Source organism: Embleya sp. NBC_00888 (assembly GCF_045207655.1).
Classification (GTDB): domain Bacteria; phylum Actinomycetota; class Actinomycetes; order Streptomycetales; family Streptomycetaceae; genus Embleya.
Window position 1 is genome coordinate 6,088,651 of the sequence record NZ_CP108784.1, and the last position, 115,343, is coordinate 6,203,993.

At 72.3% G+C, this 115,343-nt stretch carries 92 protein-coding genes (2 of these 92 only partly in view); 61 read left to right on the forward strand and 31 right to left on the reverse strand.

Going from position 1 to position 115,343, the window contains the following annotated elements; all coding sequences use genetic code 11:
* On the forward strand, window positions 1–1,206 hold the 3' portion of the coding sequence (locus tag OG948_RS26075) for an L-serine ammonia-lyase (RefSeq protein WP_406298772.1). The gene continues 162 nt to the left of window position 1, outside the view; the window shows 1,206 of its 1,368 coding nt (coding positions 163–1,368); the start codon falls outside the window, past its left edge; the stop codon is at window positions 1,204–1,206.
* A gap of 134 nt (window positions 1,207–1,340) precedes the next feature.
* The gene (locus OG948_RS26080) at window positions 1,341–1,718 is read left to right on the forward strand and encodes an STAS domain-containing protein (RefSeq protein WP_406298773.1); all 378 of its coding nucleotides are present in this window, start codon (window positions 1,341–1,343) and stop codon (window positions 1,716–1,718) included.
* Window positions 1,719–1,935: 217 nt separating this feature from the next.
* Here the strand turns inward: OG948_RS26080 and OG948_RS26085 are convergent, their stop codons facing one another.
* The gene (locus tag OG948_RS26085) at window positions 1,936–2,898 is read right to left on the reverse strand and encodes an alpha/beta hydrolase (RefSeq protein ID WP_406298774.1); all 963 of its coding nucleotides are present in this window, start codon (window positions 2,896–2,898) and stop codon (window positions 1,936–1,938) included.
* A 168-nt stretch (window positions 2,899–3,066) separates the two neighbouring features.
* Here OG948_RS26085 and OG948_RS26090 point away from each other — a divergent pair, with 168 nt between their 5' ends.
* Window positions 3,067–4,284, forward strand: a complete 1,218-nt coding sequence (locus OG948_RS26090) for a hypothetical protein (protein WP_406298775.1) — start codon at window positions 3,067–3,069, stop codon at window positions 4,282–4,284.
* 93 nt (window positions 4,285–4,377) lie between these two features.
* Here the strand turns inward: OG948_RS26090 and OG948_RS26095 are convergent, their stop codons facing one another.
* The 5 genes from OG948_RS26095 to OG948_RS26115 form a co-directional block, all read right to left on the reverse strand.
* Window positions 4,378–6,087: an FAD-dependent monooxygenase gene (locus OG948_RS26095; protein WP_406298776.1), complete on the reverse strand. Its 1,710-nt coding sequence runs from the start codon at window positions 6,085–6,087 to the stop codon at window positions 4,378–4,380.
* A 150-nt stretch (window positions 6,088–6,237) separates the two neighbouring features.
* On the reverse strand, window positions 6,238–7,122 hold the full coding sequence (locus OG948_RS26100; protein WP_406298777.1) for an amino acid ABC transporter permease: 885 nt from the start codon (window positions 7,120–7,122) through the stop codon (window positions 6,238–6,240).
* The gene (locus OG948_RS26105) at window positions 7,119–7,766 is read right to left on the reverse strand and encodes an amino acid ABC transporter permease (RefSeq protein WP_406298778.1); all 648 of its coding nucleotides are present in this window, start codon (window positions 7,764–7,766) and stop codon (window positions 7,119–7,121) included. Before OG948_RS26105 ends, OG948_RS26100 begins: the two co-directional genes overlap by 4 nt.
* Window positions 7,767–7,913: 147 nt before the next feature.
* The gene (locus OG948_RS26110; RefSeq protein WP_406298779.1) at window positions 7,914–8,864 is read right to left on the reverse strand and encodes a glutamate ABC transporter substrate-binding protein; all 951 of its coding nucleotides are present in this window, start codon (window positions 8,862–8,864) and stop codon (window positions 7,914–7,916) included.
* 136 nt (window positions 8,865–9,000) lie between these two features.
* Window positions 9,001–9,777, reverse strand: a complete 777-nt coding sequence (locus OG948_RS26115) for an amino acid ABC transporter ATP-binding protein (protein ID WP_395869600.1) — start codon at window positions 9,775–9,777, stop codon at window positions 9,001–9,003.
* A 226-nt stretch (window positions 9,778–10,003) separates the two neighbouring features.
* On the opposite strand from OG948_RS26115, the gene OG948_RS26120 reads away from it, so the two are divergent.
* Both OG948_RS26120 and OG948_RS26125 read left to right on the forward strand, forming a co-directional pair.
* Window positions 10,004–10,681, forward strand: a complete 678-nt coding sequence (locus OG948_RS26120; protein WP_406298780.1) for a response regulator transcription factor — start codon at window positions 10,004–10,006, stop codon at window positions 10,679–10,681.
* A gap of 36 nt (window positions 10,682–10,717) precedes the next feature.
* A complete protein-coding gene (locus OG948_RS26125) occupies window positions 10,718–12,133 on the forward strand; it encodes a sensor histidine kinase (protein WP_395869393.1) in 1,416 nt (471 codons plus the stop codon).
* 30 nt (window positions 12,134–12,163) lie between these two features.
* Here the strand turns inward: OG948_RS26125 and OG948_RS26130 are convergent, their stop codons facing one another.
* Together OG948_RS26130 and OG948_RS26135 are read right to left on the reverse strand one after the other, a co-directional pair.
* Window positions 12,164–14,080 (reverse strand): bifunctional serine/threonine-protein kinase/glutamate ABC transporter substrate-binding protein, encoded by a 1,917-nt coding sequence (locus tag OG948_RS26130; RefSeq protein ID WP_406298781.1) that lies wholly within the window; start codon window positions 14,078–14,080, stop codon window positions 12,164–12,166.
* A gap of 211 nt (window positions 14,081–14,291) precedes the next feature.
* Window positions 14,292–15,293, reverse strand: coding sequence for a TAXI family TRAP transporter solute-binding subunit (locus OG948_RS26135; protein WP_406298782.1), 1,002 nt, complete (start codon window positions 15,291–15,293; stop codon window positions 14,292–14,294).
* A 68-nt stretch (window positions 15,294–15,361) separates the two neighbouring features.
* Between OG948_RS26135 and miaB the strand changes: the two genes are divergently transcribed.
* Window positions 15,362–16,849 carry a tRNA (N6-isopentenyl adenosine(37)-C2)-methylthiotransferase MiaB gene (gene miaB, locus OG948_RS26140; protein WP_406298783.1) on the forward strand — a complete coding sequence of 496 codons (1,488 nt, stop codon included), beginning with the start codon at window positions 15,362–15,364 and terminating at the stop codon, window positions 16,847–16,849.
* Between the two features lie 7 nt (window positions 16,850–16,856).
* Here the strand turns inward: miaB and OG948_RS26145 are convergent, their stop codons facing one another.
* Window positions 16,857–17,444 (reverse strand): histidine phosphatase family protein, encoded by a 588-nt coding sequence (locus OG948_RS26145; protein WP_406298784.1) that lies wholly within the window; start codon window positions 17,442–17,444, stop codon window positions 16,857–16,859.
* Between the two features lie 61 nt (window positions 17,445–17,505).
* On the opposite strand from OG948_RS26145, the gene OG948_RS26150 reads away from it, so the two are divergent.
* A complete protein-coding gene (locus OG948_RS26150; RefSeq protein ID WP_406298785.1) occupies window positions 17,506–18,225 on the forward strand; it encodes a hypothetical protein in 720 nt (239 codons plus the stop codon).
* A gap of 97 nt (window positions 18,226–18,322) precedes the next feature.
* On the opposite strand, the gene OG948_RS26155 is transcribed toward OG948_RS26150, so the two are convergent.
* Complete coding sequence (locus OG948_RS26155; RefSeq protein ID WP_406298786.1) at window positions 18,323–18,814, reverse strand: Rv0909 family putative TA system antitoxin; 492 nt, start codon at window positions 18,812–18,814, stop codon at window positions 18,323–18,325.
* A 234-nt stretch (window positions 18,815–19,048) separates the two neighbouring features.
* On the opposite strand from OG948_RS26155, the gene miaA reads away from it, so the two are divergent.
* The 6 genes from miaA to hflX all read left to right on the forward strand — a co-directional run bounded on the left by miaA (window position 19,049) and on the right by hflX (window position 26,352).
* A complete protein-coding gene (miaA, locus tag OG948_RS26160) occupies window positions 19,049–19,957 on the forward strand; it encodes a tRNA (adenosine(37)-N6)-dimethylallyltransferase MiaA (protein WP_406298787.1) in 909 nt (302 codons plus the stop codon).
* Window positions 19,958–20,056: 99 nt separating this feature from the next.
* Window positions 20,057–21,844, forward strand: coding sequence for a gamma-glutamyltransferase (gene ggt, locus OG948_RS26165; RefSeq protein WP_406300344.1), 1,788 nt, complete (start codon window positions 20,057–20,059; stop codon window positions 21,842–21,844).
* A gap of 129 nt (window positions 21,845–21,973) precedes the next feature.
* A complete protein-coding gene (gene dapF / locus OG948_RS26170) occupies window positions 21,974–22,828 on the forward strand; it encodes a diaminopimelate epimerase (RefSeq protein WP_406298788.1) in 855 nt (284 codons plus the stop codon).
* A gap of 111 nt (window positions 22,829–22,939) precedes the next feature.
* Window positions 22,940–23,683 (forward strand): SCO6745 family protein, encoded by a 744-nt coding sequence (locus OG948_RS26175; RefSeq protein ID WP_406298789.1) that lies wholly within the window; start codon window positions 22,940–22,942, stop codon window positions 23,681–23,683.
* 224 nt (window positions 23,684–23,907) lie between these two features.
* Window positions 23,908–24,621: a DUF4097 family beta strand repeat-containing protein gene (locus tag OG948_RS26180; protein WP_406298790.1), complete on the forward strand. Its 714-nt coding sequence runs from the start codon at window positions 23,908–23,910 to the stop codon at window positions 24,619–24,621.
* 225 nt (window positions 24,622–24,846) lie between these two features.
* The gene (hflX, locus tag OG948_RS26185; protein WP_406298791.1) at window positions 24,847–26,352 is read left to right on the forward strand and encodes a GTPase HflX; all 1,506 of its coding nucleotides are present in this window, start codon (window positions 24,847–24,849) and stop codon (window positions 26,350–26,352) included.
* 101 nt (window positions 26,353–26,453) lie between these two features.
* Here hflX and OG948_RS26190 read toward each other — a convergent pair whose 3' ends face one another.
* Window positions 26,454–27,536, reverse strand: coding sequence for a trypsin-like serine peptidase (locus tag OG948_RS26190; RefSeq protein WP_406298792.1), 1,083 nt, complete (start codon window positions 27,534–27,536; stop codon window positions 26,454–26,456).
* Between the two features lie 212 nt (window positions 27,537–27,748).
* On the opposite strand from OG948_RS26190, the gene OG948_RS26195 reads away from it, so the two are divergent.
* The 9 genes from OG948_RS26195 to OG948_RS26235 all read left to right on the forward strand — a co-directional run bounded on the left by OG948_RS26195 (window position 27,749) and on the right by OG948_RS26235 (window position 40,934).
* Window positions 27,749–29,302: a diaminobutyrate--2-oxoglutarate transaminase family protein gene (locus tag OG948_RS26195; RefSeq protein WP_406298793.1), complete on the forward strand. Its 1,554-nt coding sequence runs from the start codon at window positions 27,749–27,751 to the stop codon at window positions 29,300–29,302.
* On the forward strand, window positions 29,299–30,864 hold the full coding sequence (locus OG948_RS26200) for a pyridoxal phosphate-dependent decarboxylase family protein (protein WP_406298794.1): 1,566 nt from the start codon (window positions 29,299–29,301) through the stop codon (window positions 30,862–30,864). The genes OG948_RS26195 and OG948_RS26200 overlap by 4 nt, the downstream gene beginning before the upstream one ends.
* Window positions 30,865–31,015: 151 nt before the next feature.
* On the forward strand, window positions 31,016–32,806 hold the full coding sequence (locus OG948_RS26205) for an IucA/IucC family protein (RefSeq protein ID WP_406298795.1): 1,791 nt from the start codon (window positions 31,016–31,018) through the stop codon (window positions 32,804–32,806).
* 28 nt (window positions 32,807–32,834) lie between these two features.
* On the forward strand, window positions 32,835–33,512 hold the full coding sequence (locus OG948_RS26210) for a GNAT family N-acetyltransferase (RefSeq protein WP_406298796.1): 678 nt from the start codon (window positions 32,835–32,837) through the stop codon (window positions 33,510–33,512).
* Window positions 33,509–34,981: a lysine N(6)-hydroxylase/L-ornithine N(5)-oxygenase family protein gene (locus OG948_RS26215; protein WP_406298797.1), complete on the forward strand. Its 1,473-nt coding sequence runs from the start codon at window positions 33,509–33,511 to the stop codon at window positions 34,979–34,981. Before OG948_RS26210 ends, OG948_RS26215 begins: the two co-directional genes overlap by 4 nt.
* Window positions 34,905–36,770 carry an IucA/IucC family protein gene (locus OG948_RS26220; protein WP_406298798.1) on the forward strand — a complete coding sequence of 622 codons (1,866 nt, stop codon included), beginning with the start codon at window positions 34,905–34,907 and terminating at the stop codon, window positions 36,768–36,770. The genes OG948_RS26215 and OG948_RS26220 overlap by 77 nt, the downstream gene beginning before the upstream one ends.
* Before the next feature lie 87 nt (window positions 36,771–36,857).
* Window positions 36,858–37,715, forward strand: a complete 858-nt coding sequence (locus tag OG948_RS26225; protein WP_402229453.1) for a carbon-nitrogen hydrolase family protein — start codon at window positions 36,858–36,860, stop codon at window positions 37,713–37,715.
* Window positions 37,716–37,832: 117 nt separating this feature from the next.
* Window positions 37,833–38,783, forward strand: a complete 951-nt coding sequence (locus OG948_RS26230; protein ID WP_406298799.1) for an SGNH/GDSL hydrolase family protein — start codon at window positions 37,833–37,835, stop codon at window positions 38,781–38,783.
* A 108-nt stretch (window positions 38,784–38,891) separates the two neighbouring features.
* Window positions 38,892–40,934 carry an ATP-dependent DNA helicase gene (locus OG948_RS26235; RefSeq protein WP_406298800.1) on the forward strand — a complete coding sequence of 681 codons (2,043 nt, stop codon included), beginning with the start codon at window positions 38,892–38,894 and terminating at the stop codon, window positions 40,932–40,934.
* 95 nt (window positions 40,935–41,029) lie between these two features.
* Here OG948_RS26235 and lexA read toward each other — a convergent pair whose 3' ends face one another.
* Window positions 41,030–41,740, reverse strand: coding sequence for a transcriptional repressor LexA (gene lexA, locus OG948_RS26240; protein ID WP_402229620.1), 711 nt, complete (start codon window positions 41,738–41,740; stop codon window positions 41,030–41,032).
* Between the two features lie 629 nt (window positions 41,741–42,369).
* Between lexA and nrdR the strand changes: the two genes are divergently transcribed.
* Together nrdR and OG948_RS26250 are read left to right on the forward strand one after the other, a co-directional pair.
* Complete coding sequence (nrdR, locus tag OG948_RS26245; protein WP_395869352.1) at window positions 42,370–42,864, forward strand: transcriptional regulator NrdR; 495 nt, start codon at window positions 42,370–42,372, stop codon at window positions 42,862–42,864.
* 118 nt (window positions 42,865–42,982) lie between these two features.
* Window positions 42,983–45,850 (forward strand): vitamin B12-dependent ribonucleotide reductase, encoded by a 2,868-nt coding sequence (locus OG948_RS26250; RefSeq protein ID WP_406298801.1) that lies wholly within the window; start codon window positions 42,983–42,985, stop codon window positions 45,848–45,850.
* Window positions 45,851–45,980: 130 nt separating this feature from the next.
* Here OG948_RS26250 and def read toward each other — a convergent pair whose 3' ends face one another.
* The 3 genes from def to OG948_RS26265 all read right to left on the reverse strand — a co-directional run bounded on the left by def (window position 45,981) and on the right by OG948_RS26265 (window position 49,046).
* Window positions 45,981–46,658 carry a peptide deformylase gene (def, locus tag OG948_RS26255; RefSeq protein WP_395869348.1) on the reverse strand — a complete coding sequence of 226 codons (678 nt, stop codon included), beginning with the start codon at window positions 46,656–46,658 and terminating at the stop codon, window positions 45,981–45,983.
* A gap of 55 nt (window positions 46,659–46,713) precedes the next feature.
* Window positions 46,714–48,333 carry a hypothetical protein gene (locus OG948_RS26260; protein ID WP_406298802.1) on the reverse strand — a complete coding sequence of 540 codons (1,620 nt, stop codon included), beginning with the start codon at window positions 48,331–48,333 and terminating at the stop codon, window positions 46,714–46,716.
* A gap of 155 nt (window positions 48,334–48,488) precedes the next feature.
* Window positions 48,489–49,046 (reverse strand): hypothetical protein, encoded by a 558-nt coding sequence (locus OG948_RS26265; RefSeq protein WP_406298803.1) that lies wholly within the window; start codon window positions 49,044–49,046, stop codon window positions 48,489–48,491.
* 369 nt (window positions 49,047–49,415) lie between these two features.
* Here OG948_RS26265 and OG948_RS26270 point away from each other — a divergent pair, with 369 nt between their 5' ends.
* Window positions 49,416–50,009: a TIGR00730 family Rossman fold protein gene (locus tag OG948_RS26270; protein WP_406298804.1), complete on the forward strand. Its 594-nt coding sequence runs from the start codon at window positions 49,416–49,418 to the stop codon at window positions 50,007–50,009.
* 70 nt (window positions 50,010–50,079) lie between these two features.
* Here OG948_RS26270 and OG948_RS26275 read toward each other — a convergent pair whose 3' ends face one another.
* Together OG948_RS26275 and OG948_RS26280 are read right to left on the reverse strand one after the other, a co-directional pair.
* A complete protein-coding gene (locus OG948_RS26275; RefSeq protein ID WP_406298805.1) occupies window positions 50,080–51,699 on the reverse strand; it encodes a hypothetical protein in 1,620 nt (539 codons plus the stop codon).
* Window positions 51,700–51,769: 70 nt separating this feature from the next.
* The gene (locus OG948_RS26280; RefSeq protein WP_406298806.1) at window positions 51,770–53,146 is read right to left on the reverse strand and encodes an MFS transporter; all 1,377 of its coding nucleotides are present in this window, start codon (window positions 53,144–53,146) and stop codon (window positions 51,770–51,772) included.
* A gap of 121 nt (window positions 53,147–53,267) precedes the next feature.
* Between OG948_RS26280 and OG948_RS26285 the strand changes: the two genes are divergently transcribed.
* The 7 genes from OG948_RS26285 to OG948_RS26315 all read left to right on the forward strand — a co-directional run bounded on the left by OG948_RS26285 (window position 53,268) and on the right by OG948_RS26315 (window position 61,515).
* Window positions 53,268–53,792 (forward strand): winged helix-turn-helix transcriptional regulator, encoded by a 525-nt coding sequence (locus OG948_RS26285; RefSeq protein WP_406298807.1) that lies wholly within the window; start codon window positions 53,268–53,270, stop codon window positions 53,790–53,792.
* Window positions 53,793–54,028: 236 nt separating this feature from the next.
* Window positions 54,029–55,525, forward strand: a complete 1,497-nt coding sequence (locus tag OG948_RS26290) for a hypothetical protein (protein WP_406298808.1) — start codon at window positions 54,029–54,031, stop codon at window positions 55,523–55,525.
* Between the two features lie 315 nt (window positions 55,526–55,840).
* On the forward strand, window positions 55,841–56,521 hold the full coding sequence (locus OG948_RS26295; RefSeq protein WP_406300345.1) for a ribonuclease HII: 681 nt from the start codon (window positions 55,841–55,843) through the stop codon (window positions 56,519–56,521).
* Between the two features lie 77 nt (window positions 56,522–56,598).
* A complete protein-coding gene (locus OG948_RS26300; protein ID WP_406298809.1) occupies window positions 56,599–57,507 on the forward strand; it encodes a DUF2510 domain-containing protein in 909 nt (302 codons plus the stop codon).
* A gap of 165 nt (window positions 57,508–57,672) precedes the next feature.
* On the forward strand, window positions 57,673–60,234 hold the full coding sequence (locus OG948_RS26305) for a TerD family protein (RefSeq protein WP_406298810.1): 2,562 nt from the start codon (window positions 57,673–57,675) through the stop codon (window positions 60,232–60,234).
* A gap of 231 nt (window positions 60,235–60,465) precedes the next feature.
* The gene (locus OG948_RS26310; RefSeq protein WP_406298811.1) at window positions 60,466–61,050 is read left to right on the forward strand and encodes a hypothetical protein; all 585 of its coding nucleotides are present in this window, start codon (window positions 60,466–60,468) and stop codon (window positions 61,048–61,050) included.
* 96 nt (window positions 61,051–61,146) lie between these two features.
* Window positions 61,147–61,515, forward strand: coding sequence for a hypothetical protein (locus OG948_RS26315; RefSeq protein WP_406298812.1), 369 nt, complete (start codon window positions 61,147–61,149; stop codon window positions 61,513–61,515).
* A gap of 13 nt (window positions 61,516–61,528) precedes the next feature.
* Here the strand turns inward: OG948_RS26315 and OG948_RS26320 are convergent, their stop codons facing one another.
* Window positions 61,529–62,191 (reverse strand): hypothetical protein, encoded by a 663-nt coding sequence (locus OG948_RS26320; RefSeq protein ID WP_406298813.1) that lies wholly within the window; start codon window positions 62,189–62,191, stop codon window positions 61,529–61,531.
* Window positions 62,192–62,392: 201 nt separating this feature from the next.
* Window positions 62,393–64,540 (reverse strand): RecQ family ATP-dependent DNA helicase, encoded by a 2,148-nt coding sequence (locus OG948_RS26325; RefSeq protein WP_406298814.1) that lies wholly within the window; start codon window positions 64,538–64,540, stop codon window positions 62,393–62,395.
* Between the two features lie 170 nt (window positions 64,541–64,710).
* Between OG948_RS26325 and OG948_RS26330 the strand changes: the two genes are divergently transcribed.
* The 4 genes from OG948_RS26330 (at window position 64,711) to OG948_RS26345 (ending at window position 69,887) form a co-directional block, all read left to right on the forward strand.
* Window positions 64,711–65,682, forward strand: a complete 972-nt coding sequence (locus tag OG948_RS26330) for an aldo/keto reductase (protein ID WP_406298815.1) — start codon at window positions 64,711–64,713, stop codon at window positions 65,680–65,682.
* 198 nt (window positions 65,683–65,880) lie between these two features.
* Entirely contained in the window at window positions 65,881–66,978 is a 1,098-nt protein-coding gene (locus OG948_RS26335) for a DUF4192 domain-containing protein (RefSeq protein WP_406298816.1), read from the forward strand.
* Window positions 66,979–67,118: 140 nt separating this feature from the next.
* Window positions 67,119–69,062 carry a glycogen debranching N-terminal domain-containing protein gene (locus OG948_RS26340; RefSeq protein ID WP_406298817.1) on the forward strand — a complete coding sequence of 648 codons (1,944 nt, stop codon included), beginning with the start codon at window positions 67,119–67,121 and terminating at the stop codon, window positions 69,060–69,062.
* Between the two features lie 117 nt (window positions 69,063–69,179).
* Entirely contained in the window at window positions 69,180–69,887 is a 708-nt protein-coding gene (locus OG948_RS26345) for an NUDIX domain-containing protein (RefSeq protein WP_406298818.1), read from the forward strand.
* Window positions 69,888–69,955: 68 nt separating this feature from the next.
* Here the strand turns inward: OG948_RS26345 and OG948_RS26350 are convergent, their stop codons facing one another.
* Window positions 69,956–70,408: a hypothetical protein gene (locus OG948_RS26350; RefSeq protein WP_406298819.1), complete on the reverse strand. Its 453-nt coding sequence runs from the start codon at window positions 70,406–70,408 to the stop codon at window positions 69,956–69,958.
* 183 nt (window positions 70,409–70,591) lie between these two features.
* On the opposite strand from OG948_RS26350, the gene OG948_RS26355 reads away from it, so the two are divergent.
* The 6 genes from OG948_RS26355 to OG948_RS26380 all read left to right on the forward strand — a co-directional run bounded on the left by OG948_RS26355 (window position 70,592) and on the right by OG948_RS26380 (window position 78,706).
* The gene (locus OG948_RS26355; protein WP_406298820.1) at window positions 70,592–72,226 is read left to right on the forward strand and encodes an ATP-binding cassette domain-containing protein; all 1,635 of its coding nucleotides are present in this window, start codon (window positions 70,592–70,594) and stop codon (window positions 72,224–72,226) included.
* Window positions 72,223–72,984 carry a hypothetical protein gene (locus OG948_RS26360; protein WP_406298821.1) on the forward strand — a complete coding sequence of 254 codons (762 nt, stop codon included), beginning with the start codon at window positions 72,223–72,225 and terminating at the stop codon, window positions 72,982–72,984. The genes OG948_RS26355 and OG948_RS26360 overlap by 4 nt, the downstream gene beginning before the upstream one ends.
* Window positions 72,985–73,134: 150 nt before the next feature.
* Complete coding sequence (locus OG948_RS26365) at window positions 73,135–73,989, forward strand: FadR/GntR family transcriptional regulator (protein ID WP_406298822.1); 855 nt, start codon at window positions 73,135–73,137, stop codon at window positions 73,987–73,989.
* A gap of 226 nt (window positions 73,990–74,215) precedes the next feature.
* Window positions 74,216–75,847: a SpoIIE family protein phosphatase gene (locus OG948_RS26370; protein ID WP_406298823.1), complete on the forward strand. Its 1,632-nt coding sequence runs from the start codon at window positions 74,216–74,218 to the stop codon at window positions 75,845–75,847.
* A gap of 258 nt (window positions 75,848–76,105) precedes the next feature.
* Entirely contained in the window at window positions 76,106–77,680 is a 1,575-nt protein-coding gene (locus OG948_RS26375; protein ID WP_406298824.1) for an RNA polymerase sigma factor, read from the forward strand.
* Window positions 77,681–77,911: 231 nt separating this feature from the next.
* Entirely contained in the window at window positions 77,912–78,706 is a 795-nt protein-coding gene (locus OG948_RS26380; RefSeq protein WP_406298825.1) for a S1 family peptidase, read from the forward strand.
* A gap of 133 nt (window positions 78,707–78,839) precedes the next feature.
* Here the strand turns inward: OG948_RS26380 and OG948_RS26385 are convergent, their stop codons facing one another.
* A complete protein-coding gene (locus OG948_RS26385; protein WP_020555816.1) occupies window positions 78,840–79,070 on the reverse strand; it encodes a hypothetical protein in 231 nt (76 codons plus the stop codon).
* Between the two features lie 385 nt (window positions 79,071–79,455).
* Between OG948_RS26385 and OG948_RS26390 the strand changes: the two genes are divergently transcribed.
* The 3 genes from OG948_RS26390 to OG948_RS26400 all read left to right on the forward strand — a co-directional run bounded on the left by OG948_RS26390 (window position 79,456) and on the right by OG948_RS26400 (window position 83,947).
* Entirely contained in the window at window positions 79,456–81,576 is a 2,121-nt protein-coding gene (locus OG948_RS26390) for a type IIA DNA topoisomerase subunit B (protein WP_395869300.1), read from the forward strand.
* A gap of 380 nt (window positions 81,577–81,956) precedes the next feature.
* Window positions 81,957–82,337: a DUF485 domain-containing protein gene (locus OG948_RS26395; protein WP_406298826.1), complete on the forward strand. Its 381-nt coding sequence runs from the start codon at window positions 81,957–81,959 to the stop codon at window positions 82,335–82,337.
* 17 nt (window positions 82,338–82,354) lie between these two features.
* Entirely contained in the window at window positions 82,355–83,947 is a 1,593-nt protein-coding gene (locus tag OG948_RS26400; protein WP_402229618.1) for a cation acetate symporter, read from the forward strand.
* Here the strand turns inward: OG948_RS26400 and OG948_RS26405 are convergent.
* Complete coding sequence (locus OG948_RS26405) at window positions 83,941–84,906, reverse strand: sucrase ferredoxin (RefSeq protein WP_406298827.1); 966 nt, start codon at window positions 84,904–84,906, stop codon at window positions 83,941–83,943. The genes OG948_RS26400 and OG948_RS26405 overlap by 7 nt on opposite strands.
* A 114-nt stretch (window positions 84,907–85,020) precedes the next feature.
* Here OG948_RS26405 and OG948_RS26410 point away from each other — a divergent pair, with 114 nt between their 5' ends.
* Window positions 85,021–85,494, forward strand: a complete 474-nt coding sequence (locus tag OG948_RS26410; protein ID WP_406298828.1) for an HD domain-containing protein — start codon at window positions 85,021–85,023, stop codon at window positions 85,492–85,494.
* A gap of 87 nt (window positions 85,495–85,581) precedes the next feature.
* Here OG948_RS26410 and OG948_RS26415 read toward each other — a convergent pair whose 3' ends face one another.
* On the reverse strand, window positions 85,582–88,050 hold the full coding sequence (locus tag OG948_RS26415) for a DNA topoisomerase (ATP-hydrolyzing) subunit A (protein ID WP_395869292.1): 2,469 nt from the start codon (window positions 88,048–88,050) through the stop codon (window positions 85,582–85,584).
* A gap of 250 nt (window positions 88,051–88,300) precedes the next feature.
* Between OG948_RS26415 and OG948_RS26420 the strand changes: the two genes are divergently transcribed.
* The 4 genes from OG948_RS26420 (at window position 88,301) to OG948_RS26435 (ending at window position 93,898) form a co-directional block, all read left to right on the forward strand.
* Entirely contained in the window at window positions 88,301–88,546 is a 246-nt protein-coding gene (locus OG948_RS26420) for a DUF2630 family protein (protein WP_406298829.1), read from the forward strand.
* A gap of 128 nt (window positions 88,547–88,674) precedes the next feature.
* Window positions 88,675–89,994: a M16 family metallopeptidase gene (locus OG948_RS26425; protein WP_406298830.1), complete on the forward strand. Its 1,320-nt coding sequence runs from the start codon at window positions 88,675–88,677 to the stop codon at window positions 89,992–89,994.
* Complete coding sequence (locus OG948_RS26430; RefSeq protein ID WP_406298831.1) at window positions 89,991–91,355, forward strand: M16 family metallopeptidase; 1,365 nt, start codon at window positions 89,991–89,993, stop codon at window positions 91,353–91,355. The genes OG948_RS26425 and OG948_RS26430 overlap by 4 nt, the downstream gene beginning before the upstream one ends.
* Before the next feature lie 77 nt (window positions 91,356–91,432).
* Window positions 91,433–93,898, forward strand: a complete 2,466-nt coding sequence (locus OG948_RS26435) for an HAD-IC family P-type ATPase (RefSeq protein ID WP_406298832.1) — start codon at window positions 91,433–91,435, stop codon at window positions 93,896–93,898.
* Window positions 93,899–93,965: 67 nt separating this feature from the next.
* Here the strand turns inward: OG948_RS26435 and OG948_RS26440 are convergent, their stop codons facing one another.
* Window positions 93,966–94,385, reverse strand: a complete 420-nt coding sequence (locus OG948_RS26440; protein WP_406298833.1) for a hypothetical protein — start codon at window positions 94,383–94,385, stop codon at window positions 93,966–93,968.
* Window positions 94,386–94,561: 176 nt separating this feature from the next.
* On the opposite strand from OG948_RS26440, the gene OG948_RS26445 reads away from it, so the two are divergent.
* The gene (locus OG948_RS26445; protein ID WP_406298834.1) at window positions 94,562–95,251 is read left to right on the forward strand and encodes a hypothetical protein; all 690 of its coding nucleotides are present in this window, start codon (window positions 94,562–94,564) and stop codon (window positions 95,249–95,251) included.
* A gap of 44 nt (window positions 95,252–95,295) precedes the next feature.
* On the opposite strand, the gene OG948_RS26450 is transcribed toward OG948_RS26445, so the two are convergent.
* Window positions 95,296–97,032 (reverse strand): AMP-binding protein, encoded by a 1,737-nt coding sequence (locus tag OG948_RS26450; protein WP_406298835.1) that lies wholly within the window; start codon window positions 97,030–97,032, stop codon window positions 95,296–95,298.
* Window positions 97,033–97,242: 210 nt separating this feature from the next.
* Here OG948_RS26450 and OG948_RS26455 point away from each other — a divergent pair, with 210 nt between their 5' ends.
* Complete coding sequence (locus OG948_RS26455) at window positions 97,243–98,538, forward strand: four-carbon acid sugar kinase family protein (protein WP_406298836.1); 1,296 nt, start codon at window positions 97,243–97,245, stop codon at window positions 98,536–98,538.
* Window positions 98,539–98,617: 79 nt separating this feature from the next.
* Here OG948_RS26455 and OG948_RS26460 read toward each other — a convergent pair whose 3' ends face one another.
* Window positions 98,618–99,628 carry a pseudouridine-5'-phosphate glycosidase gene (locus OG948_RS26460; protein WP_406298837.1) on the reverse strand — a complete coding sequence of 337 codons (1,011 nt, stop codon included), beginning with the start codon at window positions 99,626–99,628 and terminating at the stop codon, window positions 98,618–98,620.
* A gap of 30 nt (window positions 99,629–99,658) precedes the next feature.
* Complete coding sequence (locus tag OG948_RS26465) at window positions 99,659–99,997, reverse strand: VOC family protein (protein ID WP_395869272.1); 339 nt, start codon at window positions 99,995–99,997, stop codon at window positions 99,659–99,661.
* A gap of 123 nt (window positions 99,998–100,120) precedes the next feature.
* Between OG948_RS26465 and OG948_RS26470 the strand changes: the two genes are divergently transcribed.
* The 3 genes from OG948_RS26470 (at window position 100,121) to OG948_RS26480 (ending at window position 105,188) form a co-directional block, all read left to right on the forward strand.
* Window positions 100,121–102,853: a GNAT family N-acetyltransferase gene (locus tag OG948_RS26470; protein ID WP_406298838.1), complete on the forward strand. Its 2,733-nt coding sequence runs from the start codon at window positions 100,121–100,123 to the stop codon at window positions 102,851–102,853.
* A 584-nt stretch (window positions 102,854–103,437) separates the two neighbouring features.
* Window positions 103,438–104,025 (forward strand): DUF5998 family protein, encoded by a 588-nt coding sequence (locus tag OG948_RS26475; RefSeq protein ID WP_161365428.1) that lies wholly within the window; start codon window positions 103,438–103,440, stop codon window positions 104,023–104,025.
* A complete protein-coding gene (locus OG948_RS26480) occupies window positions 104,022–105,188 on the forward strand; it encodes an alkaline phosphatase family protein (RefSeq protein WP_406298839.1) in 1,167 nt (388 codons plus the stop codon). The genes OG948_RS26475 and OG948_RS26480 overlap by 4 nt, the downstream gene beginning before the upstream one ends.
* Window positions 105,189–105,610: 422 nt before the next feature.
* On the opposite strand, the gene OG948_RS26485 is transcribed toward OG948_RS26480, so the two are convergent.
* Entirely contained in the window at window positions 105,611–106,390 is a 780-nt protein-coding gene (locus OG948_RS26485; protein WP_406298840.1) for a VOC family protein, read from the reverse strand.
* Between the two features lie 109 nt (window positions 106,391–106,499).
* Here OG948_RS26485 and OG948_RS26490 point away from each other — a divergent pair, with 109 nt between their 5' ends.
* Window positions 106,500–107,342, forward strand: coding sequence for a sulfurtransferase (locus OG948_RS26490; protein ID WP_406298841.1), 843 nt, complete (start codon window positions 106,500–106,502; stop codon window positions 107,340–107,342).
* A gap of 100 nt (window positions 107,343–107,442) precedes the next feature.
* On the opposite strand, the gene sepH is transcribed toward OG948_RS26490, so the two are convergent.
* Window positions 107,443–108,567, reverse strand: a complete 1,125-nt coding sequence (gene sepH / locus OG948_RS26495) for a septation protein SepH (RefSeq protein WP_395859883.1) — start codon at window positions 108,565–108,567, stop codon at window positions 107,443–107,445.
* 421 nt (window positions 108,568–108,988) lie between these two features.
* Here sepH and OG948_RS26500 point away from each other — a divergent pair, with 421 nt between their 5' ends.
* The gene (locus OG948_RS26500) at window positions 108,989–109,978 is read left to right on the forward strand and encodes a hypothetical protein (protein WP_406298842.1); all 990 of its coding nucleotides are present in this window, start codon (window positions 108,989–108,991) and stop codon (window positions 109,976–109,978) included.
* Between the two features lie 87 nt (window positions 109,979–110,065).
* Here the strand turns inward: OG948_RS26500 and OG948_RS26505 are convergent, their stop codons facing one another.
* On the reverse strand, window positions 110,066–111,394 hold the full coding sequence (locus OG948_RS26505; protein WP_406298843.1) for a D-arabinono-1,4-lactone oxidase: 1,329 nt from the start codon (window positions 111,392–111,394) through the stop codon (window positions 110,066–110,068).
* 152 nt (window positions 111,395–111,546) lie between these two features.
* Here OG948_RS26505 and OG948_RS26510 point away from each other — a divergent pair, with 152 nt between their 5' ends.
* Both OG948_RS26510 and OG948_RS26515 read left to right on the forward strand, forming a co-directional pair.
* Entirely contained in the window at window positions 111,547–112,701 is a 1,155-nt protein-coding gene (locus OG948_RS26510) for a ferrochelatase (protein WP_406298844.1), read from the forward strand.
* Window positions 112,698–113,489, forward strand: coding sequence for an inositol monophosphatase family protein (locus tag OG948_RS26515; RefSeq protein ID WP_395859875.1), 792 nt, complete (start codon window positions 112,698–112,700; stop codon window positions 113,487–113,489). The genes OG948_RS26510 and OG948_RS26515 overlap by 4 nt, the downstream gene beginning before the upstream one ends.
* A gap of 165 nt (window positions 113,490–113,654) precedes the next feature.
* Here the strand turns inward: OG948_RS26515 and OG948_RS26520 are convergent, their stop codons facing one another.
* Window positions 113,655–113,828 carry a hypothetical protein gene (locus OG948_RS26520; RefSeq protein ID WP_020555845.1) on the reverse strand — a complete coding sequence of 58 codons (174 nt, stop codon included), beginning with the start codon at window positions 113,826–113,828 and terminating at the stop codon, window positions 113,655–113,657.
* Window positions 113,829–114,158: 330 nt separating this feature from the next.
* Here OG948_RS26520 and OG948_RS26525 point away from each other — a divergent pair, with 330 nt between their 5' ends.
* Window positions 114,159–114,812 carry a response regulator transcription factor gene (locus OG948_RS26525; RefSeq protein WP_020555846.1) on the forward strand — a complete coding sequence of 218 codons (654 nt, stop codon included), beginning with the start codon at window positions 114,159–114,161 and terminating at the stop codon, window positions 114,810–114,812.
* Window positions 114,813–114,820: 8 nt separating this feature from the next.
* A protein-coding gene (locus OG948_RS26530; RefSeq protein WP_406298845.1) for a sensor histidine kinase crosses the window boundary here: on the forward strand, window positions 114,821–115,343 show its 5' end (the start). The gene runs 971 nt beyond the window's last position; only the first 523 of its 1,494 coding nucleotides appear in the window; the start codon lies at window positions 114,821–114,823; its stop codon lies beyond the right edge, outside the window.

Genomic DNA, 115,343 nt, shown 5'->3' on the forward strand with positions numbered 1-115,343 from the left:
GGCGCGACCGGCCACGGCCACGGCACCCCGCGCGCGGTGCTGCTCGGCCTGGAGGGCTACTCGCCGCGCACCGTCGATCCGGAGGAGGTCGAGCCGGAGCTGGCGCGCATCCGCGAGTCGGGGACGTTGCGGCTGCTCGGCGTGCACGACATCGCCTTCGACGGCGACCGGGACCTGGTGCTGCACCGACGCAAGACGCTGCCGTACCACGCGAACGGGATGACCGCGTGGGCGCGCGACGCGGACGGCACCGAGTTGCTCACCAAGACCTACTACTCGGTGGGCGGCGGCTTCGTGGTGGACGAGGACGCGGTCGGCGCGGATCGGGTCAAGCCCGACGACACCGTGCTGCGCTACCCCTTCCGCACCGGCGACGAACTGTTGCGGCTGACCCGGGAGACCGGGCTCTCGGTGTCCGCGCTGATGCTGGAGAACGAGAAGGCGTGGCGCACCGAGGCGGAGATCCGCGCCGAACTGCTGGAGATCTGGCAGGTGATGCGCGCGTGCGTCGAGCGCGGTCTGGCCACCGAGGGCATCCTGCCCGGCGGGCTCAAGGTGCGCCGCCGTGCCTCGCGGACCGCCCGCACGCTGCGCGCCGAGGGGGACCGGCCCACGCACGCGATGGAGTGGGTCACCCTGTGGGCGATGGCGGTCAACGAGGAGAACGCGGCCGGCGGCCGGGTGGTCACCGCGCCCACCAACGGCGCCGCCGGGATCATCCCGGCCGTCCTGCACCACTACGTGGCGACCGTTCCGGGCGCGGACGAGGAAGGCATCGTCCGCTACCTGCTCGCCGCGGGCGCGATCGGCATGCTGTTCAAGGAGAACGCGTCGATCTCCGGCGCCGAGGTCGGCTGCCAGGGCGAGGTGGGCTCGGCGTGCGCGATGGCCGCCGGCGGTCTGGCCGAGGTCCTGGGCGGCACCCCCGAGCAGGTGGAGAACGCCGCCGAGATCGGGATGGAGCACAACCTCGGGCTCACCTGCGACCCGGTCGGCGGCCTGGTGCAGATCCCGTGCATCGAGCGCAACGGCATGGCCGGCGTCAAGGCGGTCACCGCCGCCCGGATGGCCCTGCGCGGTGACGGTCGGCACCACGTCTCGCTGGACAAGGTGATCAAGACCATGAAGGAGACCGGCGCGGACATGAAGGTCAAGTACAAGGAGACCTCACGCGGCGGACTCGCCGTCAACATCATCGAGTGCTGAGCGGGGTGCCCGAGCGCCGTCCGGTCGGGTGCGCGGGGCCGGTTCGGGCCGCAGCGCGGGTGACGTGCGCGTCTTGCCGATCCCTGCGGGACACATGAGGTGTGCTCCCGGGAACGAAGGGTAGGCATGCGCCCGTGAACGATGCGAGTGGTCCCCTCCTGGTGCAGGTGTCGACGGTCGGAGCCGATCACACATTGGTGACCGTGCACGGCGAGATCGACATGGACAGCGGTCCGGTGCTCGACGACGCGCTGAGCCGACAGGTGTCGGCCGGGCTGACCCGGCTGCTGCTCGATCTGTCCTCGGTGGCGTTCATCGACTCGTTCGGCCTGCGGATCCTGGTCCGGGCCGAGCGGCGGGCCCGCGAGGCGGGTGGTTCGTTGCAACTCATCGCGCCGACCCGGGCGGTCGCGCGGGTGCTGCGGCTGACCGGCTTCACCCTGATGGTGGCCGTGCACGACACCGTGCAAGAGGCGATCGAGGCACAGGACAGCCCGGCCGGGCACGAGTAGGCACGTGCAGCCGGTCAAAAACGGCGAGATTCATGATCAAAATGGGGCCGAGGGGTGGCCGGATTCGATCATGCAGGCCACACTTGGAGTGTCCGCGCGCCGGATGTTTCTGCTGTCGCCCGAAGGCCGTGGACCTGTGGCCGTCCCGTCGAGCGCAAGCCCGACGGGACGGCCGCCGCATGTCCGGGGCGGGGCGGAGTGAGGCGGCCCCGCCCGATCAGGTCAGCGTGCGCTCGAGGAACCGCGCGATCGTCGAGCGGTACTCGCGCGCCTCGGGCAACAACGCCGTGAGTTCGCCCGCGCCGTGCACGAAACCGTCCCAGCGCTTGGCCTCGACCGCGACGCCGGCCGCCTCCAACTGCTTCGCGTAGGCCTCGCCCTCGTCCCGCAGCGGGTCGTACTCGCCGGTGAGCACCAGCGCGGTGGGCAGCCCGGCGAGGTCCTCGGCGAGCAGCGGTGAGGCGAGCGGGTCGGTGCGCTCGCTGCGCGGGCTGGTCAGGTAGAGCCGGATCGCCTCCTCCAGCGCCTCGCGGGTGAGCAGCCGGCCCTCGCCGTTCTCCTGCACGGAGGCCCCGGACAGGGTCAGGTCCAGGATCGGGGCGTCCAGCACCTGGGCGAGCGGGGTCGGCTGGCGGCGGTCGCGCAGCATGATCGCGCAGGCCGCGGCCAGGTTGCCGCCCGCGCCCGCGCCGCCGATGGCGACCTTGTCCGGGTTGACGCCGAGTTGGAAGGCGCGCTCCTGGACCCAGATCCACGCGGCGTACACGTCTTCCAGGGGCCACGGGAACTTGAATTCGGGTGCCAGGCGATACTCGACCGAGATCACCACGGCGCCGCTCTCGGCGGCGATGTGCGCGCAGTGCGCGTCGGAGCGGTCCACCGAGCCGTGCCACCACGTGCCGTCGTGCAGGTACACGTAGCCTGGACGACCGCCCCTGGGGGCGGCGCCGGCCGGCGTGTACACGCGGGCGGTGATCTTGCCCGGTTCGGGCTCCTTCACGGTGATGTTCACATCCCGCGTCGTCACACCTTCCGGCGCGGGCTCGACGAACGCGAGGATGGACGACTCGAGAGCTTTGTTCGACGCGGCACGACGCTCCGCCAGGGGCAGGTCGGCCGGAAGGGGCGGCGCGGCGGCGACAGCGTCGAGAATCGGCTGGATCTGCGGTGCGACGGGCATGCGACTCCTCCGAACGGACTACGAAGCAGCACAGTAGAACTTCGCACCCGGAGTTGACAGGGCGTCAGAAGTCGAACGCGTGACATAGGCCACACAGAAAACGCGCGAAGGGCGTCAACCGTGTCAGTTGCCCTCGACGTTGAAGAACCGGAACCCACTGAGGAGTACGTGTTGACCGTCATCGACGAGCCCCGGATACCGGGCGCGCCGCCCTCCACTTCGGGCCGGGGCGCTCCCGACGAGAACTCGTCGGGGGCCCTGTCGGTCGCGGAGCGCGGCATCCGGCTGCTGTGGCCGCCGTTGGCGGTGTACGCGGGCACCGCCGTGCTCCAACTGCTGGTGCTCTCGTGGATGATCCCGGCGGGCGGTCCGAGCCTGCGCGACCGACTGTTGCAGTGGGACGCGCACTGGTACGTGGACGTCGCCGCGCACGGCTACCCGGACAGCTTCACGTACACCCCCGAGGGCGATCTCACCGGCAACACCCTCGCGTTCTTCCCGCTGTATCCGGGCCTGGTCCGGATCGTGCACTACCTGACCGGCACCGACTACGAGACGGCCGGCCTGATCGCCGGACACCTCGCGACCGCCGTCGCGCTGTGCGTGCTGTACGTGTTCATGAAGCGCCTGTACGACCGGCGCGCGGCGCTGGTGATGACGGTGCTCGTGGGCGGTGCGCAGCCGATGGGCGTGGTCTTCTCGATGGCCTACAGCGAGACGCTGTTCCTGGCGCTCGCGGTGGGCACGCTGCTCGCGGCGCACCGACGGGCCTGGATGACCGCGGGCCTGCTCGCGTGCCTGACCAGCGTCACCCGACCGGCCGGCATCGCGGCGATCGCCGCGCTGGGGGTGGCCGCGCTGTTGGAGATGTGGCAACACCGGCGGCTGCTGTACCCGCCGATCGCGGCGTGTGTGATCGCGTGTCTGGGCATGCCGATGTACCTGCTGTGGGTGGGCACCCGGCTCGGTGAGACCGACGCGTGGTTCACCATCCAGGACGCCGGCTGGGGCACCAGGTGGGACAACGGCGAGGCGCTCTGGGACTTCCTGACCGACACACTGCGCAACGGCGACCAGTGGATAGCGGTCAGTACGGCGGTGCTGATCATCGCGGCCGTGGTCGGCTCGCTGGTCGCGCTGAACCGACGGATCTGGCCGCCGCTGGCGGTGTACGGCCTGTCGATACTGGTGATGACGCTGTGCCAGAGCAACTACTACCACTCGAAGTTGCGGCTGATGATCCCCACGCTGCTGTTCTTCGTCCCGCTCGCGACGGTGCTCGCGCGAGCCCGCACGCGTACGGCGGCACTGATGCTCGCCGGAATGTGTCTGTTCGGCATGTGGTACGGCGCGTACATGCTCACCACCTGGCACTACGGGATCTGATCCGGGCCCGGCCCGCCGTCCTCGAACGCCGGGCGGGCCGATCGGTGGTCGGCCCGCCCGGCGTTCGAGGACGAGGCGGTTCCGGCCGCCGCGTCAGTGCCCCGCGCCGCGGGCGCGGTCGATGGTCTCCTCGAGGATGTCCAGGTGCTCGGGGGGCAGGTGCGCCGCGAGGTAGCCGTCCGGCCGGATCAGCAGGATCGTGTGCGCGCCGGCGCCCGGGTACTCCGGGGTGACCACCAACTCGGCCGGTGCGGCGAGCTTGTCCAGGCGCGCGCGCAGCCGCGGCATCAGGCCCGCCTCGCGCCAGCGGTCGCCGTGCCACACCTCTATGCCGGGGGCGATCAACAGCACGACCAGTCCTCGGTCCAGACACTCGGTCAGCCACCCGTCGGCTCCGTCCGCGCGGACCACCGGGACGTCCCGGATGCATTCGCCGACCCCGGGGCCGGGGGTGAGCAGCGGCGAGCCGGTGTAGTCGGGGCCCGACGTGCTCGCGGCCGGACCGCGCGGGTCGAGCCGGCGCAACGTGGTGCCCTTGCCGCGTGCGCCCATCAGGGTCAGCCGGCGGCCCATCTTCTGCGCCGGACTCACCGGCGCGAGGAAGTGCAGCGCGTCCTCGCCGAGCGCCAGCCGTCGCCGGGCGGCCCCCCGGCGCTCGCCGTGGTAGGTCTCCAACAGCCGGATCGGGGCGTATCCGCGCAGCGTGAAGGCCAGCTTCCAGGCCAGGTTGCGGACGTCCTGGAGGCCGAGTTCGACCGCGTCCGCGGCGGACGGGTGGACCAGGTGCGCGGCGTCCCCGGCGAGCAGCACCCGGCCGACCCGGAAGCGGCGGGCGAGCCGCTGGTGCACCTCGTACTCGCCGCTCCACAGCAGGTCGTGCGCGGGATCCTCGGCCCCGTCGGAGTCGGGGGAGAGCGCGTCCAGCGTGCGCAACACCGAACGCACCCGCGCGGAGACCCGCTTGGGGTCGGCCAGGTCGCCGACGACCTGGATCACCCGGGTCTCCTCGGCGGCCTTGGCCACCCCGTGGGCCATCGGGAGTTGCCAGGTCAGTCGCCATACGTCGTCCGGCAGCGGCTGGGCCAGGACCGTACCGCCGCGGTGGAAGGGCGGGTCCACGAACAACCACGGGGTGGCCGGCCCGCTCGTGTCCGGGGTCGGTGGTTCGTCGGCGAGCGAGGGATCCGGTGGGACCAGCGAGGTCGCGGTGATCCGGCGGGGCAGCCGTACCTTGACGTCCGCGCACAACAGGCGGTCCACCCGCGGGCGGCCGGGGAAGCGCACGTTCACCGCGCGCCGGACCACCGAGCGCGAACCGTCGCAGGCGACCAGCCACTGCGCGCGCCACTTGACCGGGCCGCCGGGGCCGCGGGCGAGCAGGGTGACCGAGGTCTCGTCCTGTTCGACCCCCTCGATCCGATGCCGCCACGCGGTGGTCACCAGTGGGCTCGCGTGCACGGCGTCCAACAGGGCGCGTTCCAGGCGCTGTTGGGAGAGCCCGTAGCGAACCGGAGCCGCCGGCTCGTCGACCGGCTGCGGGACGTCGCGGCTGCGTCGGCGGATCCGCTGTACGCCCCACGGCTCGGCGGCGCCGTCGAGCCGGGTGCCGGTCAGGTCGTAGACGAAGGCCAGCGTCGCGCCGTCGAGCGCGCACGCGCGCGAGCCCGCCCGCGGTGTGCCGTTGCCGGAGTCCACCACGACCGAACGCACCCCGCGCCCGGCCAGTGCCAGGGCGGCCGCCAAACCGGCGGGCCCGGCACCCGCGATGATCACCGAGTCCGCGCGCGGAGCGTTGCCCGCCATCGTGGCCCCCCAAGTGTTGCAAGACGTGTCGTACTCGTCGCCCATCATCCGGCACCGGGGCCCTTCGACGACAAAGCGACGCCCCGCGGGTGGCGTTCACCGCGGGGCGTCGGTCGGTGGTGCGGGGGTGGGACGGTGCGTCCGGCGGGGTCAGACGGCCATCGCGTCGCGGGACAACTCGCCCGGCGCCGGCGTGGCGGCGGCCGGCGGCTTGCCCTTGCGCGAGGTGCGCAGCCTGCGCTCGAGCCACGTGGCGAACGCGGACAGGAGCATGCACATCGCGACGTAGATCGTGCCGACGATGATCGTGACCGGGATGAACGGCATGTGGTAGTCCTGGTAGCCACCGATCAGCTTGGCCGCCGCGAGCAGTTCCGGGTAGGTGATCAGGAAGCCGAGCGAGGTGTCCTTGAGGGTCACCACGACCTGGCTGATGATCGTCGGGAGCATGGTGCGGATGCCCTGCGGGACCAGGATCATCGTCATCACCTGGGTCTTGCGCATGCCCAGCGCGTAGGCCGCCTCGCTCTGGCCCTTGGGCACGGCGAGGATGCCCGCGCGGATGTTCTCCGCCTGCACGGTGCCGTTGTAGATGGTCAGGCCGACCACCAGCGGCCACATCGGATCCCACTTCCACCAGCCCTGGCTGCCCGGGACGAGGTAGAGCATGAAGATCAGCACCAGCAGCGGCATGGCGCGGAAGAAGGTGACGAACGTGGTCGAGGCCCAGCGCACGATCCTGTGATCGGAGAGCCGGCCGGCGGCCAGGAAGGCACCGAGCACGATCGAGAACACCGCGGCCAGCGCGAACGCCTTCAGGGTCGCCTTGAGGCCGTCGAAGATGAACTGCTGGACACCCGTGTACTGGAACGGGTCCCACTTGGCCGCCTCGAACTGGCCGGTGTCCTCGAACCGCACGACCACGAAGACCATGAACGCGAGCAGGGCCACGCTGCCGAGCACGCCGATGATCAGGTTGCGCCGGCGCGCCTTGGGGCCCGGTACGTCGAACAGCACACTCGCTTCGCGGCTCATCGGACCACCGCCAGCTTCTTCTCGAGCGCGGCGAGGAGCGCGCTCATGGTCAAGGTGATGATCAGATAGCCGACCGCGATCCACAGCAGGACCCACAGCGACTTGTAGCCGTTCTCCACCATCTGCGCCTGGGTGCCCATGAGTTCGGTGACGTTGAAGGCGCTGGCGATGGCCGAGTTGCGGACCATCGCGATCAGCAGGCTGCCGATCGGCGGGACCGCCGCCCGACCGGCCTGCGGCAGCACGATCTGGCTCAGCGTCTGGGTGAAGGACATGCCCAGGCTGCGGGCGGCCTCGGCCTGACCGATCGGGACGGTGTTGATGCCCGAGCGGATCGCCTCGCAGATGAAGGCGGCGGTGTACGTGCTCAGCGCGATGACCGCGAACTGGAAGAAGGAGAGGTTGAAGCGCAGCTTGGGGAAGCCGAGCGCGACGGCGAAGAAGATCAGCGTCAGGGGGGTGTTGCGGAACAGATTGACGTAGGCGGTGCCGAACCAGCGCAGCGGGGGCACCGGCGAGACCCGACACGCGGCTATCAGCGTGCCGAGCAGAAGCGACACGATCCCACAGACGACGGTCAGCTTGAGCGTCCCGACGAAGCCGTGCCGCAAGAGATCCCAGTTGTCCTGGATCACCTCGAGCATCGTGATCGAGCCCTCCTCTCCGTGATCGTGGGTTCAGGGGTGGGGTGACGGCCCGTTCCCCCGGTCACGTGCGGCGGGGAGCGGGAGGGGTCGTGCGCCGACCGGTCCCGGGGGAGCCGGGACCGGTCGGCGCACGACGGTCGACGGTCAGTAGCGGACGAGCGCCGGAATGGCCGGGGCGGCGGAGCCGGACAGGCCGAGCGTGGCGTCGTACGCCTTCTTCCAGTCGCCGCTCTTCTCGTGTGCCTCGAGGGCGTCGCTGACCGCGTTGCGGAACACCGCGTCGTCCTTGTTCAGGCCGACGCCGTAGTTCTCGGTGGTGAACGGCTCGCCGACCACCTTGAGCGCGCCCGGGTCCTTGGCCGCGTAGCCCTTGAGGATCGCGTCGTCCGTGGAGACCGCGTCGACCTGGTTCGACAGCAGGCTCTCGACACACAGCGAGTACGTGTCGAACACCCGGGTGGTGGTGTCGGGGAACTTGGTCTGCAGGTTCTGCAGCGGCGTGGAGCCCTTCGCGGAGCACACCGTCTTGCCCTTGATGGTGTCCTTGCCGGTGATCGCGGTCTCGTTCTTGCGGACCAGGAGGGACTGACCGGCGATGTAGTACGGACCGGCGAAGGAGACCTGCTCCTTGCGCTTGTCGGTGATGCTGTAGGTGCCGACGTAGTAGTCGATGTCACCGTTGACCAGCGCGTTCTCACGGTTGGTCGACGCGATGGCCTTGAACTCGATCTTGTCCGGGCCGAAGCCCAGGTCGGCCGCGATCATCTTGGCGATCTCGATGTCGAAGCCGGAGTACTTGCCGGTGGCCGGGTCCTTGGAGCCGAGGAAGGGCTGGTCCTCCTTGGCGCCGACGACCAGCTTGCCGCGCTTCTTGGCGTTGTCGAAGGTCTTCGAGCCGGTGAGCGCGACGTCCGTCTTGGGCATGTAGGTGGGCAGCTCGGGCTTGGCGGCACCGGGAGCGCCGGGCGCGCCCTGCGAACCACCGGTGCTGCCGCCCGGCGTCTTGGCCTCCGGCGAACCGTCCTTGCCGCACGCGGTACCGAACAGGGCGAGCACGGCGATGCCGGCGACGGCCACGGATGAGCGCATCTTCATGATCAACGTCCTTGCGTGAATGAGGCGAAACAGGCCTGAGGACAACAGAAACTCGTGGGGCGAAGCGCGAGTCGTGCCGCCGATCGGACCGGGCGCGCCGACGGCGCCCGATGCGACTAGGGGAGGCGGGACGGACTCAGTGATGCAGGATCTTGGAGAGGAAGTCCCGAGCACGGTCGCTGCGCGGGTTGCTGAAGAACTCCTCGGGCGTGTTCTCCTCGACGATGCGGCCGTCCGCCATGAAGATCACCCGGTTCGCGGCGGAGCGCGCGAAGCCCATCTCGTGGGTCACCACGACCATCGTCATGCCCTCGCGGGCCAGGTCGCGCATGACCTCGAGGACCTCGTTGATCATCTCCGGGTCGAGCGCCGAGGTGGGCTCGTCGAAGAGCATCACCTTGGGCTCCATGGCCAGCGCACGGGCGATCGCGACGCGCTGCTGCTGACCACCGGAGAGTTGCGCCGGATACTTGTCCGCCTGACTGCCCACGCCGACCCGGTCCAGCAGTTCGTGCGCCCGACGGGTGACCACGTCGGCCTTCTCCCGGCGCACCTTGAGTGGGCCGAGCGTCACGTTCTGTAGCACCGTCTTGTGCGCGAACAGGTTGAACGACTGGAACACCATGCCGACGTCCGAGCGCAGCCGGGCGAGCTCGCGGCCCTCCTGCGGGAGCAGGTTCCCGTCGATGGTGATCCGGCCGCCGTCGATCGCCTCGAGGCGGTTGATCGTGCGGCACAGGGTCGACTTGCCCGATCCGGACGGACCGATGACGACGACGACCTCGCCCTTGTGGATCGTCAGGTCGATGTCCTGCAACACGTGCAGGGCGCCGAAGTGCTTGTTGACGTTCTCCAACACGACGAGGGGCTCGCCGGGGTGGGCGTCCTTGGTGGTGTCGCTCTTGGCGAGCACCGGCGGCTTCGGTGCGATGTCAGAGGCATCCGTCGTCACGATGGCGGGCTCCGTCCAGAGTCGTCCCGTATCTTTTTGCGCGACCGGGTGGCAGGTGGGTTCGAGAGTCTCCCGGCGACGCCGGGTGGTGCGTGACACTAGGGCAGGCAGCACCCCCCGAGTCAGTGCACTTGAGCTTGTCTTGAGGTCAAGAGTCGGTAACGGACCGTCAGATGTGAGGAACCACGTGCGCCTCCTGCTCGTCGAGGATGATCTGCGAGTCGCCGCGCCGCTACGCGCGGTCCTGGGTCGGCACGGCTTCACCGTGCGGCACGCCACCACCGGCGAGGAAGCCCTCGCCGCGATCGACGACGTCCCCGACGTGGTGCTGCTCGATCTGTCGTTGCCCGACCACGACGGATTCGAGGTGTGCAGCCGGATCCGGCGGCTGTGCGACGTCCCGGTGATCATGGTCACCGCGCGTGCGGACATCCGGTCCCGGATACACGGCCTGAACCTGGGCGCCGACGACTACGTCACCAAGCCCTACGACATCGGCGAGCTGCTGGCCCGAATACACGCGGTGAGCAGACGCACGCGCAGTGACGCGCCGGCCGCGGAGAGTCCCCCGGCCGCCAAGGGACCCGGCGGCATCGAACTGGACCCGGCCACCCGGCGGGTCACCGTCGGCGGCATCGACGTGGTGCTCACCCGCAAGGAGTTCGACCTGCTCGCGCTGCTGGCCCAGCGCCCGGGCGTGGTGTTCCGGCGCGAGCAGATCATCAGCGAGGTCTGGCACACGAGCTGGGCGGGCAACAACCGCACCCTGGAGGTGCACGTCGCGTCGCTGCGGTCCAAGCTCGGCAATCCCGCGATCGTCGAGACGGTGCGCGGCGTGGGCTACCGTGTCGTCCCCGAAGCCTGATCCCACCGGCTTCCCGAAGGATCGTCACCGGTTCCTGTGCGCACCCGCCTGCTCGCGTTGCTCCTCGCCCTGATGACCGCAGTGCTCATCGCGCTCGGCATCCCGTTGGCGATCTCCCGCGCGTCCGCCCATCAGCAGGAGCTGATCCGGGACCGGGTGGACGATCTCACCCGCTTCGTTTCGGACACCCAGTTGACCGTGGTCTCCGACACCGTGCGCGCGCAGACCGACGGCGGGGCGCGGCCCGGTCCGGACGCCGCCGACCTGGACATGCTGCGCTCCGAACTGGAGCGCTACGAGGCCGTCTACGGCATCCGGGTGGGCGCGTTCGACCGGCGCGGTCAGCCGATCGCCGTGTCGCGTCCGGGATTTCGGATCGACCCGCGCTCGCCCGCGTTCACCGAGGCGCTGGCCGGGCGACGCAGCGACGACCCCGGACAGGTGTGGCCCTGGCAGCGCGATCGCATCGTGGTCGCGGTCCCGGTGATCCACCGGGGCGACGTGGTCGCGGTCGTGCTCACCGACTCGCCGACCGGCCGGATGCGCTCGAAGATCCAGCGGGTGTGGCTGATTCTGTTCGCCGGAGAGGTGGTCGCGGTGCTCGCCGCGCTGCTGCTGGCGACCCGACTCACCGGATGGGTGCTGCGCCCGGTCCGGGTGCTCGACTCGGTGACCCACGAGATCGCCACCGGCCGGCTCGGGGCCCGCGTGGCCGGCGCCCAGGGCCCACCCGAACTCCGGCGCCTGGCAAGGTCGTTCAACGAGATGGCGGACCACGTGGAGACGGTCGTGGACCAGCAGCGGGCGTTCGCCGCGGACGCCTCGCACCAACTGCGCAACCCGTTGTCCGCGCTGCTGCTGCGGATCGAGGAACTGGGCCTGTCGTTGCCGCCCGGCCACGGCGAGACGCTGGACGGGGTCCGCGACGAGGGCCGTCGGCTCACCCACGTCCTGGACGAACTGCTGGAGCTGGCGCTGGCCGAGAACGCGCGCCCGTCCGCCCGGGCCGTGGACGTCGCGGCCCTGGTGCACGAGCGAGTGGACGCGTGGCAGACGCTGGCCCGCTCGCGCGGTCGTCGGTTCGAGCAGGAGGGCCCGCTCGCGCTGACCGGCAACGTGGATCCGGTCACCCTGGGCAGCGCGCTGGACGCCATCCTGGACAACGCGCTCAAGTTCGCTCCCGAGGACACCACGATCACCGTCGCGTGCTCGGCGGTGGGCAGCCGCGTGGAGATCCGGGTCAGCGACCGCGGCCCGGGACTGACCTTCGAGGAACTGCGCCGGGTGGGCGACCGGTTCTGGCGCAGCCCGCGGCACCAGAACGTGGACGGCTCCGGCCTGGGCCTGTCGATCGCCCGCACGCTGCTGGGCGCGAGCGGCGGCACGATCGACTTCGCCGCGCGCGAGGGCGGAGGGCTGACCGTCACGCTGATCGTGCCCAGGGCGGACTGAGCGCCGCCGGCCGCCGTCGGGGCACCCGCGCTATTCGGCCACCCGGCACTGCGGCGCGCGCGGCTGCGGCAGGCCCAGCGGACGCAGTCGCACGTCGTAGGCGCGCTGCCAGTCACCGTTGGCGATGTGCCGGTTCAGCGCCCCGCACACCGCCTCCGCGAGTGCGACGTCGCCCTTGCTCAGCCCCACGCCGTACGGCTCGTCCGAGAACGGCCGGCCCAGGATGCGCAGCGTGCCCGGGTGCTGGGCGACGAAGCCGGACAGGATCGCGTCGTCGGTGCTGACCCCGCGCACGTTCTTGGCCAGCAACTCGTCCACGCACTCGGAGTACTTGCCGCGCTCCTGGACCTTCATGGTCGGGAACTCGCTGCGGACGCGGACGGCCGACGTCGACTCGCGCACCACGCACACCGCGCTGTCGGCGAGGTCCTCGGGACCGTCGACACCCGGCTCGTCCGTGCGCACCAGGAAGTCCTGGCCCGCGATGAAGTACGGCCCGGCGAACGAGACCTTCTGCGACCGGGCGGCGTTGATCGTGTAACTGGCCACGACCAGGTCGACCTGCCCGCTGGTGATCCGGTACTCGCGGTTCTGCGTCTCCACGTCCATGAACGTGACGCGGTCCTTGAACCCGAGGTCGTCCGCGATCATCCGGGCGACGTCGTCGTCGAAGCCCTGGTACGCCTGATCGCCGGTGCGCACGCTCCACCCCGGCTGGTCCGGCTTGACCCCGACGATGATCCGCCCCCGGGCCACCATCGCCCGGTAGGTGGGCGACTTCTCACGCAGATCGGCGAACGGGTCGGGCGCGTGTGTGCCGCCCTCGGCCCGGTTGTTCTCCACCGCGAGCCAGGACGCGCCCACCGCGACCAGCAGGAAGGCCAGCGCGGCGGGCAGCGCGATCCGGGTGCGCCGCCACCACCGGGCGCGGCCGAGGCGGCGCGGGGCCGGCTCGTCGGTCGGCGGCCCGCCCGCGTAGGTCGCCTCGGCGTCCTCGTCCCACTCCTCGACCGCGCGCCGGGGCAGTGGGTCGCCGCCCCAGGTCACCGGTACCGAGTCCTGCACGACCCGGGTCAGCAGCGCGTCGGTCTCCTTGGCGTCCAGGCGCCGGGTCGGGTCCTTGCGCAACAGGCCCATGATCACCGGCTCCAGCGGACCCGCGTGCCGGGGCGGCGCGGGCGGCGCGTTGACCACCGCGTCCACGACCTCCACGGGAGAGGCCCGACGAAACGGCGCGAGACCCTCGACCATCTCGTACAGCGTCGCGCCCAGCGACCACAGGTCGGACGCCGGATCCAGCGCGTCCGGATGGTCGGCGAGCGTGTGCTCGCTCGACGCGTCGTCGGTGAGCACGCGGGCCCGGCCCCGGGCGAACTGCTCCGCGCGCTCGGGCGCGAGATAGCCGGGGGTGCCCAGCAGTTCGCCGAACTGGGTGACCTGCGGCGCGTCGGCGAAGGTGGCGATGCCGAAGTCGGTGAGCACCACCCGGCCGTCCATGCCCAGGAGCACGTTCGCCGGCTTCACGTCCCGGTGCAGCACACCCTTGGCGTGCGCGGCCCGCAGGGCCCGCAGCACGTCCAGACCGATCCGGGCCGCCTCGGCGTGGTCGAGTCGACCCTCCGCGCGGATCACGTCGGCCAGTGAGCGCGAAATCACCAATTCCATGACGATCCACGGCAAACCGTCCTCTTCGAAGACGTCGTGCACCGTCACCACGTTCTCGTGGCGGATGCGGGCCGCGGCGATCGCCTCGCGTTTGCTGCGCTCCAGCCAGGACCGCTGCGACCCGGCGTCCAGGGACTTGGGCAGCAGCAGTTCCTTGACCGCGACCTCGCGGCCGAGGGCGGTGTCCACGGCCAGCCAGACCTCGCCCATACCGCCTCGGCCGAGACTGCGGCTCAGGCGGTAACGATTGTTCAGTATTCGGCCGATCTCCCCCTCGGACACCGCGGTCGCACCCTCCTCCCGAGCAAGCGGGCCTCCCTGACCATGATTGCGGCCTTCCCCCCGGTCGGCTCACAGCGTCGGTTCGGGGACCGCGCACGGTCTGGCCTACAAGCTCAGAGCGTAGATGTCGGTCCCGAACACCATGACACGAACCCAGCATGTGCCATCGGGACCGCTTCGCGCGACGCCCTGGGCATCACGATCTGTCCGATCAGGGTTTCACCGATCGGTACCAGCGCTGGGCGCCGGCGTGCAGCGGCAGCGGATCGGTGAAGATCGCGGTCCTGGGGTCGACCAACTGCGCCGCGTGCACCTCGCGTCCGATCGCCTCCCGGTTCTCCATCACCGTCTCGGTCACCCGCCTGATCAGCACCGAATCCTGCGACGCCCGGGTGACCAACAGGTTCGGCACCGCGATGGTCGGCGTCTCGGTGCCACCGGGATAGGCGTCCGCGGGCACCACCGCCTCGCGGTACACCGGCCCGTAGCGATCGCGCAGCTTGCCCGCGAGGTCGCCGAGTTGCACCAGCCGCACCGACCAGTGCTCGGCCAGGTCGGAGACCGCCCCGGTGGGCAGCCCGCCGGACCAGAAGAACGCGTCCACCGTGCCGTCGCGCAACCGTTGGGTGGCCTCGCCGATGCCGATCCGGACCGGCGTGATGGCGTGCTCCATGTCGTTCATGCCCACCTCGCTCAGCAGCCGGCGGGTGATCAACTCCACCCCGGATCCGGGCAGCCCGACCACCACCCGGCGCCCGCGCAGGTCGGTGATCCGCTGCACCGGCGAATCGGCGGGCACCACCAGTTGCACGTAGTCGTCGTACAACCGGGCCACCGCGCGCAACCCGTCCCGGTCGGCCGGCCCCAGGTCGGCCACCGCGTCCGAGGTGGCGATGCCGAATGTGTCGACGCCGTCGATCACCCGGCGCAGGTTCTCCACCGACCCCCCGCTGGAGTTCACCGCGACTCGCACCTTGAGGTCCGCGGACAGCCGAGGCCGCAACAGTTCGCCGTAGCGGTGGTACACCCCGGTCGGCACCCCGGTGGCCAACGAGACCGGCCCGCCCGGGGTCGGCCGTTCGTCCGTCGAGAGCACCGCGTAGCCCCCGAGCACGCACAGCAGCACGAGCGTGGCCAGCCCGGCCCGGACCAGGCGGGGCCGGCGCGCGCAGGCGTCGCGCACGGAAACGGGGAGGAACGACAAGGAGGGCACGGCGGCGAGTTTGCCATGGAGGACGCCCACACACGTCAGGAAGCAAACCCCGTACCCTGTCGGGTGTTATGACTGCGCGAAGCTATGAGGTCCGCACCTACGGGTGCCAGATGAACGTCCACGACTCCGAGCGACTGTCCGGTCTGCTGGAGGACGCGGGTTACGTCCGCGCGCCCAAGGGGGAGCCGGCCGACGTGGTCGTCTTCAACACGTGCGCCGTCCGCGAGAACGCGGACAACAAGCTGTACGGGAACCTGGGCCACCTCGCGCCCGCGAAGGCCGAACGCCCCGGCATGCAGATCGCGGTCGGCGGCTGCCTCGCGCAGAAGGACCGGGACACCATCGTGCGCAAGGCGCCGTGGGTGGACGTGGTCTTCGGCACGCACAACGTGGGCTCGCTGCCGGTGCTCCTGGAGCGGGCCCGGATCGAGCAGGAGGCCCAGGTCGAGATCCTGGAGTCGCTCGACGTCTTCCCCTCCACGCTGCCCACCCGACGCGAGTCGGCGTACGCGGCGTGGGTGGCCATCTCGGTGGGCTGCAACAACACCTGCACGTTCTGCATCGTGCCCGCGCTGCGCGGCAAGGAGAAGGACCGCCGCCCCGGGGACGTGCTCGCCGAGATCGAGACGCTGGTCGGCGAGGGCGTGATCGAGGTCACCCTGCTCGGCCAGAACGTGAACGCGTACGGCTCGGACATGGGCGACCGCGAGGCGTTCTCCAAGCTGCTCCGCTCGTGCGGACGGATCGACGGCCTGGAGCGGGTGCGCTTCACCTCGCCGCACCCGCGCGACTTCACCGACGACGTGATCGCGGCGATGGCCGAGACGCCGAACGTGATGCACCAGTTGCACATGCCGTTGCAGTCCGGCTCGGACGCGATGCTGCGCGCGATGCGCCGCTCCTACCGGCAGGACCGCTATCTCGGGATCATCGAGCGGGTGCGCGCGGCGATGCCGGACGCGGCGATCTCCACCGACATCATCGTGGGCTTCCCCGGGGAGACCGACGAGGACTTCGAGCAGACCCTGCACACCGTGCGCGAGGCCCGGTTCGCCGCCGCGTTCACGTTCCAGTACTCCAAGCGCCCCGGCACGCCGGCCGCCACGATGGACGGCCAGGTGCCCAAGGAGGTCGTGACCGAGCGCTACCAGCGGCTGCTCGCGCTCCAGGAGGAGATCTCCTGGGCGGAGAACCGCGCCCAGGTCGGCCGCACCCTGGAGGTGCTGGTCGCCGAGGGCGAGGGTCGCAAGGACCACGACACCGCGCGGTTGTCCGGGCGGGCCCCGGACAACCGCCTCGTGCACTTCGAGCGCCCCGCCGAAGGCGTGCGACCGGGCGACATGGTCTCGGTCGAGATCACCTACGCCGCGCCGCACCACCTGCTCGCGGAGAAGCCGACCCCGGCGATCCGGCGCACCCCCGCGGGCGACGCGTGGGAGCGGCGCAACGCGGCCCCCGCCGCCCCCGCGACCAAGGCCGGCGTACTGCTCGGCATGCCGCAGATCGGCGCGCCCGCGGTCGGGGCCGCCCCGACCGCGGTCGCCTGTTGCGACTGAGCGCCGCTCAGGTCACGTTCCACCCGAGCAGGACCGGCTGTTCACGCTCGTAGCCGAGCGTGGACAGCCGGGCGGTCTCCAGTCGGAAGAGCCGCCCGTCCTGCGGCGGCAGACCCAGCCAGCGCGCGGTGAGCACGCGGAGCAGGTGGCCGTGCGCGACGAGCACCGCGTCCTCGCCGCCCTCGAGCACCGGACGCACCCGCGCCAGCACCCGGTCCACCCGGCGGCCCACGTCGGCGATCGACTCGCCCGGGTGGTCCGCGTCGCCGGGGGGCACCCCGTCCCGCCACAGGAACCAGCCCGGCACACTCTCGCGGATCTCGTTCGTGGTGATGCCCTCGTAGCCGCCGTAGTCCCACTCGACCAGGTCCGGTTCGACCTCCGCGCCGGTGATCCCGGCGAGTTCCGCGGTGTGTCGGGCCCGGACGAGTGGGCTGGTCAGGGCGAGCGGGAAGGTGTGCCCGGCGAGCAGGTCCGCGACCGCCTTCGCCTGGGCCTCGCCCTCCGGGGTCAGCGGGATGTCGGTCAGCCCCGTGTGCCGCCCGGACCTGCTCCACTCGGTCTCACCGTGTCGCACCAACATCAGTTCTGGCATGTGATCCATCCCATCACGCGCTCCGAGAGGCGTCGCGGCGAGCGCTTAGTACTCTCCCTGAATGCTCGTAGCCGCCGCGGTAGTCCCGTGCCCCCCGATGATCGTGCCCGAGCTGGCCCGCGGGGCCGTAGCCGAGCTGGACGGCCTGCGCGCCGCGTGTGATCAGGCCCTGGCCGCGCTGGCCGAGGCGGCACCCGACCGGTTGATCGTGCTCGGCGCGGGCGAGGCGGACGCGACGCTGGAGGCCGGCGGGACCGGCTCGTTCGCGCGGTACGGGGTCGACCTGGAGGTGACGCTGGGAGCGGGCGCCGCGGCCCGCCTGTCGCCCGCGCTGACCGTCGGCGCGTGGCTGCTCGGCCGCTCCCCGTGGGCCGCCGAGCGGATCGCGTCGGGGACCGCGCCGAGCCCGGTGACCGGCGCGGAGATCGCCGCGGACGCCGAGCCCGCGCGCTGTGCGGCCCGGGGCGCCGAACTGGTCGCGGGCGCCGATCGGGTCGCGCTCCTGGTGGTGGCGGACGGGTCCGCGTGCCGGACCGAGAAGGCCCCCGGCTACCTCGACGCGCGCGCCGAGCCGTACGACCTCGCGCTCGGCGCGGCGCTCGAGGCGGCCGACCAGGTCGCGCTCGCGGAGCTGGACCCGGCCCTCGCACGGGAACTGTGGGTGGCGGGCCGGCCCGCGCTCCAGGTGCTGGCCGGCGCGGCGGGTCCGGGTCGGCAGAGCCGGTTGCTCTATGCCGAGGCGCCCTACGGCGTCGGCTACTTCGTGGCGCTCTGGTCCTGACCGCGCCCGCGTTGTGACGGCGGCGGCGGCCGTGCGGCCCCGGACATGACGACGGGCGGCGGCCACCGGAATCCGGTGACCACCGCCCGCGGGCGACTCAGGCGCCGGGTTCCGCCGGGGGCCGGCTCTCGGGCGTCGCCTCGGCGGTCGCGTCGGGCGCGCCGCCGCCGGCCTTGCCCACTGCCTCCTTGGCCTTGTCCGAGGCGCCCTGGATCTTGTCGGTGTGCTTGCCGCCGGTCTTTCGATCGGCGACCTCGGCGGCCTTGTCGACGCCCTTGTCGGCCTTGTCGCCGTGCTGACCCAGCAGGCCCTCGGCCTTGGCCTTGATGTTGTCGAAGACACCCATGTCCTGCTCCTCCTCGGATGCGCCCGCCTCGACCGGTTCACCGGCCGCGTCCCCGGGGGTCCGGGGAGCGGGCGTCGTGGCCGTCGCCTCGACCGGTTCGGCCTCGGCGGCGGGCGATGCCGGCGTCGCGGGCCGGTCCTCGACCAGCGTGGCGGTGTCCGTGCCCGCCGCGTTGTGCGAGCAGCACGAGCCGCTCTCCTCCGACGTGCTCGGACGCCGCTTGAACCAGTCGAAAACACTCACAATTTCTCCTAGACCGTATGTCTGTGGTCGTTGTCGTGCATTTCGGCGGCAATACGGGGGGACGTTCCGCCGAGCCGCCCGGAGTACATGGGTCGCCGGAGATCAACGAGAGCGAACGGTGCCGGTCACGACCACGCGGGCGGCCGTACCGCAACGAGCGACGGCAGGCGTGGCGACGGCGACCCGGGGCCACGCCCGGCACGACCGGGAGTGGTGATCCGGCAGACTTGGGGGGTGAGTCCCCGTGTCATTGCCGTCGTCGGTCCCACTGCGGCCGGAAAGTCCGATCTGGGGGTCGCCTTGGCCCGCGCGCTGGACGGGGAGGTGATCAACACCGATTCCATGCAGCTCTACAGGGGCATGGACATCGGCACCGCCAAACTGACCGTCGCCGAGCGCGAAGGCGTCCCGCACCACCTGCTCGACGTGTGGGACGTGACCGTCTCCGCCAGCGTGGCCGAGTACCAGCGCGACGCGCGGGTGCTGGTCGAGGACCTGCTGGCGCGCGGCAGGACACCCGTCCTGGTCGGCGGCTCGGGGCTGTACGTGCGCGCGGTGCTGGACGACCTGGAGTTCCCCGGCACCGACCCGCAGATCCGGGCCCGGCTGGAGGCCGAGGCCGAACGGGTGGGCCCCGGTCCGCTGCACGAGCGCCTCGCCGCGGCCGATCCGCCCGCCGCCGCCGCGATCCTGCCCGGCAACGCCCGACGGATCGTGCGCGCGCTGGAGGTCATCGAGCTCACCGGGCGGCCGTTCACCGCCACGCTGCCCACCCACCGCTCGTTCTACGACAGCGTGCAGATCGGGGTGGACGTACCCCGACCGGTGCTGGACGAGCGGATCACCACGCGGGTGGACCGGATGTGGGCCGCGGGTCTGGTCGAGGAGGTGCGCGAGCTGGAGGGGGCCGGTCTGCGCGAGGGCCGGACCGCGTCGCGCGCGCTGGGCTACGCGCAGGTGCTGCGGCTGCTCGCGGGCGAGTGCACCGACGAGGAGGCCCGTGAGGACACCGTGCGCACCACCCGCCGGTTCGCCCGCAGGCAGGACACCTGGTTCCGACGCGATCCCCGGATCGAATGGCTGGAGCACTCCCGGGCCGATCTGCTGGATGCCGCACTCGAACGGGTGATCCGACCCGAGTAGGGGTGTTGCGGGTGGGGCCCACGTGGCACGGTGGGGGGTCCGTGGCACACCCAAACCTGCTCGGGGGAGGCGGTCGTGATCCGCTCTGTTCGTCGCGCCATGGCGCTGGGTACGGCGCTGGGGCTCGCGTTGACCATTCCGGGAGTGGCGTCCGCGCACCCCGGCGAGTCGGGCGGCCCACCGGCCAAGCAGCCGGTGGCCACGGGGTGGGGCGGCGCGGTCTCCAGCGTCGACCCCGACGCCACCCGGATCGGTCTGGACGTGCTGCGCCGCGGCGGCAACGCGGTGGACGCCGCGGTGGCCACGGCCGCCGCGCTCGGCGTCACCGAGCCGTACTCGTCGGGGATCGGCGGCGGTGGCTACTTCGTCTACTACGACGCCCGCAGCCGCACCGTGCGCACCCTGGACGGCCGCGAGACGGCACCCGCCAAGATGGGCGAGGGCGCGTTCCTCGACCCGGCCACCGGGCTGCCGATCCCGTTCGACCAGGGGGTCAACTCGGGGCTCTCGGTGGGTGTACCCGGCACCCCGCAGACCTGGAACACCGCGCTGCGCACGTGGGGCACCACCAATCTGCGCGCGGCCCTGGAGCCCGCCCGGGCACTGGCCGAGCGCGGGTTCGTGGTCGACCAGACCTTCCACGACCAGACCGCGGCGAACGCGAGCCGGTTCGACGACATCGCCCCGACCGCGAAGCTGTTCCTGCCGAACGGACAGCCGCCCGTCGTGGGCAGCGTCTTCCGCAATCCGGACCTGGCCCGGACCTACGAGCAGCTCGGCCGCAACGGCGTGGACTGGCTGTATCGGGGTGGGCTCGGCCGCGAGGTGGTGCGCACCGCGCAACAGCCACCGATGGCGCCCGGCGCGGACCGGGTCTTTCGGCCCGGCCTGATCGAAACCGGTGACCTCGCCCGCTACCGGGTCCTGGACCAGCGGCCCACCCGGGTCGACTTCCGCGGGCTGGACGTCTACGGCATGGCGCCGTCCTCGTCGGGCGGATCCACCGTGGGCGAGGCGCTCAACATCCTGGAGACCACCGACCCGCGCCGGCAGGACGAGGTCGCCGCGACGCACCACTACCTGGAGGCGTCCCGCCTCGCCTTCGCCGACCGCAACCGCTACGTCGGCGACCCGGCCTTCGTGGACGTACCGCTCCGGGGCCTGCTCGCGGACGGCTACGCCCGGGAGCGCGCGTGCCTGATCGACCCCGACCACGCCGCGGTGAGCCCGGTCCCGCCGGGTGATCCCACCGCACCGTACGACCGGAGCTGCCGGCCCACCGGCACGCCCGAGGCGGCCGAGCCGATCGAGGGGTTGTCCACGACCCACCTGGTCACCGCCGACCGCTGGGGCAACGTGGTGTCCTACACGCTGACCATCGAGCAGACCGGCGGCAGCGCGATCACCGTGCCCGGGCGCGGCTTCCTGCTCAACAACGAACTGACGGACTTCAACTTCGCGCCGCTCACCCCCGGCGTGTTCGACCCCAACCTGCCCGCGCCGGGCAAGCGCCCGCGCAGCAGCATGTCGCCGACGATCGTGCTTCGCGATGGTCGGCCGTTCATCGCGGTCGGCTCGCCCGGCGGCGCGACCATCATCACCACCGTGCTCCAGGTGCTGACCGGGCGGCTGGACCGCGGGTTGTCCCTGCCGCAGGCGGTCGCCGCGCCGCGCCTGTCCCAGCGCAACGGGGCGGCCACCGAGGTCGAACCCGGGGTGCCGGCTTCGCTGCGCACGGCCCTGGAGCAACGCGGGCACGTGCTCAAGGCCAATCCGGAGATCGGCGCCGCCGCGGCGCTGGAGTTCCTCCCGGGCGGCCGGGTCCAGGCGGTGGCGGAACCGACCCGCAGGGGTGGTGGCGCGGCGGGTGTGGTCCGGCCCGACTGATCGGGCCCGATGGGCGGGAGCCCTCCGATAACGGGCCTCACTCCGGCCGACCCGGCCCCTTCGCACACCCCGAACGCCCCCGGTGGAAACCCTCCCGGGGCGTTCGCGGCCACGGCCTAGGATGGTGCGGTGAGCACTCTGCACTTCTTCAAGGGCCACGGCACCGAGAACGACTTCGTGATCGTGCCGGACGCGGACGGCGAGCTGGACCTGACCGCCGAGCAGGTCGTCGCGCTGTGCGATCGGCGCGCGGGCATCGGTGCCGACGGCGTGCTGCGCGTGGTGCGCGCGGCGAAGGACCCGGCCGCCGAGCATCTGGCCGGCGAGGCCGAGTGGTTCATGGACTACCGCAACAGCGACGGGTCGATCGCGCAGATGTGCGGAAACGGCGTGCGGGTGTTCGCCCGGCACCTGGTCGAGCGCGGCCTGGCCGAGGCGGGCGAGTTGCGGGTGGCCACCCGCGGCGGGGTCAAGGTGGTCACCGCGCCGAGCGAGGGCCCGGTCACCGTCGACATGGGCGTGGCCCGGCTGCCCGGCTCCGAGGGCATCGGGGTGGACGTCGAGGGGCGGGTGCGGCCCGCGACCAACGTCGACATGGGCAATCCGCACGCCGTGGTGTTCGTCGAGGACCTGGCCCAGGCGGGCCTGCTGTACACGGCGCCCGCGGTATCCCCGGAAGGGGCCTACCCCGAAGGGGTCAACGTCGAGTTCGTGGTGCGTCGGGGACCGGGGCACGTGGCGATGCGGGTGCACGAGCGCGGCTCCGGTGAGACCCGCTCGTGTGGGACCGGGGCGTGTGCGGTGATGGTCGCCGCGGCGCGGGCGGACGGCGCGGAGCCGGCCGTCACCGGTGAGCCGGTCACGTACACGGTGGACGTCCCCGGCGGTCGGCTGGTGATCACCGAGCGGGTGGACGGCCATGTCGAGATGACCGGCCCGGCCGTGATCGTCGCCGAGGGACGGGTCGACCTCGCCCGGTTGTGACATCCGCGCCGGCGATGTCGCCGGCGCCATCGGGCACCTGTGCACGCCCGGCGCCCCGTGATAGGTCTTGCATGACCTGGTCAAGCAATACCGTCATGGGGAGACACCGACATGAGCAGCTTGGACACGGCACGCGCCACCACCCGCGCGGTGAAGAAGACGGTGCAGGCGGGCGGGGCCTTCTTCTTCGCGCCGAACACGGTGGCGCGCGGCGCGGAGTTGGGCCTGGACGGCGTGACCCTGTACATCACCGGTCGCGGCGGGGTGCTCGGTGACGCGGACGACGAGACGGTGGTCCGCGCCTTCCACCATTTCACCGCCGAGACCCTGATCCCGCTGTGGGAGGCGGGCCGCAAGGTCGCGCCGCCCGCGCGGATCGGCGAACTGTACGCGGACTGCGTGCGCGCGTGGGGTCGCGAGCACCTGGCCGACCTGCCCGAGGTGGAGCGACTCGCCGCGATCACCACCCGGATCGTGCGGGCCAACGACCTGGGTGGGCTGGCTCCGCTCTATGCGGCCTGGCGCGGTGTACCTCTTCCGGATGACGCGCCCGCCGTGCTCGCGCAGAACCTCCAGACGCTGCGCGAGCACCGCGGCGGGCTGCACATCCTGGCGTTGGCCGCGCATCGTCTCGCACCGGTGGAGGCCCAGGCGGCCGAGGCGAGCCCGTATCTGGAGTTCTACGGGCACCGGAAGCCGTTTCCCGAGGTCACGGCCGATCTGAGGGCCCGACGGGAGGCCGCGGAGGAGCTCACGGACGAGCTGGTGGCGGCCGGCTACGCGGTCCTGGACGAGGCCGAGGCGGCCGATTTCGCCGCCCTCGAGCCGGCCTTGGGCGCGCGCCTGGCGCACTGACGCGGGCGGTGGGTCCCGGTACCGGGGTCCGGGAGAACCCCTAGGCGGGTCCTTCCTGGAGGTGGAGCGCCTCGGGGCTCTCTCCTGCCAGGGAAGGACCCGCCGTACCCGACGCCGGACCGACGCGGGACGAGGCGGGTATTCCTAGCCTGAGGGGTACCAGGAAAGCGGGGGAGTGGTCGTGCGTTCGGGCGGCGCACCCCGCCCCGACCCAAGGAGATCCCATGTCTGCCCGCACTCGCCGACTGACCCTGTTGGCCCCGCTGGTCGCGCTCCCGCTGGTCCTCACCGCGTGCGAATTCAACGTGGACACCGACGACCACGAGGCGGAGAAGAAGACCACGTCCTACGACGTCACGCAGAACGTGCGCTCGGTCAAGGTGGACAGCAACGCGGGCAACGTCAAGGTGACCGAGGCCGACGTCAAGACGGTCAAGGTGACGGAGAAACAGCATTACGACAAGACGGCCCCGACGACCACGCACAACGTGGACGGCAACGGCCAACTGGTCCTGGACTACGACTGCGCGAGCAAGAAGGCCTGCTTCGTGGCGTACGAGGTGACCATCCCGCGCGGGGGAACCGCGCTCGACATCCGCACCGACGCCGGCAACGTGACCCTGCGCGATGTGAGCGGGACGCTCAACCTGCACACCAGCGCGGGCAAGATCGACGGCGAGGGGGTCACCTCGGCGAAGGCGACCGCGCAGACCAGCGCCGGGTCGATCGACCTGACCTTCACCAAGCCGCCCACCGACGTGGACGCCAAGACCAACGCGGGCCGGGCCACGGTGCGTGTCCCGGGCGGGCAGCAGTACGCGGCGGACGTGTCCACCACCCTCGGCGACACCGACGTGAAGGTCTCGCGCAACGACCAGTCGCAGCACAAGATCAAGGTGCACACCGACGCGGGACAGGCGCGACTGCTCACCTCGTGAGGTCGCGGCGCGCGGTGGACCCGCGCGGTGGACCCGAGGGGGCGCCTCCGGCGGGCGCCTCGGGCGCGGCGGCGGGTCGGGCGGGCCGGGAGTCGGCCGGGTGCGCGGATCTCGGGTGACGAACCGGCCGAAAACCCGGATGCCCGTGCGGTGGCCGCCGTGGGACCATCGTGACGGCCGCCCCGGGGAATGGAGCGGCCCGCCGACTACGTTGAACAGGACGATATGACTTCTCGCTCACACCGCGCCGGACACGACGACACGGACTCGACTCCCCCATTCGACGACGCCGACGGCTTCGACGACGGAGCGGCCTTCGACGGATTCGGAACGGGCGATGACGTCGGGGTCGGTCCGCTCGACTACGACGGCGACCAGTTCGACCGCGAGGAGCGCAGTGCGCTCCGCCGGATCGCCGGTCTCTCCACGGAGCTGACCGATGTCACCGAGGTCGAATACCGGCAGCTTCGCCTGGAACGAGTCGTGCTCGTCGGGGTCTGGACCGACGGGACCGCGGCCGACGCCGAATATTCGCTCAAGGAACTCGCGGCGCTCGCGGAAACCGCGGGCTCGCAGGTGCTGGACGGACTGATCCAGCGCCGTGACAAGCCGGACCCGGCGACCTACATCGGGTCCGGAAAGGCCAGGGAACTGCGCGACGTGGTGATCGCCACGGGCGCGGACACCGTGGTCTGCGACGGTGAGCTGACCCCGGGTCAGCTCATCCAGCTCGAAGACGTGGTCAAGGTCAAGGTCGTGGACCGCACGGCGCTGATCCTGGACATCTTCGCGCAGCACGCCAAGTCCCGAGAGGGCAAGGCCCAGGTCTCGCTGGCGCAGATGCAGTACATGCTGCCGCGCCTGCGCGGTTGGGGTGCCTCGCTGTCGCGCCAGATGGGTGGCGGCGGCGGTGGCGGGATGGCCACGCGTGGTCCCGGTGAGACGAAGATCGAGACCGATCGTCGGCGCATCCGGGAGAAGATGGCCAAGATGCGCCGCGAGATCGCGGACATGAAGAAGGCCCGGGACACCAAGCGGCAGGAGCGGCGTCGCAACGCCATTCCGTCGGTGGCCATCGCGGGTTACACCAACGCCGGCAAGTCCTCGATCCTGAACCGGTTGACCGGTGCGGGCGTGCTGGTGGAGAACGCGCTGTTCGCCACGCTGGATCCGACGGTGCGCCGGGCCGAGACGCCCAGCGGTCGCGGGTACACGTTGGCGGACACGGTCGGCTTCGTGCGGCATCTGCCGCACCAGTTGGTCGAGGCGTTCCGGTCCACCCTGGAGGAGGTCGCCGACGCGGACCTGATCCTGCACGTGGTGGACGGCTCCGACCCCACGCCGGAGGCCCAACTGGCCGCCGTACGCGAGGTGTTCACCGAGGTCGAGGCGCACAAGGTGCGCGAGATCGTGGTGGTGAACAAGGCCGACGCGGCCGATCCGGAGGTGCTCGCGCGGCTGTTGCGTCGGGAGAAGCACGCGATCGTGGTGTCCGCCCGGACCGGGCAGGGCATGGACGAGCTGCTCGCGCTGATCGACGAGGAACTGCCGCGTCCGGACGTGGAGGTCGAGGTGGTCGTGCCGTACGAGCGCGGCGATCTGGTCGCCAAGGTGCACGGCAGCGGTGAGCTGCTGGCCACCGAGCACCGCGAGGCGGGCACCTGGCTGCACGCCCGGGTGGGCCGGCAACTCGCGGCCGAGCTGGAGCGGTTCGTGGTCGCCAAGCGCTGATCCTCGGTACCTTCGGGCCCGGGTCGCACACCGATGTCGGTGTGTGGCCCGGGCCTTCGTCGTGTCCGGGTGCGGCTGTGGCGCGGGGTGCGGTGGTCCGCTCAGCGTTTGCCGCCCGGATCCTCCAGCATCCGGCGGGCCTCCGGGCCCAGGTAGGGGCCGGCGATCCAGGTGTGTCCGGCGCCGCTGAGCGCGCTGTTGCCGATCAGCCGCAGGGTGCCGTCGGGGGCGGTGGCGTACCAGCCGCCGCCGCTGGCGCCGGCTGTCATGGTGCAGCCGATCCGCAGCAGCGGCGGCGCGTTCGGGTCGACGGTCACCCGGCGCGGGGCCTGGGTGCAGCCGAACATGGTCAGGCCGTCGAAGGGGGCGTCCTGGGGGTAGCCGTAGGCACTGGCGGCGGGGAGGTCGCGCGGGGCGTCGAACCAGACCGGCAGGGCGCGGCCGACCACCTCCTCCAGGCTGCGCGTGCCGCGGTCGGGGTTCTTGACCTCGACCACCGCGTAGTCGTGGGCGGTGGCCGGTGAGGCGGAGCCGGTGCCGCCCGTGCGCCACTGCTCGGAGGTGGCGACCGAGGTCGCCGGCCACTGGCCGAACGGCGCGACCGGGCCGGGGTTGCCGAGGTTGGCCAGGGTGGCCTGGCCGCTGCTGTTGAACGCGGGCACGAATTGCAGGCTGCCGAACCAGGTGCCGCCGCGGCCGGCGTGGACGCAGTGGCCGGCGGTCCACACCAGGTTGCTGCGGCCGGGGCGCTTGGGGTCGGCGACCACGGTGCCGGAGCAGACCGAGGGGCCGTCGGGGGCCTCGAAGAAGAGTTTGCCGACGGCGACGGTACCGGCCTCGCCGGTGTAGGGGCGGGCGATCGGTCGGGCCTGGACGGGCGGCGGCTTGGCCTCGGCGAGCACGTCGGGCAGGGGGCCGCCGGTGGGCTGTGGGTCCGGGTCCTCGGGGGCCGCGGCGGGTGCGGGTGGGCCCTCGTCGCTCTTGGGGTCCCGGGGTTTGGCCCGGCTCATGCGTTCCGGGGTCCAGTGCGCGGGATCGCCCGGATCCGCGAGCGCCCCCGGTGCCCTGTCATTGCCGTCGTCGTTGCCGGCGCCGTCCAGTGTCAGTGCCATGACGGTGCCCGTCACCAGCAGCGACACCGCCACCGTCAGCGTGACGAACAGCGTGCGAACGCCGCGCGTCAAGCGCCTACCTCCCCGTGTGCGCCCCCGTATTCGACCGCCCGACAGTATCGGAGGGCCCGCCGGCCGTGATCGGGCGGCGGTTCGGTCGTTGTTTCAGCAGGGGCCGTCGATCCGGCGATAGTCACTCGTTGTGATGATGGGTTTGCCTTCCGTCGTCAGTTAAAGGTAAGCCTTACCTAATTTCCGATCGCCCTTGTGGAGGTGCCGCAGTCATGACCGCCGCCCTGACCAGGCCGGACGACCGCTCCGGTACCGAGGACCCGGCGCCGCCCGCGCCGCCTGCCGACACCACGCCCGCCGACACCACGCCCGCCGACACCGCTCATTCCGAAACCGCTCATGCCGACACCGTGCCCGCGGATGCCGGGCGGATCGGTCGGCAGCGCGCCGGCACGCCGGTCGCCGACGGGCCGGGCATCCTGCGCCGGCAGGCCGCCCGCGAGTCCTCGGCCCGCACCTACGCGCGATCGTTGCCGATCGTGCCGGTGCGGGCGCGCGGGATGACCGTCGAGGGGGCCGACGGCCGACGCTATCTGGACTGCCTCTCCGGCGCCGGCACGCTCGCGCTCGGCCACAACCATCCCGTGGTGCTCGCCGCGATCCGGGGCGTGTTGGACACCGGCGCACCGCTGCACGTGCTGGACCTGGCCACGCCGGTCAAGGACCGCTTCGTCGAGGAACTGTTCGCCACGCTGCCGCCGGAGTTGGCGCGCGACGCCCGGATCCAGTTCTGCGGGCCGGCCGGCACCGACGCGGTGGAGGCGGCACTGAAGCTGGTGCGCACCGCGACCGGGCGGCGCGGGGTGGTCGCGTTCACCGGCGCCTACCACGGGATGACCGAGGGGGCGCTCGCGGTCGGCGGCGACACCGCGATCCGCGACGCGACCGGTGCGGGCACCGGCGACACCGTGCGGCTGCCGTTCCCGCAGGACTACCGCTGTCCGTTCGGCACCGGCGGCGCCGAGGGCGAGCGGATCGCCGCGCACTACGCGCGCACGCTGCTGACGGATCCGGGCGGCGGGGTGCCGGCCGCCGCGGGGATGATCGTGGAGCCGGTCCAGGGCGAGGGCGGGGTGCTGCCCGCGCCGGACGGCTGGTTGCGCGAGATGCGCCGGCTGACGGCCGAGCGCGGGATCGCGTTGATCGCGGACGAGGTACAGACCGGCCTGGGCCGCACCGGCGCGATGTGGGGTGTGGACCACGCCGGCGTGGTGCCGGACGTGATGGTCGTGTCCAAGGCGATCGGCGGCAGCCTGCCGCTGGCGGTGGTGGTCTACCGCGCCGAGTTGGACCACTGGTGGCCCGGCGCGCACGCGGGCACCTTCCGCGGCAATCAGCTCGCGATGGCCGCCGGCACCGCGACGATCGCGTTCGTGCGCGAGCACCGACTGCACGAGCGTGCGGCCCTGCTGGGGGCCCGACTCGCGGGCGCGCTGCGCGATCTCATGCCGGATCAGCCCGCGATCGGGGAGGTGCGCGGACGCGGCCTGATGCTCGGCGTGGAGATCGTCGAGCCGGACGCCGCCCCGGACGCGTGCGGGGCCCGTCCCGCGGCGCCGCGGTTGGCGATCGGGGTCCGGCGCGAGGCGCTGGCCCGGGGGCTGATCGTGGAACTGGGCGGGCGACACGACAGCGTGGTGCGGCTGCTGCCGCCGCTGACGATGACCGACGTGCAGGCGGACGCGGTGCTGGAGCGGCTGGCGGACGCGATCGAGGCGGCCCGGCGCGGCCACTCGGGCACGGCGGTCGGATCGGGGTCGGCGTGAGCGGCGCGCGGCACGTCGGACATCCGGTCGGGGCCGCGCTCGCGGGCGGGGTCACCGGAGCCGACGAGCTGCGGGCGCTGGTCGAGGTCGCGCTGTCCGCGCTGGAGGCCGGGGTGGGCGCGCGGGGCGGGCCGCTGCCGGCGGGCGGTCCGAGCGTGGTCGCGGCCGAGGTGGCCCGGGTGCTGGGCCCGGGCGCGTTGGGCGCGGGTGCGGCGGGGGCGTTCGCGAGCGCGCGCGGGGCGGCCGGCGGTGGTCCGGGCCCGCTGCCGGTGATCGGGGTGGGCGAGTCCGCCGCGCTGCGCGAGTTGTCCGCGCTGCTGGCGTGGGGCACGGCCGATCCGGCCGATCCGCACTGCGCGGGGCATCTGCACTGCCCGCCGTTGGCCGTCGCGGTGGCGGCTGACCTGGTCGCCGCCGCGCTCAACCCCTCGCTCGACTCGTGGGACCAGGCCCCGGCGGCGAGCGCGCTGGAGGTCGAGGTGGTCGCCGCGCTCGCGGGCCTGGTCGGCTTCACCCCCGGCGTGGCCGGCGGCACGATCACCAGCGGCGGCACCGAGGCCAACCTGATGGGCCTGCTGCTCGCGCGCGACGCCGCCGGGCCCGGGGTGGGCCGGCGGCGGATCCTGTGCTCGCAGGCCGCGCACTTCTCGGTGCGCCGCTGCGCGGGCCTGCTGGGCCTGGGCGAGGACGCCGTGGTCACCGTGCCGGCCGGCGCCGACCACCGGATGGACCCGGACGCGCTGGCCGCGGCCGGTCGGCGGGTGCTGGCGGGCAACGACCGGATCGCGGCGATCGTGGCCACCGCGGGCACCACCGACCTGGGTGCGATCGAGGCGCTGCCGGCGATCGCCTCGGTGGCCCGCGAGTTGCACGCGTGGCTGCACGTGGACGCGGCCTACGGCGGCGGCGCGCTGTTCTCGGACCGGCTCGCGCCGCTGCTGGTCGGGTTGGACCGGGCCCACTCGGTGGGTCTGGACCTGCACAAGCTGGGCTGGCAGCCGATCGCCGCCGGGGTCTTCCTGGTGCGCGACGCGGCGCTGCTGGGCCCGCTCGCGCAGCGCGCCGCGTACCTGAATCCGGACGACGACGAACAGGCCGGCTACCTCAGCCTGTTGGGCAACTCGCCGCGCACCACGCGGCGCGCGGACGTGTTCAAGATCGCGGTCACCCTGCGCGCGCTGGGCCGCTCGGGGCTGGGCGAGCTGGTCGATCGTTGCCACGATCTGGCCCGGCACGCGGCGGAGTTGATCCACGCCGACCCGCGCCTGGAACTGGTCGCGGAGCCGGTGCTCACCTCGGTGGTCTTCCGCTACCTCCCCGACCGGTACGACGGGCGCAGACCCGCGGACCGGGCCGAGGTGGACCGGGTCAACGCTGCGCTGCGCCGTCGGCTGCTGCACGAGGGGCGGGCGGTGGTGGGCCGTACCGAACTGGGCGAGGGGCCCGGCGCGGTCCGGCTCAAGCTCACCCTGCTCAACCCGAACACCACCGGCACGGACCTGGCGGCGCTGCTCGCGGCCGTGGTCGAGGCGGGGCGCGCGGAAAGCGCCCCGGCGGGCTGACGCTCCGTCAACAATCTTCGGTTCCGCGCGCCTCGCATGTTTGCGACCTTTCGCGCCAAACAATCGACACGGGTCGAAATCTCCACATCCCGACAGCACGCTCATTCACGGGCATCGACCACCGGGTCGATCGACACCACACGGAGCAGCGATGACCATCGCGGGTCCCGATCCGTCCGCCGTGCGGACGGATCCCGAAACGGACCATCTCGACGCGCCGGACACCCGGCGGGCCGCCGACGGGGCGACGCTCGAATGCCTGCTTCGCTGCTGGGTGCGCGAACGCGCGCTGCCCGAGCCGGAGTCGAGCATGCTGACCATCGATCTGCCCGCGATCGGCCGGACCCTGACGGTGCCGGTGCACTACTGGTCGCCCTCGGGGTGGCACCGCTTCGGCGCCCCGCACCTGGTCGACGAGGGCCGGCTGAACGCGGTCACGCTGACGCTGCTGTTGGGCGACGAGGCGAGCGCGCAGGAGGCGAGCGAGGGCGAGGCCGGCGCGCACGAGGCGGGCGGGGCGTGCGGAGACACCGCGATCCGGGTGGCCGACTCGGTCACCCGCGCCGAGCGCTACATCGCCTACCGCCGCGCGCACCCCGAGGACCCGCCCGGCACGGCGCCGTTCCTGGCCGCCGAGCAGTCGCTGGTGCTGGGCCATCCGATGCACCCCACGCCCAAGAGCCGAGACCGGCTCGACCCGGACGAGGACGCCGCGTGGTCGCCGGAATTGCGCGGCTCCTTCGCGCTGCACTGGTTCGCCGCGGACGCCGACCTGGTCGCGCAGGACAGCGCGCTGGAGCGCGAGGCGGCCGAGGTGCTCGCCGAGTTCGCCGGCGGGTTGCGCGCGCCCGAGGGCACCGTGCTGGTGCCCGCCCACCCGTGGCAGGCCCGGGACCTGCCCGAGCGCCCGCATCTGCGGGCGCTGTTCGACGCGGGTCGGCTGCGCGCGCTGGGTCCGGCCGGCGCCCCGTGGCATCCCACCTCGTCGGTGCGCACCGTCTACCGCCCCGACGCCGAGGTGATGCTCAAGCTCTCGCTGGGCCTGCGGATCACCAACTCGCGCCGGGAGAACCTGCCCAAGGAACTGCTGCGCGGGATCGAGGTGCACCGCCTGCTGCGCTCCGGTCTGGAGCACGAACTGCGGTCCGTGCACCCCGCCTTCGACATCGTCCGCGACCCGGCCTGGATCTCGGTGGCGCCGCCGGAGCCGTACCCGCGCCAGGACCGACCCGCGGCCGGCCTGGAGTTGGTGCTGCGGGCCAATCCGTTCGCCGTCGACCAGCGGGTCTCGTGCGTGGCCGCACTGGTGGCCGAACGGCCCGGGATCGGCCCCTCGCGGCTGGCCGGATACGTACACGCGCTCGCCGAGCGCACCGGGCGGGCACCGGCCTCGGTCGCCGAGGAGTGGTTCGAGCGCTACCTGGCGGTGGTGGCCGAACCGGTGTTGTGGCTGGACCGGCACGCGGGCATCGCGCTGGAGGCGCACCAGCAGAACACCCTGGTCCTGTTGGACGCGGACGGCCTGCCGGTGGGCGGACGCTACCGGGACAACCAGGGCTACTACTTCCGTGCCTCGCGCGCGGGCGACCTGGCCCGCCGGTTGCCCGCCGCGGGAGTGGCCAGCGACACCGTGGTGGCGGACGAGATCGCCGACGAGCGGCTGGCCTACTACCTGGGCGTGAACAACCTGCTCGGCCTGATCGGCGCGTTCGGCGCACAGGGCCTGGTCGAGGAGTCGGTGCTGCTGGCCCGCCTGCGCGCGTTGCTCGCCGGCCACGCGTCCACCTCCGGCGCGGCGCGCTCGCTGCTCACCGATCCCAGGCCGCGCTGCAAGGCCAACCTGCTGACCCGACTGCACGGCCTCGACGAACTCGTCGGTCCCGTGGCGACGCAGTCGATCTACGTGCACATCCGCAACCCGCTCGCCGACGCCCCCGCGTGAGCCCGGCCCCAGGAGGTTCCGTCCCCGTATGAGCCCGTCATCCCTGTCGTCCCGCACCACCGATCAGCCGGCGCTCGCCGAGGCGGAGACCGTGCGCCTGGCCACCCGGCACCTGCGCGCGGGACTGACCGGACCGCTCGCCGAGGCGGCGCGCTGGGGAGCGGTCCCGCTTCCGGTGGGCCGGTTCTCGCTGCACGAGATCCACCCCAAGCGCGACCTGGCGCTGCTGCACGCGTGGATGAACGACCCCGCCGTCGCCCCCTGGTGGGAGTTGGCGGGGGACGAGGAGGTGGTGCGCCGACACCTGGCCACCCAGGCCGTGTACACCCACACCAACGCCTACCTGGGCTGCCTGGACGACGAGCCGATCAGCTACTGGGAGCTGTATCGCGCCGACCTGGACGACCTGGCCCGGCACTACCCCGCGCGCCCGCACGACGTGGGGATCCACCTGCTGGTCGGCCCGGCGGCCCGGCGCGGGCGCGGGATCGGCTCGGTGCTGCTGCGCGCGGTCGCCGAACTGGTGCTGCGCGCCGCCCCCGACACGATGCGCGTGGTCGCCGAACCGGACGTGCGCAACCACGCGTCGCTGGCGGCCTTCGCCCGGGCCGGCTTCCGGCACGCCGGCGACGTCGAACTCCCGGACAAGACCGCCGCGTTGATGATGCGGGCGCGCACCGCGCGGGAATCGGGTGCCCGACGGTGACCGAACGCCTGCCCGCCCCGCGCCGGGCGCCCGATCCCGGCGCGGTGGTGTACGACCTGGTCGGCGTCGGCATCGGGCCGTTCAACCTCGCGCTCGCCGCGCTGGCCGACCGGGTCGAGCCGCTGCGCACGCTGTTCCTGGACCGGGCCCCCGCGTTCAGTTGGCATCCCGGGCTGCTGCTCGACGGCACCACGCTCCAGGTGCCGTTCCTGGCCGACCTGGTCACCCTGGTCGACCCGACCAGCCCGTGGTCCTTCCTGGCCTATCTGCGCGCGCACGACCGGCTGTTCCCGTTCTACTTCGCCGAGCGGCTGCACGTGCCCCGCCGCGAGTACGACCACTACTGCCGGTGGGTCGCCGAGGCGCTGCCGGCCTGCCGGTTCGGCAGCGACGTGGCCTCGGTGGACTGGGAAGGCGACCTGTACCGGGTCGAGTTCCGCGACACGGGGACCGGCGAGCGGCACCACGTGCACGCCCGGCACGTGGCGCTGGGCATCGGAACCGAGCCGGTGGTGCCCGAGCCGTTCGCGCGCCTGCTCGGCGAGAGCGTGCTGCACGCGGCCGACTACCTCGGGCACCGGGCGGACCTCACCGACGCCGAGGACGTCACGGTGCTGGGCTCGGGGCAGTCCGGCGCCGAGGTCTTCCTGGACCTGCTGCGCCGGCGCACCGGCCCGAGCCGGCGGCTGACCTGGCTGACCCGCTCGCCCGCGTTCGCCCCGATGGAGTACTCCAAGCTCGGCCTGGAGCACTTCACGCCCGACTACACGCGCTACTTCCACGCGCTGCCCGAGCCGGTCCGCGACCGCCTGGTGCCCGAGCAGTGGCAGTTGTACAAGGCGATCAGCGCGGACACCATCGCCGCGATCCACGACGAGCTCTACGAGCGCGGGATCGCGGGCGGGCGGGTGCGCGCCACCTTGATGCCCGATGTCACGGTGACCGCCGCGCGCACCACGAGCGAGGGGGTGGAACTGGGCTGTCGGCACGGCGAACAGGACCGCGCCTTCACCGTGCGCACCGACCGGGTCGTGCTGGCGACCGGGTACGCGCCGAGGCATCCGGCGATATTGGATCCGCTCAAGGACCTGATCGCGCGCGACGACGCCGGCCGGCCGTTGATCGACCTGGACCACCGCGTCGAGCTCGCCGAGCACGTCACCGGCGGGCTGTACGCGCAAAACGCCGAGCTGCACACGCACGGCGTGGGCACACCCGACCTGGGCCTGGGCGCGCACCGGGCCGCGACCATTCTCAACTCCGTGTGCGGCAGCGCGGTCTACCGGCTGCCGATCCGCACCGCGTTCACCACGTTCGGCCTGGCCGCGGGCGACACCGAGCCCGTGCGCCGGCCGCACCGACGGAGCGCGACCGACCCCGCAGAGGTACGCAATGTCGCAGTCGAACCCGGCAGCGGGGCCCATCGAGGCCGAACTGCCGCACCAGGGCACCCGACCCGCCGCGCCTGAGCCCGCGTCCCGGGTCCCCGGCGCGCGACCGGGCGCCGCCGCCGGTGACCGGGACCTGTGGCGCCGGGTCAACCGGGACATGATCGCCAAGGCGCTCGCCGAGTTCGCCTACGAGGAACTGCTCGGCCCCGTCGCCGACGGCGACACCTACACCGTGGACGTCGCCGGCGACGTGCACTACCGCTTCCGGGCCCGGCGCGGCGCCTATGACGCCTGGCACGTGGACCCCGCCTCGGTGGTGCGCGAATGGGAGGGCGGCGCCGACCCGGCCGAGGACATGCTCCAGTTCCTGCTGGACGCGCACACCGTGATCGGGCTGAGCGGGGACACCGCGGGCCACCTGGTGCGCGAGTTGACCGCGACGCTGGCCGCCGACGCGGCGAGTGCGGCGAGTGCAGCGAGCGCCGCGACGCTGGCCGACCTGGGCTACGCCGAGTTGGAGGGCCACCAGACCGGCCATCCGTGGATCGTGCCGAACAAGGGCCGGGTCGGCTTCTCGGCGAGCGACGCGCGCCGCTACCCGCCCGAGGCGCGGCGTCCGCTGCGGCTGCCGTGGATCGCGGTGCACCGGGACCTGGCCGTCTATCGCGCGGTGACCGGGCTGGACCGGGCGCGGTTGTACGCCGAGGAACTGGACCCCGAGACGATCGAGCGCTTTCGTCGGGTGCCGGCGGCGCGCGGTTCGGACCCGGACGACTTCCACTGGCTGCCGGTGCACCCGTGGCAGTGGGACGAGACGATCGCGACGCTGTTCGCGCCGCAGATCGCCGCCGGCGCGATCATCGCGCTGGGCGAGGCGGAGGACCACCACCTCGCGCAGCAGTCGGTGCGTACCTTCCTGAACCTGGACCGGCCGGCCCGACGCACCGTCAAGCTGCCGCTGTCGGTGCTGAACACGCTGGTGTGGCGCGGCCTGCCCAGCGAACGCACGCTGGCCGCGCCCGCCGTCACCGACTGGGTGCTGGGGCTGCGCGACGCGGACCCGTTCCTGCGCGACGAGTGCCGGGTGATCATGCTCGGCGAGACCGCGTCGGTCACCGTGCGCCACCCGGTCCTGGAGGAACTGCCGGGCGTGCCCTACCAGTACCGCGAACTGCTCGGCGCGATCTGGCGCGAACCCCTGGCCCCGCGCCTGGACCCGGGCGAACGCGCCCGCACGCTGGCGTCGCTGCTGCACGTGGACCCGGACGGCCGGCCGTTCGTCGCCGAACTGATCGAACGCTCGCAACTGGCGCCCCGGGTGTGGCTGCGCCGGCTCTTCCACGCGCTGCTCCCGCCGCTGCTGCACTGCCTGTACAAGTACGGCCTGGTGTTCTCCCCGCACGGCGAGAACGCGATCGTGGTCTTCGACGAGCACGACGTCCCGGTCCGGCTCGCGATCAAGGACTTCGTCGACGACGTCAACATCAGCGATCAGCCGCTGCCCGAACTGGCCGAACTGCCCGCCGAGGTCGCCGCGGTGCTGCTTCGGGAACGGCCGGACTACCTGTGCCAGTTCATCCACGCCGCGCTGCTGGTCGGCCACCACCGCTACCTGGCCGATCTCGCGGCCCAACACCTGGGCGTCCCGCAGGAGGGCTTCTGGGCGCTGGTGCGCGAGGAGATCCTGGACCACCAGGCGGCGTTCCCCGAACTCAAGGACCGGCACGAGCTGTTCGACCTGCTCACCCCGCGGATCGAGCGGCTGTGCCTGAACCGCAATCGGCTGCTTCTGGACGGCTACCGGGACCGCCCCACGCGTCCGCACGTGGGCGCGCACGGGAGCGTGCCCAACGCGCTGTGCAGGTGAGGCACCCGGCACGCCGCGACCGGGTCGCGAACAACCTGTCCGGTTTGCCGATGGTGTGATCCCCATCACGATGCCAGAATGCGGCGGGTGACCGACGTCGCCGAAAACGCGAGGCAACCCCTGAGGGTCGCCGCCGCACAGGCCCAGGCGCGGCCGGGTGACATCCCCGCGAATGTCGCCACGGCCGCGCAACTCGTGCGCTTCGCATCCTCGGCCGGAGCCGATGTCGTGGTGTTGCCGGAACTGTTCCTGTCGGGGTATGACCTCGACCTGTTCCGACCCGACGTCAAACCGTGCGACATCGTGCCCGGCGACACCCGGCTCGGTGAACTCCAGGCCGCCTGCTACGCCACCCGCACGGTCGCGGTGGTCGGCGCCGCGGTGCGCCGCGCGGGCGGGCGGACCATCTCGCTCGTGGTGATCGGCCGCGACGGCGACGCGCACGTGGCCTACGACCGCCAGCACCTGTGGCACGACGAACGCGAACTGTTCCTCCCGGGCGACCACGGCTGCACGATCGAGATCGCCGGCTGGCGCCTGGGCCTGGGCAGCGCCTACGACGTGAGCTTTCCCGAGCACGTACGCGCCGCCGTGCACGACGGATGCGACGCGTACCTGTGTCCCGGGGTCTACACGCGCGGCGACGGCGAACACCGCCGCGATCTGTACTTCGCCGCCCGGGCCCTGGAGAACACCTGCTACACCGTGGTCGCCAACCACATCGGCGACACCGTGCTCGGCCCGGCGTGCGGCCGCAGCGGCGTGTACGGGCCGGACGGACGGGTGGTGATCGAGGCGGACGGGGAACGGGTGGACGTGGTCGCCGCGACCTTCCAGGACATCGAGATCGACGCCGCGCGCGAGTGCCTGACCATGCTGGAGGACCTGCCCGCGTCCCGGCGCCCGGGGACCGGTCAACGGCGCGAGACGATCAAGCTGGACTGAAACCCGGACCGGCTCGTGCCCGGCGGACGCTGGAAACCGCGCGCGGGAAACCCTAGTCTCACCGGACCGGGACCTACCGACGGGTAACGGGAGCCGGCACGACGGAGGGGAGCGCACGTGCGCACAACTCGCAGGGCGATCGCGGGTCTGGCCGCGCTGACGGCGCTCGTCGCGCTGTCCGCCTGCTCGGACGATTCCGACGACAAGGCGGCGTCCGCCGACAAGGAGGCCGGCGTGCCCGCCGCGGACAAGGGCACCGCGCCGAGCGCGCTGCCGGTTGCCGCGAGCGGGGCCACCTATGTCGCGCTCGGCGATTCGTACGCGGCGGGTGTGAAGATACCCGTGATCGTGCCCACCGCGCCGCCCGGCTGCAGCCGCTCGGAGAGCAACTACGCGCACCTGGTGGCCAAGCAGAAGAACATCGCCGGCTTCGTCGACGTCACCTGCGGCGGCGCCAGGACCCCGGACATGACGGCGGGCCAGCAGACCCAGGGCTCGCCGCCGCCGCAGTTCGACGCGCTGCGCCCGGACACCGCGCTGGTGACCCTGGGCATCGGCGGCAACGACATCGGCTTCTCCGAGATCGTCACGACGTGCGTGATCCAGAGCCGCAGCACCACCTCGACCCAGCCGTGCACCGACAAGTACGCCGGCGGCGGCAACGACGAGTTGGCCAAGCGGATCGCGGACACCGCGCCGAAGATCGCCGCCACCATCGCCGGGATCAAGGAGCGCTCGCCCAAGGCCCGGATCCTGGTGGTGGGCTATCCCACGATCCTGCCGGAGAGCGGTCCCTCGTGCCCCGCCCAGGTGCCGGTCGCCGAGGGCGACCTGCCCTACCTGCGCAAGGTGGTGCCGGCGCTGAACGACATGATCGCCAAGGAGGCGGCCAAGCAGGGCGCGGAGTACGTGGACACCTACACCGGCTCGGCCGGCCACGACGTGTGCCGGCCGGTCGGCACCAAGTGGATCGAGGGCATCAAGCCCGAGTCGCCCGGCGCCCAGGTGCACCCCAACGCGCTCGGCCAGGAGGGCATGTCCAAGGCCGTGCTCGCCAAGCTCGGCTGACCCGGGTCCGGGTCGGGCCGACACCGGGACACGACCTCGCAGGAGAAGCCGGACGAAGCGGGCCGCGCGGTCGGCGATGTCGGTCGGAGCATCTAGGCTTGTCGCCCGATGAGCGACTCCGACCGTCCCGAGCTGACCGAACTCCTGCACGCCGCCGTTGCCGCCGTCGGCGGAGCGGAGCGGCCCGGACAAGTGTCCATGGCCGAGGCCGTCTCCGGCGCGGTGGCCCGTGCCGAACACCTCCTGGTCCAGGCGGGTACCGGCACCGGCAAGTCCCTGGCCTACCTGGTGCCCGCGCTCGCCGCGCGGCGCAAGGTCGTGGTCGCCACCGCGACGCTCGCGCTCCAGCGTCAACTGGTCGAGCGCGACCTGCCGCGCACGGTCGAGGCGCTGCGGCCGATGTTGCGCCGCTCGCCGACCTTCGCCACGCTCAAGGGCCGCGGCAACTACCTGTGCCTGCACCGGTTGCACGACGGTCCGCCGGACGAGGGCGAGGTGCTCTTCGACCCGGCGCCCACGAGCAGGCTGGGCCAGGACGTGGTCCGGCTGCGCGAGTGGGCCGACGACACCGAGACCGGCGATCGCGACGACCTGAGCCCGGGCGTCAACGACCGGGCCTGGGCCCAGGTGTCGGTGTCCTCGCGCGAGTGCCTGGGCGCCTCGCGCTGCCCGTACGGCGACGACTGCTTCGCCGAGGCCGCGCGGGAGCGGGCCAAGCAGGCCGACATCGTGGTCACCAACCACGCGCTGCTCGCCATCGACGCGTTGGAGGACGCGCCGGTGCTGCCCGAGCACGAGTTGTTGATCGTGGACGAGGCGCACGAGTTCGCCGGCCGGGCCACCGGGGTGGCCACCGCCGAGCTGAGCCTGAGCGCGGTGGACCGCGCCGCGCGCCGCGCGGGCAAGCTGGCCAACGAGGGCGCGGTGGACAACCTGGACGCCGCGTCGGAGGCGTTCAAGAAGACCATGGAGGGGCGCGAGCCCGGCCGACTGCGCGAGGTGGACCCGGATCTGGGCTGGACGGTGTCCGCGCTACGCGACGCGAGCCGGGGCGTGATCACCTCGCTCGGCGAGGTCCGGGATAAGTCGCTGAGCAACGAGGACGCGGCCCGGCGGCAGGCGCTGGCCGGCGTCGAGCACATCCACGACACCTGCGAGCGCATCCTCAAGGGCTCGCCGCACGACGTGATCTGGCTGGAGCGCAACGAGCGCACCGGCGCCTCCCTGCGGGTGGCGCCGATCGCGGTGGCCGGGCTGCTGCGCGAGGCGCTGTTCGGCGACCGCACCGTGGTGCTCACCTCGGCCACGCTCAAGCTCGGCGGTGACTTCCGCGGCGTGGCGGGCAGTCTGGGGCTGACCGCCGAGGGGCTGCTCACCGACGAGCCCGCGCCGGTGCCCACCGAGGTCGCGGTGCATCCGGGGGACGGCGAGGAGCCGGACGAGGACGCGGACCCGGACACCGACGCGGACCTGGCGGCGTGGCGCTGCCTGGACGTGGGCTCGCCGTTCGACTACCCCCGGCAGGGCATCCTCTACGTCGCGCGGCATCTGCCGCCGCCGGGCCGGGACGGGATGAGCGCGGACACCCTGGACGAGCTCGCCGAGCTGATCGAGGCGGCCGGCGGGCGGGCGCTGGGCCTGTTCTCCTCGCGGCGCGGCGCGGAGGCGGCCACCGAGGCGCTGCGCGAGCGGCTCGAGATGCCGATCCTGTGCCAGGGCGACGACTCGCTGGCGGAGCTGTTGCGGCGGTTCGCGGCCGAGCCGCGCACGTGCCTGTTCGGCACGCTGTCGTTGTGGCAGGGCGTGGACGTGCCCGGGCCGTCCTGCCAGCTCGTGATCATGGACCGGATCCCGTTTCCGCGTCCGGACGACCCGCTGATGAGCGCGCGGGCGCAGTCGGTGCAGGAGAACGGCGGCAACGGCTTCATGGCCGTGTCGGCCACGCACGCCGCGCTGTTGATGGCGCAGGGCGCCGGCCGGCTGATCCGGGCGATGGACGACCGGGGGGTGGTGGCGGTGCTCGATCCGCGGCTGGCCACCGCCCGCTACGGCGGGTTCTTCCGGTCCTCGATGCCGCCGCTGTGGTACACCGAGGACCGCGATCAGGTGCGCCGCTCGCTGGCCGCGATCGACAAGGACGACAGCGCCTGAAGCGTCACCGTGTCGCGAACGCGAGACGGGCGGTCGTACGGCGAACTCTCGCCGTACGACCGCCCGCTGCCGGTATGTCGATGTCCCCGGTCATCTCAGACCCGTCGCATGACGGCCACCACGCGGCCCAGGATGGTCGCCTCGTCTCCGGGAATGGGCTCGTAGGCGGGGTTGTGCGGCATGAGCCAGCGGTGCCCGTCCCGGTGCCGCAGACGCTTGACGGTGGCCTCGCCGTCGATCATCGCGGCGACGATGTCGCCGTTCTCGGCGACCGGCTGGCGGCGCACCGCGACGTAGTCGCCGTCCATGATCGCGGCCTCGATCATCGAGTCGCCGCTCACCTTGAGCAGGAACACGTCGCCGTCGCCGACGAGCTGGCGCGGCAGCGCGAACACGTCCTCGATGGACTGCTCGGCCAGGATCGGGCCACCGGCCGCGATCCGGCCGACCACCGGTACGTAGGACGCGGCCTGCGCACCGCGTTCGGCGTGCGGCCCGGCCGGCGCGAGCGGGCGACCGCCGTCCGGCGAACGCACCTCATAGGCGCGCGGGCGATGCGGATCACGGCGCAAATAGCCCTTGCGTTCCAGGGCCATCAGTTGATGCGCGACGGAAGAAGTGCTCGACAGGCCGACCGCCTCGCCGATCTCGCGCATGCTCGGCGGATATCCGCGGGTCTCCACGGAGGTGCGGATCACTTCCAGGACACGGGTCTGGCGCGGCGTCAGCCCCCCCGCCGGACGCCGCGTCGAACCACCCTGGACCTGCCCGTTCTCGGTGCCCGGGGCGGGCGCCGGCGGCGGCACGGTGGTGCTGTGCGGGTGTTTCACGGGGAGACTTTCGGTGCGGATTCCGGGGTGGATGGCTCCGGTGGCTTCTCCGGTCACGGCTGGCCCTTTCGACGGATTGCTCGCACGTGGAGAACGGTAGTCGGGTTCGAAAGGTTGCGCCAAACACACGTTCGAGTGAATTTAGGCCAATCCAGTGGCGATCATTCGGTTCCCGCTGTAGTAATCGTACATACATTCGAATTCTGCTCGGGGAAAACGCTCGTTTCGACTGCCCGATATGTGGCATCCGCGGCTCGTGTGCCACGACACGCGGCCGGCCGGGTTAATTTTCGCCGAACGTCGGGCGGTGACCTGCGGGGATGACGAGAGGTCACCACGGGCTCTCCGAGTGTCTGCGAGTCGGCTTGCAGCGCTCGGGGTCGCGGTCTACCGTAGCCACTACATCTTGTGGTCGAGGTCGCTGAAGGAACCCACAAGTTGTGGTTGCCGTATATACCATATTCCCGGAGCGCACCGGACGGGCCCCACGCGGAGACCCCGGGGCGAGGGCGCGGCAACAACCCGGGCACGCCTCGCCATACCGCGCGCGGCGCGCACGAGCAACACGGACGACCTGCGTCTCAACGAGGGGGAGAGGGAACCGCATGCACTGCCCCTTCTGTCGGCGAGCGGACAGCCGCGTCGTGGACAGCCGGACCACCGACGACGGCGCCGCGATCAGGCGTCGTCGCTCGTGCCCCGACTGCGGACGGCGCTTCACCACGATCGAGACCGCCTCGCTCACGGTGATCAAGCGCAGCGGCGTCACCGAACCCTTCAGCCGGGACAAGGTCATCGCCGGGGTGCGCAAGGCGTGCCAGGGCCGCCCGGTCACCGGCGACGCGCTGGCCCTGCTCGGCCAGCGGGTCGAGGAGGCGGTACGAGCCACCGGCTGTGCCGAGTTGACCACCCACGACGTGGGCCTGACCATATTGGGCCCGCTGCGGGAGCTCGACGAGGTCGCCTACCTGCGGTTCGCGTCCGTGTACCGGGCTTTCGAGTCGCTGGAGGACTTCGAGGCCGAGGTCGCGCTGCTGCGCGCCGGTCGCGCGGAGCCCGCGGTGCCCGTGGACGCGGCGGACAGTCCCGCCTCGGACTGATCGCGATCACCAGAAATCAATTTCGGTAGCACACGAACGACGGACCACCCGACCGGTCGGCGGACATCCCCCGGGACGATTCCGCCTGCCCACGGCGTTGTTCAAAAGAGGAGACGGCATGACAGAGACGACGAGCGGCTCAGCACGCGGTTCGGGCCGGTCACGACCCGGCAAGGGCCTGCGGATCGAGCGCGTGTACACGACCCCCGGCGTCCACCCGTACGACGAGGTGGTCTGGGAGCGTCGTGACGTCGTCATGACCAACTGGCGCGACGGCTCGATCAACTTCGAGCAGCGCGGCGTCGAGTTCCCCGACTCCTGGTCGGTGAACGCGGTCAACATCGTCACGAGCAAGTACTTCCGCGGTGCGGTGGGCACGCCGCAGCGCGAGTGGAGCCTGAAGCAGCTGATCGACCGGGTCGTCAAGACCTACCGCAAGTCCGGCGAGGAGAACGGCTACTTCGCCGGCCCCGCCGACGCGGAGATCTTCGAGCACGAGTTGGCGTACGCCCTCCTGCACCAGATCTTCAGCTTCAACTCGCCGGTCTGGTTCAACGTCGGCACCGCGCAGAAGCAACAGGTCAGCGCCTGCTTCATCCTGTCGGTCGACGACTCGATGGACTCGATCCTGGACTGGTACAAGGAAGAGGGCCTGATCTTCAAGGGCGGCTCGGGCGCCGGCCTGAACCTCTCCCGGATCCGCTCCAGCAAGGAACTGCTCACCTCCGGCGGCAACGCCTCGGGTCCGGTCTCCTTCATGCGCGGCGCGGACGCCTCGGCCGGGACGATCAAGTCGGGCGGCGCGACCCGCCGCGCGGCCAAGATGGTCGTGCTCGACGTCGACCACCCCGACATCGAGGACTTCATCGACACCAAGGTCAAGGAGGAGGAGAAGATCCGCGCGCTGCGCGACGCGGGCTTCGACATGGACCTCGGTGGCGCCGACATCGCGTCGGTGCAGTACCAGAACGCGAACAACTCGGTCCGCGTCTCGGACGAGTTCATGAACGCGGTCGAGCAGGGCAAGGAGTTCGGCCTGCGCGCCCGGCTCACCGGCGACGTGCTGGAGACGGTCGACGCCAAGGCGCTGTTCCGCAAGATGGCCGAGGCGGCGTGGGCCTGCGCCGACCCGGGCATCCAGTACGACGACGAGATCAACAAGTGGCACACGTGCCCCGAGTCGGGCCGGATCACCGCGTCCAACCCATGCTCGGAGTACATGCACCTGGACAACTCGTCCTGCAACCTCGCTTCGCTGAACCTGATGAAGTTCCTGCGCGAGACCGATGACGACGGGGCGGGCACCTTCGACGCGGTCAAGTTCGCCAAGGTCGTCGAGCTGGTCATCACCGCGATGGACATCTCGATCTGCTTCGCCGACTTCCCGACCGAGAAGATCGGCGAGACCACCCGCGCCTTCCGCCAGTTGGGCATCGGCTACGCCAACCTCGGCGCGCTGCTGATGGCGACCGGGCACGCGTACGACAGCGACGGCGGCCGCGCGCTGGCCGGCGCGATCTCCTCGCTGATGACCGGCACCGCCTACAAGCGCTCCGCCGAACTCGCCGGCATCGTCGGTCCGTACGACGGCTACGCCCGCAACGCCGAGCCGCACAAGCGCGTCATGCGCCTGCACGCCGAGGCCAACGACGCCGGCAAGCGCATGGACGACCTGGACACCCCCGTGTGGGACCTGGCGACCAAGGCGTGGAAGGACGTCGCCAAGCTCGGCGACAAGAACGGCTTCCGCAACGCGCAGGCCTCGGTGCTGGCCCCGACCGGCACGATCGGCCTGATGATGGACTGCGACACCACCGGTGTCGAGCCCGACCTGGCGCTGGTGAAGTTCAAGAAGCTGGTCGGCGGCGGCTCGATGCAGATCGTCAACGGCACGGTGGCTCGGGCGCTGGGCCGGCTGGGCTACCAGCCCGAGCAGGTCGAGGCGATCATCGAGCACATCGCCGAGCACGGCCACGTGGTGGACGCGCCCGGCCTCAAGCTCGAGCACTACGAGGTGTTCGACTGCGCGATGGGTGAGCGCACCATCTCGCCGATGGGTCACGTGCGGATGATGGCGGCGATCCAGCCGTGGATCTCCGGCGCGATCTCCAAGACGGTCAACATGTCCGAGGACGCCACCGTCGAGGAGATCGAGGAGATCTACTTCCAGGGCTGGAAGCTCGGCATCAAGGCGCTGGCGATCTACCGCGACAACTGCAAGGTCGGCCAGCCGCTCTCGGCCGGCAAGGGCGAGAACAAGGGCAAGGCGGACGACGGCAAGTCGACCGCGGCCACCGTGGTGGAGAAGGTCGTCGAGTACCGCCCGGTGCGCAAGCGCCTGCCCAAGGGTCGTCCCGGCATCACCACGTCCTTCTCGGTGGGTGGCGCCGAGGGCTACATGACCGCCAACTCCTACCCGGACGACGGCCTCGGCGAGGTCTTCCTGAAGATGTCCAAGCAGGGCTCGACCCTGGCGGGCATGATGGACGCCTTCTCGATCGCGGTCTCGGTGGGCCTGCAGTACGGCGTGCCGCTGGAGACCTACGTCTCCAAGTTCACCAACATGCGCTTCGAGCCGGCCGGGCTGACCGACGACCCGGACGTGCGGATGGCGCAGTCGATCGTCGACTACATCTTCCGCCGGCTGGCGCTGGACCACCTGCCGTTCGAGACCCGCTCGGCGCTGGGCATCCACTCCGCCGCGGAGCGCACCCGGCACCTGGAGACCGGCTCCTACGAGCCGGACGAGCCGGCCGCCGCCGAGGACATGCGCACGCTCGCGCAGTCCGCGCCGGTGGACGCCGCGCTCAAGGCCCCGGACCTCAAGCCGGTCCCGGCCGCGGTGCACTCCTCGACCGAGCTGCTGGAGGCCCGCCAGGGCCGCAGCGCGGACGCCCCGCTGTGCTTCTCCTGCGGGATCAAGATGCGCCCGGCCGGCAGCTGCTACGTGTGCGAGGGCTGCGGCTCGACCAGCGGCTGCAGCTGACCTCGAGGTCGGTGAGGTGAACGCCTGAAAGGGGGCGGGGAATCGGTGATACCGGTTCCCCGCCCCCTTCGGTGTTCCTCGTGCGGTGGCCGTCGCGGTCACCCGCCAAGGGCCGGTCGGCCGCGGTGGGTCAGCCGGCGAGCTGCTTGGCCTTGGCGTCGCGCTTGGCGAAGACCTCGTCGCGCATCGACTCCATCTCCTTGAGCACGTTCTTGCGCTCGCGCTTGGAGAGGCGGTCGATGTACAGGTAGCCGTTGAGGTGGTCGGTCTCGTGCTGGAGGCAGCGGGCGAAGTAGCCCTCGCCCTCGATCACCAGCGGGTTGCCGTCCTTGTCCACCCCGCGCGCGATCGCGCGGTCGGGGCGGGCCAGATCCTCGTGCGGGCCGGGGACGGACAGGCAGCCCTCGCCCGCCTCCTCCAGGTGCCGCTCGGTCGCGGGCAGTTCGTCCAGGACCGGGTTGATCAGGTGGCCGACGTGCCGGTGGCCGTCCTCGTCGACGCAGTCGTACACGAACAGCCGGATGCCGACGTCGACCTGGTTCGCGGCCAGGCCCACGCCGTCGGCGACGTACATGGTCAGGAACATGTCGTCGATCAGCGTGTTCAGCTCTTCCGTGCCGAACTCGGTGATCTCGGCGCAGGGTCGGTGCAGGACGTCCTCGCCGACCACGGTGACGCGCAGAACCTTGCCGCGGGCGGCCTCGGGCGCCATGGCGGGGTACGCGTCCACCGGGCGGCCCATCACAAAGATCCGGCCTTCTTCGTGATCGTGGTGATCGTGGCTGGAGTGGTCGTGGTGCTCGGCCATCGGTTTGCTTTACCTTTCCACCAGGGCATGAACCCGAATCACCCTACCGGCCCGGTCACGGCAGAACGGCCGACGCCTTCGCCGTGATGGTGACCTCGCCGGGCTCGGTGACGGTGATCTCGGTCCAGCCGTCCTCGGTCTCGCCGATGCTCGTGTTGGGCTTGTCCGCGACGAACCAACTCGTGCGGTGGATGCGCACGGTGAAGGTGCCCGCCTGCTGGGCGAGCAGGGTGAAGCCACTGGGCGAGATGTCCACGAGTTGACCGGGGCCGTCCAGCAGCGGAACCGGGTCGGCGACCTCCCAGATCACCCAGTGCGGGTCGGACCACATCGGCACCAGCCAGTCGGCGCCGGCGCGCAGGATCTCCGCCTCGCGCTTGGCGGAGGGGTCCAGCGGCACATCGGGCAACGCGATGAAGCGCACGCCGGTCTCGCGCACCCACGCGTGGTACTGACCCTCGTCCAGGGTGGGGCCGTACAGCACCGCGTTGTGCGCGCGGTCGAGTTGGCGCTCCCAGCCGCGGGCGAGCGGCATGTGCTCGGCGACGTAGACCGTCTCCCAGTGGCCGCGCGTGAACGGGATCTCGATCCGGCCCACCGGCAGGTTGGCGCGCTCCAGGAAGTCGAGCATGCCGGTGTAGTAGCCGGCCTTCTTGGCGGTGCTGTCCTGGTTGTTGAACGCCACCGCCTTGCCGGCCGAGGAGAACTGCCAGGCCAGCAGCGGGATGGCGAGCAGCACCACCAGGCGCCGGCGGCCGAGCGAGAGCAGCACCACGGCCATCAGCGGACCCGCGCACAACTCGCCGAGCCGGGCCACGTTGCCGCCGACCGCGCTGGGGATCATGAACAGCACGGTGGAGGACAGCGCGTACAACCACAGGAAGCGGCGCGCGCTGACCTCGGTGCGCGGGACCAGGGCCAGCCCCACACCGGCGAAGCCCAGGATCGCGGCGAACCGCCACAGCGGGAAGGAGAAGTCGCCGCCACCGGGGAAGACCAGGGACATCACCAGGCCGATCACGGCCGGGGCGAGGCTGAACCGGGTCGCCCACACCCGCTCGGCGGGCACCCAGGCGAGCGCGATCATCAGCAGGAACGCGGCGGCCAGCGGACTGGCCAGGCCGCAGAACCCGGCCGCGACCGCCGCCCACGCGCGATGCCCGGAGCGGGCACCCAGGATCGCCATCAGCCCGGCGGCGACGCCGAGCACGAACGGGGTCCGCCCGATCAGGTACTCGATGCTGACTATCACCGCGAACCAACAACTGCCCACCCGCCGGGCCAGGTCGCCGCGGCCCAGCCGCAGCCGGGAGAACGCCCAGGCCGCGGCGACACAGGAGATCGCGGTGAGCAGGCGGGTGCCGATCCCGCCGGCCAGGATCGGGGTGATCACGCTGTAGCCGGGCAGCAGGTGCCCGCCGTACCACTGGTTGTTCCACAACACGGCGCCGTGGTCGCGCACCAGCCAGGCACGGAAGATCTGCGCGGGCCAGTCGGCGCCGTTGATGCCCAGCACGGTCAGCAGGCCGACCAGCGCCAGGGTGATCACGTAGGGATGCTCGGCGACGGCGATCAGGACCCCGCGCAGGTGCCGCCGCCGGGTGCGGCGAGCGGTGTCGCCCGCATCCGACGTGGGCTCCCCGAGGGGTATGCGGCCGTCCAGAGCATGTGTCATGACGGCTTAGTTTTTCAGATCGGGGTCGATGAGGTGCAGGTGGGCACTGAGGTAGGACACCGGATTGTCCGATGTATGGCGTGCCATGGCGCAATGTCCACCGTGGAATCACCGGTGCGGTGCGAAAAAATCCTTCGTTCGGATGAAACGCCGGCTCAGACCGCAGGGCCGGACGAGGGGTCCGGCGGGGGGCCGGACGGGTCATCCTCGGGGGGTGGCTCGGGCGGGTTGGGCAGCCCCGCACGGGCGCGCAGGTCGCGCGGGTCGCGCGGGCCCTCGATCCGACGGATCACCGAGAGCGCGGCGGTGTGGAACGCCTCCAGGAACGCCTGCGCGGTGGATGCCGGCCACTCGGCGCGCTGCACCGCGTGCATGTTGTGGTCGGTGTCGCACCAGCACGCGACCTCGACGGTGGCGGTGACGCTGACGAACGGGCCGTCCAGTTGCCACACGTCCAGACCCAGTTCCAGCCAGTCGCCGTCGGCCTCGTACAGCAGCAGCGCGGTGCCCAGGATGTGCGGGGACGGCTCGGGCTCGGGCTCGGGACTCAGCGGGTCCGGTTCGTTCCAGAACCAGCGCGCGGGATCGTCGAGGGAGCGGCGCAGATCGAGCGCTTGAGCGGCGGCGACCAGGCGTTCACGGCCATGGTCGTCGAGATCGGGAAACAGCCGCTCGAACGGGATGTCCGAGGCAGGGCGCTCGGTGGCGGGCACGCGGGCATTCTGCCGTGGCGGGGGGTCTTCCCGTCAACGTCGGGTTGCGTGACCACCGCCGATGTTGGCCGAATTTGCCCGCCTATGCCGGGACTGTACTGACGCCATATCGCGAGAGAGGCGATTCATCGACTCGATTCACCATCGATTCGGCACCGGCTCGACACCGGCTCGGCGACCTCGCGGAACACGCTCGCGCGGGTGGTCCACCGCCGGGTCCGGGGCCGGCGCTCGGCGTCCGCGGCTCGGGTTCGGGATCGGATTCGAGTCGGGATTCGGGATCGGCGTGTCGGGGTCGGGTTGGCAGACTGCGTACCGAAGCATTTCGGTACACACCACTTCGGTGGTCTGCAACGCAGGGAGCCTGGCATGCGGGTAGCGGTTTTCGCGGGATCGGCGTCGGGTGCCTCGCCCGGGTTCCGGGAGGCGGCGGTCGAGCTCGGTCGTGGGCTCGCCGAGGCCGGCGTCGGGATCGTCTTCGGCGGCGGGCACGTGGGTTTGATGGGCGCGGTCGCGGACGCGTGCCTGGCGGCGGGCGGCGAGGTGATCGGGGTGATGCCGCGCTCGCTGGTGGAGCGCGAGATCGCGCACCGTAGCCTGACCGAGCTGCTGATCACCGAGACCATGCACGAGCGCAAGGCGGCGATGGCGGACCGGGCGGACGCCTTCGTCGCGCTGCCCGGCGGAGCGGGCACGCTGGAGGAACTGTTCGAGGTGTGGACCTGGCAACACCTGGCGATCCACACCAAGCCGGTCGCGCTACTGGAGGTGGGCGACTTCTGGCGCCCGCTCCTGGACGCGCTGGACACGATGACCGCGAACGGCTTCCTCAAGCCGGAGCTGCGCTCGACCCTGCTGGTCGCGCGGGACAGCGCGGACCTGCTGGGCCAGGCGAAGGCGTGGCGGGCCCCGACGCCCAAGTGGGTGGGCGGCTTGGACCCGGCGGCGCCGCCGAGGCCGTGAGCGAGCGGGGCCGGTCCGCGCGGACCGGCCCCGGGACCGGCCCGCGGGTGCGGCCGGGATCAGGGTTCGATCAGGGTTTGCCGCCGCCCATGCCCTTGAAGAGCTTGGCGTCGCGCGCGGACACCGTGACCGGGCCCGGCCGATCGACGGTGATCTCGCTCCACTCGTCCTCGGTCGACTTGATCACGATCTCGGGTCGGTCGGGGGTCACCCAGAAGGTCGGGTGGATCTTGACCACGAACGTGCCGGCCGAGTGCGCGTCGAAGGAGAACCGGCTGGGCGTCAGCTCGGTCAGTTCGCCCGGCCCCATCACGATCGGCGTCGCGTTCTCCACCTCCCAGATCTTCCAGTGCCCGTCCGTGTAGACCGGCTTGAGCCACGGGATGCCCTTGCGGATCAGGTCCGCCTCGGGAATCGCCGAGGGGTCGATCGGGATGTCCGGCAGCGCCACGAAGCGCACGCCCGTGTCGTCGATCCAGTCGCGGTACTCCTGGAGCGTGAGGTCCTTCTGGTAGAGCACCGCGTTGTAGTTGCGGTCCAGTTGACGCTCCCAGCCCCGGGCCAGGGGCATCTTCTCGGCGACGAACACCGACTCCCAGTGCCCGCGGGTGAACGGGATCTCCACCCGACCCACGGGGTGGGTGTTGTTCTTCTGCAGGAATTCGAGCATGCCCGTGTAGTACTGCGGCTTCTCGCCGGGCGAGTCCTTGATGTCGTGCGTGATGGCCAGCGCGGCGGACTGGAACTGCCAGATCAGCAGCGGCAGGGCCAGCAGCACCACGAGCCGGCGCCGGCCGACCGAGAGCAGCACGACCGCCATCAGGGGCCCCGCGGTCAGCTCGCCGAGCCGGGCCAGGTTGCCGCCGAGCGAGGTCGGCACGAAGAAGAAGATCACCGCGGTCGCCGCGTACAGCCACAGGAATCGCCGGGCGCTCTGCTGCTCCTTGGGCAGTATCAGCAGGCCGACCGCGGCGAACGCCAGGATCGGCAGGAACCGCCACCACGGGAAGGGGAACATCCCCTCGTTGGGGAACGCGAGCGCGGCGACCAGGCCGATCGCGGCGGGGGAGAAGCTCAGTCGGGTCGGCCAGACCCGCTCCCTGGGCACCCAGGCGAGCGCGACCAGCATCAAGAACGCGCCGGACAGCGGGCTGGAGAGGCCGCACAGGAGGGCGGCGAAGCCGGCCCAGAGCGGGTGCCGGCGGCGGGCGGCCAGTATCGCGAGCATGCCCGCGGCGACGCCGAGCGCGAACGGCGTGCGGCCGATCAGGTAGTCGACGCTGCACATCACCGCGAACCAGCAGCTTCCCACCCGGCGGGCGAACTCGTTCGCGCCGACCCGGAGTTTGTCCCAGGCCCACGCGGACGTCACGCAGGACAGCGCGGTCAGCGTCGCGGTGCCGATCTTGGAGGCGATCACCGGCGCGAGGATGCTGTAGCCCGGCAGCAGGTGGCCGCCGTACCACTGGTTGTTCCACAGGTAGGTGCCGTGGTCGCGGATCAGCCAGGTCCGGAAGTACTGCGCCGGCCAGTCGGGGCCGTTCACGCCGGTGACGATGATCAGGCCGATCAGGCCGGCGGTGATCAGGTACGGACGTTCGACTATCGCGTTCCCGAGTGCCCGAAAACGACGGCGACCCGCCGGCGCTGCGGGTCGTTCCGTCGTTGGGCTCTGCACATCGCTCGTCACATGACCCGAGTTTTCCAGACGCGGCGCTCGGCGTCGCCGGTGGGTGTCCGGCATGAGTACTTTTGTGGGTTTATTCGCTTTGGCGAAGAGTGAGGGTGACGAGGGCGCCGAGTACGGCCAGGCCGACCGCGACCAGGATCGCCAGGTCCATGCCACCCGCGTCGACCAGGGCGACCACCAGGGCCGCGCCGATCGAGGCGCCCATGTAGCGCGCGGTGCTGTTGGCGCCGGAGCCCATGCTCGCCCGGTCGGCCGGCACGCTCTCCACCGCGAGGCGGGCCAGCGCGGTGTTGACCAGGCCCACGCCGAAGCCGCCGACCAGCAGGCCGGGTACCGCACGCGCCCACGAGTCGGCGGGGGTGAGGCCGTACAGGCCCAGGAAGCCGACGGCGGCGACGAGCAGGCCCGCGGCGAAGCGGTGTCGGGCGTCGGGCAGCACGCGCACCCGGCCGAACGCGAACGAGGTGAGCGCGGCGGCGGCCGACCACAGGCCGAGCAGGAGCGCGGCGCCCAGGCCGCTCAGGCCCAGCGTGCCCTGGAAGACGGTGCCCAGGAAGGCGGCGATGGCGATCACCGCGACGCCCGTGATCAGCGCGCCGAAGGTGGCGACGGCGAACGCGGGCCGGGCGAACATGCGCAGGTCCAGCATCGGTGCCCGGCCGCGCAGGGCGGTCGCGACGTAGCCCGCGAGCAGGAGCACGGCGATCACCATCAGCGCGTCGACGACCGGTCGTTGCCAACCCTGCCGGCCCTCGATCAGCGCGGCGGTCAGCGCGATCAGACCCGGACCCAGGGTCAGCGTGCCCCACACGTCCGGCCGGCGCGGGTGCTCGGCGCGCGATTCGGGCATCCGGCGGGCGACCGCGGCCACCGCGAGGGCGGCGACGACGGTGAACCAGTAGGGCGCGGACCGGTGTGCCAGTGCCAGTCCGGCGCCGATCAGCGGCCCGACCACCATGCCCGCGCCGATCGAGGAGCCGTACGCGGCCATCGCCCGGCCGCGCGCGGCGCCGTGGTGGTTGTGGGCCAGCAGGCCGAGCCCGGCGGACATGATCGCCGCGCCCGCGACGCCTTGGAGGGCGCGTCCGACCACGTACAGCGGCAGCGAGGGGGCAAGCGCGGTCAGCGCCGAGGCCAGCGCGAGGCCGAGCGTGCCCGCGGTGAAGACCCGGCGACGGCCGAAGTCGTCGGCGAGGCTGCCGGTGATCAGCAGGGCCGCGGACAGGCCCAGGCCGATCGCGCTGAGGATCCAGGCCGGGCCGCCGGGGCCCGCGTGCAGGTCGCGCACGGTGTCCGGCACGATCGCGATCGGCATCGTGTAGGTGGCCAGCAGCAGCAGCGTGCCCAGGGCCACCACCGGGACGGTCGCGCCGGGCGAGCCGCCGCCGGCGACGGGTTCGGGTGCGCGGTGCGCGGTGCGCGGTGCGATGGATGTGGCGATGGACATGGCGGTGCTCCCCGGATCGTGACTCCTGGCCGAGTCGGTTCGTTGAATGAACCAACGCTGCCCGGAGAACGTAGCACTTGATGGTTCGGTGAATGAACCGACCCGGGGTTAAAGTGCTCGTATGGCTTTGGGCAAGGACTACGGGCAGCAGGACTGTGCGCTCGCCCGCACCCTGGAACTCGTCGGCGAGCGCTGGACGCTGCTGATCGTGCGGGACGCGTTCTACGGCGTCCGGCGCTACAGCGATTTCCTCGCCCATCTGGACATCCCGCGGGCGGTGCTCTCGGGCCGGTTGCAGACGCTGGTCGAGGCGGGCGTGCTCGACAAGCGCCGCTACCAGGAGTCCCCGCCGCGGGACGAGTACGTACTCACCGAACGCGGCGTCGACCTGTGGCCGATCATCCGCACGATGGCCCGCTGGGGCGAGAAGCACGTGCAGAACGGGGTGGCCTGCCGAATCTTCCGGCACCGAGGCTGCGGCGGGACGGTGGACCCGAACGGGGTCTGCGCGATCTGCGCGGCGATGGTCACCCCGGGCGAGACCGAGGTGGCGCCGGGCCCCGGCGCCGACCTGCTGCACCGCGACGACGCGGTCACCCGCGCGATGCGGGTGCCGCACCGGCTGCTGGAGCCGCTGTTGCCCTGAGCGGGTGATCGGGGCCGGTGACGTGCGCCGGGTGACGCGAGCGGACCCGACGACCGGGGGCATCGCCCCGGCGATGCGGTGATCGAGACTTGGCGCCCGGATCCGGTGCCCGGATCGGATGCCCGGATCCGATGACGCGGCCGGTGCGGCCGGATCGCGATGGGATCCGGCGGTTGCCGAGAGACAGGCCCTAGGGTCGTCCTCGAACGGGTGAGTCATCGCTTCGAGGGGGATCCATGGGCGCAGGGACGGGGCTTCGCGCACTCGCCGGAGTGGTGCTCCTGGGCGTGCTGTACGTCGTGCTCGCGCTGCCGCTCCTGTTCGTGACGTTCGTGGTCGGCGCGATCGTCGACCACGGGCGGTTCTTCACCTCGGGCGCCGCCGTGTTGTGGGCGCTCGGCGCGGTCGCGCTGGTCGCGCTGCTGGTGGAGCTCACCGGTCCGCGCCGGCTTCCGGCCGGGCTCGCGGTGGACGCCGCGGCGCAGCCGGTGTTGTGGGAACTGGTTCGGGACGTGGCCGCCGATCTGCGGGTGCCCGTGCCGGACGGGATCGTGCTGACCGGCGGTGCGGGCTGCGAGGTGCGGGCGGTCCGCCGCCCCGGGACCTGGCTGCACCATCATCTGGTGCTGGGCACCGCGCTGCCGTACGTGCTGACCGGCCGGCGACTGCGGGTGGTGATCGCGCACGCGCTCGGACACGGTCGCCGGCGCCGTCCGCCGCTCGCGGACCGGATCGCGTGCCACGGGGTGGACGCGGTGGTCGGGCTGGCCGAGGCGCTCGACGGGCGCGGTGGCCGAGGCCGCGCGGCGGCCGGCTACGCGGCGCTCTACCAGCGGGTGTGCGCACCCGTGGTGCGTTTCGAGGAGCGCGCGGCGGACCAGGCCGCGGCCCGCGCGTACGGCACCGCGGCGGTGACGGACGCGCTGGGCGAACTGGCGGTGGTCCGGGCGGACTGGGGCCGGTTCCGGGACGACCTGGTGACTTTGGGGATCGAGGCGGGCTGTGTGCCCGGCGATCCGATCGCCGGCTTCCGGGCCTTCCGGGCCGCCCGCGGCGATGCCGAGTCGGCGCCCGACGCGGCGACGGCGGCGCGGATCGAACGGCTGCGCGCGCGGCCGTCGGACGGCCGGGGCACTCCCGGCGGCACCGACCTGGCCGGCGGCACCTTGCTGGTCGAGCCGGTTCGCCTGCTCGCGCACGTACACCCGTACCTGCTGGTCACCGACGACGACGGGCACCTGGGTCCGCGCGCGTTCGCCGCCCTGGACGGCATGGTCAAGCTGGCCGAGGAGGCGTACCTGGAGCACGTGGTCGGCTTCGCCCAGGCCCGCCGGGCGGCCGCGCTCGGGATCTCCGCGCGGCGTGCGGGCGTGGAGTACCCGGTGACCCTGGGCGGCGTGCTGGGGCTGCTGGTCGAGGGCCGGGGGGACGAACTGATCGCCGCGCACGGCGAGGGCGCCGCCGACGCGCTGGCCGCGCTGCTCGCCCGCGCGTGGGTCGAGTCCGGGCGCGGCCGGCTGCGGCCGACCTGGACCGGCACCGACACCGTCACCGACCACCTCGGCGCCGAACTGGACCCGACCGCCTCGGCCGAGGCCGCGCTCGCCGGGTCGGCCGGGGCCAGGGCGTTGCGCGAGCGCTTGGCGGCGGCCGGCGTCTCGACCCACTACGAGCCCCGGCCGCCGGTGTCGATCGCCGCCGGCGAGCGGGAGACGGTGGTCGGCAGGCGCTGATCGTTGACCTACGGTGGTGGGGTGAACGAGTCGAGCACCGAGCACGTGGACGCACCCGGGATCGACGCCGATCCGCGCGCCGCGCACACGACCACCACGCGGCGGGTCGTCGAAGGGACGGCCGCCGCCGCGAAGGCCGCCGCGCGCGCCGTCGCCGGCGAGCCGGCCGTACCGGGGACGCCCGCGGCGAGGAAGGCCGCGGGCAAGAAGGTTGCCGCGAAGAAGGTGGTCGCAAAGAAGGTTGCCGCGAAGACGGTCGTGGCGAAGAAGGTTGCCGGCAAGAAGGTCGTCGGGCCGCGCAAGCCCGCCGGTCGGATCGCGCCGCCGACCTACGACGTCGAGCGCGAACTGATCACCCGGGGCGCGCAGGTGATCGCCGGAGTGGACGAGGTCGGGCGCGGCGCGTGGGCCGGCCCGGTGCTGGTCGCGGCGGCGATCACCGACCTGTCCGTGCCGCCGGCCGGGCTCACCGACTCCAAGCTGCTCACCGTGCGCCGCCGCGAGGAGGTGGCCGCCGCGGTCGACCCGTGGGTGCGCGCGTACGCGTTCGGGACCGCGGACCCCGAGGAGATCGACACGCTCGGGATGACCGCCGCGCTGCGGCTGGCCGCCGAACGCGCGCTGACCGCGCTGCCGGTGCGTCCGGACGCGATCGTGCTCGACGGCAAGCACGACTTCCTCGGCGCGCCGTGGTCGGTGCGCTGTGTGATCAAGGGCGACCAGTCGTGCGTCAGCGTCGCGGCCGCCTCGGTGCTCGCCAAGGTGCACCGCGACGGCATGATGGCCGGGATCGGCGAGGGGTACCCCGCGTACGGCTTCGCCGGCAACGCCGGCTACCCGGCGCCGGTGCACCGCGCCGCGCTGGCCGAGTACGGCCCCACGCCGCACCACCGGATGTCCTGGGCGTACTGGGACGACCTGCCCGCGTGGCGACACCTCAAGCGACCCCGGGTCGAGGTCGTCGACGACGGCCAACTCGGCTTCGACCTGGGCTGATCGGCGTCGGTTTCCGAACGGTCACGTTTGCCGGGGGACGCTCGTGCGCCGCCCGGGCCGGTTGTAGCGTCACGCGGGTGACTGCCTCGATTCCTCCCGGCTGGTACGAAGACCCGTCCGCGCCCGGTTCCGAGCGCTGGTGGGACGGCGCGCAGTGGACCGCCTCGACCCGGGCCCGCGCGCAGGGCGAGATCCCGCCGCCGCCGGTCGGCGCCCCGCCGGCCGCGATACAGGCGGGCTACCCCCAGGGCGGATACCCCGGCGGTTACCAGCCGATCGGCCCACCGCCGGGCGCCGCCCGGCCCGGTCGCGGCAAGGCGATCGGCCTGACCGCGCTGGCGCTGGTCGTGGTGGGCGGCATCATCGCCGCGCTGATCGTGGTCCTGAGCGGGGACGACGGCGGCTCCGGCGGGAAGCCGGCGGCCACGGACGGCACGGTCACCGACCCCACCACCGGACTCACCGTGCCCAGGTTCAAGGGCTGGGTCGCCCCCGACCCCGACGACGCGCCCGCGGACCAGGCGGTGGAGCGCCCCTGTCCCAGCAAGTCGGCGACCCGCAGCGGGTCCGGAGCCGAGACGAAGCTGCAGGCCGAGCGCAAGTGCTATCGGGCCGGCCTGGAGCTGGTGACCCACAAGGCCGACTCCCTGGACGAAGTGATCGCCGACCTGAAGAAGGAGGTGACCGGTGGCAAGGGCAAGATCAAGGTGGAAACCATGGAACTGGACAAACCGATCACGGTGGACGGTCACCCGGGCTACGTGCTGCGGGCCAAGGTCAGCGGCAAGCCCGAGGACCTGAGCCTGGACTCGGACACCGCCTGGGCGCAGGCGGTGGTGATCGACGAGAAGAACGCGGACGGCGAATACCCGTGCGTGCTGCTCAAGATGGAGATCTCCGCCTCGGCACCGGACAAGGCCACGCTGGACACTGTGCTCAAGGGCATCAAGGTCGGCACGCCGCAGCCCTCGGAGAGTACGTCCTGACCCTGCGTCATATCTGATGAGACGTCACCAGCGGTACGGTACGCCCGATCGGTCGCGCCGTACCCCGCATCGGTCGCGAGCGCGTACCGTGGACGCGCGCGCCGCAGGTCGGGCTTGCCGGGATGCGACTGAAGGAGGCCGCATCGGGCACATCATCATTGGGGGGTGACTGTGCGCATCGGTGATCGCCTCGCATGCCCCGGCTACTCGGTGGTGGCGGTGGAGACGACGGGTTTGTCCCCGCATCGACATCGCATCATCGAGATCGCGGTCGCGCAATGCGATCTCGACGGACGCGTGACCGAGTTCTTCACGACCCTGCTCGACCCGCAGGGTCCGGCCGGCGACTTCCAGGCGCACGGCCTGTTCGACGACGACGTGGTCAGCGCCCCGACGTTCGCCGAGGTCGCGCCGTGGTTGGTGAACCTGTTCCGGCAACGGGTCGTGGTCGCGCACAACGCGCGCTTCGACATCGGCTTCGTCGAGCGCGAGTTCCAACGCCGCGGCCGGCCCACCGTGCCGCCGCTGACCACCCTGTGCACGATGCGCGAGGCGCCGCACCACCTGCCCGAGGCGCCGCGCTTCACGCTGCTCGCGTGCTGCGAGGCGGCCGAGGTGCCGGTGGACAGTGGGCACGGCGCCGCGGCCAAGGCGATGGGCACCGCGCGACTGCTGGAGCACTACCTGCGCCAGGGCGCGGGCGAGGCCCGGCACTGGCAGCAGGCCCGGACCGTGGCGGCCTCGCTGAACTGGCCGCGCCGCAGCGCCGATCCGCCGCGGGTGTTCACCCGCGACGACGCGCACATGGCCCGTCGGGCGCGCGAGGAGGCCGAGCAGGTGCGCCGCCGGGACGCGGTGTCGTACCTGGAGAAGGCCCGCGCGTACGGTCCGCCGACCGGTGTGGGCGAGGGGCCGGACAGCTACCTCGCGGTGCTCGACGCGGCCCTGGAGGACCGGGTGATCACCCCGCAGGAGGCCATCGACCTGGCCGAACTCGCGGTGTCCCTGGGCATTTCCGAGGAACAGCGCAAGGACCTGGACCGGCTGTACGTGACCGCGCTGGCCGCTTCCATGGTCGCGGCCGGACCGGTCGACCGCGAGGAGCGGGCCGACCTGACCCGGGTCGCCGCGCAGTTGGGCATCCCGCGCATCGCGCTGGACGAGATCGTCGGGATGGCCCGATCCACGGTCGAGCAGGGCCGCGGCGGGCCGCGCATCCTGGCCCGCGGGCGCCCGCTGGAGTCGGGTCTGGCGGTGCTCTTCCACGGCTATCTCGCGGTCACCCGGGGCGAGTTGGAACGCCGGATGGCCCGGGCCGACCTGTCCGTGGCGTCCGGCATCCACGATCGGGTGGACGTGCTCGTGGTGGCCGACCCGGACGAATCCGCGGACCGGACCTACTGGGCGCGCCAGCGCGGCATCCGGGTGCTGATCGAGCCGGTGTTCCTGGCGCTGCTCGCCGACCTCGAGCGCGGGCGCAGCAGCGCGGCCGACGCGGCCTCCCAGGTGGCCGCCGCCTCGCTCGCGCACGCCGTGCCCAGGGCGCCGCGCACCACCAGCGGCTTCCTGCTGCCCCGGCCGGACACCTCGGCGCCGGCCGCCGCATCCTTCGCGCCCAGTCCCTACCGGCCCTACGACACGCCCGTGGACGGCGTCTCGGATGTGCTGCCGACCGAGGCGTTCGCGCCGACCGAGGCGTTCACCGCGGGCGAAGCCGCCGCGCCGACCGAGGCGTTCACACCCACGGAGGCGTTCGCGCCGACCGAGGCGTTCGAGGTCACCGAGGCCGCGCCGGCCACGCCGGTGTCCGGCTCCGCGTCCGCCACCACGCCCGCGCCGGTGCCGGGCACCGGGGCCACGCTGCCGAGCATCCCGCCGCCGCCGACCGCCGCCGATCTGCCGGTGGCGCCCGGGGCCTCGGCCGCCGAGGTGCTCCAGGCCACCGTCCCGGACGTGCTCCCGCCGCCGCCCGAGGTGCCGGCGACGCACGACACCCAGCCGACCACGCCGCCGCCGGTGCCGGGCCCGGAGACCCCGCCGCAGCCGATGCCGACGGTGCCGCCGATCCCGGACCGGCCGCCGGCCGCCGCGGAGTCGGCGCCCGCGTCGACGCCCGAGCCGGTTCCGCCGCGGCCCGTCGTGCCGCCCCGGCCGGCGGACGCGCCGCCGCGCGCGCTGACCCGGGGCCAAGCCGTCACGATCGAGGACCTGGGCCCGTTCGCGGGCACGGTGCGGATCGAGGCGGCGTGGTGGGCGCCCGGTCAGGCGGACGGCGACACGGTGGCCCTGGTGTTGGACGACGACCGCCGAGTGGGTGACGACGGCGACCTGGTGTTCTTCAACCAACCGGTGCACGCCAGCGGCGCCGTGCGGTTGGCCGGCAAGTTGCAGACCGGGACCACCAACGACGTGGAACCGGGCTCCGATTCGGTCGAGATCGACGTCACCACGCTGCCCCCGGGCCGCAGTCGGGTCCTGGTCGCGCTCGCGCTGGACGCCACGAGTGGCACCACCTTCGCCCAGGTACCCGTGACCGTCGGTATCGTCGACCCTGTGACCTGCCGCCGACTCGCCGAATTCCGGTTGAGCGGAGGCGATGAGACCGTCATGATCCTGGCCGAGGTCTATCGGCGCGGCGACTCCTGGCGCCTGCGCTCGGTCGGCCAGGGCTATGCGGAGGGCCTGGCAGCTTTGGTGATCGAGCACGGGGTGGTGGTGGACGATTGATCCGGCCGAGCTGACGGGGCATCGTAGGATGCGCCGTCGTACGCCCGGGCCACACCCCAGGAGCACCCTGGGTGGGCACGCCCCGCGCGGCTTTGATAGGACTGCCACCATGCCGCGCGTGTTCTCCGGGGAACGGGACTCCACCGATCCCTCCCCGCGTCTCCTCACCGCCGGGCATCCCGGTACCGCCACGAACGAACCGAGCCTTCCCCAGACATGACTGTGAATCCGGTGACTGCCGAAAACACCGCGGACGCCAAGTCCGCACCCGAAACCCCGTCCGTGCCGCGCCCGTCCGGCGCGGTGCCCAAGCCCGGACCTCGGCCGGGCCCGAAGCCCGGCCCGCCCAAGCCCGCCGTGCCGCGTCAGGCGACCGCGGCCGCGGGACCCGGCCCGACGAAGCCCGGCAAGCCCGCGAGGCCCGCCCCGGCCGCGCCGCGCGTCACGCTGGTCCCCGCGACCGAGGAGAACGTCTTCGACGCCGCCGACGACGCGGTGGACGCGCTCCTGGAGGCCGGCACCGAGCCCGGGTCGATCCTGGTGCTGACCACGGGTGGACCGCACCCGTGGCAGCAGCACGAGGAGACCTTCGGCGCGGCGCAGTACTGGCGCCAGTACGACGAGGGCAAGGACGTCTTCTACGCGTCGCTGCCCGCCTCGCGTCCGCTGCGCCGGGCCGCGGTCGTCGTCGTGGTCAACGGATTCGCCGACCAGGGCGACGCCGCGAAGATCCTGACCGCGGCGCTGACCGCCGGGGCGTCGGTGACGGTCTGCGGCGACATCGAGCGCGTGCGGGCGCTCACCGGTGTCGCATAGCACGTCGTAGCACGCAGGGGGCCCGTCCGTATCCGGTCCGGTCGAACTCGGGCCCCCTGCCCCGCGAATCGCCAAGGTCGGCTACGGTTCGTTGCCATGTCGGAATCGCCGTCGATCGCGCAGCTCCTTGACCGGTTCCTCAGCGACCAGGAGGACCGGCTGAAAATACAGCAGTACCGGGCCTGTAGCACCGTCATCGACATGTTGTCGGGCTATCTCAACCGGTACGCCTACATCACCCTGATCGGGGCCGAACGCCATGAATGGGACCGCGCCTTCTCGGCCGGTGACGACCGGGCGTTCTGCAACGTGTTCGGGGTGCGCAAGTTGATCGCCGGGATAAAGCCGTTCCACGCGCAACATCTGCGCACTCGGCTGCAGAGCCCGGAGCTCGTCCAGGACCACGCGTTGACGGTCACGACCGATCTGGTCGACTGGCTCGCGGCGCGCGGCCTCACCGCCTGATCGGACGCGTCCGTCAGGACGCGGAAGGTCGGACCAGGGGAGCGGGCCCCGCCTCCGGCAGGTAACGCACGTGCGGCAGTCCAGCCGCGGGGCGGGCCGGGGCGATGCCCGCTGCCCTGATCGGCGTGCTGCCGCCGGGACCGCCGTCGCGGCCCGTGCGCAGCGCGGGGGTGCGCCCGGAACGCCCGTCGGCCACGAGCTGCCAACCGTCCTGCGCGACCACCGCGAACGCGCCGCAGCGCAGGCCGTGCAGCACGCACGCGTCGTGCAGCCCCCACATCCAGCGGCCGTCGTCCGCCTCCCACTCGCGCGCGCCCTCGCGGTGGATCGCCAGCACCGTCGTGTGTGTCGGGGTGCCCCGGCGCAGGTCGTCCGGGACGATCAGGCGCAGGTTCGCCAGGATCATGTTGCGGCACCGCCAGCCGTCGGTGCGCCCCTCGCCGAAGGCGAAGGAGGCGCTGGCCACCGGGCGTTCGGACCGATCCAGGACGGCGACCACCGCCGTGCGGGCGACCGGCCGGTGCAGGTCGTACAGCCGTTTGATCAGCGTTCGGGGGTCGCGCAGCAGCGGGATCCCGCGCGCACGCCAGGATTCGGGGTCCAGCCAGCGGGAGGGGCTGGCGGTCGGGGCGCCGATGCGAGTGGGCGCGGCGGAGGCAGTGGTGGCGATGTGCACGGTCCTCCTTCCGTCCGGAACGGAGAGCGGGCGCACGCTCCGACTACGGGTTGCTCGCGGCGGAGCGGCGCCGACGGGGCCCGCACGGGAATGTGAAGAGAACGCCTTGTCGATTCTTGCGTGAGGCCCGCGAACTCGGCAACACGTACAGGTGATCATTCGGTACGTCCGTGTGATCGCGCGGGGTCCGCCCGCGTGAAGTCACCCTTCCATCGTGAGCACCAGGGGCAACACCTGGACGGCGCCGGCCCGGCGCAGCAGCCGGGCCACCACGGTGAGCGTCCACCCGGTGTCGGTGCGGTCGTCCACCAGCAGGACCGGGGCCTTGAGCGCGGCCACCCGCTCGGCGAGTTCGTCGGGCAGCACGAACGCGTCCGCGATCGAGCGCAGGCGCTGCGCGCTGTTGCTGCGCGGCGCCGGGCCGCCCGCCCCGGGGGCGTACTCGACCCGGCCGAGCCAGGGCAGCCGGCCGACCGCGGCCAGGCGTTCGCCCAGGCTGTCGATCAGCGCGCCGCGGGTGTGCGAGGCGATGGTCACCACGCCGCCTGGCCGGCGCTGCCAGCCCCACGCGGCCAGCACCTGGACGACGGCGTCGAACGCCGCGTCCGGGATCGGCCCGTCGGGGGCGCCGGGGGCCAGGATCGGGCGCAGCCGGTTGCCCCAGCCGATGTCCGAGGAGCGGCCGAGCGCCCGACCGGCGGCGGCCTGTTCGCCGTCGGGGATGCGGCCCTTGAGCTCGACGCCGGCGACCGCCATGCCGGTGGGCCACATCCGGCGCGCCTCCACCTCGACGCCCGGCCGGCCGAGCGCCGCGCGGGCCGCGTCCAGCGAGGCGGGATCCACCCGCGCGTCGTGCCGCGGTCCCGCGCACGCGTCGCAGCGCCCGCACGGGGCGGCGCCCGGGTCGTCCAGGCAGCGGCGCAGGAACTCCATCCGACAGGTGCCGTCGGCCTGGTAGTCGCGCATGGACTGCTGTTCGTGCTCGCGGGCCGCGGCCACCCGCGCGTAGCGCTCGGCGTCGTACTCCCACGGGCGGCCGGTCGCGATCCAGCCGCCGCGTACGCGCTGGACCGCGCCGTCCACGTCGAGCACCTTGAGCATCAGCTCCAGGCGGTTGCGGCGCAGGTCCACGAGCGGTTCCAGGGCCTGTGTGGACAGCGGGCGGCCCGCGCCGGTCAGCGCGGCGAGGGTGCGCTCGACCTGCTCGCGGGCGGGGAAGCCGAGCGAGCCGAAGTAGCGCCAGATCGCCTCGTCCTCGCGGCCGGGCAGCAGCAGCACGTCGGCCCGGTCGACGGCACGCCCGGCGCGGCCGATCTGCTGGTAGTAGGCGATCGGCGACTGCGGGGCGCCCAGGTGCACGACGAAGCCCAGGTCGCCCTTGTCGAAGCCCATGCCGAGCGCGGAGGTGGCCACCAGCGCCTTGACCCGGTTGGCCAGCAGGTCGGCCTCGGCGACCCGGCGCTCGGCGTCCTCGGTGCGGCCCGAGTAGGAGGCGACGGCGTGTCCGCGCGAGCGCAGGAAAGCGGTGACCTCCTCGGCCGCCGCGACGGTGAGTGTGTAGACGATGCCCGAGCCCGGCAGCTCGGGCAGATGGGTGTCCAGCCAGGCCAGCCGGTCGGCCGGGTCGGGCAGCCGCAGCACGCCGAGCGAGAGGCTCTCCCGGTCGAGGGTGCCGCGCAGCACCAGCGCGTCACCCGCGGGGTCGAGCTGCTCGGCCACGTCGGCGCTCACCCGCGCGTTGGCGGTCGCGGTGGTGGCCAGGACCGGGACGCCGGTGGGCAGCTCCTCCAGCAGGGTGCGCAGCCGGCGGTAGTCGGGGCGGAAGTCGTGCCCCCAGTCGGACACGCAGTGCGCCTCGTCCACCACGAGCAGGCCGGTCGTGGCGGCCAGCTTGGGCAGCACGGTGTCCCGGAAGTCGGGGTTGTTCAACCGCTCGGGGCTGACCAGGAGTACGTCCACGCTGCCCTCGGCCACCTCGGCCTGCACCGCGTCCCAGTCGTCGACGTTGGCCGAGTTGATGGTGCGGGCCCGGATCCCGGCGCGGGCGGCGGCGTCGACCTGGTTGCGCATCAGCGCCAGCAGCGGCGAGACGATCACGGTCGGCCCCGCACCGAGCTCGCGCAGCAGCGCGGTGGCCACGAAGTAGACCGCGGACTTGCCCCAGCCGGTGCGCTGCACCACCAGCACGCGGCGGTGGTGCGCGACCAGGGCCTCGACCGCCCGCCACTGGTCCTCGCGCAGCCGCGCGTCGCCGCCGGCCAGGTCCCGCAGCACGGCGTCGGCGCGGGCGCGCAGGTCCGTCGTGGCGTCGGGGCGGGCGTCGGGGGTGGTGGAGCGGTCCTCGGTCATGCCTCCCTTTGTAGCCGCCATCGGCGACATCGCGAAAAGGAAGCGGAGGTGGTTTGTGCATAAACGTATCGGCTACCGCCGCCGGCGGGCCCGGGTCGGGACCTTGGCCGGGCGCGTCGGGCGCGCGATGGTGGAAGGGACCCAAACCCCTACGGCGACGGAGGCGCGACGTGCGCTACCTCGAAGTGGACGGATTTCCGCGGGTGAGTCGGATCGGACTGGGCACGTGGCAGTTCGGCTCCCGGGCGTGGGGCTACGGCGACGCGTACGCCTCGGTGACCGCCCACGCGCTGGTCGGCCGGGCCCTCGAACTGGGGGTGACGCTGTTCGACACGGCCGAGATCTACGGGCTCGGGCGGGGCGAACGCATCCTGGGCGAGGCGCTGGGAGCGGACGCGGACCGGGTCCTGGTGGCCACCAAGTTCGTGCCCGTGTTGCCGGTGACCCCGGTGGTGCGCGGCCGGGCGTATCGCAGCATGGCCCGGTTGGGTCTGGACCGGATCCCGCTCTATCAGGTCCACGTCGCCAATCCGCTGGTGTCGATGGACACGGTCATGAGCGCGCTGGGCGCGTTGCAGGACGAGAAGGTGGTCGACGAGGTCGGGGTGAGCAATCACGACCTCGCCCGGTGGCGCCGGGCGGAGCACGCGCTGGGCCGGCGGGTGCTCTCCGACCAGGTCGAGTTCAGCCTCGCGGCGCCCGGACCGCTGCGCGAGCTGGTGCCGTGGGCCGAGCACAATCGGCGCCTGGTGATCGCGCACACCCCGCTGGCCCGGGGACTGCTCGGGTCGCGCTACGACGAGTACAACCGGCCGACCGGGTTCCGCGCGCACAGCACGCTGTTTCGGCCGGAGAACCTGCGCCGGGTGGGCCCGCTGCTGGAGTTGCTGCGCGAGGTGGCGGTCGGGCACGACGCGACGCCCGCGCAGATCGCGTTGGCGTGGACGCTGCATCGGGGCCCGGTGGTGGCGATTCCGGGGGCGTCCACGATCGAGCAGTTGGAGCACAACGTGGCGGCGGCGGAGATCGAGCTGGCCGACGAGGAGTACCGGGCACTGACCGCGCAGGCGGAGGTCTTCGCGCCGTTGCGGGGGTCGGCGGCGATGTGTGGGCGGGTTCGGGGCGGGGCGCGGGCACGGTAAGGCGGGTGCCGTCGTCGGATCGCACGGTTGTCTGCCGTCTGCCTGCCGTCTGCCGGCTGTCGTCCTCCGGCCTTGACCGTGGGGCCGGCCGGGGCGCGGCGGCCTGTTTTGTCAAGATCGGTATCCACAGCGGCTGATTTATGCACAGAAGGCCGATGTGTGACGGAATCGGGTGGGGAGCCGGCGCAGGCTCGCCGCATGAACGACACCGATGATTTCGACCGCACGCCCTTCGTGGTGATGTCCCCGCAGTCCGTCCTGCGGGTGCGCTCGCCCGCCGATCTGGTGGAGGCCGTGCCCTATCTGATCGGGGTGCGGCCCACCGAGAGCGTGGTGCTGCTCGGCATCCTGCCGGGTGAGCGCAGTCGGGTCGGACCGGTGCTGCGGCACGACCTGCCGCCGCCCGCCGACTTCGAGCAGGCCGCCGACCACTTCGCGCGGCTGCTGGTGCGCACCGGCGCGCGGGGTGTGGCGGTGGCGATATACGCGGACGGCGCGGAGCCGGCGGGGTCGGCGGCGGCGGGCGAGGCCGGGCCGGCACCGGCCGTCGAGCGGTTGCGGCCGCTGCACACGGCGATCGCCCGCGCCTGCGTCGGCCACACGATCGAGGTGCGCGAGGCGGTGTGCGTGACCGCCGATCGCTGGTGGTCCTACGGCTGTACGGACGCCGACTGCTGCCCGCCCGAGGGCACCCCGCTGCGGACCCGGCGCGACTCGACGGTGGCCGCGACGGCGGTCTGGGCGGGGCTGCCCGAGCCGGTCTCGTTGGCCGAACTGGTGCGCCGCTTCCGCCCGCCGGAGTACGCGATGCGCGAGGTGATGATGCGGGCGTACACGAGTGCGCGAAGGGATCCGAAGGCGTACGCGGTGGAGCGCACGCTGACCGCGTTGACCGGTCACCGGGCCCGGTTCCGGGCCGGCGACACCACGATCGAACCGGCCGAGGCGGCGCGGCTGGTGCTCGGGTTGGGCGACGCGCGGGTACGCGACGAGGCGATGGCCTGGCACGGCGAGCAGCCGGGCGACGCCGACGACCCGGCGCTCCTCGCGCTGTGGACCGCGCTGGCCCGCCGGGCCTTCGCGCCCGCCTCCGCGCCGCCGCTCACCCTCGCCGCGTGGGCGGCCTGGACGATCGGCGACGGCGTGCTGGCCCGGGTCGCGGTGACCGGGGCGTTGCGGGCGGACGCCGGGTACACGATGGCGCGACTGCTGCACTCGGCGATCAACAGTCCGCTGAGCGCCGCCGAGGTGCGCCGAAGGATCTTCCGCGATGCCGTGACCAACCGGGCGCCGTGACCGTTGGGGGGCTGGGGGGCAACGTGTCGACCGGCCGGTCGACGTCGGGAGGCGGCGGGCCGCCGACTCCGGTGCGGGTGGGTCCGGATCCCGGCCCCGCGCGAGACCCACGAGAGAAGCGGGAGACGAGAGCGGTGACCGTGAGCACGATCCCCCACCCCGTCGCGCACGACGCACTCGTCTGTGTGGACGCGCCCGGCATGGCGATCAGCGGGCGCGACGGACAACTGCGCGGGCAGGGCGTGTCGGGCGTCTACCACGACGGGCGGCGCACGCTCTCGCGCAACGTGCTCACGATCGGCGGCATCGAACCGGAACCGCTGTCCGGGCACGTGGTCGCGGCGGGCGCGGTGCGCTACCTCGCGATGCGTCGGTTCGCCGCGGACGGCACACCCGACCCCGCACTGGTGGTCGAGCGCACCCGATACGCCGACGGCCGCGAGCGGCTCGTGGTGCGCAACACCGGCCGCCGCGCGTTGTGCTTCCCGGTCGAACTGGCCCTGGGCACCGACCTGATCCCGCTCGCCGCGCTCCGGGCCGGACATCGATCGGTCGAGTTGCCCGCCCGGGTGGCCGCAGCCGGCCTGGGGTGGAGCGCGCCGGACGGGATGACCGTGCGGACGAGCGCCGAGCCCGCGCCGGACACCGCGCTGGCCGCCACCGCGACGCTGCGCTGGGAGGTGGACCTGGAGCCGGCCCGCTCGTGGGCGGTCGAACTGCGGGTGATCGCCGAGCCGGCGCCCGGCCGACCCGGTCCACGCGCCTTCGTGGGGCAACCGCCGTGGACCGAACCCCGGGTGCGCTGCGACGACGTGCGGGTCGCGGCCTGGGTCGAGCAGGGGCTGCGCGACCTGCGGGCACTGCTCGTGGTTCCCGATCCCGATCTGCCGACCGTGCCGATGCCCACCGCCGGCGCGCCGTGGCAGCTGGCCCCCACCGGGCGCGACGCGCTGTGGACCGCCCGGATGTTGCTGCCGCTGGGCACCCGCTTCGCGAGCGGCGTGTTGCGGTTGCTGGCCGCGCGCCAGGGGGTGCGCTCGCAACCGCGCGACGGAGAGGAGCCCGGGCGGATCCCGCACTCCCTGGGCCGGGTCGGCGAGCGGCCCCGCTACGACTGCGCGGGCTCGACCGCGCTGTTCGTCACGCTCTTCGGCGAGGCCTGGCGCTGGGGGTTGCCGGCCGCCGAGACCACCGCGCTGTTGCCCGCGCTCGTCCGCGCGCTCGGGCACCTGTCCCGCACGCTGGGCGAGCGACCCGGCGAGTTCGTGCGACTCGGTCCCGAGGGACCCGCGCCGTGCGAACTCCAGGCCCAGACCTACCAGGCCGCGCGGCACGGCGCGGCTCTGCTGGACGCGTACGACCTGCCGGGCGGCGGCGCGCTGCGCGAGCGGGCCGAGCACCTCGGCGTCGCCTTCCGCAAGGCGTTCCGGGCCGAGGACGCGGCGGGGGAGTTCTACGCCGCGGCGCTGGATCCCGCCGGCCGACCGATCACCGTGGCCTCGTCCGCGATGGCCCACCTGCCCGGCAGCGGCATCCTGGACGACACCGGGAACCGGGCGGTGGCCCACCGGCTGACCGCGCCCGACCTGGACTGCGGATGGGGGCTGCGGGCCACCTCGGCCCGGACCCCGGGCTACCACCCGCTCGGCACCCTGGGCGGCGTGGTGCGCGCCCACGACACCTGCGTGGCCGCCGCGGGCCTGGCCGAGGCGGGCCATCTCGACGCCGCACAGCGGTTGTTCGCCGGCCTGCTGCACGCCGCGCCGTGGTTCCAGTATCGACTGCCGGAGATGCACGCGGGCGAACAGCGCGCGGCCGGCCACGCTCCGGTGGCCCACCCTCTGGCGTGTCGCCCGCTGGCGCGCGCCGCCGGAGCGATCCTGCCGGTCCTGGTGGCCTTCGCCGGGATCCGCCCGGACGCGCCGGCGGGCCGGATCACCGTGCGGCCCGCCGGCGCGCTGGACGTCGGCGAACTCGAACTGCGCGATCTGCGGGTCGGCGGCGAGCCGTTCACGGTCCGGGTCAACCGGGCCGGTCAGGCGATCGTGGAGGAGGCGGCGGCGGGCATGCAACTGGCGATCTGAACCGGCTCGCCCGGTGACGCGACGCCACCACCCGCCTGCGCGCGGTATGCCGACCTTCCCGAATCCGTTTTATCGTCAGCCAGACAGCTAGTGCCCTCCGGGCACTAGGATCGCCCCATGCCGCGCTCCGAGACCTCGATCTTTCCGCCCTTCGGAGTCACCGTGGATCTCGTGGTCCTCACGGTGCGCGAGCACGCCCTGAGTGCCTTGACCATCCGCCGGGGCGAGCCACCGTTCCAGGGCGCGTGGGCACTGCCGGGCGGCTTCGTGCGCGAGGGCGAGGGCCTGGAGGCCGCCGCGGCACGCGAACTCGCCGAGGAGACCGGCCTGGACCGACTGCCGGTGCACCTGGAGCAGCTCGCCACCTTCGGCGACCCCGGTCGCGACCCCCGGATGCGCGTGGTCAGCGTCGCCTACCTGGTGCTGGCCCCGGATCTGCCCACCCCGCGCCCCGGCGGCGACGCGGCCGGCGCGCGCTGGTCCTCGGTCGGCGAACTGCTCGGCGACGGCAGCCGGCTCGCGTTCGACCACGGACGGATCCTGGAGGACGGCGTCGAACGGGCCCGCTCCAAGATCGAATACTCCTCGCTGGCCGCCGCGTTCTGCCCCGAGGAGTTCACCGTCGGCGAGCTGCGCCGGGTCTACGAGGCGGTGTGGGGCGTGGCCCTGGATCCGCGCAACTTCCACCGCAAGGTCACCGGCACCCCCGACTTCCTGGTGCCCACGGGCGGCACCACCACCCGCCAGGGCGGCCGGCCCGCCCAACTGTTCCGCCGCGGTTCCGCGGAGAAGCTCAACCCGCCGATGTTGCGCCCCGAGGCCTGACCGGACAGGCCCGACCCGCCCTCGCGGCACGGTCGCGTTCGGCCCCGATTCGTTCGGCCCCGGCTCGTTCAGCCCTGGCCGCCCAGGTCGAGCTCGACCGCGTCGTAGGCGAGCTGCGCGTCGCGGCTGCGATGTCGGCCGAGCAGCGCGAGCAACTCCACGACACGCGGGCGCAGCGCCGGCCAGCCCGCGGCGTCCTGCGCGCCCTGGGTGATCCCCGCGACCAGATCGTCGAGGAGCACACCCAGCCGGGCGTGCTCGCCCCGCAGTCGCCACACCGCGGGTTCGAACCGGGGATCCGCGTGGCGCACCTCCTCGTAGAGACCGCCGGGGCCCTCGGTGGCCGCGACGTGTTCGTACAGATCGGCCCGCAACTGCCGTAGCCCCGCGCACAACGCGGCCACCCGGCGTGGGCCCGCCTTGTCGGTGACCAGACCGTCACGGACGATCAACAACGCGTCGTCGAGGTCGCCCCGCCTGCGGCGGACGGCGTCCAGGACGCCCGGATCGGGAAGAGACATGCCGACCTCCAGAGGCGGTACTCGGCGGTATCTCGATGGTCCTCCAAGAACCGGCGGCCTGTCCAGGTTCGGCGGACTTTTCCGCAGCTCGCCGATATGAGGGTAAATGCCGGGAAAATTGTGGTTTCACCGATATGTTGCCAAAGATCCATAGATCTCCCGCAGCCGGGGTGACGAGGAGCGATGGCAATGGCGATGGCGATGATCCAGGCACGTGCGCTGACCAAGAGATACGGCGGCATCGTGGCCGTCGACGACCTGTCCTTCGACGTACTCCCCGGCAGGGTCACGGCACTGCTGGGGCCCAACGGCGCGGGCAAGTCGACCGCGCTGCGGCTGATGCTCGATCTCGAACGCGGCGGGGGCGAGACCCGGTACGACGGTCGGCGCTACCGCCGACTGCGTCGACCCGGCACCGAGGTCGGCGCGTGCGTGGGGACCGGCGGCGCACACCCGGGCCGGCGGGTGCGCGCACACCTGGCGATGCTCGCGTCGGCCGGCCGGATCCCGTCCCGCCGGGTGGACGAGGTGCTCGACCTGGTCGGGCTGACCCCGGTGGCCGGTGCCCGGACCAGGGTGCTCTCGGCGGGGGCGCTCGGCCGACTCGCGCTGGCCTCGGCCCTGCTCGGCGACCCGGGCACGCTGATCCTGGACGAACCGGCGACCGGTCTGGACCCGCAGGGGTTGCGCTGGTTGCGCGACTTCCTGCGCGCCTACGCGGCGGAGGGTCGTACGGTCCTGGTCGCGGGGCACATCCTGGCCGAGACCGCGCGGTGCGCCGACCGGGTTCTGGTGATCAGTCGAGGTCGCCTGGTCGCGGACGAATCGGCGACCGACTTCCTGCGCCGGGGCGTGCGGGAGGGAGTGTCCGTGCGCACTCCGCAGGTGGCCCGGTTGTCCGCGCTGCTGCGGGCCGAGGGTGTGCACACCACCCGCCCCGGCGGCACCGCGCTCACCGTGCTCGGCGCCGACCGGGCCAGAGTCGGCGAGATCGCCTTCCGCGGTGGGATCCTGCTGCACGAGTTGGCCGAACGCGAGCCCGGGGTGGGCGACGCGTTCATCGACGTGATCACCAAGCGGCGCGAGCGCGTCCGGGCCGACGCCGATGGGGGCGGTGTCGACGGGGCCGGTGTCGAGCCGCCGGTCGAGACCGTCTCGGCGGCCCGGGCCACCGAGGAACTCGCCGTCCCCGGCGCCGACCCCGCCCGTGTGGCGGGGGTGAACCCGGCGACGACCACCGCGACGGTACTCCTGGAATCCCCGACCCGGCTCGACCCGGCACCTCTCGTCGACGGCCGCGTCGACCTCGACGCCGAGCCGGGATCGACCCGGCCCGGACCGACACGGCCTCGACCGACACAACCGTCACCGGCCGAGCCGCACCCGGCCCTGCCGGGACACCCGGAACCCCGGCCGGCGCCGACGCGGCAGGCCGGGGCGGCGGCTCCGGCCGAACCCCGGCGCGCCGACCCGCGAGCGCACCCCGCGCCGGAAGCCGGACCCGGCGCCGCGTGCGCCGCCTCGACCGAGTCGCACCAGGGCCTCGACCACGGGAGCGCCCAGGGCACCGACCGCGGCACCGATCACGACATCGACCGTCGCACCGACCCGCACACCGCGCCGTCCGGCGGGGCACACTCGCGCCGAGTCGACACGATCGCCGACAGGCTCGGTGCCGGTGGAGGCGTCGGTGCCGGCGTCGGGATCGAGCCGGATCCCGGCGAGCCCCCCGCCGCACTGCCGCCCAGGCGCCGATTCGCCCGCACCTGGCGCTCCGCCGGGCGGGCCGAGCAGACCGACGAGGTGAGAAGCGTATGAGCGCGATCCGATACGAACTCAAGCGCGCCCGCAGCCTGCGCGCGACCCGGTGGGGCGTGCTGGGCCTGCTCGCGCTCTGCGCGGGCGCGACCTGGGTGGCGGCCCGCCAGGCCGGCGCCGTCCCGATCGGCTCCGGCGAGGTGGCCCATCTGGTCACCGCGGGTCCGGGCCGAACACCGGTGCTGGTCCCGGCGATCATGCTGATGACGGCGCTCGCCTGTGCGCGCGAGCAACGGCGGGACGCGCTGCCCACGCTGCTGCTCGCGTTGCCCCGACGCGGTCGGGTGTTCCTGGCCAAGGTGGTCGGCACCGCGCTCGCGGCCGTCGTGCTCGCGGCTCTGGCGGTGGGCGCGAGCGTCGGCACCGCCCGCGCCGTGTTCGGCCCCGCGTTCCCCGACCGCGCGGCGATCGAGGCGCCCGCACCCCGGATCCTGGCCGGATTCGTCGCCTACGTGCTGCTCGCCGCCGTGTTGGGCCTGGCGATCGGCACCCTCTCGCGCGGCACCGCGCTGATCGCGGTCGCCGCCGCGGCGCTGCCCGCCGGGGCCGAACGACTGATCGCGGCGGCGATCGAGGCCGGTGTCCCGGAGGCGCATCGGGACCTTGTGCGCTACCTCCCCTTCCGCGCCGCCGACCGCATGCTCGTCGTCTCCGACGGCGGCGGCCTGTCGCCGGTGACGGGTGGCGCGGTGCTGGCCGGCGTCACTCTCGTGGTCACCGTGCTCGCGCTGATCACCTTCGTCCGTCGCCGGGCCTGAGCGCTCCGGAGCGACGTCACACTTTCGGACGATCGACCCGCAAGGTAGATCACCCTTTCGTGTGTTTTTCAGCCGAGAGCGGGTTTGCTGCTCAAGCCCGACCCGTTCGAGGCCGAGATGGAGAGCGTGAGTATCGCTGCCCATCAGACAATGACCCACGCCCCGGCGAGCGGCTCGGCCGACGCGTTCCGCGCCGGCGAGCCGGGCGCCGCCGGCACCGACCCGATGTCCCGCCGGCCGTACGTGTGGGACGGACCCGACCTCGAACCGGCCCGTGCCGTGCGCAAACCCGGCGTCGGCCGAGGCCGCGGCCTGCACGGCCAACTCGTCCAGCAGCTCGGCCAGATGATCGTCGCGGGCGAGGTGGGTGCCGAACGCCCGCTGGTGCCCGAGGAGATCGGCCGGCGCTTCGAGGTCTCCCGGACCGTGGTGCGCGAATCGCTCCGGGTCCTGGAGGCCAAGGGCCTGGTCAGCGCCCGGCCCAACGTCGGCACCCGGGTGCGCCCGGTGAGCGACTGGAACCTGCTCGACCCCGATGTGATCGAGTGGCGCGCGTGCGGCCCGCAACGCGACTCGCAGCGCCGCGAACTCTTCGAGCTGCGCTGGGGCATCGAGCCGCTGGCCGCGCACATGGCCGCGTGCCGCAACCACCCCGAGATCGTCCGCCGGCTCGCCGACGTCGTGGAGATCATGCAGCGGGCGGTCGCCCAGCCCGACCCGCTGACCTTCAGCCGTGCCGACGCGGAGTTCCACGGCCTGCTGCTCCAGGTCGCGGGCAACCGCATGCTCGACCACCTCGCCGGCATCCTGGCCGCCGCGCTCCAGGTGTCCGGTGGCCACGTGGCCGGCTGCGAGCACCTGTCCGAGGCGTCCGTGGCGCTGCACGCGCGTCTGGTCGACGCGGTCGCCGCCGGCGACGGCGAGAGCGCCGAGGCCGCCATGCGCTCGCTGCTGGCCGTACACCCCGAGGTGGACCGCCAGTTCCCCGCTCCCCGCGAGGGCTGATCGGCGGGCCGAGGGAGCAGTGCCGGCCGGAACCGAGGACACGCACGCATCGCCCCTTCGCCGGCCCGTCGCACGGGTCGACGAAGGGGCGCGTGTATGTCCGACCCGCCCGATTTGGCGATGTACGGAGAGTTCAGGCCAATCCTCCCGGTGAGGGGGTTCGCGTGCGTACTCTCGATATCTGACTCGCCGGCCCGGAGTTGCCAACAGGTGGGGTTGTGAGGCAATGAACGACGACAAGGTCGGATGCGAGCGGCCCGCTGTGCTCGACGCGGCGCTGCTGGCCACCTTGACCAGCCAGGGATCGACGGCATTCGCGTTCTACGACCGGCGGTTGCACTGTCGGCGGGTCAGCGGCGCGCTCGCCCGGCTGGCCGGGCTCGCGGTCGAGGACCTGCTCGGCCGACGTCCCGGCGAGGTCTACCCGCCGGCCCGCGCCCGCCGGATCGAGGCGACGATGACCCGGGTGCTCACCCGCGGCGAAGCGTGCGTCGAGACACACGTGAGCCGCGACCACGGCGATCCCGCCGACCGGGTCGGTTCCAGCCGCGGCGACGCACGCGAACGGGCGTACGAGTCGCAGTGGTTGCCGGTGCGTGACCCGGTCGAGGAGACCGGACCGGTGATCGGCGTGCTCCTGGTGGTGCGCGACATCACCGAGCAGCGGCGCTGCGAGGACCTGCTGCGCTCCAGTCAGTGGCGCACCGCCAGGCTTCAGGCGATGACCGCGCGGATCGCCGGCACGCTCAGGGTGCCCGAGGTGGAGGAGGTGGTCGGCGAACTCGGCATCGGCATCGCCGCCGCCCGTTCGGAGGCGTATCTGCTGGACGAGACGGCGCCGGTGTACCCGTGGCCGAACGTGCCGGCGCAGCGCACCGTCACCCGCCGGCGCGGCCTGCCCGCGCACTGGTCGGCGGACCTGGTCGCCGCGGTGACCGACGGGATCGCCCGGTACGTCTCCCACCACGGTTCCGGCGCCTCCCGGGTGATCCTGCCGCTGGTCGGCTCCGGCGCGCCGCTGGGCGTGCTGCGCTACACCTTCGACGACGGACGCGCGTTCGACCCGGACGACCGGATCTTCCTCGAGGCGTTCGCCGGGCAGTGCGCGCTCGCCATCGAGCGTTCCCGGCTCTACGAACGCGAGCACCGCACCGCCGTCGCCCTGCAGCGCAGCCTGCTGCCCGAGCGGTTACCCGCGGTGCGCGGTGTCGAGTTCGGTTACCGCTATCTGCCCGGGGCGCCCGACTTCGAGGTCGGCGGCGACTGGTACGACGTGTTCCAACTGCCCGACAAGCGGGTGGCGATCGTGGTCGGCGACGTGATCGGCAAGGGGCTGACCGCGGCGGCCGGCATGGGTCGGGTCCGCTCGGCGCTGCGCGCGCTCGCCTTCACCGACCCCGAGCCCGCCGCGGTACTCACCGGCCTGGATCGGCTGTTCACCGCGACCGAGGACGACGAGTCGCTCACCACGCTGGTGTACGCCGTGATCGACCCGGCGACCGGGCTGCTCGTGCTCGCCGACGCGGGGCACCTGCCGGTGGTGGTCGTCTCCGCCGACGGCAAGGCCAAACTCGTCGAGATCGGCGAGGAGTCGACGCCGCTGGGAGTCGCCGAACATCGGACGCAGCACACCATCCGACTGGATCCGGGAGACATCCTGATCGGCTTCTCGGACGGTCTCGTGGAGACCCGGGGACGCGGCATCGACGAGGGTCTGGACGACCTCGTGGAGGTCGCCCGAGGGGCCAACGGGGGCCTGGAGGCGCTGTTGACGAGCATCCTGGACGGACTGCTCGGCGACCGGGACCGGGACGACGACGTGACCATCCTGGGGGTGCGGATCACCGGGGACGTATGAGTCGGATCCCTCACACAGGGTGTGGCGCGCGCCGCAAGAGGGAATCGTGTGAGCTGCGCCACCGAACGGGTGCGTAACACTTCTCCGCCTGGCCCGATGAGTACGAAGGTGGCAGCCGTTCGGGAATAGCAAAAAAGGCCGATGCGCTGACTTCGAGTGCAACCGGTTTGCCGGAACCACGCTGTCCGCCCGAGTGTCGTTCGCTTGGCGGCGCCTGCCTGTTCACCAGGCCGTGACGCCGTCCAGATCGTCGAGAGGTTGTTTGTGTCGGCCAGCACATCCCGTTCGCTCCCGCCCGAGATCGCCGAATTCGTCAACGTGAAGTCGTTGATCGAGCGGGGTGAGTCCCAGGGGTACATCGCCAGCGACGAGGTGCGCCAGGCGTTCGAGGCCGACCAGATTCCGGCCACCCAGTGGAAGAACGTCCTGCGCAGCCTCAACCAGGTCCTCGACCAGGAGGGTGTGACCATCATGGTCAGTGCCGCGGACTCGGCGGCGCCCAAGCGCACCCGCAAGAGTGTGGCGGCCAAGAGCGCCGCCAAGCGCACCGCGACCAAGACCGTCGTCTCCAACCGCGCCTCCACCGCGGTCACCGTGACGGCGGACGCGGAACCGGTCACGCCCGACGGGAGCCCCGCGCCGACCGCCGTCGCCCAGGCCGTCCCGGCGGCGCCCGCCGCGCCGCGCAAGAGCGCCGCGAAGAAGACCGCCGCCACCGGTACCGCCAAGAAGGCCGCGCCGAAGAAGGCCGCCGCGAAGAAGACGGCCGGCAAGGCCGGAGAACCCGACGCGGACGCCGAGGAGTTGCCGGACGAGTCCGAGGTCGTGGTCGAGGACGCGGTGCCCGACGAGCCGGAGAGCAAGGGCTTCATCCTCTCCGACGACGAGGACGACGCCCCCGCGCAGCAGGTCGCCGCGGCGGGCGCCACCGCGGACCCGGTCAAGGACTACCTCAAGCAGATCGGCAAGGTCCCGCTGCTCAACGCCGAGCAGGAGGTCAACCTCGCCAAGCGGATCGAGGCCGGCCTGTTCGCCGAGGACAAGCTGGGCTCCGGCGACAAGTTGCCCCCCAAGCTCCGGATGGAACTGGAGATCATCGCCGAGGACGGCCGCCGGGCCAAGAACCACCTCCTGGAGGCGAACCTGCGCCTGGTGGTCTCGCTGGCCAAGCGCTACACCGGTCGCGGCATGCTCTTCCTGGACCTGATCCAGGAGGGCAACCTGGGTCTGATCCGCGCGGTGGAGAAGTTCGACTACACCAAGGGCTACAAGTTCTCCACGTACGCCACCTGGTGGATTCGCCAGGCGATCACCCGGGCCATGGCCGACCAGGCGCGGACCATCCGCATCCCGGTGCACATGGTCGAGGTGATCAACAAGCTGGCCCGCGTACAGCGCCAGATGCTCCAGGACCTGGGCCGCGAGCCCACCCCGGAGGAGCTGGCCAAGGAACTCGACATGACCCCGGAGAAGGTCATCGAGGTGCAGAAGTACGGCCGCGAGCCGATCTCCCTGCACACCCCCCTCGGCGAGGACGGCGACAGCGAGTTCGGCGACCTGATCGAGGACTCCGAGGCCGTGGTGCCGGCCGACGCGGTCAGCTTCACGCTGCTCCAGGAACAGTTGCACTCGGTGCTCGACACCCTCTCCGAGCGTGAGGCGGGCGTGGTGTCGATGCGCTTCGGGCTCACCGACGGTCAGCCCAAGACGCTCGACGAGATCGGCAAGGTCTACGGGGTCACCCGTGAGCGGATCCGCCAGATCGAGTCGAAGACGATGTCGAAGCTGCGCCACCCGTCCCGCTCCCAGGTGCTGCGCGACTACCTCGACTGAGCGGGGATCGCCGCACCGCACGTGGAGGTCAACGGCCCCGGATACACCATCCGGGGCCTTCGTGTGTGCGTTCGCGCGTGAAATCACCCGTTCGCCCGGAGTGAGGATTCCGGAGAGCCACGCTGGGGCACCGGCCTCTACCTGACGGTAGCCGGCGAGAGGTTCCCCATGATGGTGCGAGCGCCCGAGCGGAACAGACGCAGCAGTTTCCGGCGGTACACACGAGGATCGATGGCCGCGCTCGCCGCGGTCGCACTGGCGGCGGTCCTGACGGGGGCCACGCCCTCGGGGCCCCCACGCGCGGTGGTCGGCGGGAGCCCCGCGGACACCGCGACCTATCCGTTCGCCGTGGCCCTCTCCAGCCGCGCCGAGTACGGCTCCGCGCGATCGGGGCAGTTCTGCGGCGGCACGCTGATCGCGCCGACCAAGGTGCTGACGGCCGCGCACTGCATGTACGACGCGAACGGCAAGCGGGAGGACCGCGCGGATCTGAAGGTGATCCAGGGGCGGACCGACCTGCGCACCACGAAGGGCCGCGAGGTGGTGGTCGGCGAGGTGTACGTGAACCCGAACTTCGATCCGAGCCTGATCTCCGGCGACTGGGCGGTGCTCACCCTCGACGAGCCGCTCGGCACGGGCGTCGCGTCGATGGTGGAACAGGACGCGGACGTCTACGCGAGCGGGACCGCGTCGACCGTGGTCGGCTGGGGTGACACCACGGGTCGAGGCGACTACTCCTCGACACTGCGCCAGGTCACCGTCCCGCTGGTCTCCGACGCGACCTGTCGCACGGCGTACCCCGGCGGGCGATTCGGGAGCTACGACGCCGCCGCGATGGTGTGCGCCGGAGAGCGACTGGGCGGCAAGGACGCGTGCAGCGCCGACAGCGGCGGGCCGCTCCTGGTGGCGGGCCGGATCGCCGGGATCGTCTCGTGGGGTGACGGATGCGCGTTGGCGGGTAAACCGGGCGTGTACACCCGGGTCGCCGCGTTCGCCCGGGACATCCGGGATGCCGCCGGATTGTGAGGGATATCACGGACCGCGAGGGCGCCGACCGCCCTCGCGGGTGACGACGACAGACGCCGATGGCGGCCACCTCGCGGTGGCCGCCATCGGCGCGATGTCTGCTCGTCGGGATCTCAGAGGGTCGGCTGTCTGGTCAGTTGTCGTCGTCCGGTGCGGTAACGGGGACCGCCGTGAGGCGGTCGGTCTCGTCCTGTATCTCCACGGCCACCTTCCGAAGCTCAGGCTCGAACTTACGGGCGTGGTGCGCACAGAACAGCAGTTCGCCGCCGCTGGAAAGGACTACCCGAAGGTATGCCTGGGCGCCGCACCGATCACAACGGTCGGCGGCCGTCAACGGACTGGCGGGTGTCAGAACCGAATTCACGTCGCCTCTTCTCTACTCGACGAAGCCTTCATCGATGTCCAACATCAAATCAGCCTCGAACGTTCCCGGGGTGATCGTGTCATGTTCAACAGCTTCTCGGCACACCCCTTCTGCAACTCATTCCTTGTGCATAGGACGTGCCCTGTGCGCGTACGGTTCATGCCGGCCACCCGATCGGGTGGTCGAAGATGTGTTCGGATGCCGGCTAGGATGCGGCGGCGAGCCGTCGCCGGGCTGTCTTCCGGCCCCGGTAGCCTTGCTCTCCGGCGCGACGAAGGTGATCACCGGGCCCGTTTCCGTGGGCTCGGACACCGCGAACGCGCCTCACGGATCGACGCGTTCGCGGCGATCCGACTACGCGACTACATGCGAGGAGTTGCACCGCGTGACCGCCCAGACGACCGCGCAGTCCACCGCGCTCCTGGCGGGCGAGCCCGACCACTCGAACTACACCGCGCGGCATCTCCTCGTTCTCGAGGGTCTTGACGCGGTCCGCAAGCGGCCCGGCATGTACATCGGCTCCACCGACAGTCGGGGCCTGATGCACTGTCTGTGGGAGATCATCGACAACTCGGTGGACGAGGCCCTCGGGGGCTTCGGAGACCGGATCGAGGTGCTCCTGCACGCGGACGGCTCGGTGGAGGTTCGGGACAACGGTCGCGGTATCCCCGTCGACGTGGAGCCCAAGACCGGCCTGTCCGGTGTCGAGGTCGTCATGACCAAGCTGCACGCAGGCGGCAAGTTCGGCGGCGGTTCCTACGCCGCGTCCGGCGGCCTGCACGGCGTCGGCGCCTCCGTGGTCAACGCCCTGTCCGCCCGACTCGACGTCGAGGTGGACCGGAGCGGGCACACCCACGCCATCTCGTTCCGGCGCGGCGTGCCCGGCGAGTTCGCCACCCTCGGCGCGGACGCTCCGTTCAGCGCCGGTAACGGACTGCGCAAGATCAAGAAGATCTCCAAGGCCAAGTCCGGGACCCGGGTCCGCTACTGGGCGGACCGGCAGATCTTCCTCAAGGACGCCGCGCTCGACCTGGAGCAGCTCCACTCGCGAGCCCGGCAGACCGCGTTTTTGGTGCCCGGACTCACGATCGTTGTTCGCGACGAGCGTAATGGTGCGAATCCGGGCGAAGCGGACGAACAGGTATTTCACTACTCCGGCGGGATCAGCGAGTTCTGTGAATACCTCGCTCCCGACCGCGCGCTCTGCGACGTCTTGCGCTTCACCGGCTCCGGCACGTTCAAGGAAACCGTGCCGGTGCTCGACGAGCAGGGGCACATGGTGCCCACCGAGGTGCAGCGCGAGCTGGGAGTGGACGTGGCGCTGCGCTGGGGTACGGGATACGACTCGACCCTGCGCTCCTTCGTCAACATCATCGCCACGCCCAAGGGCGGCACCCACGTCGCCGGGTTCGACCAGGCGCTCCGGCGCACGGTCAACGACGTGCTGCGCTCGACCAAGCTGCTGCGCGTGGCCGAGGACGACATCACCAAGGACGACGCGACCGAGGGTCTGACCGCCGTGGTCACCGTGCGGCTGGCCGAGCCGCAGTTCGAGGGCCAGACCAAGGAGGTGCTGGGCACCTCGGCCGCCGCGCGGATCGTGCAGAACGTGGTGGCCAAGGAGCTCAAGGCGTTCCTGACCTCCACCGCGCGCGACCACAAGGCGCAGTCGCGCGCCGTCTTGGAGAAGGTCGTCTCGGCGGCCCGCACCCGGATCGCCGCGCGGCAACACAAGGAGGCCCAGCGGCGCAAGACGGCCCTGGAGACCTCGGCGCTGCCGGCCAAGCTGGCCGACTGCCGCAGCGACGACGTCGACCGCAGCGAGTTGTTCATCGTCGAGGGCGACTCCGCGCTCGGCACCGCCAAGCTCGCCCGCAACTCGGAGTTCCAGGCCCTGCTGCCGATCCGCGGCAAGATCCTGAACGTGCAGAAGGCGTCCGTCTCGGACATGCTCAAGAACGCCGAGTGCGCCGCGATCATCCAGGTGATAGGTGCGGGCTCGGGGCGCACCTTCGACATCGACCAGGCCCGCTACGGCAAGATCATCTTCATGGCGGACGCCGACGTCGACGGCTCGCACATCCGCTGCCTGCTGCTCACCCTCTTCCAGCGCTACATGCGTCCGATGGTCGAGTCCGGCCGGGTCTTCGCCGCGGTCCCGCCGCTGCACCGGATCGAGCTGTCCCGGCCCAAGAAGGGCCAGGAGAAGTACGTCTACACGTACTCGGACGCCGAGCTGAAGCGCACGCTGCTGGAGTACCAGCGCAAGGGCATCGCCTGGAAGGACCCGATCCAGCGGTACAAGGGTCTGGGCGAGATGGACGCCGATCAGCTCGCGGAGACCACGGTCGATCCCCGGCACCGCACGCTGCGCCGGATCAACCTCGGCGACCTCGAGGCGGCCGAGCGCGTGTTCGACCTGCTGATGGGCAACGAGGTGGCGCCGCGCAAAGAGTTCATCACCAACTCCGCGTCGCTGCTCGACCGCTCGCGGATCGACGTCTGAGCGAACCGGACACCCGGGCATGCGCCGGGCCGGAGGGATTCGTCCCTCCGGCCCGGCGTTTTTTCATGATCGGGACATCGGGGCCAAACGGCCCGTATATCTGCGATAGAAGGACGAATGTCACTCATTGGCGTGTGACCGACCGGTCTCCCGTGTCGGGGGCGCGCGCGATCTCGTTGGCCAAGCGATTCCACGACGCATGGCGGAGCCAGGAGTGCGGCTGTGCCGGCGATTCATCCGTACAGGTGAATTGTGCAGAACCTGGCCGTGCGGCCCGCGCCCGCTGACCATGCTGAAAACCGGTCCCGTCGAACGCCTGTCCAGGGCGCTCGGAGTCGGGACGCAGCCGCGCGGTTCGGCGATCGACGAGGAGAGCTACGGTGACGACCAGTTCGTACCGACCCACACCCACCCTGGGTGTGCCGATCGGCGACCGGGAGCCGGATCCGCGCGCGGACATCTACCTGAGGGTGCAGGCGAGCCCCGAGTTCCAGGAGATCCGGCGGCGCTATCGCGACTTCGTCTTCCCGATGTCGCTCGCGTTTCTCGGGTGGTACCTGCTCTACGTGTTCGCGTCCACGTTCGCGCGCGACTTCATGGCGCACCGGATCCTGGGCGCGTTCAACGTCGCGCTGGCCTTCGGCCTGCTCCAGTTCGCGAGCACCTTCCTGATCACGTGGTGGTACGCCCGCAACGCGCGCGGCAAGCGTGACCGGGCGGCGCTCAACCTGCGCTGGGAGACCCAGGAGATGTTCCGGTGAACGGTGCGTACTTCGCGGTGGCCGGCGGCCACCGCGGCCTGACCGGCCTGTTGTTCGTGGTCTTCGTGGTGATCACGCTGGGCATCACCGTGTGGGCCAGCCGGAACAACCGTACGGCCAACGACTTCTACGCCGGCGGGCGGGAGTTCTCCGCCTCCCAGAACGGGCTGGCGATCGCGGGCGACTACATGTCGGCGGCGTCGTTCCTGGGCATCGCCGGACTGATCGCGCTGTTCGGCTACGACGGCTTCCTGTACTCGATCGGCTTCCTGGTCGCGTGGCTGGTCGTGCTCATGCTGGTTGCCGAACTCGTGCGCAACTGCGGGCGGTTCACGATGGCCGACGTGGTCGCGTTCCGGATGAGCCGCAAGCCGGTGCGGACCGCGGCGGGAGCCGCGACGATCGTGGTCTCGATCTTCTACCTGATCGCGCAGATGGTCGGCGCGGGCACGCTGGTCGCGCTGTTGCTCGGGGACAGCGGTGGCTCGGCGCAGACCTGGACGATCGTCGGGGTGGGCGCGCTGATGGTGGTCTACGTGACCTTCGGCGGGATGAAGGGCACCACCTGGATCCAGATCGTCAAGGCGGTGCTGCTGCTCGGCGGCGCGATCCTGATGACGTTCCTGGTCCTGCTGCGCTTCCACTTCGACCTCGACGAGTTGCTGGACACCGCCGCGCACACCAGCGGCCACGGACAGCAGTTCCTCGAGCCGGGTCTGAAGTACGGCAAGAACCTGACCAGTCGGCTGGACTTCATCAGCCTGGCCATCGCGCTGGTGCTGGGCACCGCGGGGCTTCCGCACATCCTGGTGCGCTTCTACACGGTGCCCACCGCGCGGGCCGCGCGGCACTCGGTGATGTGGGCGATCGCGCTGATCGGCACGTTCTACCTGCTCACCATCGTGCTCGGATTCGGCGCCGCGGCGGTGCTCGGATCGGACAAGATCCGCAAGTCGAACGCGGCGGGCAACACCGCGCTGCCGCTGCTCGCGGAGGAACTCGGCGGCGGGCCGGACACGTTCGGTGGCGTGGTGCTGCTCGCGGTGATCGCGGCGGTCGCGTTCGCGACCATCCTGGCCGTGGTGGCCGGGCTGACCCTGGCCTCCTCGGCGTCCTTCGCGCACGACCTGTACACGAACGTGATCCGCAAGGAGGCGACCGACGAGAAGAGCGAACTGCGGGCCGCCCGGATCTCGGCGATCGTGATCGGCGGGATCGCGATCGGGCTGAGCCTGTCCGCGCAAAAGCTCAACGTCGCGTTCCTGGTCGCGCTCGCCTTCGCGGTCGCCGCGTCGGCGAACCTGCCCACGCTGCTGTACACGCTGTTCTGGCGGCGGTTCAACACCAACGGCACGGTGTGGGCGATCTACGGCGGGCTCGGCTCGGCGCTGGTGCTCGTGTTGTTCTCGCCGGTGGTCTCCGGCGGCAAGACGCCGCTGGTGACCGGGATCGACTTCCACTGGTTCCCGTTGGAGAACCCGGGCATCGTGTCGATCCCGATCGGCTTCCTGTGCGGCTGGATCGGCACGCTGCGCTCGGACGAGGAGGCGGACGCCGCCAAGTACGCCGAGATGGAGGTCCGTTCGCTGACCGGGGCGGGCGCCTACTGACGGTGCGTCAACAGCCGGGCCCGCATGCTGGTCGGGAGGCCCTCGTCCTTGCCGCAACTCTCCGGCCGGGCGGGGGCCTCCCGGCGCGCGTCCACCGCGACGGTCCAGGTGCGGCCGTCGGTGTGGTCGACCCGCACGGTCCACCCGCCGTCGTCCTCGGCCCGCTCGTCGTACACCGACAGCGCGTCGGCCCGGCGCTCGCCGCAGTCCGTGCGGACCGCGAGCTCGGCGGCCTGACCGGCCCGTGAGTAGGTGGCCCGGCCCCGGCACCGGTCCGGCAACATCTCGCCGCGGCGCGCGGCGGCGATCACGGCGCGGGCCGAGGTGGGGTCCAGGCGGCCGTACAGGTAGCCCTGGGGCAGCACGATGGCGGTCGGGGCGAATCGGTGCCCACCCAGGTGGGTGACCTCCCAGGCGGCCCCCGGGAGGCTCGCGGCGAGCGCGGCGGCCAGCGGGCGGCCCTCGACCGCGCAGCACCGGTCGCGCTTGCCGTTCGTGCAGACCAGGATCAGCGGCTCGGCGACCGGCTCGCCCAGCGCGGGCTCGGCCGGTCCGGCCAGCGCGGCGAGGTCGAGCGTGAGCAGGTCGGCGGCGCGGGCCACCCGCAACCGGCGCAGCCAGGTGCCGCCGGGCTCGGTCCAGGCCAGGAAGACGGTCCGCGGGCCGTCGGGGGCGGTGCCCGCGTCGGCCGGGCCACCCGCGTCGTCGGCCCGGGGGCTCGCCTCGTCCGGTCGCCGACCCGCCTGGTCCGGTCGGCGGATGAGGGCGGCGCGGAAACCGGCCCTGCCGGCGCGCTCGTCCAGCTCCCGGCCCACTCCGTCGTCGAGCCCGCGACTGCCGGTCAGGGCCTTCGCGGCCCACGGTCCGGGGTGCTCGACCAGCAGCCAACCGCGCGTGGTCGGAGCGGTGCCGGCCATCGGCTCGGCGAGTTCGTGCGAAAGAAAGACGCAGGTTTCCACGACTGTGCACCGTATAGCTTTCACTTGCCGATCGGCCCGATCGGCCCCGCCCCGAGCGCCCGGATCCGATGATCCCGGTACGGTTGTTGCACACGGTAACGATGGGAGGCGGCCATGCCCCAGGGACGGCCCGACGGGAGAGCGGCGATAGCCGGCTTCACGTTGGACGACGCGGTGGCGCTCGCCAGGGCCGCGCACGACGGTCAGTTGGACAAGGGCGGTCACCCGTACATCACGCACCCGCTGCGGGTGATGCGGCAGGTCGAGGGCACGTACACGCAGATGGCGGCGGTCCTGCACGACGTGATCGAGGACACATCGGTGGGTGCGGACGATCTGCGCGCGGCCGGTGTGCCGGAGCGGGTGGTGGCCGCGGTGATCGCGCTGTCCAAGCTGCCCGGCGAACCGCTGGAGGTCAGCATCGAGCGCGCGGCGGCGGACCCGATCGCGCTCGTGGTCAAGCGGGCCGACATCGCGGACAACCGCTCCGAGGCCCGACTCGGGCAACTCGACGCGGCGACGCAGGTGCGGTTGCGGCACAAGTACGCGCGCTCGATCGAACTCCTGGAGGAGTTCGCCGCGCGCTGACGAACGAGGCCGGCTCGGCCGGCGATCGAACGGGACGAGGCCCCCGCGGCGAGGGACGCCGCGGGGGCCTCGGTGTGCGGGGCCGGCTCAGACGGTGCCCGGAGGGCCGCCGACCACCTCGACATGCTTGACCAGTGGCGTGCCGGAGCCGTCCCGGCGCGGATCCGGGGCGGGCAGTTCGACCGGCGCTCCCTTCGCGTCCGAGCCGCGGATCGGTGCCCGACCCGCCCAGGCCAGGCGCAGCGTGGTCTCGCCCTTGAGGAAGCGCTGGCAGCGCACTCCGCCGGTGGCCCGACCCTTGCGCGGATACTCGGCGAACGGGGTGACCTTGCAGGTGCCGTATTCCGAGCCGAACAGCGCGTCCCCGCTGTAGGCGGCGACCGTGACCACCATCGCGTCGGCGCCCGGATCCACCGCGGTGAACGAGAGCACGGACTGTCCGGTGCCGAGCTTGATTCCGGCCATGCCGCCCGCCGGGCGGCCCTGCGGACGCACCATCGAGGCCTGGAAGCGCAACAACTGGGCGTCGTCGGTGATGAAGACCAGGTCCTCCTCGCCGGTGCGCAACTCGACCGCGCCGACGATGGCGTCGCCCTCGCGCAGCGTGATCACCTCCAGGTCGTCCTTGTTCGCCGGATAGTCCGGTACGACCCGCTTGACCACCCCCTGCGCGGTGCCGAGCGCGAGCCCGGGGGAGTCGGCGGACAGCGTGGTCAGGCACACCAGTCGCTCGTTCGACTCCAGCGAGACGAACTCGGACAGCGGCGCGCCGCCGGCCAGGTTCGGCGCGGTCGCGGTCTCCGGCAGCGAGGGCAGGTCGACCACGTTGATCCGGAGCAACCGGCCGGTGCTGGTGACCGCGCCGACCTCGCCGCGCACGGTGGCCGCGACCGAGGACACCACCAGATCGTGTTTGGATCTGGCCCCCTCGGGCGGCAGCGGGCCGCCGGTCGAGGTGCGGGCGAGCAGGCCGGTCGAGGACAGCAGCACGGTGCACGGCGCGTCGGTGACCTGGAGCGGGACCGCCGCGGCGGGCACGTCCGCCGATTCGAGCAGGACCGTGCGGCGCGGCGTGCCGTACTTCTTGGACACCGCGGCCAATTCGTCCGAGACCACCTTCCGGAGCAGTTTGTCGTCCTCCAGGATGGTGGTCAGTTCGGCGATCTCGGCGCGCAACCGCTCCTGCTCGGCCTCCAGTTCGATCCGGTCGAACCGGGTGAGCCGGCGCAGCGGGGTGTCCAGGATGTAGGACGCCTGGATATCGGAGAGCGAGAACGTCTCCATCAGACGTTCCTTGGCCTGCGCCGAGTTGTCGCTCGAGCGGATCAGCTCGATCACGCGGTCGATGTCGATCAGCGCGACGAGCAGGCCGTCGACCAGGTGCAGGCGCTCCTGGCGCTTGCGGCGCCGGAACTCGCTGCGCCGGCGGACCACCTCGAAGCGGTGGTCCACGTAGACCTGGAGCAGTTCCTTCAGGCCCAGCGTGAGCGGCTGGCCGTCGACCAGCGCGACGTTGTTGATGCCGAAGGTCTCCTCCATCGGCGTCAGCTTGTAGAGCTGCTGGAGGATCGCCTCGGGGTTGAACCCGTTCTTGATCTCGATGACCAGACGCAGGCCGTGCGAGCGGTCGGTGAGGTCCTTCAGGTCGGCGATGCCCTGGACCTTCTTGGCCTGCACCAACTCCTTGATCTTGGCGATCACCCGCTCCGGGCCGACGTTGTACGGCAACTCGGTGACCACGATGCCCTTGCGGCGCGCGGTGACCGACTCGACCGTCGCGGTGGCGCGGATCTTGAAGGTGCCGCGGCCCTTCTCGTACGCGTCGCGGACCCCGCCCAGGCCCACGATCCGACCGCCGGTGGGCAGGTCGGGGCCGGGGACGTGGCGCATCAGGTCGTCGAGAGTGGCGGTGGGGTGTCGGATCAGGTGACGCGCGGCGGCGACCACCTCGACCAGGTTGTGCGGCGGCATGTTGGTCGCCATGCCGACCGCGATCCCGGACGCCCCGTTGACGAGCAGGTTCGGGAACGCGGCGGGCAGGACGCCCGGTTCCTGTTCCTGGCCGTCGTAGTTGGGGCCGAAGTCGACGACGTCCTCGTCGATCGAGTCGACCATCAGCATCGCGGCCGAGGACAGCCGGGACTCGGTGTATCGCATCGCGGCGGGCGGGTCGTCGCCGCCGAGCGAGCCGAAGTTCCCGTGGCCGTCGATCAACGGCAGGCGCATCGAGAACGGCTGCGCCATGCGCACCAGGGTGTCGTAGATGGGGCCGTCACCGTGCGGGTGCAGCTTGCCCATCACCTCGCCCACGACGCGGGCGCACTTGACGTACCCCCGGTCCGGACGCAGGCCCATCTCGGCGGCTTGGTACAGGATGCGGCGATGCACGGGCTTGAGCCCGTCGCGGGCGTCCGGCAGTGCCCGCGAGTAGATGACCGAGTAGGCGTACTCCAGGAAGGAGCCCTGCATCTCGTCGACGACATCGATGTCGAGGATGCGTTCCTCGAAGTCGTCCGGTGGCTGCGGACCGGAAGTTTTCGTACTACGGCGGGCCATGCGCGGCGTTGCTCCTTTGCTTCTTCGGGCCGGCGCCGGGCCGTGTCTCCCGTGTCCGCCCGAGGGCGGCGCGGCCGGGGACGGCCCGCACGGCGTGCCCATTGTGACGCGCCGGTGCGACATGTGAGTGCATCGACCCGGGTGACACCGTGCTTGAGGGCTGTGCGAGGAGGGAAGGACAGCCCTTTGGCCCACGGTTGTGCCGCACTCTCCGGCCGCCGTCCGAGCAGGAAGAACGAAGGGTTTCCCGATGAACGACAAGCAGATCCGCGAACGCATCACCGACATGGTCGAGCAGGAGCGTGCCCTGCGGGACCAACTTGCGCAAGGCGTGATCTCGTCCGGACAGGAGCATGCCCGGTTGGCCGAGGTGGAGGCCGAACTCGACCGGTGCTGGGACCTGCTGAGGCAGCGTCAGGCGTTGCGGGACGCCGGCGGGGACCCGGCGACGGCCGCGGCGCGGCCGACGCGCGAGGTGGAGGGCTACCAGCAGTAGTCGCCCGCGGGCGGGCTTCGCCGATCGCGAACAGCCCGAAAGCGGGAGTCGAACGGGCACCGCGCGTCGTTAGGGTGAGGGTGGCCGCCGGCGCGGCGGTCACTCTCCAGGAGAGGACGGTTGGGCATATGGCAGGACCGGCGACTGCATCGTTGGGGTTCACCGCGACCACGCACACCCTCGGCAACGGGCTCCGCGTGGTGCTCTCGGAGGACCACGTCGACCCCGTGGCCGCCGTCTGCCTGTGGTACGACGTGGGCTCACGGCATGAACGGCCCGGACGAACCGGCCTCGCGCACCTCTTCGAGCACCTGATGTTCCAGGGTTCGGCCAACGTGCACGGCAACGAGCACTTCGAGTTCGTGCAGTCCGCGGGCGGTTCGCTCAACGGCACCACCAGCTTCGAGCGCACGAACTACTACGAGACCATGCCCGCGCACCAGTTGGAACTCGCGCTGTGGCTGGAGGCGGACCGCATGGGCGGGCTGCTGAAGGCGCTGACCGAGGAGAGCCTGGACAACCAGCGCGACGTGGTCAAGAACGAGCGCCGGCAGCGCTACGACAACGTGCCCTACGGCACCGCGTGGGAGCGGCTGGTGGCGATGGCCTTCCCCGAGGGCCACCCGTACCACCACATGCCGATCGGCTCGATGGCCGACCTGGACGCCACCTCGCTCGCGGACTGCCAGGCGTTCTTCCGGACCTACTACGCGCCCAACAACGCGGTGCTCGCGATCGTCGGCGACGTGGATCCCGAGCAGACCCTGGCCTGGGTGGAGAAGTACTTCGGCAGCATCCCCGCGCACGACGGCAAGCCGGTGCCGGCGGACGGCACGCTGCCGCCGGTCCTGGGCGCCGAGGTGCGCGAGACGGTGCACGAGGAGGTGCCCTCGCCGGCCCTGATGGCCGCCTACCGGATGCCGGCCGACGGCACCCGGGGCGCGGAGGCGGCGGACATCGCGCTGACCGTGCTGGGCGAGGGGGAGAGTTCGCGGCTGAACACCCGGCTGGTGCGGCACGACGAGCTGGCGATCTACGCCGGGGTCGGCCTGATGCGCCTGTCCGGCACCGCGTCGGTGGCGATGTTGGACGTCAAGGCGTCCGGGTCGGGCGCGGTCGGGGCGATCGACGCGGCGCTCGCCGAGGAGTTCGCGCGGTTCGCGGCCGAGGGTCCGACCCCGGCCGAACTCGAACGCGCGCAGGCCCAGTTGGAGCGGGCCTACCTGGACACGATGGCCACGGCCGGTGGCCGGGCGGACGAACTGTGCCGCTACGCGACGTTGTTCGGCGACGCGAACCTGGCGTTCACCGCGCTGGACCGGCTGCTGGACATCACGGCCGAGGAGGTGCGGGCGGTCGCCGCCGAGCGCCTGGTGCCGGACAACCGTGCGGTGCTCGTGTACGAACCGACCGACGACGCGGACGAGAACGAGGAGCAGGTCGCGTGACCCAGACCGGCGAGATGGTGTTCCACCCGCGCCCCGGCGCGGGCCCGGCCCGCGAGTGGACCTTCCCCGCGCCCGAGCGCTCGGTGCTGGGCAACGGCCTCGCGGTGCTGCGCGTGGACCGACCCGGCCAGAAGGTGGTGGCGGTCGAGCTGGTGCTCGACTCGCCGCTGGCCGCCGAGCCGACCGAGCGCGAGGGCGTCGCGACGATCATGGCGCGCGCGCTCACCGAGGGCACCGACAAGATGGGCGCCGAGGAGTTCGCCGCCGAGTTGGAGCGCTGCGGCGCGACGATCGACACCGACGCCGATCACCCGGGCGTGCGGGTCGCGCTGGACGTGCCGGCCTCGCGCCTGGAGCGGGCGCTGGGGCTGCTCGCGGACGCGGTCCGGGCGCCCGCCTTCCCGGCGGACGAGGTGGACCGGCTGGTGCGCCAGCGGCTGGACGAGATCGTGCACGAGCTGGCCAGTCCGCCCCGGCGGGCGGCGCTCGCGCTGAGCGCGACGCTGTTCGACCCCTCGGTGCGGCTGTCCCGGCCGCGCGCCGGCACCTCGGAGAGCGTCGCGCGGGTGGACCGCGCGGCCGTGTGGGACTTCTTCACGGCGCACGTGCGTCCGCAGACCGCCACCCTGGTCGTGGTCGGCGACTTCGAGGGCGTGGACGTCACCGGTGTGCTGGAGCGCACGATCGGCACCTGGCACGCGGAGCCGGCCGAGCCCTCGCGACCGGCCCCCGTGCTCGCCGACGACCACGCCCGGGTGCTGATCGTGCACCGGCCGGGCAGCGTGCAGACGCAACTGCTGGTCGGGCGCACCGGACCGGGCCGCGAGGACGCCTCGTGGCCGGCCCTGACCATCGGTACGTACTGCCTGGGCGGCACGCTCACCTCGCGCCTGGACCGGGTGCTGCGCGAGGAGAAGGGCTACACCTACGGCGTGCGCGCGGGCAACCAGTCGTTGCCGGTGGGCTCGCTGCTGGCGATCCACGGCTCGGTGGAGACCGACGTCACCGGGCCGGCCGTCGCGGACCTGGTCACCGTGCTGCGCACGCTGGCCGCGGAGGGCCTGGAGGACGTCGAGCGGGACGCGGCGGTGCAGAGCATCGTGGGCGTCGCGCCGCTCAAGTACGTGACGCCGCGCGCGGTGTGCGACTCGCTCGCGGACATGGCCGCCGAGCGGCTCCCGGACGGCTACCTGCCGGAGCTCTACCTGCGGCTGGCCGACGTGGCCACCAAGGACGCCGCCGCGTCGGCGTCCGCCGCGTTCGATCCCGAGCACCTCGTGGTGGTGCTGGTGGGCGACGCGGACAAGATCCGCGAGCCGCTGGAAGCACTCGAAATCGGACCGGTCACGGTCGTCGAATAGGCGCGTGCGGCGGTGGGCAAACCCCAACGGGCGGCCCACCGCCAACCGCGATCTCCCGGGGCACTTAACGTAGACCCATGACTCAGCCGTTGCCGGGCGCCGGGCCCGGAGAGACGACAGCCATCCCGCCGGTCGACGGACCCGACGGGAAACAAGGCGATCCCGTGCCGCTCGGCGTCGGACTGACCGCCGCGGACGTCGCGGAACGGGTCGCCAGGGGCGACGTCAACGACGTTCCCGTGCGCTCCAGTCGCTCGACGTCCGAGATCGTCAAGGCGAACGTCTTCACCCGGTTCAACGCCGTCATCGGTGTGTTGTGGCTGATCATCCTGTCCGTCGGGTCGGTCAAGGACGGCCTGTTCGGTTTCGTGATCATCGCCAACACCGGGATCGGGATCATCCAGGAGATGCGCGCCAAGCGCACCCTGGACCGGCTCGCGGTGATCGGCGAGTCCAAGCCGGTGGTGCGCCGGGACGGGCGGGCCGTCGCGCTGTCCCCCTCGGACCTCGTGCTCGACGACGTGATCGAGCTGGGCGCCGGCGACAAGGCCGCGGTGGACGGCGTGGTCGTCGAGGCCGACAACCTCGAGATCGACGAGTCGCTGCTCACCGGCGAGGCCGACCCGGTGATCAAGCGCCCGGGCGACCCGGTGATGTCCGGCAGCTTCGTGGTGGCCGGCAACGGCGCGTTCACCGCGACCCGGGTGGGTCGCGAGGCGTACGCCGCGCAGCTCATGGAGGAGGCCAGCAAGTTCACGCTGGTGGCCTCGGAACTGCGCAACGGGATCAGCACGATCCTCAAGTACGTCACCTGGATCCTGTTCCCGGCCTCGATCGCGCTGATCATCAGCCAGTACCGGCTGGAGGACACCACCTGGCGCGAGGCCGTCACCCGGATGATCGCGGGCATCGTGCCGATGGTCCCCGAGGGCCTGGTGCTGCTCACCTCACTGGCGTTCGCCGTCGGTGTGGTGCGTCTGGGCCGCAAGCAGTGCCTGGTCCAGGAGTTGCCCGCGATCGAGGGCCTGGCCCGGGTCGACGTGGTCTGCCTGGACAAGACCGGAACGCTCACCGAGGGCGGCATGAACGTCGCCGAGGTGCGCGAACTGGCCGAGGGCCTGCCGGTGCGCTCCGCGCTCGGCGCGCTCGGCACCACCGAGCCGCGCCCGAACGCGAGCCTGGCCGCGATCATCGACGAGTGCCCGGCCGAGCACGGCTGGACCTCGGTGGAGAGCGTGCCGTTCTCGTCCGCGCGCAAGTACAGCGGCGCGACGTTCGAGGTGGCCGGCGCCCGCGCCACGTGGTTGATCGGCGCCCCCGAGGTGCTGGTGACCACGCAGGCGCACGGCGAACTGCTCGCCGACGCCGAACGGCTGGGCGCGCGGGGCCTGCGGGTGTTGATGCTGGTCCGCACCGACGCCTCGCTCGCGGATACCGTCGACGCCCTCGTCGGCGGCCCGGACGGCGCCGACGTGACGCCGGCCGCACTGGTGGTGCTGGAGCAGCGGCTGCGGCACGACGCCGGCGCGACGTTGGACTACTTCGCCGACCAGGGCGTGGCGGCCAAGGTGATCTCCGGCGACAACGCGATCTCGGTCGGCGCGGTGGCCGCCAAGCTCGGCATCAAGGGCGCCGACCACCCGGTGGACGCGCGCACGCTGCCCACCGACCAGAACGAGTTGGCGGACGTGCTGGAGGCCAACACGGTCTTCGGCCGGGTCACCCCGCAGCAGAAGCGGGACATGGTCGCCGCCCTCCAGTCGCGCGGGCACAACGTGGCGATGACCGGCGACGGCGTCAACGACGTACTCGCGCTCAAGGACGCCGACATCGGCGTGTCGATGGGCTCGGGCAGCGAGGCCACCAAGGGCGTCGCGCAGATCGTGCTGCTGGACAACAGCTTCGCGACGCTGCCGTCGGTGGTCGGCGAGGGCCGCCGGGTGATCGGCAACATCGAGCGGGTCTCCAACCTGTTCCTGACCAAGACCGCCTACTCGGTGCTGCTGGCCATCCTGGTCGTGATCGCCAACGTGCCCTACCCGTTCCTGCCCCGGCACCTGACCCTGCTGGCCTGGTTCACCATCGGCACCCCGGCGTTCTTCCTGGCCCTGGCGCCGAACAAGGAACGCGCCCGTCCCGGCTTCGTCAAGCGGGTGCTGCGCTACTCGGGCCCCTCCGGGGTGATCGCCGGCACGGCGACCTTCACCGCGTACCTGCTGGCCCGCTCGCACTACGGCGCGACGGACGCCACCCGTACGGCCGAGACGTCGATCGCGACGCTGACGCTGTTCCTGGTCGGTCTGTGGGTGCTCGCGATCATCGCCCGCCCGTACACGTGGTGGCGGATAGCGCTGGTGCTGGTGATGGGGGCCGGGTTCGCCACGGTGATCTCGGTGCCGTGGCTCCAGGACTTCTTCGAACTCAAGCTGGTCGGTACGCGGATGCCGTGGACCGCGGTCGGCCTCGCGGTGGCCGCCGGAGTGCTGCTGGAGATCGTCGCCTACTGGAACAAGCGCCGCCTGGCAAGCGAGGTGGCCGCGTAGGCGCCTCGGGCGCGGGACGGGCATCGGCCCGGCCCGCGCCCCGGGCGGACCGCCCGCCACCGCGTTCCTAGGACACGCCCCGGCGGGCCCTGCCCCGCTCGGCGAGGGCCAGGGCCACGCCGAGCACGGCCGAGCCCCCGGCCAGGCCCGCGATGAAGGCCCGCCGTCCGCGCGGCAGCCTCCCGCGGTACGCGCAGGTGATGAGCGTGTCGCCGAGGTCGGCGGCGGAGCCCGCCAGCGCCCAGGCGCGGATCGGTTCGCCGCGGCCCGCCGCGAACATCGCGCCGGCGCCGAGTGCGAGATCGCGTCCGCCGAGCGCGCGGGCGAAGACCAGCGCGCCGGTGCGCTCCGCGTCGTCGCCGATCCACGGTCGGGACACCCGCACCGGGTCGAGCAGCGCGACCACGCCCAGCGCGGCCCGGGCCCCGCCCCAACCGAACGTCGCGGTGCGTACGAGCCCGTCGGATTCACTCGGCGTAGTCGTCACGGCCGTCACGGTATCGCTCCCGCGGCACTTCAGCGGTCATCCATTTCGTGCATTAGCCTCGCTCTGCCGCACACACGCACCGGCAACATCGAGCGATCTGCGCCGTCGTGACGTTCCGTCACGCATCCACGGGGGTGGAGGAGGCGCCGATCGCCCCACGGGGATGGAGAACCACGTTGTACCTGCGCAAGCCTGCCGTACCGGGCCTGTTGATCGCCGCATCCGTCATCGCGCTGTCCAGCGGATGCGGTCTGGTCGACAAGGTCAAGGGCGACGACGACAAGAAGAAGGACCCGGCCGCCGCCGCGCCCCAGGCGGGCGGCGGCTCGACCGGCGGCGCGAGCGGCGCGCCGGCCACGCAGCCCGGCGGAGGCAAGGGCACCGCGCCCGCCACGGCGCCGGAGACCGGCAAGCCCGGCGCCGGCACCGTCGATGTCGGCGCCAAGGACTTCTGCAACCTGCTCACGCCCGCCGAGCTCAAGGGCGTGCTGGGCAGCGAGGTTCCGCGCACCAAGAACGACCCCACGCTGCACAGCTGCCGGTACTACGGCCCGGGCGACTCGTCGCTGCTGACCGTGCAGTACTTCACCCAGAGCAGCAGGCTCTCGGGCACGGCGGAGAGCGTGGCGGCCAAGAACGACGCGTCCAAGTACGGGAAGCCGATCACCGACCTCGGCGCGTTCCCGACGCTGTACGTGGCCGGGGACGGCGCCTACCCGGCGCCCTCGGTCCCCGAGGTCTACTTCGTCAAGCCGCGCGGCACCGACCTGATGGTCGAGGCGCACGTGTCCCTCGCGCCCGCCGCGAAGGGCCTCCCACGTACGCAGCACATCGCGATCGCCAAGATCGTCGCCGACAAGATCTGAGCGCGTTCCGGGGCCGGGCCGGCAGCGGCCCGGCCCCGGTCCGGTCAGCCCTTGAGCTCCGGGAAGTCCTCCTCGAACCACTCCAGCGCGCCCCGTCCGGCCAAGTCGCCCTCGTGCAACTCGCGCTCGCGACCCCGTAGTTCGACCCGGCGGATCTTGCCCGAGATGGTCTTGGGCAACTCCGCGAACTCGATCCGGCGGATCCGCTTGTACGGCGAGAGCACCTCGCGCGCGTGCCGAAGCACGGACAGCGCGGTCTCACGGGTGGGCTCGTGCCCGGCGGCGAGCACCACGTACGCCTTCGGCACCGCGAGTCGCACCGGATCCGGTGAGGGCACCACCGCGGCCTCGGCCACCGCGTCGTGCTCGATCAGCACGCTCTCCAGCTCGAACGGCGAGATGCGGTAGTCGGACGCCTTGAACACGTCGTCGGAGCGGCCCACATAGGTGATGTAGCCGTCCGCGTCCCGGGTGCCGACGTCGCCCGTGTGGTAGAAACCGTCGCGCATCGACTCGGCCGTGCGCTCCGGGTCGTCGAGGTAACCGGTCATCAGACCCAGCGGGCGCGCCGCGAGGTCGAGGCAGATCTCGCCCTCGGCGCCCTCGCCGGTGACCACCTCGCCGGAGATCGGGTCGACCAGGGCCACGGTGTACCCGGGCAGCGGCCGGCCCATCGAGCCCGGCCGGACCTGTTGTCCGGGCGCGTTGCCGATCTGCGCGGTGGTCTCGGTCTGGCCGAAGCCGTCCCGGATGGTCAACCCCCAGGCGGTCCGCACCTGTTCGATGACCTCCGGGTTGAGCGGCTCGCCCGCGCCGATCACCTCGCGCAGCGCGGTGCGCCACGCGCCGAGGTCCTCCTGGACCAGCATCCGCCACACGGTCGGCGGCGCGCAGAACGAGGTCGCCCCACAACGCACCATCGTGTCCAGCAACGGGCTTGCGGCGAACCGCTCCTGACGCACGATCAGGATCGTGGCACCGGCGTTCCAGGGAGCGAAGAAATTGCTCCAGGCGTGCTTTGCCCAGCCGGGCGAGGAGATGTTCAGGTGCACGTCGCCCGGCCGCAGGCCCAGCCAGTACATCGTGGACAGGTGCCCGATCGGATAGCTCGCCTGGGTGTGGCCCACCAGCTTGGGCTGCGCGGTGGTGCCGGAGGTGAAGTACAGCAGCAGCGGGTCGGTCGCGGCGGTCGGCCCGTCCGGCACGAACGCCTCGTCCGCCGCCTCGTCCGTGCCCCGCGAGCCGTGCGCGTCGGCGAACGCGAGCCAGCCGGGCGTCGGTTCGCCCACCGCGATCCGGGTCCAGTCGCCGGGCACCTCGGCGAAGCCCGGGGTCACCGCCGACTCGGCGATCACGTGCGCGACGTCGCCTCGGGTGACCCGGTCGGTCAGATCGGCGGGCGCGAGCATCGTGGTGGCCGGGATGATCACCGCGCCGAGCTTCATCGCGGCCAGCATCGCCTCCCACAACTCGACCCGGTTGCCCAGTACCAGCAACACCCGGTCGCGACGCCGCACCCCGCGCGCCCGCAACCACGACGCGACCCGGTCGGAGCGCCGGGCCAGTTCGTCGAAGGAGACCTTGGTGTCGGTGCCGTCCTCGGCCACGATCCACAGCGCGGTGGCGTCGTTTCCACGCGCGTTCGGGTCGAACCAGTCGAGCGCCCAGTTGAATTCGGTCGGCTCGGGACGCGGGAAGTCCCGGCACGCGGTGGGCTGGTCCTCGCGGTGTTCGAGCAGGAAGTCGCGCGCTGCGCGAAACGCCTCGGTCGCACCCGTCATCGCCGAATTCCTCCGTCTGTCGTGCGGTGTCGCCTTACCGCAGCACCGCTGCATCGGTGCAGGAACGCACCCTCGCATCACCCGTTCGAGCGGTCAACGACCGGCTCCGGGCTCCTCACGTTGACCTTCGCGGCGCCGGGCCGCAAGACTCCGGGAGGCTACGGAAACAAGCGCACAAAGATGATCTTGATCCGACATTCGGGACCGTAATTGACAGACAGTACGGAGCGATCCGGCCCGCGCGTGCTCGTCCTCGCCGACGACCTCACCGGCGCCAACGCCACCGCGGTGCGCTTCGCCCGGCGGGGGATGCGCACGCTGGTCACCGGCGGTCCGCCTCGGGCGTGCGCCGGCGCGCCGGAGGTACTCGTGCTCGATCTGGCCACCCGGCACCTGCCCGGGGTGCAGGCCGCGCGGCGGGTGGTCGCGGGCGCGTCGGTGTTCCCGGACGCGACGCTGGTGGGCAAGCGTATGGACGGCACGCTGCGCGGCAATCCCGGCGCGGAGACCGGCGCGCTGCTGCACGTGCTCGACGCCCGTCCCGGGCCGCCGGTGCGCGCGCTGGTGGTGCCGGCCCGTCCCGATGCCGGCCGGCCTCTCGAGGCCGGCGTCGCGCACGCGCGCGGCGTCCCGATCGCGGACGGCGAAGTCGCCCGCGACGCGTTCGGCCCGGTGACCTCCTCGGCCGTGATCGAGGCGTTCGACACGATCGATCGGCCGATCGCGCACGTCCCGCTCGATGTCGTGCGCGGCGACCCGCCCGGCCTGGTCCGGGCCCTGTGCGATCCGGACGCCCGGGTGCTGGTCTGCGACGCGGTCACCGACGCCGATGTGGAGACGCTCGCGCTGGCCGCGGCGACCGGCGCGCTCGCGGGCGAGTCGCGCTGGCTGCCGGTGGATCCCGGGCCGTTCGGCGCGGCGCTGGCGAACGCGCTGGGCACGGTGCCCACCGGTCGACCCGTGCTCGGCGTCGCGGGCAGCCTCAGCCCGCTCGGTCGCGAGCAGATCGCCTGGACCCGGCGCCGACTGGGCGCGCGGTGGCTGGAGGTGGGCGACGCGCCCGATCCGGTCCGGGTCGCGGCCGACCTGGTGGCGCTGGCCCGCACCGGCACACCCCTGGTCGGGATCCGCACCCTCGTCCCGGACCGGGCCGATCCGGTGGTCGCCGCCCGGCTGCCGGTGCTGCTCGGCGAGGCGATCGGGCGCGCGTTGGCCGCCGCGCCGTTCGCGGGGGTGTACGCGACGGGCGGGGACGTCGCGGGCGCGGTGTGCATCGCGCTCGGCGCGGACGGGCTCGCGGTGGAGACCGAGGTGCAGCCGCTGGTGCCGGCCGGGCGACTGGTCGGCGGGCCGTACGACGGGCTGCCGTTCGCCGCGAAGGGCGGCTCGGTGGGGGACCCGCACGCGGCGGTGGCCTGCGTGTTGCACCTGCGGATGAGCTCCACCGTCCGGACGGCCCCGCCGGCGGCGGTCACGACGTCGGAGATCGACGCCGGACGGTGGTAGGAGCACGTTCCCCGCGATGGGCGCCCCACCCGGCCGGCATCGGCCCGGAGCCCGCGGCGCCGGCGCCCGATCGGGCCGCTCAGGCGATGGTCAGGGCCTGGGCGATGCGGGCGGCCAGGTCGGCGTTGTTGAGGATGAGGGCGATGTTGGCGTTCAGGCTCGCGCCGCCGGTCTCGCGGTGGAAGACGTCCAGGAGGAACGGGGTGACCGCCTTGCCGCGGATCCCGCTGTCGGCCAGCGCGGTCAGCGCCCGACGCAACACCCGATCGTGCAGGTCCGGGTCCAGCTGATCGGCCCGCGGCACCGGATTCGCCACCACGAGGGCGTTCCGCCCCAGCCCGAGCGCCTCGTGCGCGCGCACGACGTCGGCCACCTCGTCCGCGGTGTCCACCCGCCACTCCAGCCGGTGGCCGGAGTCGGCCAGGTAGAACCCCGGGAACGCGTGCGTACCGAAACCCATCACCGGCACGTTGAGCGACTCCAGCCGCTCCAGCGTCGCGCCCACGTCCAGGATCGACTTGACCCCCGAGCACACCACGGTGAGCCCGCAGCGGGTCAGCGCGATCAGGTCCGCCGACTCGTCCCAGCTCTCCCGCGCCTCGCGATGCACCCCACCCAGGCCGCCGGTGGCGAACACCCGGATGCCCGCCTGATGCGCCAGGTGCGCGGTCGCGCCCACGGTGGTCGCGGCGTGCCCGCCCCGGGCGGCGACCAGGGCCAGGTCACGCATCCCGGCCTTGAGCACGTCCCGGGACATGGCGACGAACTCGAGCGTCTCGGCGTCCAACCCGATCGACGGTCGGCCGTGCACGAGCGCGATCGTCGCCGGGACCGCGCCCGCGGCCCGGACCCGTCCCTCGATCTCGCGGGCGATCCGCAGGTTGTCCGGGCGCGGCAGCCCGTGCGCGATGATCGTGCTCTCCAGGGCGACCACGGGTCGGCCCGCGGCGAGCGCGTCCGCGACCTCCGGCAGGATCCGCAAGCCGTTCACCGGTAGGACGCTACCGGGCGCGAGCGGCAGCGGCGGGGCATACGCGCCGGGACGCGGGGGTTCGGCCTCGCCCCGGCGCTCGGACACTCCGATGATCATGGCTATCCGCCGTCCCGTCGCGACCCGTGGTCAGCGTCGCGGTTGGTACAACACGGCGGCCCAGCCGTCGGGCCCGGTCACCTGTACCCGCACCTCGTGCGGCCCCTCGACCGACTCGCCCACGGTGAACCCGCCCTCGCGCAGCGGCGCCAGGGCCGCCTCCAGGTCGGCGACCTTGACCATCACCGAGGCCGACTCGCCCTCGCGGTCGGTGCCGGCCAGCGCCAGTCGGCCGCCGTTCACGTCGAACTGCGCCCAGCGCTCGCCGTCGACGAAGGTCGGTTCCGCACCGAGCACCGCGGTCATGAACCGCACCGCCGCGGCCATGTCGGCGACGGGAAAAGCGGCGGACAGGCCCTGAGCGGACATGGGTTACCTCCTGCGGCGAGACCGGGCACGGTATCTGATGGTCTATCAGGCGCGACGGACACCCACCGAGTCGGGGCGGCTCGAATCCGCCGGCGACGCGTCGCAGGGGCTAGCCTCGCAAACGTGGAGCCCACCGACACCGCAGGTCCGCCGCCGAAGCCGCCCGAGCACTGGGAGGCCGACGTCGTGCTGCGCGACGGCGCCACCGCCCACGTGCGTCCCGTCGGCCCGGACGACGCCGGCCGCCTCGTCGACTTCTACGCGCGCGTCTCCGCCGAGTCGAAGTACCTGCGCTTCTTCACGCCCTACCCCCGGCTGTCCGACCGCGACGTGCGGCACTTCACCACGCACGACTGGGTCGACCGGGTCGGCCTGGGCCTGTTCGTCGGCGACGAGATGGTCGCGATCGTGCGCTACGACCGGATCGGCCCGGACGGACGCGCGGTACGCACCGGCCCGCAGGGCCGCTCCTCCACCGCCGAGGTGGCCTTCCTGGTCCAGGACGACCAGCAGGGCCGGGGCGTCGCGTCGGTCCTGCTCGAACACATCGCCGCGGTCGCCCGCGAGCGCGGCATCCGGCGCTTCGTGGCCGACGTGCTGCCCTCCAACCGTCGCATGGTCACGGTGTTCACCGAGGCCGGCTACACCCAGCAGTCCGCGTTCGAGGACGGCGTGGTCCGGCTCACCCTGGAACTCGCGCCCACCGAGACCTCGCTCGGGGTCATGCTCGGGCGCGAACACCGCGCCGAGGCACGCTCGATCGCCCGACTGCTCACCCCACGCTCGGTCGCGGTGATCGGCGCCAGCCGGCACGAGGGCACGGTCGGCAACACGCTCTTGGCCAACCTGCGCTCGGGCGAGTTCACCGGCGAGGTGTACGCGGTCAACCCGAAGGCGGGCAGCGAGCCGATCGACGGCGTGCCGACCTACGCCTCGGTGCTGGACATCCCCGGGGGAGTGGACCTGGCGCTGGTGGCGGTCCCGGCGGACGCGGTGCAGCAGGTGGTCGAACAGTGCGGGCGCAAGGGGGTGCACGGTCTGGTCGTGGTGTCCTCCGGTTTCGCCGAGACCGGTCCCGAGGGTCGCGAGCGGCAGCGGCGCCTGGTCCGCGCCGCGCGCCGGCGCGGGATGCGGGTGATCGGACCCAACTGCCTCGGCGTGCTGAACACCGACCCGAACCTGCGGGTCAACGCGAGCCTGTCGCCGCGGATGCCGCGTCGCGGTCGGGTGGGCATGTTCGCCCAGTCGGGCGCACTGGGCATCGCGATCCTGGAGTCCACCGTGGGCCGCGGGATCGGGCTCTCCACGTTCGTGTCGGCGGGCAACCGCGCCGATGTCTCCGGCAACGACCTGTTGCAGTACTGGGAGGACGACCCGGCCACCGACGTGGTGCTCCTGCACCTGGAATCGATCGGCAACCCGCGCAAGTTCACCCGGCTCGCCCGCCGGGTCTCCCGGGCCAAGCCGGTGGTCGCGGTCAAGTCCGGGCGGCACAGCCAGGGCGTCCCGCTCGGGCACGTCACCCGCGCGCTGACACTGCCCGACTCGGCGGTCGACGCGCTGTTCCGCCAGGCGGGCGTGATCCGGGTGCCCACCGTCGCCGAACTGTTCGACGTGGGCCAACTGCTCGCCTACCAACCGCTGCCCGCCGGCGACCGGATCGCGATCATCGGCAACTCCGACTCACTGGGCCTGCTCACCCAGGACGCGTGTGCGAGCGCGGGCCTTCGGCCCCGGCGCCCGGTCGACCTGACCACCTCCGCGACCGCCGACGACTTCCGCGACGCGCTCGCCGACGCGCTGGCCTGTGCCGAGACGGACGCGGTGATCACCGTGTTCATCCCGCCGCTGACCACCTCCGGCGACGAGGTGGCGAGCGTGATCGCGGAGATGGCCGGGCACGCGGCACAGATCGGCAAGCCGCTGCTGACCACCTACCTCGCACACGAGGGGCTGCCCACACAACTGCGCCGGCTGGACGCGGACGGCGTGCCCGCGCTCGGCTCGGTGCCCTCCTATCCGGCCCCGGAGAACGCGGTCCGCGCGCTCGCCGAGGTGGTGCGCTACGCCGCGTGGCGCCGGCGACCCACCGGATCGGTGCCCGAACACCCCGAGGTACGCACCGATCAGGCCCGCGCGCTGGTCCGCGCCCGACTCGGCGCCGCGGACGCGGTGGGCCTGTCCCCGGCGGACGCCGCCGACCTGCTGGCCTGCTACGGCGTCGAACTGCTGCCCGCGGTGCGGGTGGACAGCGAGGACGCGGCGGTTCGCGCGGCGACCGAACTGGGCTACCCGGTCGCGCTCAAGACCATCGCCGAACACCTGCGACACCGCGTGGACGTGGACGGGGTACGTCTGGACATCGGCGCGGAGGCGGGGCTGCGCCGGGTGTTCCGGGAGATGACCACCCGGCTGGGCGGCCCGGACCAGGCCCGGCTGGTGGTGCAGCCGATGGCGCCGCACGGGATCGCCACCGTGCTCGGGCTCACCTACGACGAGTCGTTCGGCGCGGTGTTGTCCTTCGGCCTGGCCGGTCCGGCCACCGAACTGCTGGGCGACGCGGCCTACCGACTGGTGCCCGCCACCGATCAGGACGTGGCGGATCTGGTCCGCGAGGTGCGGGCGGCGCCGATGTTGTTCGGCTACCGGGGCGCGCGCCCGGTGGACGTGCCGGCCCTGGAGGACGTGCTGTCGCGGCTGTCCCGGTTGGCCGACGACCTGCCCCAGGTCACGTCCATCGAACTGAACCCGGTGATCGTGGCGGCGGAGGGCGCGCACGTGCTCGGCGCGCAGATCCGACTGTCCCGCCCGCCGGCTCGCACCGACCTCGGCCCCAGGTCGCTGTCCCGACCGTAGCCGGCGCCGCGGCGCGTCGAGCGGCGCGCCGATCCCGGCTGTCCCGGCGGAAGCCGTCCGGAGATGCGGAACCGCCGCCGTACTCACATGCCACCCCGAGCTGTGGCACCTACGTACGGCGGCGGCTCCAGGCCGGATCCGCTCCGCGGCATGCCCCTCCGCGCCTGCCCTCCACATGGCCGCGCAATTCATGCCGTTCGACGCTGTCCGGACCAGGCCGCCCCGCGCCGGTCGTTTCCCCGAGTGTCCCCGGCGGTGAGGCGGTGTCACTCGCTCCCTCCCTCGAGGACGCGAGTGTCGCGAGAGTTCCGTCGGTGCCACCGTGTCGACGGCGCGTCCCTGTTGCCCCGGCGGTCCTCTCAGGAGACGAGTCAACCCCGCCGAGGCGTCCACCGGGAGGGCGCACGGAAGGCGCACGGTGGCGATCCGTAGATGTCACACCAACGGTGCGCATCCACCTCACCCGTTCGGTCCTGTCATTACATCGACAAACCGTCACCATTTGGCAACGGCAGGTACGCAACCCCACCTTCGGACGGGGCGGATGGCGCACGTGTGCCCTTGGAGGTGCCAGGATGGGGGGTATGGCTAAGACCACCACCTCGACCCAGGGGCTGCGCACGGCCATCGAGCGCAGCGGTTACTACCCGAGCCTCGTTGCCGACGCGGTCGAGTCCACGATCGGCACCGAGCCGGTCGACGCTTTCCTGGTGCACCAGGAGACCACGTTCGATTCCAATGAGGTCCGCCGCCACATCACCGTTCTGGTGCTCACGCCAGGCCGTTTCCTGGTCAGCCACACCGACGAACACGCACCCGACGACACGTCGCCCACTCCCTACGCGACGACGTCCACCGAGACCGTTCGGATCGACCGCCTCGAGTCGGTCGTGGTCAGTCGCGTCGTGGGCAACCCCGCCGAGTACGTCCCGGGAGCCCCGCCCCGCGAGGCCGTGCTCACCATCGGGTGGGGCGCGGTCGGCCGGATCGACCTCGAACCGGCCGGGTGTGCCGACCCGAACTGTGAGGTCGACCACGGCTACACCGGCTCGTTGACCGCCGACGACCTCTCGCTGCGGGTCAGCGAGGCCGCCGACGGTCCCGAAGCGGTGGAGCGTACCCTCACGTTCGCCCGCGCGCTGTCCGAGGCAGTGGCCGGCATCAACCAGTGAGTGCCTCCGTCTGGCTCGACGAACAACCCCCGGTCCCGTTGCCTCGCTACGGGACCGGGGCGTTGTCCGACCTGATGCCCTCGATAGCCGCCTCCCTCGGCATGCCCGGAGAGGAGAACACGCTCGGCCTCGCGCCCGCGCGCGCCGCGTGCGTGTTCCTGATCGACGGCCTGGGCTGGGATCTGCTGCGCGAGCATCCGGTCGAGGCGCCGTATCTGCACTCGCTCCTGGAGACATCGTTCGCGGGCAGCGGCCGGCCGCTGACGGCCGGCTTCCCGGCGACCACCGCGACCAGCCTCGCGTCGTTCGGCACCGGGCTCACCCCGGGTGTACACGGCCTGGTCGGCTACTCGGTGGCGGTGCCCGGCGAGGACCGGCTGATGAACCAACTGCGTTGGGTCGACGACGTTCGTCCGCGGGACTGGCAGCCGTACCCGAGCCTGCTCGAGCGGGCCGCCGCCGCCGGGATCACCGTCGCGCAGGTCAACGACGGCATGTTCGAACACACGCCGCTGACCAGGGCGGTGCTGGGCGGCGGTCGCTACATCGGCGCCGAGTTCGGCGCGCCCAGGGTCAAGGGCGTGCACAAACAACTCGCCCAACCGGGACCCGTGCTGGTGTACACCTACGCGAGCGAACTCGACCGCTGCGGCCACGGCATGGGCGTCGACTCGCCCGAGTGGCGCGCCGAGCTGCGCCGGATCGACGGCGTCGCGCGGGCGATGGCCGAGGGGCTGCCCGCCGACTCGGTCCTGTACGTGACCGCCGACCACGGCATGGTCGACGTGGCGCCCGAGCAGCGGATCGACGTGGACACCGATCCCGCCCTGTCCGCCGGCGTCGCCCTCTTGGGCGGCGAGTCGCGCGCGCGGCACGTCTACACGCGCCCCGGTGCGACCAGGGACGTGCACGCGATCTGGGACGACATGCTCGGCGACCAGATGTGGGTGGTCACCGGGGAGGAGGCGATCGAGTCCGGCTGGTTCGGCCCGGTCGTCGAGGACCGGGTCCGTGCCCGCGTCGGCGACATCGTCGCGGCGGCCTTCGGCGACATCGCGGTGGTCGCCTCCCGCCGCGAACCGGGCGAATCCCGCCTCACCGGCGTGCACGGCTCGATGACGTCGGCGGAGCAACTGGTGCCGCTGCTGGAGGCGCGCGCCTAGGGGTGTGTCCTCACGTCACGCCCGGGCGTCGCGCTCATGCCGAAGGGACGGCCTCCGGACGAGGCCGTCCCTTCGATGAACCCGGGCCGGTTCAGGCCTGGTTGCGCCGCTTCGACGCGACGAGCGTGGCGACGCCCGCGGCGGCGGCGAGCAACAGGACGATCTTGAACAGCTTGCCCATGGAAATGGACCCCCTCGATGGTCGGGACGAAGAAGATGCGTCTCCCGGCCGAGGAAGGCCGCGGGCGACGTGATCCGTGTGTACGTAGGCGCACGGGTCCCGCCGATCCCGGACCCCGTTTCCGGACGGGAGCCCGTCACGCTCGACTCTACGTCACCCGTTTGATTCAAGGGCGGAGTGGTTTCGGTCGGAGTGGCGGGTCGAACCCGGCACTCCCGCAGGCGGATTCGGACCGGATGGACTATTGCGGATCATTCGGATTCGAGGCCACCGCGATCACGTTGAACACCGCGCCCTGCGGATCCCGCACCGCCGCCAGTCGGCCGTACGGCGACTCCTCCGGGCCGCGCAGTACCTTGCCGCCCAGGCCGTCCACCCGGTCGACGGTCTCGTCCGCGTCGCGCACCGCGAAGTACGCGGCCCAGTGCGCCGGCGGGCCGTTCCGCGCGCCCGCCACGCCGCCGCGCAGGACACCGCCGACGTGGAACGTCGCGTAGTCGAAGTCGGCGTCGGACATGTCCTCGTAGGTGAAGTCGAAGACCGCCGTGTAGAACTCCTTGGCCCGTGCGCTGTCCGGCGTGTACAACTCGTTCCACACCACCGCGCCGGGCTCGTCGACCACGCCCGCGCCGTTGTGGTCGCCCGCCTGCCACACGCCGAACACCGCGCCGGTGGGGTCGGCGGCGACCGCCGTGCGGCCGAACGTCAGTACGTCCATCGGTGGCGCGACCACCGTGCCGCCGGCCGCGCCGACCCGTCGCATCACCGCGTCCGCGTCGTCCGCGGCCAGATAGGTGGTCCAGGCGACCGGGCCCTGTTGTCCGGGCATGCGGCCCATCAGGCCGGCGACCGGGCGACCGCCGAGCGTGCAGGTGGTGTAGTGGCCCACCCCGGCCGGCCCGATCTCGCCCTCCCAGCCGAACAGGCCGCGATAGAAGGCCAGTCCGGCTTCGACGTCGGGGACGGCCAGGTCCACCCAGCAGGGCACCCCGGTGGGATATCGCGAGGTCCACTCGCTCATCGATGCCTCCTCGACAGATGCCGACAATTCAGGATGATCCGTCATCGATGCTGCCACCGGGGTCGGACATGTGCTCGTCGATGACCGCCGCACGAGGCAGGATGCCGGTATGAGTTCCCTGATCAAGGCGGCCGACCTGGCCGCCGCCCTGGACAGTTCGTCGCCGCCGCTGGTGCTCGACGTCACGTGGCAACTCGGCGGCCCGCCCGGCATCGAGGCGTACCGGGTCGCCCACATCCCCGGCGCCCGCTTCGTCGACCTCGCCGCCGAGTTGTCCGGACCGCACACCACCGGCGGCGCCGGCGGCCGGCACCCGATGCCCGAGCCGGCCGCGTTCGGCGCGAGCATGCGCCGGCTGGGGATCGGCCCGGAGACCGACGTGGTCGTCTACGACGGTGGGCCGAGCGTCGCCGCGGCGCGGGCGTGGTGGCTGCTGCGCTACTTCGGCCACGACCGGGTGCGCGTGCTCGACGGCGGCTTCGCGGCCTGGACCGCGGAGCGGCACCCGGTCACCGAGGTGGTGCCGGAACCCGCCGCACCCGGCGCGTTCGTCCCGTGCCCGGGCGGGATGACGCGCCTGGACGCGGACGAGACCGCGGCCCTGGTGGCCGCGGGCGGGGTGCTGCTGGACGCGCGTGCCGCCGAGCGCTTCCGGGGCGAGACCGAGCCGATCGACGCGAAGGCCGGTCACATCCCCGGCGCGGTCAGCGCGCCCGCGACCGAGTACACGCACGCCGACGGCCGCTTCCACGAACCCGCCGAACTCAAGGAATACTTCGCGGCCCGCGGCGCGGTGCACGGTGCCCGGGTCGCCGCGTACTGCGGCTCCGGCGCGACCGCCGCGCACGAGGTGCTCGCACTGTCGCTGGCCGGCGTGCCGGCCGCGCTGTACGCCGGTTCCTGGAGCGACTGGATCACCGACCCGGAACGCCCGGTGGCCACCGGCGAATAGCGGGCTCGGACCGCGGCGCCGGAGACGAGCGCACGACAGGAGCCGAGGGCCCGTGCGGACCCTCGGCTCCTGTCGTACCCGTCTGTGTCGTACCCGTCGATCATTCCCGGCGTTTGCGCCTGCTCCCGAACACGATCTCGTCCCAACTGGGCACGGTCGCCCGGCGGCCGGGACGCACGCCGTCGGCCTCGGCCTGTCGGTCGGTGCTGCCGACCAGCCGCTCGCGGTGCGGGCCGACCACGCCGCGCGGCACCAGGACGTTCTCGTACGCGCTGCCCGCGCCCGCCGCCGCGGCGGGGGCCTGGGTCTCCTCTTCCTCGATCGGCTCGGCGCGCTCCGGGCGTTCCGACCGCTCGACGCGTTCGATCCGCTCGGGACGCTCGACGCGCTCGATCCGCTCCGGGCGCTCGGCCCGTTCCGCTCGCTCGATGCTGCCCACGCGCGGGCGTTCGGCCAGCGCGGTGACGTCGATGCGCATCGGACCGGGCGAGGCCGACTGGGTCTGCGGTTCGCCGCGCAGGCCCGGGACGGCGTCGAGCAGGCTGGTGATCGCGTCGTCGTCGCTCTCGCGCGGGATGGTGGCCAGGCGCGGTCGGAACGGGAACGGGGTCTCGGACGCCGCCGGGTGCTCGCCGATCAGCGAACGGGCCTCGTCGTCGTTGGTGGTGACCAGGCGCCGGGGCGGATCGAAGCTCCAACTCGCGGAGCGCATCTCGCCGTCGGCGCGGTAGAGCAGCAGGATCTCCCAGCTGCCGTCGTCGCGCCGCCACGAATCCCACTGCACGGACTCGGAGTCCGCGCCGCGCAGGTGCAGGCGCTCGGTGACGATCTCGCCGAGCAGCGGGCCGGTGCTCTCGCCCTGCCGACGGATGGGGGTCTTGCGGGCGCGTTCGGCCATGAAGGCGCGCTCGGCGAGGACCGGACCCTCGAAACGCCGCACCCGGTCCACCGGGATTCCGGCGAGCTGTGCGACCTCCTCCGCGGTGGCACCGGCCCTTATCCGGGCCTGGATGTCACGCGGACGCAGCTGGCTCTCGACTTCGATCTCGATCTGGCCGAGCCTGGCGCGGTCGCCCCTGACGGCGGCACGGAGCCGTTCGTCGATGGGCAACATGTACTCAGTGCCGTCGGCAGCCTTCAGCACCAACCGTGTGCCGTCGTTGCTGACGGCCACGACACGCAGTTCGGGCATGGGGACCTCCCGGGTGGTGCCTGCCGACGTCACCTGCGTCGTTGCTCCCGCTACGAGTGTGACCTGCCCAGCCTCGGCGTGGCCACAACCTGACCGAGTTGTCCGGCGTGTCGGATTTATTACCTGACTGGCCGAATTGCCTTGGTTACACCATTTCGGGTAGATACCGGGGCGGCGCCCCACCCTGACCTCCGCGGTCGGTCGCCTCCCCCTTCGCGCACAGGTCGTTCCGGAACCTGGCGTGAACAGTACTCCATTCGGGGGCTCTACCGGGACACACCGCGCCGCATCGGCGCGTCCCGTTCGGACGAGTCGTTTTCGGCCGTCCGGGGTGATGTCGATCACAAGATTGGGCCGATCGGAACGATGTCGATGGGCCGTTCAGTCGTAACCAGGGTGAAGTCCTGTTTTTCATGATTAACCACCGTCCGTGCGCGGACGGGCAAGGAAAGTGATGCCGGAAAGGACCGAGAATGAACGTCGCCGGATCGATGTCAACGCGGTGCAGGTTGTGGGCAGTGCCCTGGCGGCCATCTCCTCGGCGTTCCTGCTCTCCACGCTGGGTGTCGCCGGGACGGTGATCGGCGCCGCGCTCGCGAGCGTGGTCGCCACGGTCGGAAGCGCGCTCTACGCGCACCTGTTCCGCCGCACCGGCGAGCAACTGCGCGACGTGCGGGCGACGCTGATCCCGCCGCACGAGGGCGGGCCGAGTCCGGACCCCACCGCCGTGCCGGAGCGACCCACGGGCGTGGCCGACCCGGGATCGGCCGCCGACGAGACGATGCTGCTGCCGGTCGGGGACTACACCCGGTTCGAGGCGCATGCGCGGACCGCGCCGGTCACGGGCTCGCCGAGCGCCCAGCGCCGGTTCGGCGGTGCCGGGACCGACGCCGAACCGGTCGCGGACGGCACTGCCGGCGACAAGCGGGTCTGGCTTGCCCGTTCGCTGGTCGGGGCGGTGCTCGTGTTCGTGGTGGCGATGGGCGTCGTGACGCTCACCGAGACCGCGATCGGCCGCTCGTTCGCGAGCCTGTTCGGACACGGCGACGCGGGCGGCTCGACCATCTCGCGGATCGTCGACGACAAGCCCGCCCGGCACGACACCCCCAAGCAGCCGGGCGGTTCGACCCCGCAGCCGACCGGCTCCACACCCGCACCCACGCGCGGGCCCGACAGCGGCGACCAGGGCACGACCGGCGAGAACGGCACGGGAGCGACCTCGGTGCCCTCGACCACCCCGTCCACGCGACCGAGCCACACCCCCTCGCCCGACCCGAGCGACTCCAAGCCGCCGAGCACGGCGCCGCCCGCGACCCCGCCGGCGGGCGGCTCGAGCGGGGCCGGCACCGCGAACGGCGGCGCGGCGGCCGGCAACGACGCCGGCGGCACCGCCCAGGGCGGCGCGAACAGCGACTCGCGGTCGAACGCGGGCGCAGGCCGCTAGGCGCTGTCCGGCGGATCCCGGTGGATCAGGCCGCCAGGATCCGCCGGACAGGGCCCAGCCCTCGGACCGGCGCCGGCGCGGCCGGCCTCAGTCGCCCAGCACCCGACGCAGGTAGTCGTTGCCGAAGCGGCGCTCCGGATCCACCCGGTTCCGGAGCGCCGTGAAGTCGGCGAACCTCGGGTAGAGCTCGGCGAAGTACTCCGCGTCGCGGGTGTGCATCTTGCCCCAGTGCGGGCGCCCGCCGTGCCCGACCATGATCTTCTCCACCTCGGTGAAGTACCGCTCGTGCGGCGTGCCCTTGTACATGTGCACCGCGATATAGGCGGTGTCGCGCCCGTACGCCGTGGACATCCACAGATCGTCCGCCGGGGCCACCCGCACCTCGACCGGGAAGCTGATCGGCAGGCCCGCCGCCTCGACGAAGGCGCGCACCTCGGTCAGCGCGGCCGTGGCCGCCGCACGCGGCAGCGCGTACTCCATCTCGATGAAGCGCACCCGGCGCGGGCTGGTGAACACCTTGTGCGAGGTGTCCGAATAGGTCCGCGCCGACAACGCGCGGCTGGACAGGCGCGCGATCGTGGGCACCGTCCTGGGCGCGGCCCGGCCGACCCGGCAGGCGAGCGAGAACACACCGTTGGACAACAATTCGTCGTCCAGCAGGAAACGCGCCTTCGACAGGGGTTTCGCCGGCCCCTCGATCCGGTTGTTGCGCTTCACATTGCAGTTGTCGGTGTGCGGAAACCAATAGAACTCGAAATGCTCGTTGTTCGCGCACAGCGCGTCGAAGTCGGCGAGCACCGCGTCCAGCCGCATCGGCTCCTCGCGCGCCTCCAACAGGAAACTCGGCTCCACCGCGAACGTCAGCGCGGTCACCACGCCCAGCGCGCCCAGACCCACCCGGGCACCCGCGAACAACTCCGCGTTCTCGGTCGCCGAACACGTGGTGATCTCGCCGTCCGCCAGCACGATCTCCATGCCCCGGATCTGCGCCGCCAGCGATCCGGACACCCGCCCGGTCCCGTGCGTGCCGGTGGACGTGGCGCCGGCCAGGCTCTGCACCGCGATGTCGCCCATGTTCGCGAGCGCGAGGCCGTAGCCGGCGAGCAGCGCGTTGAAGTCGCTCAACCGCATGCCGGACCCGACCGTGATGGTGCCCGCCGCACGATCGAGCGCGTGCACCTCGGTCAGCCCCTCCGGGCGGATCTGCACCCCGTCGGTGACCGCGACCGAGGTGAACGAGTGCCCGGCGCCGACGGCCTTGACCGCCAGACCCTGTGCCGCCGCCCGGCGGACCGCCGCCGAGATCTCCTCGGCCGACCTCGGAGTGAGTACCGAGTGCGGTCGCGCGGACTGGTTTCCGGTCCAGTTCCGCCAGATCGGCGGCGTCTTGGAGACGGCGGGGGTGGCGCTGCTCAACGGGTTCCTCCTGGGGTCGCCGTGGGATCAGCCGGACATTACTCGCCGGTCATCGGACCGGGAAGGGGCCGGGTCCCGATGGGCCGCAACTCACGCCGCGCGCGGGCCGGGGAGTTGGGGCGGGCGGGGGCCGCGATGCGAGGATCACAGGCATGCACGCGACACAGGCCCCCGACCCCAGTCCGTACGACGCGCTCCTGGTGCTCTCCTTCGGCGGGCCGGAGGCCCCCGACGAGGTGCTCCCGTTCCTGGAGAACGTGACCGCGGGCCGAGGGGTGCCCCGGGAACGCCTCGAGGAGGCGGCCGGCCACTACGCCCACTTCGGCGGTGCCAGCCCGATCAACGCGCACAACCGCGCCCTGATCGCGGCGATCGAGACCGACTTCGCCGCGCACGGACTGCGGCTGCCGGTCTACTGGGGCAACCGCAACTGGCGCCCGTATCTCGCGGACACCGTGCGGCGGATGGCCGACGACGGGATCCGCCGTGCAGCGGTCCTGGTCACCAGCGCCTACGCCTCCTACTCGGGCTGCGGGCAGTACCACGAGAACCTGATCGAGGCCCGGGCCGAGGTCGGCGACCGGGCGCCGGTGTTCGACAAGCTGCGGCACTTCTTCGACCACCCCGGTTTCGTCGAGCCGCTGGTGGACCATGTGGTGGCCGCGCTGGCCGAACTGCCCGAGGCGGTACGGGCCGGCGCCCGACTGGTGATGGTCACCCACTCGATCCCCACCGTCACCGCGCGCACCGCCGGCCCGGCCGGCGGCGGATACGTCGAGCAGCACCGGGAGACCGCGCGCCTGGTCGCCGAGGGCGTCGCGCGCGCGCTCGGGCGCGAGCACGACTGGGACCTGGTGTACTCCAGCCGCAGCGGCCCGCCGCAGGTGCCGTGGCTGGAGCCGGACGTCAACGACCACCTCGTGGCGTCGGCCGAGGACGGCAAGGCGCCGGCCGTGGTGCTGGTGCCGATCGGATTCCTCTCCGATCACATGGAGGTGGTCTACGACCTCGACGTCGAGGCCGCCGCGACCGCCGCGCGGCTGGGGCTGCCGGTGGCCCGTGCGGCGACCACCGGCGCCGACCCCAGGTTCGCCGGCGCGGTGCGCGACCTGCTCCTGGAGCGCGCCGCGACGGTACGCGGCGAGGCGCCCGCGCGGTGCGCGCTCGGTGTGCTCGGCGCCGCGCACGACGTGTGCCCGGTGGGTTGTTGCCCGGATCCCCGGGCGCTGCGCGCCGACCCGGAGGCGGCCGCGCGGTCGCCGCGCGGCGAGGCCCTGCGCGGCTCCGCCGGCAGGATGGGTCCATGACGATCGACACCGCGGAACTCCTGGCCATCGCTCGCGACGCGGCCCGGCACACCGGCGGCTTCCTGTTGCACGAGCGTCCCGCCGACCTCGGCGTCGCGGCGACCAAGAGCAGCCCCACCGACGTGGTCACCGAGATGGACACGGCCGCGGAGAAGCTGATCATCGAACGCATCCGCGCCCACCGACCACACGACGGCTTCCTCGGCGAGGAGGGCGACGCGACCGCGGGCAGCAGCGGCGTGCGCTGGGTGATCGACCCGATCGACGGCACCGTGAACTACCTGTACGACCTGCCCGGGTGGTGTGTGTCGATCGCCGCCGAGACCGCCGAGGGCACCCTGCTGGGCGTGGTCGAGGTGCCGGTGGTGGGGGAGACCTTCCACGCCGTGCGCGACGGCGGCGCCTACCGCAACGGCAAGCCGATCCACTGCCGCGCCTCGGTCGAGTCGGCCCGGGCGCTGGTGGCGACCGGGTTCGGCTACACCGCCGAGCGGCGCACCCGGCAGGCCGCCGTGATCGGCGCGCTGTTGCCGCGCGTGCGCGACCTGCGCCGGGCCGGCTCGGCCGCGATCGACCTGTGCTCGGTGGCCGCCGGTCGGGTCGACGCCTACTACGAGCGTGGCCTGAATCCGTGGGACGTGGCCGCGGGCGCGCTGATCGCCCGCGAGGCCGGCGCCGAGGTGATCGAGGACCTGTGGCCCGAGCCCGACGGGTCGAGCCTGTGCCTGGCCGCGCCCGCCGGACTGCGTGCCGAACTCGAGGCCGCGCTGGCCGCTCTGCACGCGTAGACCCGAGCATGCGCAAGGCCCGGATCCGGTGCTCCGCACCGGATCCGGGCCTTCGCGAACTCGGCCCGACAGCCGAACCCCCGGCGTCCGCTGGGGACCTCGCCGGGGGAGATCAAGAACCGTGTGTCCGTGCGTGGCTCGGGTGCTCTCGCCCGAGCGGTGTGACTAGGCGCTTTCGGGAAGCACCCGCACGCCGTGCTCGGACGCCATCCGCAGGAGGTCGTCCAACTCGGACTGCTCCACCTCGACGAGGAAGTCGTCACCGGTGTCGCAGGCCTGCTTCAGAGCCTGTTCGGTCTCACGTATGCGTCGCAGTACGCCGGCCGTGAATTCGTCCATAAGGCCGCCCCAATGTCACTCGTCGTCGCCGGTTTCGGATGTCCTCCCCCTGTGCAACGCCGGGGAAACCATGGATCCGGGCCTTTGACGGGGCTCGACCGAAGGGTGTGACCAGGAGCGATTTCCGGCCCGCTGGCCCGGGATCGGACTTTCCGGGGCTTACCGGAATCCTTCCCTCCTTCGGGGGGTCCCGTAACGTCCGCGGCGCGACGCGCTCGCCGGGTCGGTCCCGCCCGCCCCGGCCGGCCGGCCGGCTTACCGAGGCTTTACCGGGGCGCGGGGGAAGATGGACAACGGATCCATCCACTCATCGAGCAGGAGGCACAGCCGGTGCGGGTTCTCGTAGTCGAGGACGAGCAGCTCCTGGCGGACGCGGTCGCGACCGGGTTGCGCCGAGAGGCCATGGCCGTCGACGTGGTGTACGACGGGGAGGCGGCGCTGGAACGGATCGCCGTCAACGACTACGACGTGGTGGTGCTCGACCGGGACCTGCCGATCGTGCACGGCGACGACGTGTGCCGGGCGGTGGTGGAGACGGGCATCCCGATGCGGGTGCTCATGCTGACCGCCGCCGGCGACGTCAGCGATCGGGTCGAGGGCCTGGAGCTGGGAGCGGACGACTATCTGCCCAAGCCCTTCGCGTTCAGCGAGCTGATCGCCCGGGTGCGCGCACTCGGCCGGCGGGCCGTCTCCCCGCTGCCGCCGGTGCTGGAGCGGGCCGGCATCCGGCTCGACCCGAACCGGCGCGAGGTGTTGCGCGAGGGTGTCCCGGTGCATCTGTCGCCCAAGGAGTTCGCCGTGCTGGACGTGCTGATGCGCGCCGACGGCGCCGTGGTCTCGGCCGAGCAACTGCTCGAGAAGGCCTGGGACGAGAACACCGATCCGTTCACCAATGTCGTCCGCGTCACCGTCATGACATTGCGCCGCAAGCTCGGCGAGCCGCCCGTCATCCTGACGGTGCCCGGCGCCGGATACCGCATTTGAGGACCGCCATGAACGACAGCTCTCGGGCCGTCCCGGCGGAAGCCGGAAGTACCGCAGCCGGATCCGCGGAGCCGGCCGCGGGCGCCTCGACCGCGCCCGCGAAGCCGAACCTGGCGGCGAAGACCGGCCCGGCGGCGAAGACCGGCCCACCGCCCCGTCCGGGCCGACCGCCCCAGCCGCCGCGCCCCAGCGCGCCACCGGGCGCGCCGCCCAGGCCCAACCGCGAACCCGTGCGTGAGCCGGGTCGCGACCCCCAGCGCCCGGCCACCGGCGGGCGCCGGCTGATCCTGGGCCGCGACGCCGACGACGCGGCGGAGATGTCGCGGCTGTCGCGGATGGCCCCCTCGCAGTTGCCCGCGCTGCTGCGCTCCACCATCAAGATGCGGCTGACCGCGCTGTACGGCGGGATGTTCCTGATCGCCGGGGTGCTCCTGCTGGGCACCGTCTACCTGCTGGTGCGGCAGAGCCTGACCGAGGGCCGGCTGAATCTGAGCCTGGCGCCGAACACGTTGATGACCATCAACGGCGTGC

Excerpts from the sequence above, each read along its gene's own strand:
- def (WP_395869348.1), bottom strand. The coding sequence starts at position 46,658 with ATGGCCGAGCACCACGACCACTCCAGCCACGATCACCACGATCACGAA.
- OG948_RS26180 (WP_406298790.1), top strand. The coding sequence starts at position 23,908 with ATGTCTGCCCGCACTCGCCGACTGACCCTGTTGGCCCCGCTGGTCGCG.
- OG948_RS26220 (WP_406298798.1), top strand. The coding sequence starts at position 34,905 with ATGTCGCAGTCGAACCCGGCAGCGGGGCCCATCGAGGCCGAACTGCCG.
- hflX (WP_406298791.1), top strand. The coding sequence starts at position 24,847 with ATGACTTCTCGCTCACACCGCGCCGGACACGACGACACGGACTCGACT.
- OG948_RS26335 (WP_406298816.1), top strand. The coding sequence starts at position 65,881 with ATGAACGACACCGATGATTTCGACCGCACGCCCTTCGTGGTGATGTCC.
- OG948_RS26520 (WP_020555845.1), bottom strand. The coding sequence starts at position 113,828 with ATGGACGAATTCACGGCCGGCGTACTGCGACGCATACGTGAGACCGAA.
- OG948_RS26355 (WP_406298820.1), top strand. The coding sequence starts at position 70,592 with ATGGCAATGGCGATGGCGATGATCCAGGCACGTGCGCTGACCAAGAGA.
- OG948_RS26235 (WP_406298800.1), top strand. The coding sequence starts at position 38,892 with ATGAGCGACTCCGACCGTCCCGAGCTGACCGAACTCCTGCACGCCGCC.
- OG948_RS26350 (WP_406298819.1), bottom strand. The coding sequence starts at position 70,408 with ATGTCTCTTCCCGATCCGGGCGTCCTGGACGCCGTCCGCCGCAGGCGG.
- OG948_RS26290 (WP_406298808.1), top strand. The coding sequence starts at position 54,029 with ATGGGCGCAGGGACGGGGCTTCGCGCACTCGCCGGAGTGGTGCTCCTG.
- OG948_RS26500 (WP_406298842.1), top strand. The coding sequence starts at position 108,989 with ATGCCGGAAAGGACCGAGAATGAACGTCGCCGGATCGATGTCAACGCG.
- OG948_RS26490 (WP_406298841.1), top strand. The coding sequence starts at position 106,500 with ATGAGTTCCCTGATCAAGGCGGCCGACCTGGCCGCCGCCCTGGACAGT.
- OG948_RS26100 (WP_406298777.1), bottom strand. The coding sequence starts at position 7,122 with ATGAGCCGCGAAGCGAGTGTGCTGTTCGACGTACCGGGCCCCAAGGCG.
- OG948_RS26280 (WP_406298806.1), bottom strand. The coding sequence starts at position 53,146 with ATGTCCATCGCCACATCCATCGCACCGCGCACCGCGCACCGCGCACCC.
- OG948_RS26425 (WP_406298830.1), top strand. The coding sequence starts at position 88,675 with ATGGCAGGACCGGCGACTGCATCGTTGGGGTTCACCGCGACCACGCAC.
- OG948_RS26105 (WP_406298778.1), bottom strand. The coding sequence starts at position 7,766 with ATGCTCGAGGTGATCCAGGACAACTGGGATCTCTTGCGGCACGGCTTC.
- OG948_RS26205 (WP_406298795.1), top strand. The coding sequence starts at position 31,016 with ATGACCATCGCGGGTCCCGATCCGTCCGCCGTGCGGACGGATCCCGAA.
- OG948_RS26210 (WP_406298796.1), top strand. The coding sequence starts at position 32,835 with ATGAGCCCGTCATCCCTGTCGTCCCGCACCACCGATCAGCCGGCGCTC.
- OG948_RS26510 (WP_406298844.1), top strand. The coding sequence starts at position 111,547 with ATGCACGCGACACAGGCCCCCGACCCCAGTCCGTACGACGCGCTCCTG.
- OG948_RS26285 (WP_406298807.1), top strand. The coding sequence starts at position 53,268 with ATGGCTTTGGGCAAGGACTACGGGCAGCAGGACTGTGCGCTCGCCCGC.
- OG948_RS26260 (WP_406298802.1), bottom strand. The coding sequence starts at position 48,333 with ATGACACATGCTCTGGACGGCCGCATACCCCTCGGGGAGCCCACGTCG.
- OG948_RS26515 (WP_395859875.1), top strand. The coding sequence starts at position 112,698 with ATGACGATCGACACCGCGGAACTCCTGGCCATCGCTCGCGACGCGGCC.
- ggt (WP_406300344.1), top strand. The coding sequence starts at position 20,057 with ATGGCGCTGGGTACGGCGCTGGGGCTCGCGTTGACCATTCCGGGAGTG.
- OG948_RS26485 (WP_406298840.1), bottom strand. The coding sequence starts at position 106,390 with ATGAGCGAGTGGACCTCGCGATATCCCACCGGGGTGCCCTGCTGGGTG.
- OG948_RS26095 (WP_406298776.1), bottom strand. The coding sequence starts at position 6,087 with ATGGCGGGCAACGCTCCGCGCGCGGACTCGGTGATCATCGCGGGTGCC.
- OG948_RS26420 (WP_406298829.1), top strand. The coding sequence starts at position 88,301 with ATGAACGACAAGCAGATCCGCGAACGCATCACCGACATGGTCGAGCAG.
- OG948_RS26380 (WP_406298825.1), top strand. The coding sequence starts at position 77,912 with ATGGCCGCGCTCGCCGCGGTCGCACTGGCGGCGGTCCTGACGGGGGCC.
- miaB (WP_406298783.1), top strand. The coding sequence starts at position 15,362 with ATGACTGCGCGAAGCTATGAGGTCCGCACCTACGGGTGCCAGATGAAC.
- OG948_RS26150 (WP_406298785.1), top strand. The coding sequence starts at position 17,506 with ATGCTCGTAGCCGCCGCGGTAGTCCCGTGCCCCCCGATGATCGTGCCC.
- OG948_RS26250 (WP_406298801.1), top strand. The coding sequence starts at position 42,983 with ATGACAGAGACGACGAGCGGCTCAGCACGCGGTTCGGGCCGGTCACGA.
- OG948_RS26315 (WP_406298812.1), top strand. The coding sequence starts at position 61,147 with ATGTCGGAATCGCCGTCGATCGCGCAGCTCCTTGACCGGTTCCTCAGC.
- nrdR (WP_395869352.1), top strand. The coding sequence starts at position 42,370 with ATGCACTGCCCCTTCTGTCGGCGAGCGGACAGCCGCGTCGTGGACAGC.
- OG948_RS26270 (WP_406298804.1), top strand. The coding sequence starts at position 49,416 with ATGCGGGTAGCGGTTTTCGCGGGATCGGCGTCGGGTGCCTCGCCCGGG.
- OG948_RS26415 (WP_395869292.1), bottom strand. The coding sequence starts at position 88,050 with ATGGCCCGCCGTAGTACGAAAACTTCCGGTCCGCAGCCACCGGACGAC.
- OG948_RS26450 (WP_406298835.1), bottom strand. The coding sequence starts at position 97,032 with ATGACGGGTGCGACCGAGGCGTTTCGCGCAGCGCGCGACTTCCTGCTC.
- OG948_RS26085 (WP_406298774.1), bottom strand. The coding sequence starts at position 2,898 with ATGCCCGTCGCACCGCAGATCCAGCCGATTCTCGACGCTGTCGCCGCC.
- OG948_RS26435 (WP_406298832.1), top strand. The coding sequence starts at position 91,433 with ATGACTCAGCCGTTGCCGGGCGCCGGGCCCGGAGAGACGACAGCCATC.
- OG948_RS26410 (WP_406298828.1), top strand. The coding sequence starts at position 85,021 with ATGCCCCAGGGACGGCCCGACGGGAGAGCGGCGATAGCCGGCTTCACG.
- OG948_RS26145 (WP_406298784.1), bottom strand. The coding sequence starts at position 17,444 with ATGCCAGAACTGATGTTGGTGCGACACGGTGAGACCGAGTGGAGCAGG.
- OG948_RS26365 (WP_406298822.1), top strand. The coding sequence starts at position 73,135 with ATGACCCACGCCCCGGCGAGCGGCTCGGCCGACGCGTTCCGCGCCGGC.
- OG948_RS26175 (WP_406298789.1), top strand. The coding sequence starts at position 22,940 with ATGAGCAGCTTGGACACGGCACGCGCCACCACCCGCGCGGTGAAGAAG.
- OG948_RS26345 (WP_406298818.1), top strand. The coding sequence starts at position 69,180 with ATGCCGCGCTCCGAGACCTCGATCTTTCCGCCCTTCGGAGTCACCGTG.
- OG948_RS26465 (WP_395869272.1), bottom strand. The coding sequence starts at position 99,997 with ATGTCCGCTCAGGGCCTGTCCGCCGCTTTTCCCGTCGCCGACATGGCC.
- OG948_RS26370 (WP_406298823.1), top strand. The coding sequence starts at position 74,216 with ATGAACGACGACAAGGTCGGATGCGAGCGGCCCGCTGTGCTCGACGCG.
- OG948_RS26325 (WP_406298814.1), bottom strand. The coding sequence starts at position 64,540 with ATGACCGAGGACCGCTCCACCACCCCCGACGCCCGCCCCGACGCCACG.
- OG948_RS26110 (WP_406298779.1), bottom strand. The coding sequence starts at position 8,864 with ATGAAGATGCGCTCATCCGTGGCCGTCGCCGGCATCGCCGTGCTCGCC.
- OG948_RS26195 (WP_406298793.1), top strand. The coding sequence starts at position 27,749 with ATGACCGCCGCCCTGACCAGGCCGGACGACCGCTCCGGTACCGAGGAC.
- OG948_RS26475 (WP_161365428.1), top strand. The coding sequence starts at position 103,438 with ATGGCTAAGACCACCACCTCGACCCAGGGGCTGCGCACGGCCATCGAG.
- OG948_RS26360 (WP_406298821.1), top strand. The coding sequence starts at position 72,223 with ATGAGCGCGATCCGATACGAACTCAAGCGCGCCCGCAGCCTGCGCGCG.
- OG948_RS26460 (WP_406298837.1), bottom strand. The coding sequence starts at position 99,628 with ATGATCATCGGAGTGTCCGAGCGCCGGGGCGAGGCCGAACCCCCGCGT.